This is a genomic window from Candidatus Curtissbacteria bacterium (assembly GCA_024654445.1).
Classification (GTDB): Bacteria; Patescibacteriota; Microgenomatia; order Curtissbacterales; family GWA2-41-24; genus JANLHP01.
Map to the genome: position 1 here is coordinate 1 of JANLHP010000026.1, position 90,807 is coordinate 90,807.

Here is a 90,807-nt window from a genome sequence, read left to right on the forward strand (position 1 = left end):
CGACCCTGAGTGGAATCGAAGGGTCGACTTCGCTCGAATAAGCAAAAGCTTGCGGTCCTCGCCTTACAGGCTGCGGGCCTAAATATTCTTCGAGCGAACAAAGAGAGTCGAGAAGAAAAAATAGTTTTGACTATGAACCATAAACTATCAACTAATTATGCTTGATATTAAATTCATCCGCGAAAACCCAGGTCTTGTCGAAGAAGGCGCCAAACAAAAAGGCTACGTAGTTGACATAAAAAAGCTTTTAGAAGTCGACGACAAACGTCGAAAATTGATTGAGGAAGTAGACAAGCTCAGATCACAAAAAAAAGAAGCTGCGGAAAAAAGGGACGAAAGTGAAGGTTCGAAGATCAAAGGAGAACTGAAACAAAAAGAAGAACAGCTTGAAAAATTAAACGAAGAATTCTACGAACTAATTAGAAAAGTTCCAAATATACCCAAAGACGATGTTCCCGCGGGGCGTGACGAAAACGACGACGCTGTTGTAAAAGAAGTAGGAGAGAAACGAAAATTTGATTTTAAAATCAGAGACCATCTAGAGCTTGGCACATCAAACGACCTTATAGACGTCGACAGGGCAGCCAAAACATCTGGCTCCAGATTTAATTTCTTAAAAAATGAACTCGCACTTCTGGAATTTGCTCTTATAAGCTTTGCCTTCGAAACTTTAACAAAAGAAGGTTTTATTCCAATTGTGCCGCCAGTAATAATTAACAAAAAAGTCGCGGAAGGTCTAGGTTATCCTGAATACGAAACCGGTGAGGGATACAAGGTCGACGATCAATATTTAGTAGGTACGGCTGAACACTCTATTGTTCCGATGCATATGGATGAAACTCTCAGTGAAAAAGACTTGCCCAAAAGATACGTGGGTTTTTCGACTGCTTTCCGCAGGGAAGCAGGATCATACGGCAAAGATACAAGGGGAATTTTAAGGGTCCATCAGTTTGACAAAGTGGAAATGGTCTCATTCGTCAAACCCGAAGATGAGGACAAGGAACACCAATTCTTAGTATCTCTCGAAGAGAAACTTATTTCAGGCCTTGGTCTAGCGTACCGAGTAGTTAATAAATGCTCAGGGGAGCTAGGATTTCCAACAGCGAGGAAATACGATATCGAAACATGGATGCCGGCGCAAGAAAAATACAGAGAAACACATTCAGCATCGACTAACTCAGATTTTCAATCAAGAAGGTTAAACATCAAGTATCAAAGCGTAGGCCAAAAAGAATACGTTTATATTTTGAACGCAACAGCCTTCGCGATCGGTAGAACCCTTATTGCGATTATGGAAAATTACCAGCAAAAAGACGGGTCCATAGAAGTTCCAAAAGTCCTCCAAAAATACACCAATTTCACAAAAATTCCAGCCTAAGAATCTATTCGGAGTGAGCGAGAACCACGGACTTTAAGCCATGAGAATCTTATAGTCTCGCGAAACGAGAATCAAAATACCACGCCCTTTAGGACGTGTGTAGTTTATTGACAGGGAAGCTCGTTTAGATTTACTGTTAAGTTAGAAAGCCTCCCGTCTGCTCTCGGAGGCTTTCCTTTGGAAATCCCCAAAAAACTGAAATTAAGATATAATATCTGGGCATGAAATCATACCTGCCCGAAGATGACGATGCTCCAATTAGAAAGCGCAATCGCGTAAAAAGACTTGCTCCCAAACAACACAAAATTGTTCACGAATCTGGTAGGTCAACAAAAACTTTGTGGCAGCAAATTATAGAAAGGTCAGAGAAAAAGTAATATGCTTGGAATTTTAAATAAATTTTTAGACAGCAACGAAAAGCAAATCAAAAAACTTCAGCCTCAAGTAGATGATATTAACAGCTTGGAGAAGAAGTTTGAAAAGCTGACGGATGAAAAACTTCTAGCAAAAACCGCGGAGTTCAAGCTAAGGCACGAACGCGGAGAATCGTTAGATGACCTTTTACCAGAAGCTTACGCGACTGTCAGAGAATCCGCCAAAAGAACCCTCAACCTAAGACACTACGACGTTCAGCTTATAGCAGGCATCGCTCTTCATATGGGAATGATTGCGGAACAGCGAACTGGTGAAGGAAAAACTCTTACTGCAACCCTACCTCTTTATTTAAACTCTCTTGCGGGGAAAAATGTCCAGCTGGCGACCGTCAATGATTATTTGGCGAGAATTGGTGTCGGTTGGATGGGCCCAATCTACAGCGCTCTTGGAGTAAGCGTCGGCGTTGTCATGCAAGACGCCGCTCACGTTTATGACCCTAAACACGAAGCCAAAAATCAGCTCGACTGGCGTCTTCGCCACCTAAAACCAGTCAGCAAAAAAGAAGCGTACCAGGCGGATATCACTTATGGAACCAATAACGAATTCGGTTTTGACTATCTTCGCGACAACATGGTCTGGAACTTAGACGACATGGCTCAACGAGGGCAAAACTACGTAATCGTCGACGAAGCAGACTCTATTCTTATCGACGAAGCAAGAACTCCACTCATCATTTCCGCGCCCAGCGCTCAGGCAACAGACAAATATTCTCAGTTCTCAAAACTGGTAGAAGAACTTTCGGCAGAAACAGACTACGTCATTGACGAAAAACTAAAAACCGCAAATCTAACCGAGCATGGCATCACCAAGGTAGAAAAGAGGCTCGGAGTTACCAACTTATACGAAAAAGATTTCAGCGCCATTCATCATATTCAACAGGCTCTTCGGGCAAAAACTCTCTTTTTTATAGATCGCGACTACGTTGTCAAGGATAATCAAATTGTTATCGTCGATGAATTTACTGGAAGACTTATGCCAGGTAGGCGCTGGTCGGAGGGGTTGCATCAGGCAATAGAAGCCAAGGAAGGAGTTGGGGTTCAGCAAGAATCTCAAACTCTAGCCACAATTTCCTTTCAGAATTTTTTCCGTCTATATGACAAATTAGCAGGAATGACCGGAACTGCAGTCACAGAAGCCGAAGAATTCCATAAAATTTATAGCGTTGAAGCGCTCGTCGTTCCGACAAACAAGCCGATGGTAAGAAAAGACGAATCGGACGTCGTTTACAAAACAGCGAAGGCAAAATTTACCGCAATCGCAAACGAAGTAGGCAAGCGACACGAAGAAAACCAGCCGGTTTTAATCGGAACGACTTCGATCGAAAAAAATGAATTTTTGGCGTCACTCCTTAAGAAGAAAAAAATCCCCCACCAGCTCCTTAACGCTAAAAATCACCAAAGGGAAGCAGAAATAATCGCAGAAGCCGGCAAAATTGGATCCGTTACTCTTGCGACTAATATTGCGGGTCGCGGGGTCGATATTATTTTGGGAGGAACTCCTCCAACCGACAAACATGGTCGTCCGACAACAAAGGGAAGGGAATACGAAAAGTGGAAAAAGAACCACGAGGAAGTTAAATCAATTGGCGGTCTCCACGTAATCGGTACAGAAAGGCACGAGTCCAGACGAATCGACAATCAGCTTAGAGGAAGGGCAGGCAGGCAAGGGGATCCGGGCTCAACTAAATTTTATGTCGCTCTGGAAGACGATATTATGCGCCTTTTTGGAGGGGACCAAATTGCCAGAATCATGACTGCATTTAAGCTCCCCGAAGACACCCCAATTGAGCACTCAATGGTTGCAAAAGCAATAGAAAACGCTCAGGTGAAAGTCGAAACCCACAACTTCGACATCAGAAAACATTTAGTTGAATACGATGACGTCGCCAACAAGCAAAGAGAAATAATTTACAGCTCGAGAAGAGAGATCCTGGAAGCAACAAAGGGGAAGGATGAGTCTTCTAAAGTTAAAGACGAATTACTTTCAAAAGTCGAAAGGGAAATTGAAAATCTTGTTCTAATGTACGCTCCGGAAGGAGTTTCGATTACTGAACACGATCAAATTGCAAAAGAATTTTCTACAATCATTCCTTTTGACCAAGCATCCCAGCAAAAACTTGTCGAAGATAGCAAAAAAATAACTGACAGCGAAAACCTGATTAAATTCTATAACGACGTCGCGACCAAAGTTTACAAAGACAGGGAAAAATCACTTGCCCCCGAAGTGGTAAGGGATATCGAGAAATTTGTAAATCTTTCTGTTATAGATACTCTTTGGACAGAACACTTGGACACCCTCGATGATTTAAGGGAAGGAATTGGTCTTCGGGCTGCAGGTCAACGTGACCCTCTTGTTGAGTACAAACAGGAAGCGTTTTCGCTTTTTGAAAAATTGATTTCGTCAATAGATTACGAAATCGTAAGGAGAATATTTAAAGTTCAAGTAAGGCAACAGCCGGAAATCGAAAGAATAGAAGAAAGGGGAGTCGAAGTTCACCCCCAGGCTTCACTCGTAGGAGATGTCAATCAACAACCAGCAATTAACAATAGGCAGAGCCCTGCGGTCCTCGCTAACGCTGCGGGCCTACAACAATCGTCAGATAAAGACCCCTTAGCAATGACAGACGAAGAGCTGGAAGCTGAAATAGAGAAACTCGAAGGACAACAGACGTCTGAAAATACTACAACTGACGATCGCGACCCAAACGAAATGTCAGATACCGAACTCGAATCTGAAATTGCACGCCTCGAAGCAATCGAAAACCAAAGCTCAAGGTCTCTCCTTAAGTCCTCGAAAGGTGAGACCTTGAATACGCCATTGAAAGTCACAAAAATAGGTCGCAACGATCCTTGTCCATGCGGTAGTGGGCTAAAGTGGAAAAAATGTGGCCTAATAAACGCTCCTCAACACAAGGGCTAACTTCTAAAGACCATTGCATTTAAAATCAAATAATCAGATACTGAAGTTGTGAAGCCTTTTTCTGCCCGAGGATTCGTGCACCCTTCAGTCATCCTCGCGATCGTCATCTTGCTCCTTGCCGTAGTTTTAACCCCTGCCAAAAAATACGTATATCTTGCTTACTCCCATGCCGCGTTCAAAATAGGCATTGATACAAATAATATTGCCAGCGAGAAATACGTCAGCTGGATTAAATCCCAAAACCAAGCTCAGCCAAATGGTCAAGCAATTTTCTTAAACAGATCAGTAGAAGCAACAAAAGTCACACAAAACCCCCGAACAAATAACCAAGCAATTCTGGGAACCCAGGCAGACGATAGCAAATGGATCGAAGTAGACCTTTCGGAACAAGCACTTTACATGATGGAAAACGGAAACGTCAAAGGAAGATTTCTTGTCTCTACGGGCAAATGGTATCCTACGCCAAGAGGCCAATGGCGAATCTGGACCAAGTTAACATCGACCCGGATGGCTGGAGGCTCAAAAGTCCTGGGTACTTATTACAACCTCCCAAACGTACCATACACAATGTACTACGACCGCGGATATGGTATTCACGGCGCATATTGGCACAATAATTTTGGAAACCCAATGAGTCACGGCTGCGTCAACATGAAGCCGGAAGAAGCGGCAATTGTCTTTAATTGGGCACAAGTTGGGACCAGGGTAATAGTAAGAACCTGACAAAACACCTCTCTTAATTTTTAGCCCAATTCGTGATACTATCCTAAATACTCAAATTTAGTTAAGAGGTCAACGAAAAGCACAATCGTGAAGAGCACGCTCGACAAAGCTTCAGAAACCCTGAAACAGCAGCTAAAAAGAAAAAGGGTAAAACTTCCTTTGAAAGAAGCGCACCAACCACCTCTCTTAAAAGGGATAACTATGGCGTCAAAGCCTAAAAAGATTTTAGTAATTGATGACGATTCAGCCATACTCGAGGCGACGCGGATAATCCTCGAAGACAAAGGATATGTTATTTCAACTTTAAACAGCGGTGAATTGATACATAAAGTGATTAAAAAAGAGAAACCAAACCTAATAATTATAGACGTATGGTTACCAGGCGAAGACGGAGACAAAATTACCCAGAAACTCAAAAGCAAAGACGGGACTAAAAAGATTCCAGTAGTTCTAATGTCTGCAAATCAAGACGTCAAAAAGATTGCAAAAGAAAACAAAGCAGAAGGATTTCTTAGTAAACCCTTTGAGATTGATGACCTCTTAAGCCTCGTAGAAAAGCATCTTAAGTAAAAAGAGTCTATTACAAACTTCTTACTGCTTTTTTGTTCATTTTCTAACTTCAGTCGTTACTATTTGCAGTATGAATAACATAACCATTCGACTGTCTGTTCCCCAAACTAGATCCGAAAGTAGTTTAGTCGCAGTGCCCAAAGTATTTCAAAGAGCCAAACTTGTGATGAGTGAATTTGTAAAAAGATCGATAGCCTATCAAATATATTTGGTCTTCAAAGCACCAGTTTTCTAATCTCAAGGTCAGAAGCCCAAAAGGACGAGGACCACAAAGACCGTCTTAATCTTTATAGGCCCACAGTTCTTCTTTTGAAGAACGAGGACGCAAAAGATTTCCTAATCTTTTATCATGTAGCCGAATCCCCGCACAGACTGAAGAAGCTTCTTTTTATTTCCTGCGTCTATCTTGTCTCTTAAATAACCGATATATACGTCAACAGCCCTCGAATCTATATCTGGGGAATAGAGCCAAACCCTATTTAAAATCATCTCCCGTGGAAGTATCCGACCTTTATTTGCCATTAAATATTCAAGTAGCTTGAATTCTTTTGGAGTAAGCTTAATGAGCTTGCTGCCTCTTTTAACTTGAAATGTCTTGCGATCGAGTTCCAGATCGCCCACTTTAAGTTTGAAGGAAGCATTATTAGTGCTTCTCAACCTTGCCTTGATTCGGGCAACAAGCTCGTCACCCTCAAATGGTTTACTCAAGTAATCATCCGCTCCCAGCTCCAACCCATGGACCTTATCCTCCACGCTGCCTTTTGCAGTCAAAATTATTATTGGAACCTCGGGGTGTTTCTTTTTAACTTCTCGACAGACACTCTCGCCGTCAATGTCAGGGAGGCCTAAATCAAGAACAATTAAATCGGGAGTTGACTTCTCTACATTTTTAAGAGCAGAGCCTCCGTCTGAAGCGGTTTCGACTACAAACTCGCTTTCAGCCAAAATCTCGCTAATAAAGTCCTGAATGTCTTGATTGTCTTCGACAACAAGAATCTTGTTCATCATGGTGCAGGAAATTATACACACAAGGTGCCCTCCGTCTCAAGTCCCAGGTGGAATGAATTATTACAGAATTATTACGCATTTTTTGTCAATATTTCATTCGAAAAAAATATCATTAACTCATACAAAGGAGGCAAATAAAAAAGGAATGGCTCGAAGAGGCAAAAAAAAGAAAAGCAGTTAAATTTAGGAACTTCAGATTCCTAAGGCAGAAACTTACACCTACTACAGACAGATAGACTAAAAAACTATCTGTTTGTAGTAGAAACACAAAATTTGTGTTTTGTAAAAAGGGGGTGAAAAATGGCTACACAAGTGCACGAAGTACACAAGTTTGATCACGGTCATGACAATGGCAGCGCGGGCGTCATACTTGCAATCATCGGTCTACTTTTAATCGTTTTTATGTTCTTTTACTTTGAACTACCGGCCTTGAGAAGTGCGGGTCCATCTGTGCAGGTTCCTGGACAAGTAGACGTTAACGTACAAGGCCAGTAGGCCTTTGATTTGAAAGACAAGATCTGTCATCATTGATTTTGTGAATTATTTGATTGCAGTACTTGCCGGGGCCCTTCAAGGATTAACAGAATTCCTGCCCATATCTTCTACCGGGCATTTAATTATTTTCGAAAATCTTTTTAACATTTCTCAAGATAAATTTGGGCTTACGTTCGACGCATCTCTTCATTTGGGTACGCTTCTTGCAGTAGCCATATTTTTTTATAAGGATTACATCACCCTTCTTAAAACCAGAAACACCATGGTTTTGAAACTCGCCCTGGGCACCATACCTGCTGTAATTGCCGGCCTTCTTTTTGAAAACTACATCGAAACTTATGCAAGAAGTCTTCAAGTTGTAGGTATCTCTTTGATAATTTTTAGCATAGTATTTGTCTTGGCGGAAAAATTTTCGTCTCAAAAAAAATCTTGGAATAAAACAACTTTTCTAGACTCTCTTGTAATCGGAATCTTTCAATCGCTCGCGCTGATTCCGGGAGTATCAAGATCTGGAGCAACTATTTCTGCCGGGCTTTTTGTGGGTCTTAAAAGAGAAGAGGCTGCCAAATTTGCGTTTATGCTCTCCGGTCCAATAATCGCAGGAGCCGGACTTATGAAATTCTTTAAAGCAACGTCAGATTTTGGCGTTAATTCATCTGAATTCGCCTTCTTCATGGCTGGGATGACGTCGGCAGCCATTTTTGGATATTTGACGATAAAATATTTCCTAAAATACCTGGCGACAAATACCCTGTATCCGTTTGTCTATTACCGGGTAATTCTTGGTTTAATTCTCCTCATATTCGCTAGAGCTTAGTATATAATTCACCATGATGGACAAAAGAGAAAGAGTCGCGGAACTCAAAAAGCGTTTCCTTGATATCAAAAGCGGCTTCAACCTGGAAAAAAGACAAGCCGAACTGCAGGAACTTGAGGCAGAAAGCGCAAAAGATAATTTCTGGCAGGATCAAGAAAATGCCCAAAAGGTAATGAAAAGAATTGCAGACGTAAGTAGCGATATCGAAACTTATAATTCATTAGAAGAGGAGATAGACGATACTGAAGGCATGGTTAATCTTGATGACGAAAAATTATCAAAAGAGCTTGACGCAGAAATAAAGCGACTTGAAGAAAAAATTGATAATCTCGAGACAAAAATGTTCCTTTCAGGAGAATTCGACGAAAATTACGCGATTCTTTCGATTCACGCAGGCCAGGGTGGCACCGAAGCGATGGACTGGGTGGCAATGCTTTCAAGAATGTACGAAAAGTATTTTCAAAAAAAAGGCTGGAAAAATGAAGTTATAGATGAAATACCTGGAGAAGAGGCAGGATTTAAAACAGTAAGTTTTAACATTGAACAGGATTACGCTTACGGTCTCCTGAAGGCAGAAGCTGGAGTACACAGACTCGTAAGGCAGTCGCCATTCAACGCTGCAAGCTTGCGTCAAACTTCTTTCGCGCTCGTTGAAGTAATACCCCAGGTAGACGAAGATGTCGACATTGAAATCAAACCTGAAGACATCGAATTTGAGTCGTATAGATCTGGTGGCCATGGGGGTCAAAACGTTAACAAGGTATCAACAGCCGTCAGACTCAGGCACAAACCTACAGGCATCGTGGTGACTTGTCAAACACAAAGATATCAGGCTCAAAACAGGGAAAATGCGCTCAAACTTCTTAAAGCTAAATTATGGGCTAAGCAAAACCAGGAAAGATTGGAAGAAAAAGAAAAACTGAAAGGCGCGCATATTATGCCTGGTTGGGGCAATCAAATAAGGTCGTATGTTCTCCACCCTTATAAAATGGTTAAAGATTTAAGGACAAACCACGAAACGAGTAACGCGCAAGCTGTTTTAGATGGCGATTTAGACGAATTCCTGAAAAGTGAGTTAAGCTTAGGATCCGCGTAACGCGTGATTTTGAAATCACGCCTTGCCCTCAAAAAATCCTGCTGATATAATTACACGAAAAGAACAATGGATCCCAAATCGCCTGTCCAACCACAACCGGATACTACCACGCCTCTAAGAACTGTCCCCGAAAAGTCGATGTTAAGTAAAATTCTACCGATAATTATCATAGTTTTAATTGTCGCAGCCGGTACTGCAACCGGACTAGTGCTTTCTTCAGTTAATAAAGGTAAAGACCGTGCTGCTACCTCGCTTAAAGAGGATGAGTTATCACCAGAGGCAAGGGAGTCATTTGCCCAAACCTTCAAAGACGAAGCAGAAGGAACAGTCGAGAAAAACGATGAACTCGACAAGTACGCCCAGGGAACGCATAAGCTGATTAGACCTGGAGGAGAAAGCCAGACAGCTTATTTAACGTCCTCGGTCCTTGATCTCGATGAATACGTCGGGAAGAAGGTCAAGGTTTTTGGAGAAACCTTCGGTTCTTCTCAAGTAGGTTGGTTAATGGACGTAGGTAAAGTAGAAGTCCAATAAAATTAAAGTTGAATCTTGCTTTGCAAGTTCAAATTTTAGGCCCGCAGTTCTGCGAATGCAGAACGAGGATCGCAGACCGTAAGGTCTATCCAAATAGGGAAAGAGGAATATTAAGGAGAAAACCTGTCTGCCGACAGGCAGGCAGTAGTAGGTTGTCTCCTTAAAGTAACATCTGCCTTTCATGATACAGTTCGAATCCGTCACCAAAAAATACCCCAACGGCCAAATCGCCTTGGAAGATATTAATCTCAAGATCGAAGACGCCGAATTTGTCTTCATAGTCGGCCCCTCCGGTGCTGGCAAATCCTCACTTTTAAAATTGATAACAAGAGAAGAAGTACCTACTGAGGGCAAAATCCTTTTCAACGGTGAAGACATTCTCAGGCTTCCACCCAGCAAGATTCCAATTTTAAGAAGGAAAATAGGCACAGTTTTTCAGGATTTCAAACTTCTTTTAAACAGAACCGTCTTTGAAAACGTCGCGGTTCCTCTTGAAGTGCTTTCACAAAAAGAAAGCGTAATCGAAAAAGAAGTATCCGAGGTATTAGAAAAAGTCGGACTTCTTGAAAAAGCAAACAGTTTTCCGGTTCAGCTTTCTGGCGGGGAAGTGCAAAGAACATCAATTGCCAGAAGTATAATTGCAAAACCCGAAGTACTTCTAGCAGACGAGCCTACGGGAGACTTGGACCCCAAAACAGCAATGGAAATTGTCGAACTTATGGAAAAAATAAACGAAAGCGACAAAACAACAATCATTATGGCAACACATAACGACGCGATTGTTAACCATTTCAAAAAGAGAGTCATTTATCTTAAAGTGGGTAAAATAGAAAAAGATGTAGAAAAAGGAAAATATGACGCAGACTAAAAAAACCCTAAAGCTTTTAAGAAGAAGCCCATATCAGGCACTCGCTGCAACACTCGCCATGTCCCTGACCTTTTTTGTCTCATCGATATTTGTGATTCTCATTCTGGGCGGGCAACTTGTCTTAAATTTCATAGAACAAAGGCCCCAAGTGATCGCTTTCTTTAAAGACGACGCCACCGAAACCCAAATTGAAGAAACAATAAATACAATTGAAAACACAGGTCTTTCCAAAGAAATAAAATATATTACTAAAGAAGAAGCGCTCGCGATCTACCGAGAACGCAACAAGGACGAGCCACTTCTACTTGAATCAGTTACAGCTGACTTTCTCCCTGCGTCAATTGACGTTTCTGTTAATCGAGCTCAAGACATCGACGAAGTAACCAGAGTCTTAAAGGAAAGAAGCGAAGTCGAGCGCGTAATAACACCTGAAAATTTAGTCGAGCAACTAGTTAAGTGGACTAAAACAATAAGGCTTGGCGGAATCATTTTTGTCACGAGCCTTCTTAGCATTTCCTTCCTTATTATAATAATGGTAATTGGAATGCGAATAGCACTCCGGCGAGAGGAAATATCCATTATGAGTTTAGTCGGTGCAACGCGGTGGTACATTGCAAAACCATTCTTTATAGAAGGGGCTCTGTATGGATTCATTGGTGCAAGCATCGCCACACTTTTTGTCTACGCGATATTGCTTTTTTACTCGCCCAGCATTCAAAATTTCCTTGGCCCGATTCAAGTTTTTCCGATCTCTCCCCTCTTTTTTCTTTATCTATGGTTAGGGGAAGCGCTTCTTGCCGCATCAGTCGGTATAATAGGCGCAGCCATTGCCCTTTATAGATATCTCAAAATTAGATAGATGAAAAGTCTGATAGTTACGTTAGTTACGGTTCTCGTCCTATTTTTCACCCTTACAAGTACCACTTACGCTGCATCATTAGAAGAATGCGATAAAGAAGATATACCATCCGATAAGGTAGGAGAATGTATCGAAATTCTCTCAGAAAAAGTTGCCGATCTTGGAAATCAAAAGAAAACTCTTGCCGCGCAAATTTCTCAGTTTGACAGTCAAATTCAACTAACCCAACTAAGAATTTCAGAGGCAGAAAAAGCCATCGAACAATTGGAAAAAGAAATTGGCGTATTGGGTTTTAGGATTGAATACATTACAGATTCGGTCGACAATTTGGAGACCCTATTAAAGCAAAGGATAGTAGCGACATATCAGCAAAGCTTCGTATCTAACTTCGAAATAATCTTGAGCTCATCAGGATTTTCAGAACTCATATTAAGAACGCAATACCTAAAGCAAGTTCAGGAGGCCGATAAAAAATTACTCGCAAATCTGCTGTCAACTAAGTCAAACTATGCAAACCAAAAAGACGAAAGAGTTGAAAAACAAGCAGCAATAGAAGAAAACAAACAAAAACTTCTAGGTCTCAAAACAAATCTCGACCAGCAGAAAGCTGAAAAACAGGTATTTCTGAGGCAAACACAAAACGATGAATCCAGGTATCAACAGCTGTTGGCGCAGGCACAGGCCGAGCTTGCAATTGCTTTCGGAGGAGGAACAGAAACTTTTATAAGGGATGTAAAAACCGGAGATGCTATCGGAACGATTATCAATGGCAAATCCGGTTGTTCTACTGGAAGACACCTCCATTTTGAAGTTCATCAAAATGGATCAATTAAAGATCCTAATGACTATTTATCTTCTACTTCTTATGATTATCCTTATGGAGAAGGTGATTCCGGAAGTATTAATCCTCGTGGTTCATTTCCATGGCCGATTTCGAGTCCGATTCATATTACCCAGGGGTATGGAATGACGCCTTACGCAAATTCCGGAAGTTATAATGGCAATCCCCATTTTGGTATAGATATGTATACTGAATCCTTAACTGTTAAAGCCGTAAAAGACGGAAAACTCTATGGAGGGTCTTACTCCGGGTGTAGCTATGGCCCATTGATATATGCAAAGATAAAGCACGATAACGGCCTCGATACCTTGTACCTTCACATGATCCCAAACTAAAATTACCTCGAGCTTCCCATTGACAAAATTTACTAAGAGCGATATTTTAGGACAGTCATGTTTTGGGCACCCTAATTGTGCCTGCCCTCTTAACTCTCCTCATACCGAGCACTGTACACGCAACCCCCGCCTCAAACTCTCAAATTACGCCAGCTCAAGTAAATTTCCCCAAAATTCCTTCACCCACCCGCTAAGTGTTTCTTCAAAACCTCAAGGAGCAACTACAATCGAACCGGAAGAGCCAGAAGAGGTTTTAGCTGAAGCTACACAAAGCGCCCCGCAAACAGTCGAAACAACACCTACCCCCTCACAACAAGTGTCATTCTCGCGAAAGCGAGAATCTGATCCTCAATCAAGTCTTCGACTTCGCTCAGACCGTTGTTGACCGTGAGCTTCGTCGAACGGTTGAGGATGACAGCTAAATTGCTTTGATGGGATAAGTGCCCAAGCCTAGGCTTGCGATACCATAGTCTGACCTGATAACCTTAAGGAATCTGGAGCTGCCCGAGGCAGAATTTACATTGTTGCAAAAACTCCTAAATTCCTTTTTAAAAACCAGATCGCCTATAGACAGATGGCTACCTGTTTTTATCTGGGCAGCAGTTATATTCACCTTTTCTTCATTGCCTCAAACAAGTGTAAGCGGGTTTTACTTAACTGACTTTATAATTAAGAAGACTGCGCACATTAGCGAATACGCTATTCTGTACGCGCTTACCTTCAGAGCATCCGGAGGCAAACTGGTCGGGTCCTATTTACTTGTCATGCTCTACGCAATTTCTGACGAAATTCACCAATCCTTTGTTCCTGGCAGGACTCCTAAAGTCTACGACGTTGTTGGATTTGATTTAACTGGTGCAAATATTGCAGCATACTCACTATGGAAATTAAAACAAATTCACAAAAAGAAACATTAGAACTAGGACAAAAGTTTGCAAAGAGTTTGATCCCGGGTGACGTTGTTGCTATTTCCGGAGAACTTGGAGCAGGTAAAACCATTTTTGTAAAAGGCATCGCGCTTGGTCTCGGAATTAAAAAAAGAATAGTTTCTCCAACTTTTACCATTGTAAGAACATACAAATTAAAATCGGCATATTTGCATCACATAGACCTTTATAGAGGAAACAGTATCGAAGACTTTGAAACACTCGGCCTTCCTGAAATTTTTGCAAATGACGCAATAGTTGTCATCGAATGGGCTCAAAGAATAAAAAAACACTTACCCAAAAAAAGAAAAGAAATTAAAATTCAAAAAACCGGTAAAAACTCTCGCAAGATTTTAATTGACGCGCAGCCAAACATTAAAGTCGCTGCAAAAATTATTAACAGTGGGGGAATACTAATATTTCCGACAGACACTGTTTACGGAATTGGGGCAAAATTTGATGACAAAGATGCCGTTGATAAAATACACAATATAAAGGGAACGCCCGACACTCAGCCCTTTCCGGTTCTCGTAGAAAGCCTAAATCAGGCACAAAAGATTGCACAAATTAACAACACCGCGCACGAACTTATAAAAAAGCATTGGCCAGGAGGCTTAACAATTGTCACAAAGCCTAAAGACGGTAAGAGTAAAATCGGCCTTAGGCAACCAAACCACGAAGAGCTCCTCGCAATTATTAGGCAAGCGAAAACGCCAATTATAGGAACTTCGGCAAACTTTCATGGAAATAAAACATCAGCCAGTTTTCAAGATCTAGATTCTAACCTTGTAGCACTTGCAAACTACCTATATATAGGTAGTTGCAAAAAGGGAATAGAGTCAACAGTTGTAGATACGACAGTCACACCGCCGAAAATTTTAAGACAGGGAGCAGTCTCACTCTAATACTCTAGAGTATTAGAGTGAATCGGAATGATCTTAAAAATAGATACAACAAAAACAGAAAAAATAAAAGTCGAGCTCCACAGCGAAGGCAAGACCTTAGATAAAATTACCAAAACCCAAAAATTAGGCTCCCAAGTACTTCTGCCGATGATTATCAAAATACTGAAGAGGAACAAGATGACATTTAAGGACCTTAAAGGAATAGAAGTAAATCCCGGCCCGGGATCATTCACCGGAACCAGAATTGGATCAACAGTTGCAAATGTTTTAGGATTCGCGCTCGATTTACCGGTAAACGGAAAAAAGGGTAAAATTGTTATACCAAAGTATGAAAAGAGTAAATTTGATTAGCCACCCTTTTGTCATCCTGAGCGGAGCGAAGGATCTGTCGTGTTCGAGATTGTTTATCTTAAACTCATCGAACTCTAAAATGACATCTTTACCAGCATGAAAATTCTAGTCACCGGCGGTGCCGGATTCATCGGATCACATGTTACACGAATGCTACTTGATCAAGGTCACGAGGTTGTCGTACTCGACAGTCTGGTTCACGGGTACAAAGACAACGTAGACCAAAGAGCAAAGTTAGTTGTCGGAGACATTTCCGATCCCGAAAAGGCAAAGGAATCACTAGACGGAGTAGATGCGGTAATTCACATGGCAGGGTTAATTGTTGTCCCGGAATCTGTAAAAGACCCGGTTTTATACGCACAAAGTAATGTCGTAGGATCAGTTAGCTTCCTTAATTCCATGAATGAAGTCGGGGTGAAAAAGATCATATTTTCCTCCAGCGCGTGCGTTTACGGATCACCGGACGAATTACCAATAAAAGAAGATGCTCCCCTTAGACCGGACAACCCATACGGCGCAACAAAGGCATCAATAGAAGCCTTTCTACAGGCATTTCACGCAAGTTATGGTATAGATGCGACAATCCTTCGTTACTTCAATCCATATGGGCCCGGGAAGTTTTACCCACCAATTACGCATGCAATACCAAATTTCATAATGGCAACCTTGGAAAAGCGCCCCATCCCTCTTTATTGGAAAGGGGAGCAAGTAAGAGACTTCATATATATAGAGGATCTTGCTCAAGCGCACATCGACGTTTTAAAGCTTGCTGGATTCAATGTCTTTAATTTGGGCATGGAGAACGGTGTAAAAGTGAAAGAAGTCGCCGACTTAATTTTTGATATCCTGGGTTATGAAGTTCCAATTGACGACCTCGGTGAACGACCAGGAGACGTAGAAGCAAATTACGCGTCAAGCGAAAAGTTGCACAAAGCAGTCGGCTGGAAGGCCAAGGTATCTCTCCGTGAAGGTCTGGAAAAAACGATAGAATATTACAAGAACCACAAGTGATCCCCACCGCTTGACAAACTTATAATAAATACTATAAAATCTGCAAACTAAATCGTACTACTAACTAAGTAGTACATCTTCTGCCACAACCAAAATGAAAGGAAGAATTTTCAAATTCTCCTTGCCCATTCTCGCAGGTTTATTCCTGTTAGGTTCTCTTGTGAACTCTCAAGTACAAGCTGAATACGAAATACAAACATTCAATTTCCCGAATTGTGAAGGATTAATTGGCACACCAGGCGACGTCGCTCATTACGAAACTGGTCTACACCAAATAGTAGGCGGTCCGCTTCTTGAGGGAAGCGACGACGTTTATTCCTTAGATGGCGGCAATTTTGTTCAATGTTTTTGTCCCCCAACAGGCGCGATTGGAATTCAAACAAATTGGCTCAGAACTGAAGAACCGATTGCAGGCTGGTTCTTTGAATTTGGACAACAGTGGAACTTAGGCGATTATTACTACGCGGCTCAAAATGTTGACTTCAACTGTCAACCAGCACAAGGTGGCGGTGAGTCAACACCGTCAGCTCAAGGCGGAGGAAATGTTACGACTCCACAATGCCCACCAAGTACAGTCCAACAAGTCGACCAAGTATGGCTCAGCGACGTTAAACCCCATGAAGTAACAGTTCACTGGGCAAATAAAGGCGACGCTCACTCTTTCCATATTGCCTACGGACCAACACCGAACCACCTTATTTGGGGCGTCGAGGTTAATGACTCAAACGCAAACAGCTACACCTTGAAAGATCTCCCAAATAGCGATATTTCGGTTAGCGTAATTGCAAAAGCAAGCCAAGATTGTGGCGGACCTGCATCAGCCGTTGTAGGACAACCACAAGTACTCGGTGCAACAGGCACAGCTGAAAATTCACTTACATTTGGGCTCTCTTCCATGCTGATCGCCCTAGGTATATGGCAAACACAAAAATCTCTCGCCAAAAAAGCAAGAGTCTAAACCCCCAATTACGCAGTTTTTCATTAGGAATATTGCTCATAACACTTGGAGCCTTGGTACTTTTGTGGAAAAGTTTGCCAGCTTTGCACATTCCAGCAACTCAAGTACAACAAGAAGAAGCAAATGCCCAAATCAATCAGCCTCTTAAAATTTACGTCCCTAAAATTTCTAAGGTTCTAAACATTACTGACGGGTATGTGATTGACAACCGCTGGACAATTTCCGAAAACGGAGTCTCCTTCTACACAAACTCAGCATCCCCAGGTGGGAGTGGTAATACTGTAATATACGGCCACAATCGCCGCGATATTCTGGGCAATTTAGAAAAAGTAAAAACTGGAGATAGTGTTTATATCGTGCAGGCGAGCGGAAATTTTATTAAATACGAAATCACAGAAACCAAAAAGGTAGAACCTCAACAAGTTGAAATACTCAATCAATCAGTCGAGCCAAAGCTAACAATTTACACCTGCAGCGGATACTTAGACCAAGCTAGATTTGTTGTCATAGCAACCCCTGTGTCCTGACAAACGCCCCCTTTCTTTAGGCCCGCAGTCTTCTTTTTCGAGTCTGCGAAGAAAAATAAGCCCTCTTACAATTCTCTTACGACTTTTAAACCCGCCCCTCACCCTTTTCGGCTAACATATCGAGGCAGAGATCACAAGCATGATTATGTACTCTAGATCGCCAAATCCCCAGGAGGTACAGTCCCCTATTCATATTGAAGCCTCCGCCGACCCTTTTTTCGAAAAGACTAAGGATGAATTTAGCCCAAACGAATTAATGTATTTAAGGGTATTAAGTGTAGGAGGTAATTTCTTTCAACAAAATCTGAATTTGAGAGACAATAGCTATAACCTTCTTAAAACCTTTTACTTAGAAAAAACCGCAGACAGTGAGTTTGTGACGGCATTCAAGGTTCCACAGGAAGAAGGATACTACGCGCTTGAAGCAAATCTGAAATCAGAAACATCTCAAGTCAAAGCTATAACAACAATCAAGGTAGGCAGAACAGAGACAATGGATACAACTTTTGATATAGACATAGACACAAATGACGGTGAAGACATTAGTGGATACGAGTCAATGGGTCACCAAACAAAGTACTTCTCGATACAATAGTTGCAATCGGACAAAAATTGCTTATTATAACGTTTATTGCAAAGCTTTTAATTCCAGATTCTATACGCTCAAAATAGCTCAAACGTCCACGAACTTAATCATACTTAACCTAGCCTTGAAAATAGAAGATTCATACTAGCAACAGCCTCAACACTATAAGTCATTTTGAGGCTTGATTTTAAAGATTTATGTATGGTAAAATAAGCCCTTAAATCAAAAAGCTATAGGATAGCTTTAAGTCTGCTCCCATTACTGCCCGTTATCGCGGGGTTTATAAGCCCTTTTTTAGAAGCATGATTAGCATTGTCGTACCTACGTACAACGAAAAATCGAATATAAAAAAGTTGCTTTCCAGAATCGAGAAGGCCATTCGAAGCCACCCTGAAGACGTAGATAAATACGAAATTGTAGTAATCGACGATAACTCAAAAGACGGCACTTGGGAAATCTTGCAAAGAGAAAAAAGCTCCAAAATTAAAGTATTTAGAAAAGAAGGTAAACAGGGCAAAGCATATTCCCTAGTTGAAGGGTTCAAAAAGAGCTCCGGCAATATCTTGGTAATGATCGACGCGGACCTTCAATATCCTCCAGAAGCCATACCCCAAATGTTAAAACTTTTAGATCATTCGGATATCGTAGTCGCTAATCGCGAAACGTACGAACACTCTAGGGTAAGAAAAACACTGTCAAGAATTTATAAATACACCTTCGGGAAAATCCTATTTGGCCTAAGTTGCGATGTTCAATCTGGTCTGAAGGCTTTTAAGCGAGAAGTTTATCACGCCACTACCCCCAACCCTAAATCTCCATGGTCGTTCGACCTTGAATTCTTGCACAAATCAAAAAACGCCGGCTTCACCATTAAAGGTTATGACATTGTCTTCGACAACCGAAAAACAGACGATTCAAAAATAGGCGTTCTAAGGGTTGGGACGGAGCTTGCGATCAATGCTCTAGTTTTGAGAACTAAAAACACACACCCTCTTACCATTCCTCCTAAACATGCGAACACAATGCATGGGGCAGGAGTAGGTTTTAAGTCACGAAAGTATGTGACCCATAGCACCTTGCCTCACTATAATTCCGCGCTTCAAGGTTTTGTCCTTTGGCAAAAGCTGTTCATCCTAACCGCTTTTGTCGCTCTTGTTCTAGGCCTTTATCTGTCTTTGCACTTAACGGCCCTTATCATCATCGGCACACTCAGCGCGATTTACTTCTTAGACGTTCTGTTCAGCCTATTTTTGATAGTAAAGAGTTTACACTTTCCTCCGGAATTAACCACAACGTCACAGGAAATAAACTCGTTAAAAAACAAAGATCTTCCAATTTACTCAATCCTTTGTCCTCTTTACAAAGAGGCGAATATCCTCCCTCAATTTTTGGACGCGATAGCAAATATCGACTGGCCAAAAGAAAAATTAGACGTTTTACTTCTTTTGGAAGAAGACGACCAAGAAACAGTTGAAGCGGTTAAAAAAATGGATCTGCCAAGTTACATACGTACTGTGGTAGTTCCAGACTCTCAACCTAAAACAAAACCCAAAGCCTGCAACTATGGATTGTCACTAGCAAAAGGAGAATACCTCGTAATTTACGACGCGGAGGACAGACCGGAGCCTTTTCAGCTTAAAAAGGCTTTTATCTCCTTCAAGAAAAACCCAAAAAACATAATTTGCCTGCAAGCAAAATTAAATTACTACAACCCTCACCAAAATCTTTTAACGAGATTGTTTACAGCCGAATACTCATTGTGGTTCGACGTAATTTTGCCAGGATTGCAATCGATCAAAACGACAATTCCACTGGGAGGAACGAGTAATCACTTTAAGACGCCTCTTTTAAAAGAGCTTCACGGATGGGATCCGTTCAATGTAACAGAAGACGCAGATCTTGGCGCGAGACTTTTTAAACACGGCTACAAAACCGCGATTATTGATTCGGTAACCCTAGAAGAAGCAAATAGCAGACCTAAAAATTGGTTGCGACAACGTTCACGTTGGATTAAAGGCTATTTCCAAACATACCTGGTACATATGCGAAACCCAATCGCATTTGTAAAAGAACACAAGTTCCACGCTTTGATTTTCCAGTTAATTATTGGCGCACGCATATCGTTTATGCTGATTAACCCTTTCCTCTGGGCGCTGACGATCCTTTACTTCGTTATGAGAGCGCGAGTAGGGGCTGCCATAGAAGCTCTTTATCCTGCGCCGATTTTCTACATAGCAGTTATTTCTCTCGTTTTTGGAAACTTCATGTACATCTATAACTACATGATAGGCAGTGCTAAAAGAGGGCACTACGCCATAATAAAATACGTATTTTTGATTCCTGTCTACTGGTTAATGGCATCGGTTGCTTCATTCATCGCCCTTTATCAACTTATCGTCAAACCTCACTACTGGGAAAAAACCGTTCACGGCTTCCATCTTGAAAAAGAAAACGATGAAAAATTAAAGCAACAAAAACCAGTAACTGAACAAATACAAGCAGAAAAAAAAGAAATATCCAAACGTTTAAAATTCCGGGAACTTATTAAATCTGGAACTTTCTCTGGTGGCCTATTAGTTTCAGGAGCAATAGTCGGCAATGTCTTGAATTTTGCATACAACGCGTATCTGGCTAGAACTGTTTCTACCGAAGACTTCGGACTTATAAGTCTTATAGGCAGCTTTCTATTTTTAACATCAATTCCTCTTAACGCGCTCGCTAGAACTGTATGTCACAAGAGTGCTTTTTACTTAGGCAAACACCAGATTGCCCTTAAAGGTTTCTGGGCCCATACCAGAAAAAGAGCCATACTTGTTTCTCTCATCGTTACCACTTTATGGATTGCCCTAACACCTCTTCTTGCGAAGTTTTTTCATTCACCGTCCTATCTTCCTTTTATTCTATTTGCTCCAGTTTGGATTATAGGTGCGGCATCCGCAGTCGACGGAGGGTTTCTAAGCGGAAATTTGAAGTTTAAAGTTAACTCCTTAATACTAGTTACAGACCCCCTCGTTAAACTAATATTAACCTTCGCTTTAATTACCTTAGGGTACCCTCACTTAGTTTATGCCGCAATACCTTTGGCTGTGTTTGCCTACTTTTTAATAGGATGGTTTTTTGCAAGTTCGATAAAAGAGGAAAGGCCAAACATAATCAGCCATGAGGCAACCCTAAAATTCCCAAGAGGATTCTTTGTGACATCAATTTTAATGGGTTTCACAACGATTGCCTTTTTGACTTTCGATATCATTCTCGCCAAACATTTTTTGGCTCCCGTGCTTGCCGGACAGTACGCGCTTATGGCGCTTTTTGGCAAAATGATTTATTTCGTAGGGAATCTTTTTAATCAGTTTATAAACCCCCTTGTTTCAAGAGAAGAAGGTGCAAGCAGAGACAGTAAAAAGGTATTTTATAAACTTTTTCTTGGATCGACCCTTGCAGGATTAGCAGCCTACATAGGTGTTGGAGTCTTAGGATTTATTACGGCGCCACTTTTACTAGGAGAAAAAGCGCACGCAATAACTCATCTTCTGCCAGCTTATGGCATTGGAATGCTTGCTTTCTCTATTTCAACAAGTATCGTCACTTTCTATCAAATAAGAAAAAACTACATATTCGCTTACACCAGCATACTTTTGGCCTTTATCCAAATTGCCGGAATATATCTATTCCACGATTCGCTGGAACAGATGGTTTCGGTGATGGCATTTATTGGCGGGCTCAACCTTGGAGCAATGCTGCTTTTACACTTTGCATATAAGCCATTTGCAGCAATTGTAAACAATCTTAAAAATCTCAAGAACACCCTTTCTCTCCAGAGAGAAGAATCCGAATCGGATGAGGGCAAACGCATTCTCATATTCAATTGGAGAGACACAAAACATGTTTGGGCCGGTGGAGCCGAAGTTTACGTACACGAATTATCAAAAAAAATGATCGAAAAAGGCTATCACGTCACCGTATTTTGCAGTAATGACCGCAAGTCGACTGCCAACGAATTTGTTGATGGAGTTGAAATCATTAGGCGAGGAGGCCACTATACTCTGTACATCTGGGCCTTTTTCTATTACATCACTAAACTTCGTGGAAAATACGATCTTATCATCGACTCAGAAAACGGTATCCCATTCTTCACCCCTCTCTACGTAAGAAAGCCTCTAATCGGTCTCATTCACCATGTTCATCTAAAAGAAGTTTTCGACAGACATCTTCCATGGCCCTTGGCCAAACTGGCTCACTTTTTAGAATCAAAGGTTATGCCCATTGTTTACAGAAACACACAGATAGTTACAGTCTCCAATTCTTCTAAAGAAGAGATAGAAAAACTTGGTTTAGGCAAAAAAATATCAATTGTAGTGATACATCCGGGCGTTGATCTTACCAAATTTAGAACGATGCAAAAAACCAAAGATCCTTCCATTGTTTACCTCGGAAGACTAAAGCCATACAAGTCTGTGGATAGGTTAATTACTGCTTTCTCCAAAATTTTAAAAGAGATACCCAATGCGACGCTCACGATTGCTGGCGACGGTGAAAGCAGGAAAGAACTTGAAATCCTGGCCAAGAGTCTTCGAATAGAAAAAGTCGTTAAATTTGTCGGCAAAGTTTCAGAACAAGCAAAAGTAGAACTTCTTGGAAAAGCTTGGATAGCTGCTCAACCCTCAAAAAGCGAAGGGTGGGGAATCACGGTAATCGAAGCAAATGCATGCGGAACACCTGTTATCGCATCCGATATTCCTGGGCTTCGAGACTCCGTTAAAAATCCCCACACCGGTTTATTGGTCACCTGGGACAATCAAGAAAAATGGGCGGAGGCTATGACTAAAGTTATTAAAGACGAACGCCTTAGAAAGGACTTATCAGAGCAATCGCTCGAATGGTCTAAAAACTTTAACTGGGAGAAAAATGCCGAACAATTAATAAAAGTTGCAAAGTTAAAAAATGAATAAAACAAATTTGAATATTGTTATTTTTGATTTAGACGATATTAAAAACCCCCTTCTTGGAGGAGGTCAAGCATGGGCTACTTTTGAAGTCGGAAGACGGTTAGCACAAAACGGTCACAAAGTTACTGTAATCTCTTCAAAATACCCAAATTACAAAGACAGAACTCAAGAAGGCATTGACTATAAACATATAGGCATCAATACCAAATTTATAAAGTTAAATAACCTTTTATACCTTTTTGCTGCACCCCTTTATGCTATGAAGACCAAGGCGGACATAATCGTCGAGTGTTTTACTGCACCAGTATCAACACTTTTTACACCTCTTTTTACCAGAACCCCTGTTGTCGCTTTGCCCAGTATGTTCAACGCCCATGAATTTACCAAAAAATACCACTTACCTTTTCATCTGGTAGAGAGACTAGGAGCCAGATTCTACAAGTATCTCTTGCCATATTCAGAAATTGACAGCTCTAAAATGAAAAAACTTAATCCAGGCATCAACTTTAAAATTGTCCCCCAGGGAGTTGCTAAAGAATACTTTGCGATCAAACAAAGAAAACCGGAACACATCCTTTTCTTAAGTAGATTAGATATTGAGCAAAAAGGTGTCGACCTTTTGCTGATGGCCTACGCTAAAGTTAGTTCAAAAATAAAATACCCACTTGTTATAGCTGGCCACGGCCCTGACGAGAAAAAAATTAGAGCCTTAATTAAAAAACTTGGCTTACAAAATAAAGTAAAAATGGTAGGCGCAGCTTACGGCAAAAAGAAATTCGATTTAATGGCCAAGGCACTCTTCGTAGCTTTCCCATCAAGACATGATGAAATGTGTCTCTGGTCCCTCGAGGCTCTAGCCGGAGGGTTGCCCCTCGTTGGTTTTAATCTACCGGAATCTAAATGGATGACTAAAGATATATCCCTGAAATCTAAAAGATTCAATGTGGACGAATACGCGTCCACATTACTCGAAGCGACTGATCCTGGCGTAATTGATCAGATGAGGACAAACGCAAGAACTTTTGCAAGAAAATTTAGCTGGGAAAAAGTTACAGCAGAATATGAATCGTTTTTTTATCAAATTTTAGAAAACGAGGGAACAGTAAAAGTACCAACACTTATCTCATACGAAAGACATATTCCGAAGATTTCGGATGAGGGCTTTCTTAGTTTTGCAGAAAGTAAAAAACATATACCTTTTAACATCAAACGCTTCTATTACATCACAGATGTCCAAAGGGGAAAAATAAGAGGAATGCACGCGCACAGAAAAAACCGTCAATTCGCGTTCTGTATTCAAGGAAAGGTAAAAATGACTCTCGACGACGGGTCAAGAAGAGAAGAAGTTATTTTGAACAAATCGAACCAGGGGCTTTATCTGGACAAAATGGTCTGGCACGAGATGACGGAATTTGAAAAAGGAACAACACTTTTAGTTATTGCATCAGAATATTTTGAAAAAAAAGATTACATCAGAAACTATCAAGAGTTTAAACAGCTGGTTGAAAAGAAACATTTCAACCTCGGCATGGATGTTAGAGAATTTGCGTCTTACCTTCTAAAATTACCGCTTGCTGCAAATCCAATCCCTTGGAGGATCAGATAATGATACACATGACTACTTTCCAGAAAGAATACATCAGTCTTGAACCTATATTAATGAGTGCGGCCCGGAACACTCTTAAAAGCGGCCGCTACATATTAGGTAAAAATGTTGAAAAGTTTGAAAAGGACTTCGCCAAGTTCATAGGAACAAAATATTGCGTCGGCGTTGCAAATGGTTTGGAAGCATTACAGATATCTTTGATGGCGCAAGGAATAGGCAAAGAAGACGAAGTTATAACAGTTTCAAATACCGCCGTAGCTACTGTCCTCGCGATAACTAACGTTGGCGCGACTCCAGTACTTATCGATATAGATGAGTATTACCACATGGACGTGGATCTTTTAGAGAAAACCATCACACGAAAGACGAAAGCCATAATTCCAGTTCATTTATTTGGTCAATTAGCAGACATTGAAACAATCATAAAAATCGCAAAAAAACACAATTTAAAAGTTGTCGAAGATGCCTGTCAAGCTCACGGTGCCTCTTACAAAAACAAAAAGGCGGGTTCGTTTGGAGATGTTGCAGCTTTCAGTTTTTATCCAACTAAAAACCTCGGGGCTTACGGAGACGCGGGAGCAATAACAACGAATTCTAAAAAAATATACGAAAAATGCAAAATGATTCGAAATTACGGCCAAAAAAACAGATACGAGCATAAAATTTTGGGCCTTAATAGCAGACTTGACGAACTTCAAGCAGCATTTCTTATAGAGAAGCTCAAAAAATTAAATGCTTTGAATAAAAGAAGGACGCAAGTTGCCAAGCTCTATTTTAATCAACTTAAAAATATAAAAGGAGTGACACTCCCGGCAATCAGACAAGATTCTTTCCATTGTTTTCATCAATTTGTGATAGAAGCTCAAGACCGCAAAAATCTTATCGACTTTCTAAAAAGTAGAGGCGTGGAAACCTTAATACATTATCCAATTCCGGTACATAAACAAAAATCATATAAGAATTACAACGGAATAAATCTTCCAAAAACTGAAAAAGCCGTAAAGAAAATTTTGTCTTTACCAATTAGTCCCTTTATGGCTGACAAAGAAGTCATAAAAGTATGCACTGAAATCAAAAACTTTTACAGATCAAAATGAAAAATATTAAAAGGACAGTAACTATTGGTATACCTGCTCATAATGAAGAGAACAATATTGGGCTCTTGCTCGAGTCGATCTTAAGACAAAGACAAGGAAGCTATAAGCTCGAAAAAATTATTGTTGTGTGTGATGGCTGTCGCGACAAAACGGCAAAAATTGTGCGCCAATTTTCAAAATCAAATAAAGCGATCCTGCTCGTGAACGATGGAAAAAGATTAGGCAAAGGAGAAAGAATAAACCAACTTTTCCAAATTACAAATTCTGACATTTTTATTAATTTTGACGCCGATATTACCTTGCCTGACACAGAGACCATAGCCAAGATGGTTAAGGGACTATCCGATCCCAAAGTTGGGATTGTCAACGTAAAAAATACACCACTGGCACCCACCACATTGACAGAAAAATTAGCTAACGTTTATGAATGTTTTTGGTATGAAGTTACCAGAAATATCAATGACGGTAATAATGTTCACAATAGTACAGGAACTGCGTATGCGATTAGAAAAGAACTTTTTAAGAAGGTAACTTTGGAGCATTGGGCAGTTGCGGAAGATCACTACTTATATTTTGAATGCGTCAAAAATGGGTTCACATTTAAATTTATTAAAAGTACAGAGGTCTTCTATAGACTTCCGAATAACCTCTCCGATTACATAAAACAGCAATCAAGATGGACCCTATCAAAGAAAAAGTTGGAAGATAATCTTGAGGATTGGACAAGCAAACACTACAGCATCCCCAGAAACACGAAATATAAAGCTTATATGTACATGTTCTTAAAGCAGCCGATAATGATGCCTCTTGCAACTGTAATCCAATTGCTTATGAGGATTTATAAATTTAGATATGTTAATTCTAACAATCCCGCTTGGGAGCCTATAAAGTCCTCGAAGAGAATGAACCTTACCACACTAAGATGAAACAATTAAAGAATATTTCCATAGGTATATCAGCTTATAACGAAGGCAAGAATATTAAAAAATTGCTCGATGAGATCTTAAATCAAGAAAAGAATAGGTGGCGTCTTAGCGAGATTCTTATCTATTGTGACGGATGTTCTGACAATACCATAAATCAGGCGCAAACCGTAAAAAACAGCCTGATCAAAATTATAGACGGTAAAAAAAGAATGGGTAAAACTTACAGATTAAAACAAATGTTCGAACAATTTTCAGGCGAAATTTTAATCATGTTCGATGGAGACATAGAACTTGGCGACAAAAACGTTGTTACGAATTTAATTAAGCCATTTCGAAACAAAAACGTAATGCTTGTCGGCGGAAACTCGAAACCGTTTACACCCAGAACATTTTTCGAAAGATCTGTTTACTCAACCTTTTCCGTCTTTTACGACTCAAGGCTAAAGATAAACGGCGGCAATAACATATTTGGTTGCACCGGCTCTGTCTTAGCAACTCGCGGCAATTTCGCAAAATCATTAAACCTTCCAGATTTAATTAATGAAGACGCCTACATTTATCTAAAATGTCTCTCCAGAGGATTCCAATTTAAGTACGTCGACAAAGCAATTGTCTATTATAAATTGCCGACAAATTTAAAAGATTATCTCAGACAACTTTTCAGGTCAGACCCCAGAGCCGTCACAGAAGAACTAGAAACCTATTTTGGGCAGCTTGTAGAAAGTGAATTTAATCGTCCTCCCAAATTCTATATAAGGGCAGTCGCCAAAGCACTTTTGAAAAATCCAACAGGAGCAAGCTTCATAGCAATAGTAAACGTCCTTTGCAAACCGTTTATTAAAAAAATATCGAAAAATTATAAACTGACATGGTTTACGGCAATCTCAACCCATTAAAAATGAAAATCCAAAATCTTTCGACTCAAAATATGATAAAAGGCCAAATTGGCAGCCTACTTAACAGGTGGCTCTTCCGCGGCAGCAAAAATGTTAAAAGAGTAACGATAAAAGTAGAGGGCGGAAGAAAAGTATTTATTAAACAACACACATTTAAATTCAAAGATATGGATTACTACTACTTGGTAAACGAGGCAAATGTAATTAAAACTTTAAACAAAGCAAAACATACTATAAAAGACAGAGTACATTTTCCAAAGTTTGTGGACTTTGTGGAAGAAGAAAACAAGGTCACGCTTAAAACGGAATACGAGGGAGGCAGAAAGCTAAGCGAGCTTACCTCCAAGCAAAGATTAGAAATACTGGAAGAATGCCTTCATTCAATCTGGACGACTTCTGCAAAGTTAAGAGACAAAAAACTAAGTTATGTTGCTAAAAGAACAAATAACTCGTTTTTTGCCTTCCTTCCTTATTATATTGTGAGAGCTTTTTCAAAAGATTTAAAAAACTACTCGACTTACTTTGGGTTAATATTCAAGTTTTACAAATACTATTTAGCCAGCTACTTTATTAACAATATCCCAACTCTAACACATAGAGACCTTGATCCTGATAACATAAAAATTTCAAGAAACGGGGAAATATCAATTTACGATTGGGAGAATGCTGTAATGAGCGATAAACTTTTCGACCTTGCGTCGATTTGTGAAATTTACTCAAATGAAATTAAAAACGATCATCTTTCAAGGATGCTCCGAAACACACTCGAGACTAAATCTGAGATTGACAGACTTTTGGCTCTTTCCATTTTTAGCTCGACCCAAAAACTGGCACTTTACCCTAAAAGGTCCAAGTCTTATAAAAACGCAAAGATTAATTTGGCGAATCTAGAAACTATTAAAAACAATTTAACGAGAGACAAAAGAACGTTATTTGAAATCGTTAATTCTCTAACCCTTAACATTCTAAGCTTTACGTACCAAAAGATATCGCCCGAAAAAATCAAAAGCAGCAAAAAAACCGTTTTATGCTATCACTCGATAAGTAATTCGTCTTGGAGATATTCAATGAGGAAAACAGATTTTGCAAGACAAATAGAATTTCTTAGAAAGAACTATAATTTGGTGTCTCTCCCAACTCTGCTTGATAAAAGAACAAAAAGGGGTATCGCGATAACTTTCGATGACGGATACGCTGACGTTTATGAAAATGCCCTTCCGGTTCTCAAGGCTTATAAAGTTCCAGCTACAATTTTCGTCCTTGGTGATAGAGAGCACCCAAATAGAAAGGAACTTGATAATAACGAAAAACTTATGACAATCTCGCAAATAAAAGAACTTCACGCCAAGGGGTGGGAAGTAGGCTTTCATACAAAAACACACTCAAAACTAGGCGATTTATCAGACCACGAGCTAAAAGCAGAGATTATTGATGGGAAAAGAGAACTCGAAAATAAACTTGGCTTTACCATGAAATATTTCGCGTACCCATTCGGAATTTATTCAAGAGAAATCATAAACGCTGTCAAATCAGCCAGGTTTGAAGCTGCCTTTACAGTCGATGGGTCAGAAATAAAACATGGAAACAATCTCCTTATAAGTAGGGTGCCGACAGAGGGTGATCTTAGTGTCAACCAATTTGCAGCACTCATCTCGCCCATCGGGCTTATAATTAACCAGATTTTCATGTCAACTCTTAAGACAAAAGCCAAAACAACCAAGAAAATTTCGTGTATAATTTCCAGCGATCGCTGGAAATTACATCAGGCGAGCGAAGCGAGAGCTGATATAATAACTGACTTGAAAACACAATTTAAAAAAGAAAAAAATTGAGGTTGATATATGAACGCTAAAGGGTTAAAGCAATACAAAATAGGCATAGTAGGGACGGGCTTCGTCGCTCGAGGCCTCATGTTCTCTCTTAAATATCATCCAGAGTTGGAACTTGGTGGAGTACTTACAAGACGATCCATATCCCGGCTTGATGTTCCCGCCGCAAAAAAACTCATTACTCACGACATTAACAAGTTGATCAAAAACTGCGACCTCATTGTCGAATGTAGCGGAGACGCTGTTCATGGAACAGATGTTGCAGAAGCAGTTTTAAAAGCAGGACTTCCAGTTGTCACCATGAACCCGGAATTGCAAATCACAACGGGCTCGATTCTTTGCCAAATGGGTACATTTATAGAAGCAGAAGGCGACCAACCTGGAACGATTGCTGCTCTTGATAATGAAGTCAGGAGCATGGGTTTCAAGCCGATCGTTTACGGGAATATTAAAAGATTTCTCAACCTAAGTCCAACAGAGGAAGAGATGGAATACTGGTCCAAAAGACAAGGAATTAGTATGGATCAGGTTACGGCTTTCACAGACGGAAGTAAGGTACAAATTGAACAGGCACTTGTCGCAAACGGTCTTGGAGCAACAATTGCAAATAGAGGACTCCTTGGAATTCCTTGTAAAGATTTAGAAGATGGCGCCCAAAGACTTGGAGAAGTCGCCGACGAAATCGGCAAACCTATTAGCGATTATGTTCTTTCCCCCACATCACCCGCCGGAGTTTTCATTGTCGCCAAGCACGATCGCGAACAGCAACCATACCTTGAATATTTAAAACTTGGCCCTGGGCCCAACTACGTCTTATTAAAACCATACCACCTTGTTCATCTGGAAATACTAAAGACCTTAACCAATGTATTAAAAGGCGACAGATCCTACAAATTTAATAATGGTACAAATCCAACGGCGCAAGTTGTCGCAATTACCAAAAGAAAAATAGAAGCGGGGGAAACAGTCGGAAGGGGCCTAGGAAGTTTTGACATTCGCGGAGAAGCGGTAAAGATTGAAAACTATCCTGATTGTGTTCCAATCGGATTGATGCAAGACGTTAAATTTGTAAAAACGGTAGACGAAGGACAGATTGTAAAATTCTCGGACGTAGAGCTTCCAAAGACAAGAGCGCTGGATCTGTGGAAGCTGATACTTGAGAATCAAAAAAATAAATCAGAAACTAAGAAAAAAATCTCAAGAATAAACGTTAGTCCCCGATCAAATGGAAAGAGAACTCCGAAAATTAACTTCTCCGTTACAAATTTACGAATCCAAAACAAAAGAAAAAAATGAAACGAATTACATTGACTATCGGTATCCCTGCTTATAACGAACAAGAGAATATTTCCAGCCTCCTGGATTCGATTAGTGCCCAAAAACAGAAGTCTTACAAAGTTGAAAAAATTATAATTGTCGCCGACGGATGCACAGATTCAACTGAAGACATTATAAAAAAACGTATGAAATCAAATAAGCTAATTAATTTAATGGTCGGAGCGAAAAGAGAAGGGAAAGCAAAAGCGTTAAATATAATTTATAAAAACAGCCAAAGCGACCTTCTTTTAACAATAGACGCGGACCTTATCTTTGTAGGGAATAATTCAATCGAAGAAATGGTAAAAACGATCAAACGTAATCCTAAAACAAATTTAGTCGGCCCCCGACACGTACCGGTACGGCCTAAATCATTAATGGGAAAATTCGCGTACGTTTCATATTTAAGTTTTGAAGACGCTTTTTTGAAATTAAACAACGGCAATAATTTTTACGCAATGATGGCAACTGGTCTTATTAGAAAAGACTTTTATAAAACGTTCACCTACCCAGAAGGCACAATATCGGATCAATGCTATCTTTACGTATCAGCAACAAGAAACAACAAATACGGGTTCAAGCTGTCAAAAAATGCCCACGTGATGTTCAGAACAGTCAGCACCTTTGAAGATTGGAGAATTCTTGGGGTAAGGTCTGTAATTATGGACAAAGAAAATGTTGCAGGCTATTTTGGTCGGGACATCTTAAGCGAATTCAGTATACCTAAAAAACTATTTTTTACGTCTCTTTTAAAGTGGCTCATAAAGAGCCCGATTTATACGACAGGTTCAATATTGATGAACATCTATATTCGTAAGTTTCCAAAACGAGAACTTATGCCTAAAAACGGGATGTGGGAACTCGCAAAATCATCCAAAAAGAATATCCGATTAACAAAAACAATATGAAAATTTGTTTTATAGGTACATATGATAAGAATTACACTGGCAACAAAATTGTCTTAGAGGGGCTTTTGCGAAACAAAGTAAAAGTTTCAGAAGTCAACGCCGAAGTGAAATTGACCAGACTCGATAGCAAAAAAGATATGACTTGGATGAATATGGCCAAAAGGCTTGCCAAAAAATACAGATTCGCAGTCGTTGTCGGCAAAAACATAGACAAGATTAAAAACTCAGACATCTTTTACGTCGGATACCCAGGACACATGGATGTCCTCCTTGTTTATCCGCTTGCAAAAACATTCAACAAGAAAATTGCCTTCGCACCAGTAATAAGTTTCTATAGCGGTTTTTCAGACGAGCAAGGAATCCTCAACAAAGGATCTGTAATGGCAACAATATCAAAATATGGAGAGACATTAGTCTACAAATGTGTGGATCTTGTTTTGCCAGACACACCGTATCAAAAAGAGTTCTTTCAAAAAACCTTTAATATTCCAGAGCGAAAATTAAGGGTTCTACCTATAGGCGCAGACGATAAATATTACAAACATACTCCTTATAAAAATAAGTCTAAAAAAATCAACGTTGTCTACTATGGACTCTACAGTCCGATCCATGGCGTAGAATACATCATAGAGGCTGCCAACCTTCTTAAGAACGACCGCGACATCAAATTTACATTTGTAGGACAAGGAAATACGTTTGAAGAAAATTACAACCGAGCCCAAAAATTACACCTCGAAAATGTAGAATTTTTCCACGATATCCCAGTCGAAGAACATCCGGCGATTATAGAAAAAGCCGACATATTTTTAGGCTTCTTAGAAAAGCACCCGACGGTAGAAAGAGTCATACCGAATAAGGTCTATCAAGGCCTTGCGCTTGGCAAAGTTGTAGTAACTACAGACGTTCCCGTAATAAGAAGCATATTTACTCATAAAGAAAACATGTACTTCACAAAACCGGCCAGCGCAGAAGAATTGGCAAAAGCAATTAAAGAATTAAAAGAGAAACCTGTGCTAAGAAAGAAAATCGCAGACAACGGATACGCGCTTTTCAAGAAAAAATTTACCCCAAAGGCAGTTGGGAATCAGCTACTACACTTCATGGAGGAGGTAATATAAATGGAAAGGGCTCTAAGGTTTACAACACTTATACCAACTGGTTTTGAGGAATTAACACTAGACTCTTTGATCTCCAGCGGAATCCAGACAGCTTACAAAATTCTCCATTTTGTTGCGCATGCAAGAGTGATGTTCCTAAGCTTATTTCTAAAATCTGTCGGCTACAACGTTTCTATACAAAAAGATTGTACGTTTGCAAACCCAAGGTCTATCGAGATCGGCAACCAAGTGTTTATCAACTTTGGCGTTAAATTCTTAAACACTCAGGAGGCTGGAGTAAAAATTGGCAACTTTGTAAACATTGGCCCGAAAGTGACGTTTATAACTGCAAACTATTTATTCAACGATTGGATATACCCAATGAACTACAAGTCTCAACTAATTCATAGTCCCATCGAAGTTGCTGACGACGTCTGGATTGGAGCAAACGCGACTATCCTGCCAGGAGTAAAAATTGGAAGGGGAGCAGTAGTCGGTGCTGGAGCAGTAGTTACTAAAAATGTTCCGCCATATGCAATTGTAGGGGGAGTACCAGCGAAGGTAATCAAACACCGCTTTGATAAAGAGACAATAGAAGAAGCGATTAAAGTTGACTTCACGCCATTCTACAAAAAAGTTCCCAAAGATCACATTAGGCGAATAGACTAATTTTAATCAAATTACAAAAAGGAGATTCTAATGAAAAAATCTACTGTTAGTTTAGGCATACCGGCATATAACGAAGAAAAAAATATTAAGCCACTATTAAAATCGCTTCTTGAGCAAAAGCTTACAAAGGTCAAGCTGAATGAGATTATCATCATTTCTGACGGAAGTACGGATGGAACAATCGAAGAAGCGCAATCATTAAAAAGTCGCTATCTCAAAATAATTAAACATAAAAAAAGATCAGGCAGCAGGGCGATTCAGAATGAAATCGTAAATCGCGCAAATGCTAACGTACTCATAATTTTAAATGCAGACGTTCTTCCGGTTGGGAGAAATTTTATAGAAGAAATCACAGCGCCTATTTTAAGGAATTCAAAAGTGGGCTTAGTTGGTGCAGACACAATAAGCGCAAGTCCTAAAACGTGGGTCGAAAAAATTATCGCAACTAGCCATGAGCTTAAAAAAGAGATTTATAAAAAAATAAACAAAGGGAGCAATGTTTATCTATGCCATGGAAGAGCAAGAGCCTTTTCGCGAGACTTTTACTCACAAATAAAATGGCCCGACGATTGCCCCGAAGATCCATACTCATATTTTTTATGTATTAAAAACGGATTCAAATTTGTCTTTGCGCCAAAAGCAAAAGTCCTGTTTCGGTCCCCTGCAACTTTTAAGGATCATTTAAAACAAAGCAGCCGATTTTTTGAAGGCAAAGAAAAGCTTAAATTACATTTCGACAAACAATTGGTCGAACAAGAGTACCAAATACCCACATTTAAAAGGCTAAGAGCAGTAGTTAAATTTATGTTTATTTCACCCATAATTACGACGATATATTTAATAATTTACCACTACATTAAATTCTTCAGTCCCATAATTGGCGTTGACCAAGCAAAGTGGGAAGTTTCAACGAGTACAAAAGATGTAATCTAAATGAAAAAACCAGCTGTAACAATTGCCGTCTGCGCGTATAACGAGGAAGAAAATATTGCTAATTTTTTAAAATCCGTCGCAAAACAAAAGGAAGACGGTTTTGTAATCACGAAAATAATTGTTCATTCGGACGGATCGACGGATAAAACACCACAAATCGTAAAATCGCTCAACATACCTAAAGTTCACCTCTTTGAACACAAAACAAGAACAGGAAAGTCAACTCACCTCAACCAAATATATAAAGATCTCGACACAGACTTTCTTGTTCAAACCGATGCTGACGTTATTTTTGCTCATGAATTTGTAACCAGGGATATGATCAAGCCTTTAATGAAAGATAAAACGGTTGGCATGTGCGGAGGCAATCCTGAACCGATCTCTGGAAATTCATATTGGGAAAAAGTGTGCAAAGTGGCTTTTGAACCTTATCAGCAATTCCGTAACGAAGTAAGAGGTGGCGATAACGCATTTTCTGCAATAGGCCAAATCCTTTCTTATCGAAGAGAACTCGTAAAACAGATTAGCATCCCTTCAGACATGGTTACAAATGATATCTTTACTTATTTCTGCTGCCTAAAGGCGGGTCTCAAATACAAGTTTGTCAAAAGCGGAACTGTTTATTATCGGGCACCCAAAAACCTGGCAGATATTGTAAAACAGAACACGCGTTTCAAAGTCGGCCATCAAAGAATGTATGAAATGTTTGATTCCGATATGGTCACAAAAGAATTAAGTGTGCCAAACTTAGCTCTTTATACAAAATTATTACAACAAGTGGCAAAGCATCCTTTAAAATCGACAATATATTATTTAATCAACGTCTACTGCAAATTTAAGACTAGAAGCGATCGTAAAAAGCTTGACGCCAAATGGCCTATTGCTAAAAGCACAAAACTCCTAAGTCGAAATCAGCTTTAAGGGTCTTGCAAAGACGTTGTCCTTGGTGCAAAGTAAAATAGAATGACTTTTAAGAAAATTGCTGTTTTTTTGCTGGTTTTTATAGCTTCGGCGTCACTGCTGATTCTTGGTATCAAGGGTAAAAGTGGAGACCCAGTTTTTTATCAATCAGAAGTCCAAACAGATAAAAATATTGGAGGCCCATTTGAATCTTCCAGCAGCAATTCTAGGTTTGCACTTGTAGAATCAATCGCAAAAGAAAGAACCTTCTTCTTCAACGAGGAGAGAGCCTATTTTGCGGCGCCCGACCTAGTTTCTTATAACGGTACTTTCTTTTCTATTTTTACACCTGGAGTCTCTTTTCTTGGAGTACCTCTGTACCTGCTGGGAGCAAAAATCGGCTTTGCCCAGCTTGCGACATATTCTCTCAACATAATAGCAGGACTCTTGAATATATTTTTAGTCTACAAGCTATCAAGAAAATTAGGCGCCGGGGCTTACAGCTCATTATTCTCAGGGACAGCATTTGTCTTTGCGACCCACGCCCTTGTATACGCCTTTACCTTAAGCCAGCACCACATTAGTACTGCCTTAATCTTATTTGCAATTCTAAACGCTATAGGTAAAAGAACTTTAGTAAAAGACATAACACTTGGTGCTGCTTTTGGATTAGGAATATTGATGGATATTCCTAATGTTTTCATGATGGCGCCAGTCATTCTTTATGCCTTCTCAAGAAGTATCAAGGTAGAAGACTTAGGAGAGAAAACAAAACTAGTAGTTAAACTAACAGTTTTGAGTTTCCTAATAGGCGTGATTCCTTTTCTGGCAACTTTTAGCTGGTATAACTACAAACTTACTGGCTCATACCTCAAAATAGGCCAACTTATAGGCAGATCCGACTTTCCTGTAAAGGAAGAAAACAAAGCAACGCTAGTAATAGATCAAGAATCAAGCGAGCTGAGGTTATTAGAAGTGCCGTTTAACCCAAGAAGAATGTTGGAAGGCTTACCTCTTCTTATTGCAAGCAATGAAAGAGGAATACTCTTTTATAGCCCAATCACGGCATTTGGAATAGCCGGCCTTATCCTGGCAGTCAAATCCAAAAATCAACAACAGAAAACAGCAAGTACACTTGCAAGTTCCGTCATTTTTTCAAACCTTCTAATTTACGGTATGTTTGGTGATCCTTGGGGTGGTTGGTCTTTTGGCCCTAGGTATCTGGTTCCAACAGCAGCAATTCTTTGTGCTGGAATTGGCCCAATAATTGAAAGATTTAAAAGAAAAATTATTTTTCTTATACTTTTGGCGCTCATTACTACCTACAGCATCTTTGTTAATACCCTCGGAGCGCTAACTTCTACACAAGTACCCCCTAAGGTTGAAGCACAAGCCTTGCAAAATCCAATACCTCATACATATATTTACAATTGGCATCTCACTGAAAATAAATTCTCAGGCTCCTTAATCTACAATCTCTATTTTTCAAATATAATCCCAGCTCAAATTTATTTACTTCTGTTCTCCAGCCTATCCCTATTTTTTATGGTTTTAATATTTTCTGCAGCATATAAAGAAAAACCTATCATAGACAAATGACAATTAACATACAACTCAACAAACAAAGATTTCAAAAGGTTAAATCATTTTTAATCGAGAAAGACCTACTTTTTATAACTATTTTTCTGACGGTAGCTGCCATCATTAGTTTTTTTATCTTTTACACAAGCGGCTTGGCGCTTGCGTACAACGACGCAAGGTCGCATTTGGATATAGGCCGTAGAGTCGTAGAAGGCTTAAAACCTGGTATCGCTCAACTGGGATCAGTTTGGTTGCCCCTTCCTCACGTTCTAATGGTTCCGACTATTTGGAACGATTTTATGTGGCACACCGGCCTTTCAGGCGCACTCATTTCGATGTTGTCTTTTGTGGGAACGGGAGTTCTTATTTATCTTATTTTAAAAAATTTAAATGTAGGACCTTTAGGGAGAATTATCGCTGTTTTAATTTTTGCACTCAACATCAACATTTTGTATTTGCAATCAACTGCGATGACCGAACTCCTCTTGATATTCACAATGACAGCCGCAGTCTACGATCTCATGCAATGGGCAAAAACAGAAAGAATCGTATACGTAATAAGGTCATCTTTTTGGATAATGCTCTCAACTCTTGTTCGATATGACGGTTGGTTTCTCCTCATCTTCAGCGCTTTTATTATTGCAATTTTGCTTATAAAAAGTAGGGGATATAAAGTCACAGAAGGAACATTGATACTTTTTCTGACTCTGGGTGGATTCGGTATATTCCTTTGGGTTGTTTGGAATCTTCTTATTTTTGGAGATCCCTTATATTTCGCTTTCGGTCCTTTTTCCGCTAGAGCCCAGCAATCACAGCTTGAAGAAGCGGGAGTCCTTTCCACCAAAGGAAACATACTCTTCTCATTAAAAATGTACCTTTACGCGATGGTTTACAACACCGGCGCATTCCAGGCAATTACAGGATTTGTAGGAGCCATCGTTTTATGGATGGATAAAAACACAAAGACGAGTGTACGAATAGCAAGCAGTGCATTAATGGCACCATTTCTTTTTAACGTCCTTGCTTTGTTCATGGGACATTCAGTCCTCTTCATTCAGGGTCTTTCGGGAAATACTTGGTTTAACGTCAGGTATGGCGCAATGATGATTCCGACCGTGGCCGTGTTCACCGGGTATTTAATTTCCAAAGTCAAAGGTTTGAGGTATACTATCGCTGGACTATTTATTGCTGTAACGTTTTTTGCTTTCGCAAATGTGGATGCGGTAACCATAGATGATGCGAGAGTTGGAAGCAGTCAGAAAAACGTCTCCGAAGTTAGTAGTTGGCTAAAACAAAATACCGAAGACGAGCCCGGCTTCATCTTGATATCGGCAGCTTCGCACGATGCCATAATTTTTTCCTCAGGTCTTCCAATGAAGAAATATATACATGAGGGAACCGGAGCTTACTGGGAAAGCGCAACCACATCTCCCGACAGGTGGGCAAAATGGATAGTGATGAGGACAAACGACACTAACGATTTGGCATTTAAATTGACACAAGAATCTGGACAGCTCGAAAAATATAACAAAGTCCAAAGTTTCCCGTTTGCAGACATTTACGAACTCAAGCGAGAGTATTGGCAACAAGTAAATACAACACCAACATTAGGCAAACAAAAATGAAAAAAATAATTTTAATTATTGTAGTTTTGTTATCAGCAATGTTTATATTTAAACTTGCCGACAAAAAAAGCAGTTTACCAACTTCTCCTCAAGTAAATAAAAGAATCTGGGAGATAAAATCAATCGATACGATGAAGTATTCCAGAGATCTTTCCGCAGAAAAGCTTAACGACCCGACATTCAACAACCACATCGATGCCCACATAAAAATTATCAAAGATACCGGAGCAACACATGTTGCAATTGCCACCCCCTACGACGATAGATTCAACTCGGTTCTAAGACGTTGGGTATCGGTTGCAAGAAAATACGACCTCAACATCTGGTTCCGTGGCAATTTTTCCGGATGGGAGGGGTGGTTTGGTGAAGGCAGGAATAGTATTACGAGAGATCAACACTTGAGTATGACCAGGTCTTTTATCAAAAACAATGCGGATTTATTTAAAGATGGTGACGTGTTTAGTCCTTGCCCCGAATGTGAAAATGGCGGTCCCGGTGACCCCAGGTTCCAAACGAATGTTGCCGACTACAGAAAATTCTTAATCGCAGAACGAAACGCCTCCCTCGAGGAGTTCAAGAGTATTGATAAAGACATTACTGTTCTAGATTCTATGAATTTTGATGTCGCAAAACTCATAATGGACAAAGAAACAGCACAAGCGATGGGCAACATCATAGTTATAGATCATTATGTAGAATCGCCCGAAAGGTTAGCGCGGGATATAGACGAACTTCATAAAACTACCGGTGCCAAAGTTTTCTTGGGTGAATTTGGAGCGCCTATTCCAGATATACACGGAAACTTAACAGAAGAAGAGCAGGCACAATGGATCGAGCAGGCACTAAACCTAATTAGGAATAAACAGCATTTAATAGGCTTAAATTACTGGGTGGCGATTGGGGGATCAACCGCGATATACAACGAAGAATTAGCGCCAAAACCTGCAGCAGAGATATTAAAGAAATTTTTTAAGCTAGATAGTCTTAACTAGCTCTACATAATATAAGAAAGTATCTTCAATATTTCCTTACGAATTAGGTTGAAGCTAAAAGAGTAATTAAGATAAATCAGCAGATTCGCCTTGACACAATTCAATCGTCAGGAAAATGATTTAGCGATTCGAATCAGTAAAGCAAAAACTAACAAGTGTCATTCTCGCGAAAGCGAGAGTCTGATCCTCAATATACAGAGCCCCTTCAACAATTCAGGGCCATGGCATGCGGTCCTCGCCCTTCGGGCTGCTGGCTGTGTATATTCCTCATCAGCTGGAAGCTGACGCTGCCTGCTGATATATCTTCCTTTTGTAAAAAAACAAAAGCGACATATATATCTTCCTCGCTTCGCGAGCGATATTTTCTTTTCAGAAAAGTAGATTGTCCGAAGGGCAAGGCTGATATATAATAAACAGATCAATGAAAGGTGTAATTTTAGCAGGCGGCTTAGGCACAAGGCTTTACCCACTCACCCACGCAACGAACAAGCATTTGCTCCCCGTCTTTGACCAGCCGATGGTCTATTATCCAATTCAAACTCTCGTTAGTGCGGGAATAACAGATATTCTTGTTGTCATTGGTGGCCCTCACGCGGGAGATTTTATTAGAGTTCTACAAAACGGAAAGGATTTCGGGATTCGTCACCTGGAATACGCGTACCAAAATAGCGGCGATGGGGGAATAGCTGATGCCTTAAGGCTAGCGCAAGATTTTGCTGACAAAGATTCAATCACTGTCATACTTGGAGATAACTGCACAGATACGGATATTTCAAAAGAAGTTCAAGATTTCAAAGAAGGCGCTGTAGTTTTCTTAAAAGAAGTTCCAGATCCAGAAAGGTTTGGTATCGCAGAGCTTTCAAAAGACAAGTCCGCTGTTCTTGGAATTGAAGAAAAACCTAAAAATCCAAAAAGCAATCTTGCGGTAACCGGTCTTTACATCTATGATTCCGAAGTTTTTCATCATATTAAAAACATTAAACCATCTACAAGGGGACAGCTGGAAATAACAGACGTCAACAACATATATATAAAGGAAGGTACTCTCCGTTGGGCAGAGTTAAAAGGATTTTGGTCCGATGCGGGTACTTTTGACAGTCTTTACAAAACAAATGTATTCTGGGCCAGGAAAAGCCTAGGTAAAAAAGAGGAAAAGGAACTCACAGATTTTTAGTCGAAATAAGTTAATTGGTTGACTAAGTTAATTGAGTTAACTTTACTAACCGATCAACTTAATTAACTTAATTAACTATGAAAATCTTAGTCACAGGCGGAGCCGGATTCATCGGTGCCAACTTCATACTTTACTGGCTTAAAAACCACCCTCAAGACGAAATAATAAACTACGATAAGCTTACTTATTCAGGCAATCTAGAAAACTTAGAAGACGTTGAAAACTCCCCTAATTACAAATTCGTAAAAGGCGATATTGGAGACGCATCCCAAATCAGAGAAGCCCTCGAAGGCGTAGATACTCTTGTTAATTTCGCGGCAGAAAGCCACGTTGATAGATCTATACTTGATCCTTCACCATTCATCATTACAAACGTAGTCGGCACACAGGTTCTTTTAGACGCCGCATTGGACGCTAAAATTAAAAGGTTCCATCATATTTCTACAGATGAAGTCTTTGGCGCTTTAGAACTTGATACAGAGGAAAAGTTTACGGAGGAAACACTCTATAATCCCCGCAGCCCTTACGCAGCTTCCAAGGCTGCATCCGACCACCTTGTAAGAGCTTACCACTACACGTACGACCTGCCAATAACAATAACAAATTGTGCAAACAATTTTGGCCCCTACCATTATCCAGAAAAATTTATTCCTCTTGCCATCACAAATCTACTTGAAGGCAAAAAAGTGCCAGTCTATGGCGACGGTCTTTATGTCAGAGAGTGGCTTTATGTTGAAGACCACTGTAGCGGCATAGAAAAAGTTCTAGAAGACGGGAAAATTGGTGAAACTTATTGTATTGGAATAGATATGGATATTCCCAATATAGAAGTAATAAAAAAGATCCTAAAAATCCTAAATATGAAAGACGACATGATAGAGTATGTAAAGGACAGGCCTGGACATGATAGAAGATACGCGATAGACGCAACCAAAATAAAAAAAGAACTTGGGTGGGAAGCTAAATATACTTTTGAAAAAGCCCTCGAACTTACCGTAAAGTGGTTCCAGGAACACGAACAGTGGTGGAAAAAGCTCAAGGATAAAAATTTCGAAGATTATTACAACAAACAATATAAAACAAGATGAATTTTAAGTACTTAGACACAGAAAATCAGGAAGGTCTAATAGATGGAGTTATTCTCAGAAAGTTAATAATCCACAAAGATGAATCAGGAAGCCTTGTAGAGACGATGAGGCGTGACTGGCAAGACGTTTTAGACGAAAAGGAAATGCCATTTGCAATGCAATACATGTCAATTACGCCACCTGGCTTGGCTCGTGACGAAAACCAATGGCATGTTCACAAACATCAATTTGACCGCTTTATTTGCGCTTCGGGCAAAATTGTAACTGCTATTTATGACTCGAGAGAAAATTCTAAAACAAAAGACAAATTGAACCTTTTTATTATGAGTCCACAAAAAGATGAAGAAATGTTTATGGTAGTGATACCTAAAGAAACTTACCACGGATTTATGGTAGTTTCAAAAGAAAATGGTTATCTTCTCAACTTTCCTACCAAACTTTACAACCCTGAAGACGAGGGCCGTATACCAAATAACCAATTTGACTGGAACAAAGTCAGAGAGGATTTTGGACTTTGATGAAAGTAGCGATAATTGGCTCAGGTTCCATGATAGCTTCTCAAGTGTCTGAAGATTTAGAGAAAGAGCAAGTAGAGTTAATTAAAGGGGATCTCAATCAAGATATTAAAATCGATATAACCAATCAAAGCTCAGTCGATTCATTTTTTAAAAACAACCATTTCCAAACTGTAATTTTATTTGCTGCCTTCACGGATGTAAACGGCGCGGAAGAGCAAAGAAATGATAAAGGCGGCATCTGTTGGAAAATTAACGTTGAAGGGACATCAAATATAGTCAATGCTTGCAAAAAATACAATAAAAAATTAATTTTCTTTTCTACCGACTTTATTTTCGACGGTAAAAATGGTCCATACGATGAAAAAGAAACTCCGGAGGATAACTTTGACGATATCTCCTGGTATGGTATTACTAAAATCGAGGGAGAAAAAATTATCAAAGACTTGCTCGAAGACTTTATAATTTTGAGGATCACTTACCCTTACAGTCCACGCTCTGAAGGAAAGGGAAACATGCTTACACGACTTATCAATCTCTATAAATCTGGAGAGATGTATCCTCTCTACTTTGATCAACATACAACACCGACTTACATTCCTGATATTCCAAAAGCAATCAAAATCTTGTTAGATAAAAATCAAAAAGGAGTATTCCACGTCGCCAGCCCATCCCTTGTCAGCCAATTCGATTTTGCAAAATACGCCACAGAATTATCAGGAATATCTGGCCCTAAACAACTAACCCAAAAATCAATATTTTCAGACTTTAAAAATAAAGAATTTGCAAAAAGACCTGTTTTAGGCGGACTAAAAGTTAGCAAAATAAGGAAATTAGGTTTCTACCCAACAGATTGGAAACAAGGCCTTGAAAAAATATTTAAGGAATCTCAAAATTAACAAAGAGTTATGACTATAACAATCGTCGGTGCAGGATATGTAGGATTGGTTACCGCAGCGGTTTTTTCGGAACTCGGGAACAAAGTTTATTGTATAGATATTGACCAAAAAAGGATCGAAGGTCTTAAAAGGGGAAAGGTACCTTTCTTTGAACCATCATTGCCTGATTACATCAAAAGGAACATAGACGCCAAAAGATTATTTTTTACAACTAGCTATAAAGATTCAGTTCCAAAATCAAGTATAGTTCTAATCTGCGTAGGGACACCGCCAAAAGAGAATGGCGAAGCAGACCTGTCGTTTCTGTTCAGTTCGGTGGAAGAAACAGCCAAAAACCTTTCTGGCTACACCCTTATTACAATTAAAAGCACCGTTCCCATCGGTTTTGAAGGGGAATTAGAAGCTACCGTAAAGAAACACGCAAACGCCAGATTTGAATTCGCCTCTTCTCCGGAATTCTTAAGAGAAGGTAGCGCGATAGAGGACACGCTTCACCCAGACAGAATTGTCATTGGAACGTCGAGTCAAAAAGCTCAAAGATTACTCCTTGAATTACACGCGCCAATTTCTGGTGAAAGAATAGTATGTGACATGCGCAGTGCGCAGCTTATTAAATACGCGTCTAACTCTTTCCTTGCTACTAAAATTTCTTTTGCAAACGCTGTCAGTGTTCTCTGTGAAGCAATGGGGGCCAACGTTGAGAAAGTTATGGAAGGAGTAGGCATGGACAAAAGGATTGGTCGTGCCTTCCTATATCCTGGAGTTGGTTACGGCGGCTCTTGTCTGCCAAAAGATGTTTTGGCCTTTATCGCTATTGCTAAAAGTTTCGGATACCAATTCGACCTTTTAAAGGCCGTTGACACTATAAATGCGGGACAAATAGAAATGTTTGTTAATAAAATTGTAGGAGCCGTTTCAAAAGAAAAAGGGTCTAGGAGCCTCGAGGGTATAACTTTGGGAATTCTGGGTCTTGCCTTTAAACCTAATACAGACGATATGAGAGAAGCTCCATCTGTAAAAATTATTAAAAAACTCCAAGAATTAGGTGCAAAAGTAACTGCGTACGATCCAGAGGCAGAAGATGCTGCGAAGAGAATACTTCCCGAACTTAATTACGCGAAAGACGAATATGCCGCTGCGAAAGGGAATGACGCATTAATAATTGTGACCGAATGGCCGCAATTTCGAGAGATCGATCTCGAAAGAATAAAAAAACTTCTCAAGGCGCCGGTTATTATAGACGGTAGAAACCTGCTCGATGAAAATAAAGTAAGAAACGCTGGTTTCAAGTACGAAGACATTGGCAGATGAAAAAAGCGCTAATAACAGGAATCGCAGGTTTTGCTGGAAGTCACTTAGCAGAACTTCTGTTATCTGAAAAATTTGATGTCTACGGTTTTTACCATCCGCAGCACTCCACGGAAAATTTAAGATCTATAAAAGACAGTATAAACTTAATAGACTGCGATATCCTAAAAGCAAAATCTACACAGGAAAAAGTTTTAAAGATTAATCCTGACTTCGTTTTCCATCTCGCCGCTTTTTCGTCGCCCCCCAAAAGCTTTGAAAACCCCGCAGAAACCCTAAATAACAACATCGTCGGCCAAATCAATTTGCTTGAGGCACTAGTTAAAATTAAATCAAAAGCAAAAATATTAATTATTGGCTCGTCCGACGAATACGGAATCGTTGAAGAGAAATATTTGCCAGTCAACGAAGAAACTCCTCTTGCGCCTCTTTCTCCATATGCAGTCTCAAAAATTGCCCAGGACATGCTAGGCTTGCAATATTTTCTTCATAATAAGCTAAACATCGTAAGGATTCGTCCGTTCAATCATATCGGTCCCCGACAATCGCTCGATTTTGTCGTCCCTTCTTTTGCTTCTCAAATAGCACAAGTCGAAAAAAAAGGGAAAGGAGTTATGAAGGTCGGCAATCTCGAAAGCTCAAAAGATTTCACAGACGTTAGAGATATGGTTTCAGCTTACCTACTCGCTCTCGAGAAAGGAAAAGTGGGAGAAGTTTACAATATAGGTTCAGGCAAAGCCGTCAAAATAAAAGAGATTCTAGACATTCTAATCTCCCTCTCAACGGCAACGATAGAAGTAAAACAGGAAAAGAGCAGAGTCAGATCAACAGATTTTAAAACAGTTTACGCTGATTATTCCAAATTCAAAAAAGATACAGGTTGGCAACCAAGGACTCCACTTTTAAAAACACTTTCTGATACAATTGAATACGAGAGAATTAAGCTCGAAGCGCGAAATTCGAAATCCGAAACAAACCCGAATGTCTGAAATTCAAATGTTTCAAACATTCTGAAAATTAGAATTTTGAACATTGTTTCTAATTTCGATATTCGAATTTTAATCATTATGGCACAAAAAAGAGCACTGATTACCGGAATTACAGGGCAAGATGGGTCATATCTAGCAGAATTTCTCCTCGAAAAAAATTACAAGATTTTCGGCTTAACAAGAAGAACCTCAACGCCAAATTACGAAAGAATTAAGCACATAGAGAACGAAATAGAGCTGATTCCAGGGGACCTATTAGACCAGCAGTCCCTAACTTACGCAGTTGATCATTCGAAGCCTGACGAAGTTTATAACCTGGCAGCTCAAAGCTTTGTCGCAACATCCTGGTCGCAACCGGTATTAACGGGAGAATTCACAGCCTTAGGAACAACGAGAGTACTCGAAGCGGTAAGACAAGTAAAGCCAGACGCCAAGTTCTATCAGGCGTCATCCTCAGAAATGTTTGGACAGGTAGCAGAGACTCCCCAAACTGAAAAGACGCCATTTCACCCTAGAAGTCCTTACGGGGTAGCAAAAGTTTATGGACATTGGATAACCATTAATTATAGAGAATCTTACGGACTTTTTACTGTTTCCGGAATTCTTTTCAATCACGAATCGCCAAGGCGAGGGTTGGAATTCGTTACAAGAAAAATATCACACAGTGTTGCGAAAATTCATCTCGGCCAGCAAGACCATATAGAGCTCGGAAACTTGGACGCAAAAAGAGATTGGGGTTTCTCGGGTGATTATGTTGAAGCAATGTGGATGATGTTGCAACAAAAAAATCCTGAAGATTTTGTAATCGCAACAGGAGAAAACCATTCAGTCAAAGAGTTTGTAGAAGAAGCCTTCGAGGCAATTGGAATTGACGACTGGCAAAAATATGTAAAAGTTTCGAAGGAATTTTATCGCCCGGCAGAAGTCGATTTTTTAATAGGTAATGCTGCTAAAGCAAAGAAAAAACTGGGTTGGGAACCAAGGGTATCCTTCCCGGAACTCGTCAAAATGATGGTGGAGTCTGACATTAAACTTTTGCAAAAAAATTCCTAAATGAGATTAGTTGTTAATATCCCGACATACAATGAAAGAGAGAACATTGAAGAGATTATAAAAAGAGTTTTAGAACAATCCAAAAACCTAAAAGATTTAGATCTCCATGTTCTAGTTTCGGACAGCCATTCCCCAGATGGAACTGGAGATGTCGTTAAGAAAATCTCAAGATACAACCCTCGAGTTCACTACTTAGATGTTAAAGAAAGGGGCTTAGGAGTTGGTATCGTAAAAGGACACAGATACGCAATCAATAAGCTCAAGGCTGATTTACTAGCTCAAATGGACGGCGATTTGTCCCACGACCCATCATCTCTGCCTAAAATGGTGGACTACATTAAAGAAGGATACGACCTGGTTAATGGGTCCAGGATGACAAAAGGTGGCAAAAACCTTCTAGGGTGGCACAGAAGGCTCTTTACAAAGGGATCTGCTCTTTATTGTAGGCTAGCTTGGGGAACGTGGAAGCTGACAGAATATACCAACTCTTACAGAGTTTTTACAAAGAAACTGTTTGAAAACATAGATTTTAAAAACGTCCCCTGGAAATCCAAAACATATATCATCCAGCCGGCTTTTCTCTATGCGGCAATAAGAGCGGGAGCCAAAATAAAAGAAGTACCAATTACTTTTACAGATAGAAAAAATGGATACTCAAAAGCTAAAATAATACACTACATAATCGATGTTCTATTTTTTGGAATTAAAGTTAGGCTGAAAAGATCCAAAACTTTTGTAAAGTTTCTTTCGGTAGGAACTCTTACCTACTTTGTAAATGCCATCTCTCTCGGACTCCTAAACAGAGGCCAAATTTACAATTTACCTGTAGTTTCAAAACCTCTTCTCGATTTTATTCCCCCTTATGATGGCGCCCCGCAATTTTTATTTATAACGATCGACAGGCTGCTCGTCGCATCAATAATCTCCATAGAATTATCAATTATTATCAACTTTTTATTCCACGACAATTGGACCTTTAAGCACAGATCTCACAAAGGTCACCAAGTTGTTAGGTTCTTTAAATTTAATATTACCTCCATCGGAAGCCCCATCATCCAGTTAGTGTCGATACTATTCTTCGCGAGGGCTCTAGGGATGCACGAACAGATAGGTTTAGCAGTCGGCGTAGTAATCGGATTATTTTTCAACTATTTTATTAATCTTCTGTGGATCTGGAGACCCGAACCCAAAGAAGCAGCTTTACAATAGACCAATCTTTATGCCCGCCTTCTTTCATAAAACCCTCAACTTGTCTGGGCAAAGGAAAATTCAGCTCGCCATCTTAGCCGTCGTTTTGGTTGCAGCAATCTTTTTGAGATTTTGGCAGATAAGAGAATACGTCATATTTTTAGGAGACGAAGGGAGAGATTCAATCGTCCTGAGGAATATGATAATAAACAAAAGGCCCACGTTTCTTGGCCCCACAGCATCTGTTGGCGGTTTCTATCTTGGCCCTATTTATTATTGGATGGCGGCACCATTTTTACTTTTGTCCGCTTTTGACCCGATCGGCCCCTCGTATCTTGTGGCCACAATCGGTGTTGCGACGGTCTTACTTCTATATAAATTTGTCAAAGATATAGTAGGTTTTTGGCCTGCAATTATCGCAAGCTCGCTTTATGCAACTGCACCTCTAATAGTTAGATATTCAAGATCATCCTGGAATCCAAATCCTCTACCGTTTTTTGCCCTACTCATGCTTTATATGATTTATCTTGGAATCAAAAAAAACAGCCTTAAATACTTTCTATTCGCGGGAATGAGCTTTGGAATCGCAATCCAATTGCATTACCTCGCGATTAACTTAATACCAATTGCCGCAATTATTGTGCTTCTTAATCTAAATTACCGGAAGCTACTGCCAGCACTTTTACTTGGTCTTGCCGGCTCGATTATAACCTTTTCTCCTTTTCTCCTTTTTGAGGTTAAACACAACTTCCCGAACTTCCGAACTATTTTAGAATTTGTGACCCGCGATGCAACACACGGCTACAAGTCTTATGACTTAATTAGCATCTTTGGCAACTTCGGCAATATATTTTTAGAGGAAATCTCAAAACTTAAAGGAACAATTATCACTAGAATTGTTTTGTGGGGTCTCGGCCTCGGTGCAATAGCAGGGGTTATAAAGTATTGGAAGGACAAAGACAAAAGGCTAGCATTTACACTAAGCGCTATTTGGTTCTTGGGCGGCCTTCTTTTTTTACGATTTTATACCGGGCAGATTTATGATTACTACTTCGGATTTATGTTCCCCGCGCCCTTTTTGCTTCTCGGAGTGATTATAGGACCTCTGTGGAGGAAAAATCTTGCAAAATTAATTGTCATAGCATTCTCAATAATTGCTATCTCTTGGTTTCTTAAGAACGAATTTTACACTTCACCGCCCAATAACATCATTAAACAAACGGAAGAAATCGCAGAAGCCGTAATAGAAAAGTCGGAAGGGAAACCTTACAATTTTGCACTCATTAGTAGCAGCAATAGCGATCATGCGTACAGATATTTTCTCGAAATAAAAGGCCACAAACCTACAAGCCTTGAAACTCTTGTAACCGACCAATTACTTATAGTATGCGAATCAAAAGATTGTCATCCGCTTGGCCACTCCCTTTGGGAGATCGCAGCGTTTGGTAGGGGAGAGATAGTCAGCGAGTGGGAACTTGAAGATTTAGGCATTAAAGTAGTTAAATTAAGACATTGGCCTGGCGCACCATCCCCTGCCGGTAAACCTGCTCAAAAAGGCGCTTAACTCAAGAAAGCGATTACACACTTCCGAGATGCCAATGACAATAAAGATGATTTTTTCTGCTCGCTCTTGTAAACTTGAAAGACGATACCGAGGGCTTTCAGCCCTCGGAAGTTTATGAAGCTAAAACACGTAGTCTCCGCGACACAATTTGACACTGATACACTGCGTAAATTGTTTAATACCGCCTCAAAAATTAAAAACGGTAATTACCCAAAGAAAGCTCTTAATGGAAAAATTATGGCAGCAATTTTCTATGAACCCTCAACAAGAACGAGGCTTTCTTTTGAAGCCGCAATGCAAAGACTTGGTGGGCAAGTCATTTCTACTGAAAACGCGAGTCAATTTTCATCCGCGTCCAAAGGTGAAACCCTAGAGGATACTGTAAGAATAATAAGTTCTTACGCGGACGTCATTGTTCTAAGGCATTTCTCACCGGGGGCTTCAGATATCGCGTCCAAATTTTCATCGGTCCCTGTTATTAACGCCGGGGACGGGAACGGAGAACATCCAACGCAAGCATTGCTTGACCTTTTTACAATTTTTGGGAAATTTTCAAAAAATGGATCCTTGCCGCCAAAATTCACAGTTGCAATGGTAGGAGATTTAACAAATGGTAGAACGATACACTCCCTATCGTACTTGCTTTCGCTTTACCCAAAAGTAAAAATAATTTTTGTTTCGCCAAAAGCACTCACAGCGCCAAATAGCTTAACGAGTCACTTAAGAGAGAAAAATATTGATTTCTTAGAAACTGAAGACTTTAAGTATGCCTTAAAAGTTGCTGACGTTGTTTATCAAACGCGGATACAAAAGGAAAGATTCAAAGGCAAAAAAGATTATAAGAAATATTTCGGCAGTTTTATTCTCGACAATAAAACGATTTCTCTTATGAAAAGAAATGCGGCAATAATGCACCCCCTTCCTCGAGTGAATGAAATTAACCCTGAGATAGACGATGACAAGAGATCGATATACTTTGAACAAGCCCAAAATGGGCTTTATATTCGAATGGCTTTGCTTCTTTTTCTCTTTGACAAAGCCTAAATCACAAAGCGATAATGTTTTAATGGCGGACAAGCCCCACCTAACAGTTATAATTCCAGCCTACAACGAAGAGCCTAACTTCAAGAAGGGGACCATAGACGGCGTTCCTGAGTATTTGGAAAAGCAAAATTATTCTTGGGAAATACTAATAGTCGATGATGGTTCCGACGACAATACAGCATCACTTGCCGAAGAATTTGCCAAAAAGCATAACAACATACGAGTTATTAAAAATCCTCATCAAGGTAAGGCCGAAACAGTTAAAACCGGGGTAGAAAAGGCAGACGGTGAGCTGATTCTTTTTACGGACTTTGACCAAGCGACTCCTATATCTGAAGCAGAAAGACTACTTCCATTTTTCCCCGAATACGATATAGTTATCGGCTCAAGACAGTTACCGGGAGCCAAAAGAGAAAAAGAGCCGATATACAGGCACATAATGGGCCTAGGATTTAATTTAGTAGTCCAAGTAATCGCGATTCGTGGAATTTGGGACACACAAGCAGGGTTTAAATGCTTTAAGGCAGAAGTTGCTAAAGAACTATTCGGTCATTTGCAAGTGTACGGCCGCGGCAAGAAAGTTAAAGGAGCTCTTGTTACCGCTTTTGACGTGGAGCTTTTATTTATCGCTAAAAAGAAAGGCTATAAAATTAAAGAAGTTGCGATCGCTTGGCATCATGTTGCGACAACTCGCGTCAGCCCAATTAAAGATTCTTTAAGAATGTTTCGCGACGTTCTTAAGGTAAGACTTAATGATATAAAAGGTGTTTACAAATAACTTCAAAGGATTAGAAAAAGTCCTTCTCGTTATAAATTTTTTTCTGTATTTGCCTCTAGCAATTTTTTCCTATTCTTACGTCGATTTAAATCTAACCCTCTCACAAAATCCGCTGGCCCTCAGCATCATTAGCACTTTGCAACAACTGGGATATTTCAACAGACAGTCAGCAACATTCATTTTTATATTTTCAATAACCACAGTTTTTTGTTTTTTTGCTTACAATCTTTGGCTTTTTAAAAAAGGGAAAATATCCGCAAATTATCTTAAAGTTGCAACAATAGGTAACACTATTATTCTCATTTTTGCTTACCCTTTTCTTTCATCCGACATTTTCAACTACATGTTTGATGCAAAAATTATTACGCAGTATCACGCCAATCCTTACACACATAAACCATTAGATTTTCCAAGCGACGAGTGGATAAGATTTATGCGCTGGGTACACAGATACTCTCCCTACGGACCATTATGGCTCGTTATGTCGACAATTCCCTCAATCCTAGGATTTGGAAAGTTCATAACAACCCTTTTCGCATTTAAAATCTCAATCGGCATCTTCCATCTAGTGAACTCTTATCTTATCTACAGAATACTCAAAATAACAAATCCCAAAGCACTTTTACTGGGCACTGCGTTCTATGCAATGAATCCGCTCTTTCTCATAGAAGGAGTCGCAAACGGCCACAATGATCTTATTTTGGCAACCTTTTTACTTGCATCCATATTTCTTTTTACGAGCAAGAGATATTCTTTGTCACTAATAACACTTCTTGCCGGAGCTTTAGTAAAGTACATACCGATTCTTAATCTACCTTGGCTCATTTGGGCAAAGCTAACAAAACAAAAAAACGTCGAAAAGCTAATTTTTCTTAACTTGCTTACGATGATTGCGTTCACGATTATATTTTCGACCACTAAAATATCGACCCCCTTTGTCTCTTCTGGCGCAACACAAGTTCAATTCCAACCATGGTATCTTTTTTGGACAGTACCGTACGTCTCCTTACTTGCAAAAAAAGAGTTGATTTTAGCGGCTTTTATAGTCTGTTATGGCGCGATGCTAAGGTATTTGCCCTTCCTTTATTATGGTGACTGGTCTCAACCAGGAACAACCACATTTATGAAATTTTCGATTTTAATTCCTTTAATAATTGCCGCAGTAATATCTGTTATTCCTCGTTTTTCCAAAAGATGATACACACTGCTTGGCCTGTTGCCTTAGTAATACTTTTAGTTGCAACAGCCTACTCACACTTTTTAATTAAGAGAAAATCGACAATTTTGTTGAGTTTTTTGCTCCTTGTTATAAGCCCGTACTTTCTGATGCTCATATTTTCAAACCCAACAATCACTGAAGAATTTCCAACGATTGTAAAATGTAATCAAGGATCCAACAACTTCTCCTGTCTAGCGTCCACGGAATTTTTATTCTTCAACGCAAATGAGTACTTCCCTAAAAACATCGGCGATTATGGTCTCTTTCTCCCAAGCTTTATTTTTCTAACTCTCGCTGGGATCTATCGAGTATCTAAAGAAAGAGAGCCTTCTTACTTAGGACTTTTAGTATTGCTCGCGCTTTCTATTTTCGTGTCGTACATTCAACCAGAAAACAACCTCTCCAGAAAACTATTATTCGTGCCAATACTTTCAGTCTTAATAACCATCGGCGCAGACCAAATATTTTTCCCAAAAAAGCGTAATTTAAAATACATAGTGACATCTTTAGGGCTAATTCTCCTCGTCTCATATGAAGCTGCGAGAATGTATCAAATTATTATCTATCACAATCCGTTTGCATAAATGAATAGAAAACTCATTCTCACACTTATCATTGTTTTCGCTGCTTTCCTGCGCCTTTACGACTTGCAGCACTTCCCTCCCGGTCTTTATTCGGACGAAGCCGCATATGGATATAACGCCTATTCAATACTAAAAACTGGCCGTGACGAATATGGAAATTTCCTACCACTCACCCTCAAAAGCTTCGGCGATTATAAACCTGTTGGGACCGCTTACTTAACCATTCCTTTCGTTGCGATTTTTGGGTTGAATGAAATTGCCGTTCGCCTGCCTTCTGCTATCTTTGGCACGGTCACTATCGCCTTAGTCTACTTTATTGCTAAAGAAATCAACTCCGAACCAGCTTATGAAAAAACACTTAAATTTCTTCCAGAAACAGCGAGTCTAATGCTCGCCATATCTCCATGGCATATTCATCTGACAAGAAGCAGCATGCTAGTAGGAATTGAGAGTGCCTTAATCGCCTCGGGATTTTTATTCTTCATAAAAGGTCTAAAAAATTCAAAATTCCTTTTTGTGTCAGCTGCTTCTTTCGTTGCTGCTATCTATACTTATTATGGTTCCAGATTAACGGTTTTATTACTTATCCTAAGTCTTGTTCTAATTTTTCATAAAAGACTATCTCAACTTAAAACCGCGGTCGCAAAAAGTATTATTTTTGCCCTAATTCTTCTTCTGCCAATGGCGCTTTCAATTGTCAGAGACCCCAGTGCACTACTTGGCCGGGTTTCAACAATTAGTATTTTTTTCGATCCGGGTATTAAATCTAAGCTTTGGGAAATGCACACCTTAGATGGAGCAAATTTTCCACCGCTCGTTAGCCGTTTCTTTCACAACAAGCCTTACTTTTACTTTACAGATTTCCAAAGACGTTATCTTCAACACTTTTCTTTTGATTTTTTGGCAGTAAGCGGTGATCCGCATCCTCCATTTAATATTCCAAAAATGGGTCAACTTTATCTTTTAGAAATTCCTTTTATAGTCGTCGGATTAATTTATTTAATCTCCATGCAATCTAAAATCACTCGCTCTCTGCTCGCCTATTTACTGATTGCTCCTGTTGCGGCCTCCTTAACTTTTATTACGCCAGCTGCAAACAGATCATTCAATATGGTAGTTCCTCTAACGCTTGCCTCAGCAGCCGGTATCTTGGTAAGTGCCAACTATGTGAGTAGGAAAACTAAAATTAAGTCAAAAGCTTTCATCGCAACAATAATTATCCTTTACGTTGCTTCTTTCACTTTTTATTTAAATTCTTATTTTAAAAAAATCCCTATGGAAATACCTGACTCATGGCACTACGGAAGACGTCAATTAGTGGAAAAAGTAAGCAAACACGAAGACAGCTATGAAAAAGTTCTGTTAACGGAAGAGGAAGGACCGACTTACATTTGGCTGCTTTTTTATAAACAATACGAACCTGAGACCTATTGGGAAAGTGCTAAGATAACTCCTCAACCAGACTATTTAGGCTGGCTGCACATTCTTTCTTTTGGTAAATATTATTTTGAACCAGATCTTAACTGGGAAGAAAGAGAAAAAGAACCAAAAACACTTTACGTCGCATATCGTGACCAACTACCCGACAACTGGGAAGGTCAAGTGCAAGATAAGAATTATAAATTAGTAATCGATGAAAGAATCCTTTACCCTAACGGCAAAACAGTCTACAAGATTGGGCATTTATCTGAAGCAAAATGAAAAAATACTTAGGCCCGCAATTTATAACGGATTGGCAGAAAACTGCGATTTCAAATCGCAGTTTTGATGCCAAACGGCTACATACTTCTCCAGCATTGGAGAAAGACACAGGTTTTCTGCCACCCGATGTAAACTTAAAGAGTAAAACTCCAGCACTTATGCTGGAGAAGTTTATGAGGACCGCAAGCTCTGCTTACCTGCTAGTTTTTTTAGTCACATTAATTGCTTTATGGCCATTTTTTAGAAAGGGGTTTTATCAAAGTCATGACGGCGAGTGGATGGTCATTCGCTTTTCTGCTTTTCATCAAACATTAGCGGCAGGACAATTTCCAGTAAGGTTTGTTGACAGACTAAATAATAATTACGGATACCCCGTTCTTAATTTTCTTTACCCTCTTCCATTTTATCTCGCAGAATTTCCAAAAGCGGCTGGACTTGGATTTGTTGAAAGCGTCAAAGTAATTTTTGTCACTTCAACAATTTTTTCTTCTCTTGCTATGTTTTGGGCGCTTTCGCAAAAGTTTTCAAAAGCTGCAAGCACAACAGGAGCCATTGTTTATACTTTTGCTCCTTATAGATTTGTAGATCTTTACGTCAGAGGCTCTATTGGTGAAAGCATGGCCTTTGCTTTTGTACCACTTATCCTAGGAAGTATTTTCAAAATAGAAAAAGGTGATAAGAAGTTTTTCCCGATTCTTTCGATTTCAACGTTCTTTCTTATTCTCTCCCACAACGTAATAGCTCTCCTATTCATCCCACTACTGTTCATTTCGGCGCTCTTGATTCAAAAAAAATCGAGATTAAGACTCGTTGTGAGCCTTCTATTAGGTATAGCTGCATCAAGCCTCTTTTGGATACCAGCTCTTTACGATCTTAAATTCGTCCGACTATCACAAATAAAAGTATCAGAAATAGAAAACCATCTTGTGAGTCTTGAAAAACTTTTACTGCCATCATGGGGATATAATCCAAACCCAAATGATCCTCACGGCATGTCTGTGCAAATTGGATTAATTGCAGTACTAATGTTTATCGCGACTTTAATTCTGATACTAAAAACTAAGGGTAAAAATTTCCTCTTACTCTTTTACCTGAGTGTATTTGCGATGATCTTGTTTCTGCTGACGAAACAATCCCAGTTTTTTTGGCAAACTGTATCTTTTGTAGATATCATTCAGTTCCCCTGGAGGATGCTCTCCATTATTGTTTTTGTATCGGCCATAATGACAGCTTACGTTGTAGACTCCATACCAAAAAAACAAAACATAGTCGCGCTTATAATCTTAATTTCAGCGATATTAGCAGCCCTCCCTTACACTAGACCAAGCGCTTTTGTAGATAGAGCAGAAGGTTACTATGCAACCAACGAAGACACAACCACAGTTCGGGATGAATATATGCCCCTCTGGGTCAAAGAAAAAAGTGTATCAAGAGCGAACGAAAAAGTGCAAGTAGAAGGAAAAGGCGAAGTTACGAATCTTAATATCAGACCCGCAAACTACCAGCTAGATATAAAAGCTTTAGACAAACTCAAAGTGCAAGTGAACACTATATATTTCCCGGGGTGGCAGGTAAGATCAAATGGCCAAACCATCCCTATTGATTATCAAAACAACTTAGGCTTAATACGCTTTTATTTGCCAGAAGGCACACACAAAGTTATAATCAAATACACAAGATCGTCTGTCCATCTTGCTGCAGAAGTTATATCTCTTGCAGCACTTTTTGTAATCGGAGCATACTTCATTTATATATGGCGAAAACAAGATTCTTAGTTACGGGCGGAGCCGGATTCATCGGCTCCGAAATCGTCAGACAGCTGCTGGAACGTGGTTTTGAAGTCAAGGTTGCCGATGACCTGTCCAAGAAAGACGCTTCTGTCGACAGTCGAGTGGAGTTCGTGAAAGTTGATCTTACAGACGCTGAAGCGACAAAAAAAGTTTTTAACGGAATCGATATCTGCATAAACGCCGCTGCCAAAATCGGTGGCATCGGATACTTCCACAAGTACCCAGCAACAATTCTTTCCGAAAATAACAAAATCTACAGCAGTACTTTTGAGGCAGCAACAAAAGCAAAAATTAAACGCTTAGTTTATATCTCCTCTTCTATGGTCTTTGAGTCGGCAACACATTTTCCAAGTAAAGAGGAAGACGTGATTAAAATTCCACCACCAGTTTCCTCCTACGGATTCTCCAAGCTTTCCGGTGAATGGTATTGCCAATCTTTCTGGGACCAGTATAAACTGCCCTATTCTATCTGTCGGCCTTTCAACGCATACGGCATTAACGAATTTCCTGAAAGAGAAATCGGCTATGCCCACGTAATCCCGGATTTGGTGAGAAAAATAATAGAAGGACAATATCCACTCGAGCTCTTAGGAGATGGAACACAAACAAGGTGTTTTACGCATGTTCGCGATATAGCAGACGGTATTATTACCGTTGCTCTTCACCCAAAAGGTGAAAATGAAGATTTCAACATCGGCACGGAAAAAGAAATAAAAATGATAGATCTTGCCAAAAAAATATGGGAAGTTATGGGCGAAGAAAAACCGTTCAAGGTAAAGTTTGTAAAAGGCTTCAAATTTGATATAAAGAGAAGAGTTCCCGATACCACGAAAACCAAAAAAGTTGTCGATTGGGAACCGAAAGTAAAGTTTGAAGACGGCTTAAAGGAGGTAATAGCTTGGCTACAAGAGCAAAGAGCTCAGGGAAAACTGCAAAGGTAGCGGTCGCAGTAGTCGGCATCGGAAGAGTTGGTGCTCCACTGGCACTGTTCCTTGCCGAGGGCGGCCATCTTGTCTACGGCCTTGATGTAGACCAAGAGAAAATCAATGTGCTTTCTAAAAAGCAAATGCCCTTCATGGAAGAAGGCGCGCCGGAACTCCTAAAAAAGCATATAGGTAAAAACTTTCGTGTCTCCACAGATTTCTCAAACATCGCCAAAGCAAAAATAATTATCCTAACGCTTGGAACTCCAGTCGACGAGAATATGAACCCTAGCCTTGTTCAAATAGACAAAGCGCTAGCTGTAGCCCGTCCTCACCTAAGACGCGGGCAGCTTTTAATCTTAAGATCAACGGTTTCGCCTGGAACGACCAACTACGTAAAAGCATATCTCGAAGACGAAGGATTCAAAGTAGGCATTGACTTCTATCTGGCATTTTGTCCGGAAAGAATCGCGGAAGGGAAATCGCTAATAGAACTAGCTCAAATTCCTCAGATAATTGGTGGAGTAGACAAAGCAAGCTCTCAAAAGGCCGCCGCCTTTTTCAAAGGTTTGGGAATCGAAGTTAATTTGGCAGATTCTGTCTCAGCAGAACTCGCCAAGCTCTTCACAAATATGTACAGATACATCAATTTCGCGATCGCAAACGAATTCATGATTCTCGCCGGCAATTATCACAGAGACGTTTATCAAGTCGTAGATTTAGTCAATAAAAATTACAAAAGAGGCGGGCTTTCGCTGCCAGGGCTTACAGGTGGTCCTTGTCTCTTTAAGGATGGATTTTTCTTAATAAGCGATATTCCTTTTGCCGATTTAATTTCGACGAGCTGGAAGATTAACGAATCAATTCCTTTATTCTTAATTAATAAAGTAAGAGAGCGGACCCGAATGAAAGGTAAAAAAGCCGTAATCCTTGGCCTCGCCTTTAAGGCGGAAATTGACGATATTAGAGAATCACTCGCATTCAAAGTCAAAAAGGCGCTCGAACGGGAAAGGGCAAACGTTTTTCTTCACGACCCCTACGTTCCCGGCTATCAGAACGATCTTGACGAAACCCTAAAAGACGCAGATCTTATTTTCCTAGCAACAAACCACAACTATTATAAGCAGCTAGATATAGCCAAAGTTAAAAAGCTAGTCTCGAAATCATGTGTTATCTGCGACGTATGGAATGTTTTCAAAACCAACAAAATTATTTTTACAATCAAATCCCTAGAAACTCACATGGCAAGGACCAACGGAAAGACTAAAGAAAGCCTCGATGAAATCTTCGAAGGAAAGTGGCAAGAATTGTAGTCCTAACCCCTAACTTAGCTTTACACTGATCCTATTCTCATTTACAATTTACTCATGAAACTTTCAGTCGTCATGCCCGTTTACAACGAGGGTGATGTAATCGGCGAGACAGTAAATCGGGTTGAAACAATAGTAAAAACTCCTCACGAGCTTCTTATTATTTACGATATGGACAACGATACATCAATTCCTCCCGTAAAAAAACTACAAAAAAAGTATCCAAATGTAAAACTTGTGAAAAATATGTACGGTGGGGGAGCGTTAAACGCTCTCAAAACAGGGCTTAAAACAGCAAAAGGGGATGCAGTTTGCATTATGATGTCCGATTTAACTGACGATCCTAAGGTTCTTAACACAATGGTGGACAAATTCAACCAGGGATATGACGTTATCGCTGCGTCAAGATACATGAAGGGCGGCCGACAAATAGGGGGGCCTAAATTTAAAAGGTTCTTAACAACTACCGCAGGTCTAAGCCTCCATTACTTCTTTGGCCTTCCCGTTCACGATGCGACTAATTCCTTTCGGCTCTACTCGAGAAGATTCCTCGACAAAGTAAAAATAGAGTCGGATGGAGGATTCGAACTGGCGATTGAATTTACAGTGAAAGCACATTACGGAGGATACAAGGTTACGGAAGTCCCCACCACCTGGACTTATCTCGACAAGGAATCAAGGTTTAACATGAAAAAGTGGATTCCAAAATATTTTAAATGGTATTTATGGGCCGTTAATAAAAGAATCTCGGGTTGTCCAAAATCCACTAAATGAATTTTCGAAAAAGTCTGTTGGGAATTTTTTTAATTCTTTTGTTCCCCTCTCTCGTATTTTTTTCTCTACTACCGCATTATTTTTTTCAAGACGACTGGTTCGTTTTAAATGTCACAGATATTTCCTCCCTACGAGAATTCGTATCGCTATTTTCTTTCAGAACTGACGTTGTTTATTGGAGACCACTCGGGATGTTTTTATACTTTCTAATTGCAAAAACAATGTTTGGTTTAAATGCACTAAATTTTTCTCTCCTTATTTTCGCCTTTCACATTGCAAATAGTTATCTGGTTGGCTATTTGTCCCTGCAGCTGTTTAAAAACCGGCTTGCGGCTTTCTTGTCATCACTGCTTTATGCAACTGCCGCTTTCCACTTTCTAACTCTTTCTTGGTTTTCGCTAGCATGGGTCGCAATTGGCACAACACCCTTTTTGCTCTCTTTGATTTTCTATATAAAATACAGAAGTAAAAGAAACAACAAATACCTGGTCTTTTCTTTAGTCTCTTTCATCATGTCTCTTACAGCAACAGAGTTTGCTATAACCTTACCCGCGTTTATCGTTATCTTGGAGTTTTTTGCAGGATTAAGTAGACGAGACATAATTAAAAAAATTAGCCCAATCCTAATTTTTACAACGCCGGTAATTATTCTTTACCTTCTGGCTAGATTCGTTTTTTTCCCAATTCCAGCAGAAGGCGATTATCAAATAACGATAGATCGTCAAGTGACCAAAACTCTAGCCTGGTACTTTTTGTGGCTCCTAAATATTCCAGAGGAATTAAAATATCAAATAATCGTCTCGAAATTACAACTAACACACACTTTTCTAAGAGACTCCGGAAAACTTTTTCTGCCCACGCTTCTATTAATATCAACAACGCTGTCGACTTTTAGCTTGCTCTTGTTGGCGTCGCTTAAATTCAAGATGGCAAAACTTCTAGGATTTTCACTAATCGCTTTTGTAGTCGGCATAATGCCAGTTTTATTTTTACCCTCCCATTCATACCCTTACTACCTAAGCATCGCCTCAATATTCCCCTTCATCTCAATAGGCTACCTTTTATCTGCAATTTATAATATGGATAATAAAATACTTACTATGCTCGCCGCGTCATTCACTCTAAGTCTCATCGCACTCTCTTTTCTTACAGTATTTCTAACAACAAGACTCCACTGGGCGGCAGGAGAACAACGTATTTCAAAAGAGATAGTTGAAAAGACAACAGATATGTACAAGCATATGCCAAACGGCTCAGAAATAGTTCTATATACAGCAGGCCCCCAAACGAAACAGTCATTAATGGACCAATATGCCTTCAAAGTTATTTATAATAATAAAAGCGTAAAAACTACTTATTTAGAAGATAGGAAATTTCCGGAAGCTGACAAAAACCGATACTACGTAAATATAAAAGAATGAGAAAAAATATCCTGCCGCTAATTTTTATTCTTGCGATAACAATAGTCTTATCACTGCCGCTCCTTAAGCCCGGTCTACACACTATTCACGACGATCAGCAAATAGCAAGACTTTACCTTTTCGATGAAGCTATAAAAAGCGGCCAATTTCCCGTCCGCTGGGTAGACGATCTTGGGTTTGGATTTGGTTACCCACTGTTCAATTTCTACCCGCCATTCGTGTACATGCTAGGAGAAATATTCCATATAGTCGGATTTACCTTTATTGATAGTATCAAGTTAGTTTTTTTCTCAAGCATTATCGCGTCCGGATTATTTATGTACCTTTTGGCAAAAGAATTATGGGGCAGATGGCCAGCCACAATCAGCGCAACTTTTTACATGCTTGTTCCTTATCGTGCTCTCGACATTTACGTAAGAGGAGCCCTTGCCGAGTCTTTTGCGTTCGTCTGGCTGCCCGCAATTTTATGGAGTTTTTACAAGCTTGAAACAACCAAAAAAAGAGTTTATATAGTCACATCCGCCATGTTTCTCGCGCTTCTGATGATCACTCACAACCTTATTTTTCTGCCTTTTATGCTACTTTTCCCTTTTTACTTATTATTCCTTTTTCTTAAATCTAAAGATAAAAAGAGATCATTTATTCTCTATACAAGTTCAGCTATCCTCGCCTTAGGCACCTCGGCGTTCTTTTGGCTACCAGCCATCTTTGAAAAGAGATACACCATTGTCGATCAATTGCTCCTTGTAAACCTTGCAAGCTACCAGATTCACTTTGTTTATTTACAGCAATTGTGGAATTGGACGTGGGGATTCGGAGGGTCTTCAGTTGGGCTTACAGATGGAATTTCGTTTAAAATTGGAAAACTCCATTTACTCGCATCTTTTGCAGCCTTAATACTTTCAACGTTTTATATTATAAAAAACAAAAAAATTTCCCTATGGCCAATACTATTTTTTATTCTCATGATTATCGCCGCTTTCATGACTACCCAGTACTCTAAAATAGCGTGGGATAACATTACCCCTCTGGGATACCTTCAGTTTCCATGGCGTTTCTTAATATTCACGGCGCTCTTTAGCTCTCTACTTGCCGGCGCCCTTGTGTACCTTTTAAGAATTTCGATTTTAAAAATAAGTATTGGTGTTATCCTAATTCTTTTACTAGTCCCTAACCTGAAGCTCTACAGACCACAATCATACAGAAATGGTTTGACGGATCAAGTAGCAACTTCCAGAGAAGAAATTAGGTGGAATGTGTCAAAGACGTCATACGAGTACCTACCAAAAGGTATAGATCTTGTAAAAGACGAAAAAGGAATTAATATACCTCAAGTTGACAGAAATAACATCCCAAAGCAAAAGGTTGAGGTCATCGAAGGCAATGCAAAGTTTGAAGACATAAAGGGCTCCCCTACCGAAGTAACTTTTACGTCAAGATCAAATGAAGGGGCACAAATAAAGGCGAACATTTTTAACTTTCCCGGGTGGGAAGTTAAACTCAATGGTCAGAAAATTTCAATTGACGACAATAATGCTCTGAAATTGATAACATTTGAAGTACCAGCGGGGGAGAGTAAAGTAGATATTGAGTTCAAGCAAACAGGCTTGAGGCTTGCAGCTAACCTGATAAGCCTTTTTGCAATTTTTTCTTTAATTACTCTTACAGTAACTAAATGGCAACCGAAGAAATTTTAGATTTACAATTAATTAAAAAAAGATCCGTTCATGGTATAGCGACCCTTACCCTAAGAACTTTCTTTATCCAAATATTCACTTTTTTTGCAACCTTTATTCTAACGGTACTCTTAGACCCAGCAACCTTTGGCGTCTACATTATTGTTTCAGCACTCATTAGCGTTTTTATTTACTTTTCAGACGTTGGCCTAGCAGCAGCACTCGTCCAGAAAAAAGAAGACGTAACAGAAAAAGATCTCTCTTCGACCTTCACTATCCAGCAGACGATAGTAATAGCACTGGTTATTATCGGATTTTTATTTTCAAGCCCCATCGCCAATTTTTACAATTTAAGCAGTGACAGCCTATTACTCTTACGCGTTCTGATATTCTCCTTACTGCTGTCCTCACTTAAAACCATACCGTCAATATTGCTCGAAAGAAAACTGCTTTTTACAAGACTCGTAATCCCTCAAGTTTTAGAAAATATAATCTTTTATACGATCGCGGTCGTTCTGGCTTTTTACAACTTTGGTATCGCAAGCTTTACATATGCGGTTCTCGCAAGAGGTGTGGTTGGCCTAGTTCTTATTTATATCCTTTCACCATGGAAGCCCTCAATTAGCCTTGAAAAGGAAACCCTCAAGAAACTTATCTACTTTGGTGTTCCATTTCAGCTGAATAGCATCCTGGCTTTAATTAAAGATGACTTGTTAATAGTAGTACTTGGAAAAATCTTACCATTCTCGCAAATAGGTCTTCTTGGGTGGGCCCAAAAATGGTCACTTATCCCACTACGATTTTTTATGGACAGCACTATCAAAGTTACGTTTCCTGTCTACTCAAGACTTCAAGAAGACAAGGATCACCTAAGAAAGGCAATCGAAAAATCACTGCAGTTTGTGACATTCTCGACCTTCCCGGCTGTTACGGGTATTGTTATCATTGCGCCTCTTGTCGTCGACTTAATCCCGAGGTATGAAAAGTGGGAACCTGCCTTGCCATTGCTTTATATTTACAGCATAAACGCTGCTTTTGCCGCAGTGAACACAACCTTAACCAATATTTTATTTGCGTTAGGAAAGCCCAAAATAGTCCTGAACATGATGTTGTTTTGGACATTTTTTTTGTGGGTCCTAACCTTTATTTTTGTTAAAAATTACGGCTACATTGGTGTTGCAATAGCGTCGGCAATAGTGGCTGCGTCAACAAGTATAGTGATCTTTTTTGTTAAAAGAGAAGTTGACGTGTCCATTCTCAAAAACGTTAGAGTTCCAATCGCATCAACAGCCGCTATGCTCATCGTTTCCAAGGTCGCGTATTTAATAATCCCGCAAAATGCACTCGGATTAATATTATTAGTAATTGTTGGAGCAATAACGTATCTTGCCACTGCTTACCTTTTTTCCGGTAAGGAAATTAAAAATAACTTAGCTCTTGTTTTGAATTCAATCAGAAGCAGATAGAAGTGTAGGGTAGGTTATATAACTTTTAAAACTATTGATTTGTCGTTAAAGTATACTTTTTGCAAAAAATCCAGGTTTTGAAACCTCGACTCGTAAACGTTCTTTTCTACATATAAATAAGAAATACTGTTCCCCTTCAAGTTGTTCTTAATTTCTAGCGGATCACTGGAACTAAAAACAACCCGCACAATCCCTTCCCTGCTCTTAGTATCTTGACCGTGATCTCTTAAAACCCCAGCGCCAGACAAAAACAGAGGTCTGTCCGAGAGGAAGCTAACATACATGAAAGGTTCATCTTCTGCCATCCAAGATTCGACCAGCACCACGGAATCTCTCGGAGTCTCATTCTTCAGGTACGAAAAAGCATTTAATTCATCGCTGGTAACCAGATAACCTTTTTTGCTTTGAACGTATAAGAAATTATTCATCCCTTCGTACAAGGACCGCGAAACAGTGAGGGTCAAAACTAGAGCGATTAATATAACCTTAAAGACAGCCGGAAGTCTTCGGGTCCAGTAATACAAAGAAAGAGAGGCGTATATCGCCCCAATAATAAATACCGAGATTAAAAATTGCACGGTGTTTGCTCCGCCCGTTTTTTGATAAAAAAATGATCCGGCAATTAAGCTCGTTATCATTCCTGAAAGAAGAAATATGTTGAGTTCTCTTGGAAACAATTTGAAAGAACTCCTAGTTTGTAGAAGTCCAAAATTCACCGTGCCGAATAAAAAAATGAAGAAGAGAACCACGAAAAATGCCTCCAAGAGATAAACTTCAAATATCCGATTTTCTTGCAATCTTTCCAATCTCAAATAATCGAGTTTAGAAATGGCAAGATCCTTGTGCTGCACAAAATTTTCAAATCTCCACATACCATTAAAAAATAATCCGCCAGCACTTCTGTTAACAGGTATAAAGTAAGCCATAGATATCAAAAGACAAATAATTGGAACTAAAGTTAGGCGTAGGTTTTGCCTAAGGAGAAAATAGACACCGATCCCAAAAAAACCTGCAAGGGCAAAAAGTCCACTATATACTTTAAACCCTATTAAACTTCCCATCACAACCGCCGCTAGAATCCCGGCATACATCTCCTTCTTTCTAAAAAAACGTACAAGTAAACTAAGCCCAGCCAAAAATATAACGATAGAAAAAGCTCGAGGAGGGCCAGCGAGTAGTTTAGAAGCGTCGTCAATTATGGTGACGTCAAAATTGAAACCTTTACCCCGCAAAAAAAGTAGAACGTACAATATATCTCCACTAGCATATAGAAAAATCGCAAGCCACCTTGAGAAAGATTTTCCAAGCCCTAACAACTCGCCTAAAACAAACGCGCTACCGCCCAAAAGGAGGGCAAGAATTAAGCTTAAAAATTGAAATTGAACCTTGATAAAATCTAAATTAAAGACTCTCGATAACTCAGCAGCAGCCAGGTTGGAGAAGTAATGATAATTGCGAACGTGAACTCCGACCATTCCTGGTTCAAATGGTGGAACGTTTTTGATTAGTTCATTTGTCAGGGAAAGATGAAAAATGGCATCCGGAACGCCACGACAGCAAAGATATAAACCCTGTTCATTTCGCACACCAATAAACCAAACTGCAGACAAATTAAGTACTATGCCAACAATCACGATAATTAAGCTCAGAATATCAACCTTGAAGTTGGGAAGCCTAAACTGAAGTTTTAAAAAATGCTTACGTTGCAAAAATGTCCAGACTAAAAAAGAAGCGAATAGATAAAGGTAGGTCAATTGCCTGGCATCTAAAATGCCAAAGATGTAACCTTGAAAAACCCACAGAACAATCCCGACGGAAAAGCTTAGTACTAAAGATTCCAAAAACGAAAGCTTAAGAGGACGCAAGACGAGGTTCCCCGGCACGTAGAATGCGGCAAACACTGCAAACAAAAACACGACAAAGTCAGCCATAATAACTTAATCTAAGTCTAGAAGAGGCTGCTACGTAGTGTCAATATTGGCAAAGAGGAGCGAGTAAGGTCTACTCTATTGTCACTTTTTGTATCTTATCGCCAACCTGTATTTTATCGACAACATCCATTCCACTCGTTACCATGCCAAATATCGAATAAAGCTTAGGAAGGGGAGTGTCACCCAGCATAATAAAAAATTGACTACCGTTCGTGTCTGGTCCTGCGTTGGCCATAGCAACTATTCCGCGTTTGTAGTCTCTCGTTACCGGGTCGTTTTTAAATTTATAACCCGGTCCTCCAGTGCCGTCGCCACTAGGATCACCGCCCTGAATAACAAAACCTTCCTCTCTTCTGTGAAAAGTTAAGCCGTCGTAAAAATTACGACTGGCGAGGGATATGAAATTAGAAGAAGCAAATGGAGCGTCTTCGTAAAGTTCGAAGGCGATATCTCCCTTGTCTGTTGAAAGCTTCGCCATCTTGCCTTTTATTTCCTCTGGTTTTAAAACTGTAAACGGTTGGTTTGTTTGTTCCATTTTTACCTCACCTGATGCCTCTTTTGTTTCAGGTCTGCTTGTAATATCGTCATTGTCCGAGCTTCTGCCGAATACTAAAAATCCAATAAGCAGAACTACGACTAATGCCCCAAGTGCAACAGCTAAATTCCTCATAACAGACTCAAGATAGTCTAAAAGAGAGTAAACATTATGTCAATGTATCAGAGAGATGAATAAGACAGAGTAAAAAGATTATACTAACTTTATGCAAAAACGGGTATGAAGGTATCGATAGTTGTTCTAAACTATAACGGACTTGCAAATACTCTCGAGTGTATAGAGTCCCTTAAAAAGCAAGATTTTACTGGGAACGACGTTGAAATAATAGTCGTAGATAATGGGTCAGAAGACGGTTCAAAAGAAGAACTGCCGAAACTCAAGGGAATTAAACTTTTATTTAATGAAAAAAATCTTGGCTACACTGGGGGAAACAACAAAGGAATAAGAGATGCACTTAAAGGAGGATCAGAAGCGATACTAGTTTTGAACAACGATACGGTTGTAGATCCTCTGCTTATCAAAACCTTAATAAAGGCAACCGTCTTTGGTGATGTCATCACCCCTAAAATATATTTTGAAAAAGGTTTCGAATTTCACAAAAATAAATATAAGAAGGATGATCTTGGTCATGTAATATGGCATGCGGGAGCCCACATTGACTGGGAAAATATTCTCGGCGTCCACGATGACGTAGATGAGGTAGACCATGGACAATTTACAAAAAAGAAAGAGATAGATTTTGCAACAGGGGCCGCGATGTTTGTCAAAAGGGAAGTGTTTGAAAAGGTTGGACTTTTTGATAATAAATACTTCCTTTATTTAGAAGATATGGATTTTAGCGTACGCGCTAAGAAAAATGGTTTTAAAATTATCTTCGAACCAAGAGCCATCTTGTGGCACAAAAATGCCGGATCGACTGGCGGTTCAGGTTCAAAGCTCCAAGATTATTACATAACAAGAAACAGGTTGTTATTTTCAACAAAATACGCAAAACTTAGAACTAAGATTGCAGTCCTAAGGCAAATTGTAAGTCAATCAAAAGACCCGATAAAAAGGAAAGCGTTAATGGATTTTTTAACTTTCAAATTTGGAAAGGCGTCTGTTAAATTTTGATGAAAATATCGGCACTCATTCTCGCAAAAAACGAAGAAGAAATGATCGAGGATGCTCTTTCGCAGCTTAATTTCGTCGACGAGATTATAGTCTTAAGTCAAAACTCGTATGATAACACAAAAAAAATCGCCCTAAGGTACACTGACAAAGTTTTCGAAACTAAAGTTGAAGACTTTTCGAAAAATAGGAATTTTTTAGCAGAAAAAGCTAGCGGGGACTGGTTGTTGTATGTAGATGCAGATGAAAGGTTCGATGCAAAAAATAAAGAAGAGATAAAAAAGGCACTTGCCCAAAACGAAAGTTTCAAAGCATATTATTTTCCAAGAAAAAATATGGTCTTGGGCACGTGGGTCAAGCACGCTAATTGGTGGCCTGATTATGTGCCAAGATTGATAAAAAAAGAAAACCTAGTTACTTGGAGGGGAAGAGTTCATGAAAGCCCAGAAATAGAAGGAGACTTTGGATACCTTAAAAACCCTATAACTCATCTTACCGCAAGAAATATGACCCTAATGCTTGAAAAAAGCATCAGATGGGCAAAAATAGAAGCACAGCTTTATAATAAGGCAAGCAACCCAAGGGTTACACAAGCAAGAATAATACGCTTCTGCCTATTTAAGTTTTTACATAGATATTTTTATAAGCTTGAGATACTTGATGGAAGAGTTGGACTAATTTCAGCCATTTATCAAGCGCTACACGATGCTATGACGTTGACATATCTGTGGGAAATTCAAAACGATACCCAACATAAGTTCGAAAAAGCAGTAAAGTCCATTTAAAATGAACAAAAACTTTTTACCTTACGATGTTTATGAAAGGCACCGAAAAATTGGGTCTCTCATCAAAAAAGATGATAGCGTACTTGATGTCGGCGGAGAACTCGATCATCTATCTCAATTTTGTAATCCTAAAAAATTAGTTGTCGCGAACTTAACACCAGCGGATGTTGTAATTAAAAAAGGAAAACTTCCATTTAAAAACAATTCGTTTACCACGGTGACCGCAATAGATGTTCTTGAGCACATCGCCAAAGAAGAAAGAGAAGGCTTTATGGAAGAGTTAACAAGAGTCGCGAAAAACAGAGTCATAATTTCCTTTCCAGTAGGAACAAGTTGTCACAAAGAGTATGAGTCTAAAGTTCAAAAATGGCTGACTGATAGGGGGCACGACGTGACCTATCTCAAGGAACATATCAAATACGGTCTTCCCGAAAAAGAGGAAGTGGAAAAGCTTGCGAAAGATTTCGATCACAATCTTAATTTTTCCGGGAACATAACAGTTAACGAATTCCTTTTTAAGCTTTTTATGTTTGATCCTCATATCAGGTTTATAAGAAGAGCAGTTTATTATCTGAAATTACTTTTTAACCTAGTGACGAACAATATTTTTTATCTGATTCTTTCAGACAGCGATTATTCCAACAACGTAATCAGAGCATATTTAATAATCAAAAAATGAAATTTGGATTTTTCAGCCCATATTTAAATACCTTTGGAGGAGGCGAAAGATATATGCTAACGCTCGCGTCACACCTTTCAAATGGTCATCAAGTGGATATCTTTTGGAACGAGCCCGAACTAAAAGCTCCTATTGCACGTTTTCTAAAAATAGACTTGTCAAAAACAAAATTCGTAGATAACATTTTTAAACATAAATTCTTAAAAAAATCTTTCGAGTCCATGGGGTACAACATGATCTTTGTTTTGTCCGATGGAAGCGTTCCCTCAACATTTGCTGCCAAGAACATATTACACTTTCAAGTCCCTTTTAAATTTCCCCCTGCTAATGTGAAGACTAGGCTTAAGCTAAGAAAATATAAATATGTAGTTTGCAACTCCAAATTTACGAAAAGTTACATCGATAAAAGTTTCAGCATAAAATCAAGAGTGATATATCCTCCTGTCGATATTGATTCAATTAAACCAGGAAACAAAGAAAAACTGATTATCTCAGTCGGAAGATTTAGCCCTCATCAGCTTCACCCCAAGAAACAAGAAGTTCTAATAGAAGTATTCAAAGAAGTATATAAAAAATTTCCTCAGTGGCGATTAGTCCTGGCAGGGCAAGCGAAAAAAGGTGACGAAAAATATCTCAGGAATCTGAAAAAATCTGTCCGAGGGTTCGGTATAAAAATAGAGGACAACATGAAGGTGGAAGATTTAAGAAACCTTTATGGGAAAGCTTCTATTTATTGGCACGCGACAGGGTTTGGGGAAGACGAAGTAAAAAATCCCGAAAGGATGGAGCACTTCGGCATATCGACGGTAGAAGCACAGGCAGGAGGAGCAGTGCCGGTTGTAATCGGAAAAGGCGGTCAAAAGGAAATTGTTGAAGATAGAAAAACCGGAAGACTTTGGACAACAAAATCCGAACTCTATGATGCAACTATTGACCTCATTAAAGGAGACGAAGAAAGGGAAAAGCTATCAAAAGCTGCAATCAAAAATAGCAAGAGATTTAGTCATCAAGTATTCTTTAATGAATATGAGAAAATTATTTTTTAAAATTTCGCCCGCTTTTCTTTTCACAGTATTACTTGTATTTTTATTCTTTTTGCCCAATCTTTTAAATGGAAAATTTCCAATGCCCTCAGACAGCCTTCTTGGTCTTTATCATCCTTGGCGCGACAATTCCTTTGAAGGATTCATGCCTGGCAAGTTTCCGACAAAAAATCCACTCATAACAGATCCAATTTTGCAAACATATCCATGGAAGCTACAATCCGTTGAATCGTTTAAAAATAAACTCGCCCCCCTGTGGAACCCATATAGTTTTGCCGGGCAGCCTTTACTTTCAAATGTTCAATCTGCCCCCTTCCAAATATTTAACATCACTTTTTTTGCTCTTCCTTTTAACGTCGCTTGGGGAGTAAATATTATTTTGCCCCTACTCGCGACGGGTGGCTTTATGTTTTTTCTTCTAAAAAACTTAGGCTTGTCCAGCGCCGCGTCTGCATTTGGCGCCTTCATTCTCCCCTTTACAGGCTTTTACGTCGCCTGGATGACGTGGGGAACAGTCACAACAACGGCCGTGTGGCTGCCTCTCATTCTGTTATGCATATCCAAAATCACCAAAAAAATCTCTGCAGGGTTTTTTTTACTGCTTACGATTGCAGTTTCGCAAACAATTCTTTCCGGCCACCCTCAAACCGCATTTTATTCGTTAGTTGCATCTGCTTTGTTTTTAATTTTCACTCAAGTTCAGAAGAAAAACTTCCCTTCTGCAGCCATCATCACGTTCGCGATAATACTTGGCTGTCTCATTTCATCTGTCCAAGTCCTTCCTGCGATTGAATTTTCCAATCTTTCGGCAAGAAATACGGACCAAGGATATTACCAAGGCAGAGAAGACTGGTTCATTCCCCCCAAACACCTCATCCAGTTACTTGCACCTGATTATTTCGGCAATCCTGCCACATATAACTACTGGGGAGTCTGGAATTACGCCGAATTTGTAAGCTTTATTGGAATTATGCCCCTTTCGTTTGCGCTCCTTGCAATGGCGAGCAAGAAAAACCATGACAAGAAATACTTTTTCATAACCCTCGTTGCAATCTCACTGCTATTTGGTTTACAAAACCCCATATCCAAAATTATCTATCAGCAAAACATTCCATTTATTTCATCATTTCAACCCTCAAGGATCATATTTTTGCTAGTGTTTGCCCTTTCTGCTCTTACAGCCTTTGGCTTAGATTATTTTTTGAAGGGAAAACCCAAGAAAATATTACTGGTGTCACCCCTATCAATCTTCCTAGTGTTGCTTACAGTTTTCGCCTTCACTTATTTGAATCCAGAAATTTTTCCCAAAGCAGGCAATATAGATGCTTATCGGGTAGCGATCAGAAATCTCATTCTTCCTCTCGCGACTGTATTAGTAGTTATGGCTATATTTACCTTAAGGATTTACAAATTTTCATCGTACTTTCTTATTGCTGCTATTTTTACAGTCTCGGCATTCGAGCTGTTTAGATTCGCAGATAAATTTACACCCTATTCAAAAACCTCATGGATTTTTCCTGAGACGGCAACGACTAGTTTTCTTAAAGCCCAGGAAAAGCCATTTAGAGTAATGACAACAGATAGCCGCATAATGCCCCCAAACACATCAAGTGTTTATCGAATCGAATCAATAAATGGATACGACCCTCTTTATCTTGCGGACTATGCAAAATTTATTACAGTTCTTGAATCACACAACCCACATCAGGAAGCAGGATCGTTTAATAGAATTATTACACCTCAAAATTACAAATCACCCTTAGTAAATCTTCTGAACGTAAAGTACATTTTGAGTTTCAGCGAAATTAAAAATGAAAACTTCGAAAAAGTTTTTGAAGAAGGCGAAACGAAGGTATTCAAAAACAACGGTAGCATGCCAAGGGCATTTTTTGTGGATGAGGTGATTAAGGCAAATTCAAAAGAGGACGAATATTCGAAATTACTTGATAACAACTTCGATTTCAGCAAAACCGCAACTTCACGAGAAATGTCACTTCCAGAAAATGGAGGAGACAAATCACTATCGATAGAATCCTATAGAGACCAGTTTGTGTCACTCAAAACAAAAACTTCACAAGATTCGGCTCTGGTTCTAACAAACGTTTATTATCCAGGATGGAAAGTATACATTGACGAAAAGGAAACAAAAATTTACCCTGCCGATTCTATCTTTCAAATGGTCCTCGTTGCCAGAGGGGAACACGCTATCCATTTCAAATATCAACCCAAAACCTTTTATAATGGTCTAGCCCTAACGGCAGGCGGAACATTTATTACGATCGTTATGTTTTCACTTCTATGGCTCAAAAAATATCGATAGTAATACCCAACTATAATGGTGAAAACCTGTTGTCAAAAAACCTGCCACAGGTGCTTAAAGCTTGCAAAGGTTGCGAAGTCATCGTTGTTGACGACGCGTCTTCTGACAACTCTGTCAAGATTTTAAAAAAAGACTTTAAACAAGTAAAAACCATAATTCACCATAAAAATAGAGGTTTCGGAAAAACTGTAAACGAGGGTGTCAGTGCAGCATCAGGCGATCTTGTCCTGCTGCTAAATTCAGATGTCGTTCCAAAAGAAGGATTCCTCGACTATGCACGTGAACATTTTAAGCAAGAAGATATTTTTGCTGTAGGACTCGCGGATTTAAGCCACGAGAATGGAAAAGTTATAACAAGGGGAAAAGGCGGTGCAAGATTCAGACGGGGATTTTTAGAACACTTTCCTGCAAAGATTGAAGAAGGGGAAACGCTGTGGGTTTCGGGAGGGTCCAGCCTGGTTGACCGAAAGAAATTTAGTGAGATAGGCGGTTTCGACACAACATTCGCCCCGTTTTATTGGGAGGATATCGACCTAAGCTATAGAGCCAGAAAAAGGGGATACAAATGCATTTTTGAGCCGAAATCTAAAGTTGACCACTTTCACGAGGAAGGCGCAATCAAAAAACATTACAAAGAATCATTTGTTAAAAAAGCAGCTTACAAAAACCAATTTCTTTTTGTATGGAAAAACATCGACGATCCAATCTTACTGATAAATCACCTCATATGGCAGCCCTATCATTTTGCAAAAGCATTATTTACATGGGACCTACCTTTCCTGCTAGGATTTCTCTGGGCTCTCAGACAACTTCCACAACTCATATTTAATGATCAGAAAGACAATAATATAAAACCACGGTCTAAAGGCCGTGCTTCTCTGATCTTCGCTCAAAATTCGATCCATCCAGAAGATGAAATCCCTGGTTTTTTCGCTCAGAATAAAATATCAGACAGAAATATAATCAAACAATTTGAAAGATAACAACGTACTCTGGAACCCTATTAAAAAACCTCACATTATCGTAGTTATGCCCGCGTATAACGCAGAAAAGACTGTTAAGAAAACTTACGAGGACTTGCCTAAAGATTTAATTAGCGAAGTTATACTTGTAGACGATGCGTCTGGCGACAAAACGGTTGAAAAAGCAAAGGATCTTGGGATAACGGTTTACACCCACAACAAAAATAAGGGCTACGGCGGCAACCAAAAAACATGCTACGACGAAGCACTAAAGCGAAATCCCGACGTGATAGTTATGGTTCACCCCGATTACCAGTACGACGCAAAGCTTGTTGGAGTAATGTGCGAACCAATTGTTAACGGCAGAACAGACATTATGCTCGGTTCTCGAATTCAAACAAGAAGGCAGGTACTCGCGGGTGGCATGCCTTTGTGGAAATATTTTGCAAATAGGTTCCTAACTCTAGTTGAAAACTTAGCTATGGGTCTCAATCTATCCGAATATCACACCGGATTCAGAGCTTTTTCAAGTGACGTTCTAAGAACAATTCCTTATCCCAAATTTTCCGATGATTTTGTTTTTGACCAACAAATACTGATATCCGCACTCTCATACGGATATAACATTTCTGATATTCCTGTCCCATGTAAGTATTTTCCGGAAGCATCATCAATCAACTTCAAAAGGTCGAGCCAGTACGGAATACTAACTCTATGGACAGTCTTCAGCTATCTTATGCATCAAGCAGGTTTGGTCAAGTTCAAAATATTTAAGTAGCTAAGCGAATGTTCTGGCGGATAAAACTATAAGCAAAATCCCGATTGCGTGTAAAATGATTGACGCAAAGAAAAACCTAAAATGTTTAAATTTAACTCCGGCAAGCATCATTAACCCAAGTTCGTCGGGCAGGGGAGAGATTAGTACAATCGCAGCAAGATATGGCACCAAACCAATAAACAGTTTAGAATGCAAAATCCTATGCGCAACCCTTTTTGCAGATTTTGGTTCAATCAGCTCCAAGTCATCAAGAACCTCTCCTTTTAGGAATCTGTAAATGACCCAATTACCCGCGGATGATCCTATGCCACCGAGCATTGCTACCATTAAAGGATTAGCGCCCTGTTGTGAAATGAGAATAAAAATAGATGTAGAAATGGCGACCGTAAATGTGAATGAAAAAAGAACCCCAGCAAAGATTACTACAAAGATAAGGAGGACAGGGGATGGATAAGCCGTTAAAAATTGAGAAAAAGAGGAATTATGGATGTAGATTGCGATAATTATAGACAAACATAAAATAAAAAAATCCCGAATTAGTCTTCTCTTTTTAAATTTTAATTCTGTCTGCTGCACAATTTAAATATAACAGAACAGAGAAGATATTTAATTGCCCGTGGTAAAATTAACTATGAGTCATAGGAACAACATTATCAAACTGCCTGGCCTGGCTGATCCTCACGTTCACTTCCGAGAACCCGGCGCAACACACAAAGAAGATTTCTCAACAGGAACGAAAGCAGCTATAGCAGGTGGTTACACTCAAGTTTTAGACATGCCGAACAACCAACCTCCAACTATAACTCCAACTACTCTCGAAAATAAAATTAAACTTGCAAAGGGAAAAATATGGTGCGACGTTGGTTTTAATTTTGGGGGAACAGCGTCGTCAGCCAAATATTTCAAAAAGGTTTACAAAAAGGTTTTTGGCGTCAAAGTTTACATGAACCACACAACAGGCCCACTTTTGATAGACAAACTTAAAGAAAGAGAAATTATCTTTAAATCTTGGACCAGCCCTCTTCCTGTAATGGTTCATGCGGAAGGAGAGACCGTGGAAGTAGCGATAAAACTTGCAAAAAAATATCAAAAAAATTTACACGTATGTCATGTTACGGCAGATCAATTACCGGCAATTGAAAAAGCCAAAAAAGAAGGCGTGGTAATTACTTCGGAAGTTACTCCTCACCATTTGTTCTTAAGCAAAAAAGACATGGCAAGACTTGGCCCATACGGCATGATGAAACCCCCACTTCTTTCAAAAAGTGATCAGCAAAAATTATGGAAGAATATAGACAAAATAGACGTCATAGCGACAGATCACGCACCTCACACAAAAGAAGAAAAAGAAGACAAATCAAGCGCCAAATATGGAGTCCCAGGTCTTGAAACAACCTTGCCTTTGATGTTTGACGCAATTGCGCGAGGAATGACAACGACAGAAAGATTAATCGAAATGATATCGACTAACCCAAGGAGAATATTTCATTTGCCACAACAACTTGACACTTTTGTACTTTTAGATTTTTCAAAAACGTTTAAAATTTCAAAAGACAAATTATTTACGAAATGTGCATGGACCCCATTTGAAGGGATGAGTGGAAGGGGAGAGGTAAAAAAAGTAGTCATGCGCGGGAAAACTGTCTTTCAAGATGGGGGTTTTGTAGGAAGGCCAAGTGGAAAGGTTATATACCCCGAGCTTTAATTTTTTACAATACAAGCGTCGAACTTTTGTTTTTCTTCCGCAGTTAATACCTTCACGTCATTGTTCTCAAGTAACTTTTGAATCGATTCAGGACTTAGAGCGCCTTGTACGCATTCAATATTAACTTTTCCGATTCCAGGAAGTTCTGTTTCTGTTGGAGCTTGGACCTCCTGTCCAGACGCGGGAGATTGACTACCAAGTCCCGAAAAGGCACCACTTCTCAAACCTTGAAATATAATAAACAACACAAAAACGCCAATTACAATCCAAATAATAAAGAAAATCGCGGCAAGCGATACCAACATCCTTCGCGAGAGATGCTGCACATTCTCTATAAGACTGTCTTTCTTGCTAGCCATGAGATTAGCTTAACTTGAAACTTATAAAAAGGCAAATGTTAAAATTATGATATGGCAAAAGACGACAAGCTTGCCAAGTATCGATCGATGAGGAGTAAGGACAAAACTCCTGAACCTTTTACATCCAAAACGGCAAACCCTGCCGCTTTATCATTCGTTATCCAAAAACATAAAGCGACAGCACTCCACTATGATTTTAGGCTAGAAGTAAATGGCGCGATGCCATCATGGGCAGTGCCGAAAGGCCCCTCGCTCGACAGCTCTGTCAAAAGACTCGCAATGCAAACAGAAGATCACCCGATCGACTATCAACATTTCGAAGGGGAAATTCCAGAAGGGCAATACGGAGTAGGGCAAGTAATAATTTGGGACAAGGGAACGTATATACCCGAAATGGATGTTAACGGCAAAAGAGTGCAAATAGACGACAAAAAGACGGGTGAAAAAATCATGGAAGAGGGAATTAAAAAAGGCGAAATAAAATTCTTCTTAAACGGAAAAAGGCTGAAGGGATCCTTCGCCCTAGTTAAGACAAAAGGATTTCCTCCTACGAAAAAAGATAACGCATGGTTACTTATAAAACATAAGGATAAATACACTAAAGCTGGCTACGACGCCAAAAAATTCACGACCTCAGTCGTTTCAAACAGATCACTAAAACCTTAAAGGTCTAATAAACTTCCGAGAGCTGAAAAGCCCTCGGCATTGCCTTTCAAGTTTTAGGCCCGCAGCTCGAAAGAGCGAGGCCCGCAGGAAATTACTCTAGTGCAATTCAAATTTTTCGAGTAATTTCCTATTTCCCTCTATTTGGTAATTCAATAAATCAGAATAAACTCCTGGTTTTTTAGCAAGTTCCTGAGGATTGCCTGAATCAACAACTTTACCCTCATCGACAACAATTACCTTATCAACATTTTGAATAGTCGAAAATCTGTGGGCAATAATGATGACGAGTTTTCCTGCCATCAAATTTTCAAGTGCTACCTGAACCTCTCTTTCGCTTTTAGCATCAAGGCTGCTTGTGGCCTCGTCTAAAATTAAAATAGGAGAATTCTTAAGTATGGCTCTGGCGATTTGTATTCTTTGTTTTTGTCCTCCTGAAAGACGAACGCCTCTTTCTCCAACGAGTGTACCCAGACCTTGAGGGAGTTTTCTTACAAATTCCCACGCGTTTGCCTTCTTGAGGGCGGTTATAATTTGCTTCTCGGTGTGTCTCCTATCTCCATATGCAACATTTTCTCTTACGCTTGTGGAAAACAACTCGCTTTCTTGGAATACGAGAGAAACATTACTTCTGATGAAGTTATGAGAAAATTTTTTGTAAGGTTTACCTTTCAAGTAAATCTCACCGCTACCTGGTTCATAAAATTTTAAAATTAAATTAGCGATTGTCGTTTTGCCGGTTCCACTTGGGCCAACGAGCGCAACCGCCTCATCCTTTCCGATCACAAACGACACATTTTTTAGAACGTCACCCGCCTCATCATATGCGAAGGAAACATTTTTGAATTCGATAGAAGCATCACGAATAATAGAAACTGCATCTCTCGAGTCGAAGTCTTCCGAAGAAGGTAGATTTAGAATCTCGAAATATTCCTTAGACCCGCTCTCTGCAGTCTGTATCTGAGTAAGCATGAACGACATTGCAAAAAGAGGCCTCCTTGCCTGGGTAACAAGCTGAAGAATTAAAACCATCGTACCGATCGACATCGAACCAGAAAATGCGCTGTAAAAAACTACAAGGTTAATTGCGAGTAATATTATGTGCAACGAAAAATTACGAGCAAAATCAAAAATATGAAAAGTCCGACTTTGCTTTGCATAAATTTTGTTAATGTCTCCAAGACTTTTTTCTAAAAATTTATATTCGGCTTTTTGACTATTAAAGCTCGTAACTAATTTAATATTAGAAACTACTTCTTGGATTCTGCCTCGAGTTATATCTTCGATTTTATTTTTCTTTATCTCTTCCAAACCCCACTTTTTGGCACTCCAGTAGCTAAGAGTAAGGTATATAGGAAAAAGTAAGAAAGTAAAAATCGCAATTGGAATATTATAGTAAGCAAGCACCGCTATCGTGAATATGCTCTGCAAAAGCATAGGCAACATAAAGTTAGTCGCTGCATTCACAAAATTTTGAATAGACGTAATCGCTCTATTTAACTGATGAACTATTTTGCCCGATATTTCACTATCAAAATAACTCTGGGGCAAAGCAAGTATTTTGTAGTAAAATTTTTCCGTTAAATATTTTCTCAGTCTACCGGCAAAATGATCTCCAAGCCTTTCGCTAACAGAAGTAAGCAAAACGCCCATTAAATTTGCACCAAAGGCAACGGCAATTAAAAGTATCAATCTTTGTGTACTTGCGCCGTGTCCCTGAATCTTTGAAACAATCTCATCGACTATAAACTTTGAAAGTACAGGGGCAACGAGTTCAATTGCGGCAGTCAAAAGAATTAGTACCGCAAGGGGAAAAATTAGATGATAAAGGGGCCGCGAAATCTTTATTATGTTTGCTATGTTCTTCATGATTTAAATGAGCGCCTTTAGTATTCTCCAGGTACGCTCAAGTTCCGTTTCACTTCGAACAATATAACTTTTTGAACTTAACAATTTAGAATTATTGAAAACAGCAAACTCGAGAGGAATACTCCCAGTATTTGTAGCTTTTAACCACATACTAACATTTGTGTCTTCACCCGGAAATATTTCTTCTTTTTCAAAACTTATATCCCACATCCCTGCATCTTTCGAATTGGTTTCAAGTTTAAGGTCGGACGTATGCCAAATGTAATGCCCCTTATTTTTAAATGTAATCTTTACTCTTTTGCCCACATCGCGAACGACAAACTCTGGAATGTTCGACTTTATCTCTGATGCAAGATCTTCGCGTGCAGGGCTGCCGGCAATTTTATCTAGATTGGCAATGGTCGTGTATTGATCGAAATATTTTTTCCCAAGAACTTGTCCTTGTACTTTGAAAGAAAAGTCATAAAAAAGAGACTCGGGATAATTAAAAATAAAAGGTGTAACAGCTACAACTCGTTCGTCATTCCAAATATCACGAAAAGAGGCTTCAAAATAATCAGAAACGGTTTCTTCGGTTAACACTTCAGAACGCTTCCAACCTGTCTCTGTAATAAATACAGGCAAGTTTTTGCCATTTAAATAAGGAGAAAGAACAGAAAGCTCCCATTTGTATCCGTCTATTCCTGTACGGCCCGACTTAAGTGGGCTTGCGCTAAATTCCGGATTTGGGTAAGAGTGTGAAGCAAGCCCATCAAATTCCTTGAAGATCCCACCTTTATGCTCCTCCATTTGTGCAAAGTAAATATCTGCACTCATCGCACCTTCGCTGTTTTCCATAAGAGCAAGATCCAAAGGAGCGCCCAAAACAAAAAAGTCATCACTCCGTCTTTTAAGCTCGGAAATTGTTTTGGACAATTCGTCCGTATAACTTTTCGGGTCTACCTGCCCTCCCCACTCGGAGCCATGATTAACCTCGTTATAAACTTGCACGTATCTGATCTTTGTGGGCCAGGGAAGAGCGGACAAAAACTCAGCCCACTGTGCCGCGTCATCCTTTTCCGGTCTTTGCCACGAGCCTTGGTCAAACTTCGTTGCAATACGAACGATGGGTATTAAATGGTATTTCGACAGCTGGTGAAAAACTCCCCGCCACCTATCTATATCTCTTTCATTTTTAGTGACAAGTAGCAGCACGTAACCCCAATCGCCATTGCTGTTTACCATCGAAGCAGCTTCTTCTATTTCCGACTCCGGCGAAAGCAAGCCTATCCCTACCTTATTATTATGTACATTTATTGGATCATAAACGGCATAGACGTCAAAAGGCAGTATAAAAACAACCAAAAGTATTAAAAATATATATTTTAGTTTTAAAAAAAAGCTCATAATATCTATCTTTGTGCTAGAATTTTTCTAGAGTGAAAATATTATACAACTCGACTTTCTTAGCGATCATTCTCCTAATCGCAATTTCTGCCCCCGCCTTAAAATCGCTCGCGCAAAACGGACTATATACTAGCCATGACGGAGAAACCCACACGGCTAGAATCGCACAGTACTACCTAGCACTGCAGGACTTCCAAATACCACCCCGAATCGCCCCAACATTATACAGTAGCCTCGGTAGCCCAATGTTTGTATACATATACCCAGCGCCTTATTTTCTTGGTGCTGCAATTCATTCTCTCGGAATTTCCTATCAGCATTCATTTAAAATCTTGATGGCTTTTGGTTTTATTTTCTCAGGTGTTTTTTCTTATCTTTGGCTAAAAGAGATTTTCAAAAGCCAAAAAGCTGCGCTCGTTGGGGCAATCTTCTATATTTGGGCTCCTTACAGACTTTCTCTAATCTATGTAAGGGGTTCAATATCAGAACTGCTCGCATATACTTTCACGCCTCTCGTTTTTTATTCAGTTACAAAACTCTCGAAAAAACTGAACATAAAATGGACAGCGATAACTGCTCTTTCGACAGCTCTTTTGCTGCTGTCCCAAAATCTTGTTGCCATGATCATTCTTCCCGTTGTTGGAACATACATCCTCGCGCTGGCAATTTCTAAAAAGTCGCCTAAATTTTTTGCTCTAGCCACTCTTTCAATAATTTGGGCAGCCGCGATTGCCAGCCTCACTTATCTACCCTCACTTTTGGAAAAACATTACGTAAGACTTGAAGAGATTATCGCCGTTGCATATCCCGACCATTTTATCTCCTTAAAACAATTAATATATTCTCCTTGGGGATACGGATTTGATCTGGTTGGCGTAGTTGGCGACCAAATGTCTTTCCAATTAGGTCTTGCTCATATTCTAGTTCTCACAATGGCCACAAGTCTTATCATATTTTTCGCAGCATGTGTTCTAGTTCATAAAAATTTCCTTAATTCTTATCTAGAAGTAGACAGTAAGACCCTTAACCTCAGCGCCCTATTCTTGTTAATTTTTGCATTTAGCATTTTTCTCGCTATAAAAAGTTCCCCCTCTATATACATTTGGAAAAATATTGACTTGCTCAGCGTTATCGACTTGCCGTGGAGGCTTCTAGGTGTGACCACTCTCAGCGTGGCCTTCCTGGCCGCATATGTTGCAAAATCAGTAAAGATTACACTTTTTTCAATACTCTTAATTGCAGCTGTTCTAGTTGCAAACAGAAACCACTTAAGAATCAACGAAAAAGTTTTATTTAGCGACGAATATTTTGAAAATTATTCACAATCCGCAACTCAATATGGAGAATTTACACCTAAAACTCGTCACACGACAAATGCTCCCGAAGACTTTAACAAATCCGAATTCGTTGATATCGATGAAGGCATAGCTAAAGTAAGAAGCCTCGAAAACAAATCCAATAAAATTATCTTAGTTGTAAATGTAGAAACTCTGCGGGCAAGGATGCGTCTTAACAGGTACTACTTTCCAGGGTGGGAAATAAAAGTTGACGGTAGGAAGCTAGAGCCGCATGAAATTACTGTGACCGGATCAAGTTATAAAGCTTTAAATTGGCAAAAAGATATGTCTGGGCTTATGGCAATAAGATTGCCAGCAGGCACCCATTTAGTTGAAGCTAAGTTCACAGAAACTCGACTTCGTGCTCTTGCAGATTTAATAACGTTTGTGTCACTAACTGCAGCGCTTTTTGTAGCTCTTCGATATGCTAAAACGTAATCTACCCATCATCGCAATCGTTTTATTAGCTGCAGTTCTGCGACTTTATCATCTTAACAAAGTACCGCCAAGCCTTAACTGGGATGAAATCGCAAATGGTTACAACGCCTACTCAATCCTCAAAACTGGAAAAGATGAGTTTGGAAGCAAATTACCTTTGGCATTCAGGTCTTACGACGATTATAAGAACCCTCTTTATATATATGCAGTCGTTCCATCAATAACCGTCTTTGGGCTCAACGATTTTTCAGTCCGACTTCCCTCCGTTATCATTGGAACTTTAACCATCCTCACAACCTATCTCATGACCAAAGAACTTTTTAAAAACAAAAATATAGCTCTTTTTTCAGCGCTTTTTTTGGCAGTTTCTCCCTGGCATCTCCAATTATCCCGTGTAGCCTTTGACACTAACGCTGCTATTCTTTGGTTTACTCTTGGCATTTGGGCCTTTATAAAGGGTACAAAATCACAAAGCAAAAAAACATTAGCATGGTTTTCGATAACATCTTTGGCGTTTGGATTAAACCTTTTTACATATCACACTGCCCGAGTTTATGTGCCTCCCTTTTCCTTATTTCTCATATTCCTATACCGAAAAGAACTTCAAAACATTAAAAAATACTTAATCTTGCCAGCAATAATTGCCGCCACTTTTGCAATTTGTCTTCTGCCCCTCATTTTCTCAACAGCCGGTCAACAAAGGTATCAAGGAACTACTATATTTGGTGACAAATCGCTCCATTTTAAAAGTGCCGAACTTATTGCCCAGGACGAAAAAAACGGCCAGAAATTTACAGGAAGAGTTTTACATAATCGCCGTTTTGTTTATATACCCAAACTTATAGAAAATTATCTTTCGCACTTTAGTTCGAACTTTCTTTTCTTCGACGCTGATCTTGAAATACACCACGCACCAGAGATAGGGCTACTGTACTTATGGGATTTACCTTTTATAGTCGCGGGCGCCTACTTCTTAATAAGAGGCAATTTCGACCAAAAAACTAAATTGCTCTTAATTTTCTGGTTTTTAACAGCGCCAATTGCTTCGGCAATTACCTGGGAGGCACCTCACGCAAGAAGAAGCGAAATGTTTCTTCCCGTATATCAAATTCTTGCCGCAATCGGCGTTTTAACACTTATTAGTTACACAAAAAGAAAAACTCTACTTACGACTTTGATATTCTCAGCCCTATTTCTTAATGTTGCCTTTTACCTCCACCAATACCACAAACATCTCCCTCTGGAATTTGCTAAATCTTGGCTTTACGGCAGAAAAGAGGCTGTTATGTTCACAGAAACAAACAAGCAAAATTATGAGAAAGTTATAGTTTCAACTAAATTGGAGCAGCCGCATGAGTTTTGGCTGTATTACTCAAAGTACGACCCTCAAAAATATCTAGAAGAAGGAGGAACAATCTCCGGCGGTTTTTTGGAAACGAGGAATAAGTTCGACAAATACTATTTCAAACCGATCGAATATGAAAAACAAAAACAAGAGGCCAAAACTTTGTTCGTCACCCTTCCTTCAGAACTCCCATCAAACACTACTCTGCTTAAAGTTATAAAATATCCAAACGGGGAAGACGCGATTTACATCTTCAATTAAATGAAAAAGTACCTATTTGTCTCAATAATACTTCTTGCGTCGATCCTAAGGCTTTATCATCTCGGATCCACACCCCCCTCACTTTACTGGGATGAAGCGTCATTAGGCTATAATGCTTATTCAATTTTAAAAACGGGCCATGACGAGCATGGAAATTTCCTACCACTAACCAACTTTCCCGCCTTCGGCGACTACAAACCGCCGCTTTATATTTACGCAACCGTTCCCTCAATTGCAATTTTTGGCCTAAGCGAATTTGGGATAAGGTTCCCGTCAGTTTTTTTTGGAATCTTAACCGTAGCGTTAACATATTTCCTGGCAAGAAAAATATTCAAAAATGAAACAGTAGCAATTCTTGCCGCTTTTTTTCTGGCAATTTCTCCTTGGCACCTGCAGCTTTCAAGAGGTGCATTTGAAGGAAATTTAGCCTTATTTTTCTCGACTTTGGGAATTTATCTTTTCGCTAAATTTGCTCAAGATAAACCAGCCTACATTTTTCCGTCAGCTCTATCATTCCTACTTGCGATGAATACGTTTACAGCCCAAAGGCTCTTTGTGCCATTTATCCTATTGATTCTTGCCATCCAGTTTAGAAAACAAATTCTTGACAATATTAAAGTTGTCGCAGTTTCGGCAGTCATCGCCGGAGTTTTATTTTGGCCACTTTTTAATTTCGCAACTCGAACCATGGAAGGCAGGCTTCGTTTCAACGAAGTCTCTATATTTAAAGACTTAAAGCCCAGCGATGAATCTATTAAATATAGAAACCAAGACAATAACCCGTTAATCTCAAGGGTAATCCACAACAGAAGACTTTTTTACGCCAATGAGTATCTTAAGCATTATCTTGACGCCTTTAATCCAACATTTCTTTTCACAAAAGGCGACATAAACCCCCGCCTTTCAATGCAAGAAGTTGGTGAGCTTTATTACGTTGATATTGCACTTATCACGGCTGGGATATATTTTTTAATTTCAAAAAAACACAAATATGGTTTCCTGTTGCTTGGGTGGCTACTTGTATCTCCTCTCGGGCCTGCAACAGCAAGGGAAACACCACACGCCCTGAGAATGATTCACATCTTGCCTACATTTCAACTCATAGCGGCCTTTGGTCTCTATCATCTATACCAAAAGATAAAGGTAAAGAAAATATTCATAACAGCAATTACCTTGCTTCTCGTAGGCCAATTCATATTTTACTTACACATATATTACGTCCACTGGCCACGCGAGTATTCTGGAGAATGGCAATACGGATACAAACAGATGGTAAATGCCATCGAACCCTTGTACCAAGAAGCTGACCAGATAATAGTAACCAAGAACCTTGGAAGACCCTATATATATCTCTTACTTTACTTACAATACCCTCCCGATAAGTACGTTCAAAATGCTAAGATTACAAGGGACCAATTTTACTTTATAAACGTTGATGGCTTTGAAAAATTTCATTTTGTTTACTCCCAAAATGAAGTTGAACAGCGAGGAAATATCATATACGTTATGCCAAGAGGAGGCACGCCTTCTGGCGCACAAAAGATTGAAGAAATTAAAAACCTAAAAGGAGAAACGGTTTTCGAAATATCAAAAATTAGTTTAAACCAATGACAAGTCTTGCCAAATTTTTACAAAAACCAATTATATTTTGGATCCTAATAACCGCAACGTACTTTGCAACAAGGCTAATAAATCTTTCTATTATCCCCATTTTTACAGACGAAGCCATTTATTCATTCTGGGCTCAAGTTGCTTTAAATGACCCTGCAAATAGGTATATTTCCTTAGTAGACGGCAAACAGCCTTTGTTTATATGGCTTGCGGCAATTAGCCAAAGGGTAGTCAGCGAGCCGTTAATCGCAAGCAGATTAGTCTCTGTCTTTGCTGGGTTCGCTTCAATAGTCGGCATTTATTTATTAGGACGAGAGCTATTTAGCAAAAAAACTGCCATTTTGGCATCCTTACTATATTTAGTGTTGCCCTTCACACTCTTGTACGACCGAATAGCCCTTTACGACTCACTTCTTACAACGTTTTGTATTTATGCCGTATTTTTTACAGCAAGACTTGCAAAAAAACCCGCCCTCGATACTGCTTTTTTAGCGGCATTTGCAATTGGTGGCTCCCTAATCACCAAATCCTCTGGATTCTTCTTCCTTTACCTAATGCCTTTTTCCCTTATTCTCTTCAACTTCAAGAAGAATGTTGCAAGGTCGCTTGCAGTATGGGGGTCGTATGCATTTTTAATTTTTGTGTTGTCGCAAGTTATCTTCAACAGCCTTAGGCTTTCACCTCTTTTCTACATAATTGAACAGAAAAACGCGGAATTTATAAGAACTACGCAAGACGTAATAACAAATCCTACCGATTCTGTTATCTCAAACTTCACAACAATGGTTGGTTGGCTTAACTCCTATATCGGAACAGGTTTGTTGATCGTTTTTGTAGCAAGCGTTATCTACGCACTTATCAAAAGAAACAAAGCAGCCATATTTTTATCAGCATACATTTTTGCTCCGTTTGCCTTCGAAGTTTTATACAACGAGATCTTGTACCCGCGATTTATGCTGTTTTATTTCCCTTTCATCTTGCTGATGATTGCCTACTTCACAACAACACTTCTTGAAAAATTTCCGCAGCGCAGAAAAATTATCGTGGTTGTTTTTGCATTACTACTCCTTATGCCCACGCTTAACTCAGTGAAGCTTCTCACAGACCCACCTTCAGCAAAAATTGCCAAGAGCGATTCGGACCAATATTTCAATTCTTGGCCCGCAGGATATGGTGTCAATGAAGTCGTAAGCATCTTAAAAAATGAATCAAAAGACAAAGACATATATGTTGGAACGCAAGGTACTTTCGGGCTCTTTCCTTATGCTCTCAACATTTATTTTCCAACAGGCAGCAGGGTCCACATATCGAGTTACTGGCCCGTCGATCCAACTAACATACCAGAACAGATTCTCGCGGCTTCAAAAAATAATAAAACATTTTTTATATTTAATGAGAATCAAGCCGAAGTCAACAATCCACGTCTCAAAGAGGTCGCTAAATTCCAAAAGGGAATAGGCAGTAGTTACATGCGACTCTACGAAGTAAATCCCGGCCGCAATTTGGAGTGAAAAGCAAAACAATATTATTTACGATACTAGCACTCGCGTTTGCCCTAAGGTTTTTCCAGTTAGGCCAAGTACCGCCTAGTCTTAACTGGGATGAAAACAGCAATGCTTACAATGCATACTCAATACTCAAAACTGGTAGGGACGAATACGGAAATTTCTTACCGCTTGCAAATCGTTCGTTTGACGATTACAAGCCTCCTCTTTATATGTATCTTAGCGTCCCATCGATAGCAATTTTCGGCCTCACCCCTTTTGCAGCAAGGTTACCGTCCGCAGTCTTTGGCTTTCTGACAGTTCCACTTGTATATTTATTAGCAAGAAAACTTTTCCAAAATTCATCAAACAAAGAAACGATTGCACTTATTGCTGCCCTTCTACTCTCAATAGCGCCCTGGCACTTACATTTTTCAAGAATAGGGCTAGAAGCAAATATCGGTCTTTTTCTAACAGTTGCAGCTGTAACAACTTTCCTATATGGCATAACCAATAAAAAATTACTCATATTATCAGCCGTCCTCTTTGTTCTTTCCCTTTATGCCTACCACGCTCAACGAGCAACAACCCCTCTTCTTCTTTTAACGCTCGTTGTGATTTTTAAAAATGAAATAAGAAATTTCCCTAAAAAATATAAAGCTGCGTTTGTTGCCATTATCCTAACAGGTGTAGCTATCCTAATTATTCTTGCACCCCGAGAGACTTTTACCGGTAGATTGCAGCAAGCCGGGAGTGAAGCACGAAGAGAGGATATCGAAAAATCAATTAAGTACTTAGAATATGATAACCTTTCACCTTTTTCAAAAATAGTCCATAACCGTAGGGTGACCATTGCTCAAACCGCACTCAACAATTACCTACAAAGTTTTGATTTAAATTTCCTCTTTACAAGAGGTGACGACAACTCAAGGCATCACGTCGACGGCATTGGGATGCTATATCTCTTTCAGCTACCGCTTGCGCTTATTGGGATATTTCTTCTTGTAAAACACAAGAATAAAGAGGCATTACTTATACTAGCTTGGCTGTTAATCGCCCCCATCCCAGTCGCGCTTGCCAGGCCTTCTCCACACGCCATAAGGAGCTTCAGCATGGTAATACCTTTAACCATAATTTGTGCACTTGCACTCAGCGTCTTAATTCAGCAGAAGGGGAAGTATAGAATAATTGCTCAAGGGGTGACAATCATCGCAGTTGCATCGTCCTTATTCATATACCTGCACGAATACTTTTACCACTATCCAATCACTCATGCTTTCTCCTGGCAATATGGATACGCTCAAGCAGCAGTAGAATCAAATAAACTCAAAAACGATTTTGACAAGGTTATAGTAGACAAATCGATTGAACAGGCTTATGTATTCTGGCTCTTTAATACGAAATACGACCCAAAGAACTTCCAAGAAAACGGAAACGCTAACTCTTTTGATAAGTTTTACTTCTCAGATCAAGCACCGACGAACCCAAGAGAACTCTTTGTCAGTGCGTCAGATTTACCCGAAGGATTTAAAACTGTCGCATTAATAAATCTCCCAAACGGGGAAAAATCGATTAAAATTGGTTACAAGGAAAAATGAAAAAAACACAAATTTCTGTCGCACTGGCTACATTTAATGAAGAAGAAAACATAATAGACTGCATAGAATCGGTAAATAAATTTGCGGACGAAGTAGTAATTGCAGACGGCGCATCTGTCGATCGAACTGCGGAGATCGCGGAAAAACTAGGCGCAAAGGTAATTAAAACAACAAATAAACCGATGTTCCACACCAACAAAAATCTTGCGATAGATAACTGTCATGGACAGTGGATATTTTTAATAGACGCAGACGAAAGGGTGTCTGAAGAACTAGCACGCGAAATTAAAGAAACTATTAAAAAAACACCTTCCGAAAACGGTTTTTGGATTAACAGAAGAAACTGGTTTTTGGGCGGGTACTTAACAAAAGGCGGCGCATATCCCGACAGTGTTATAAGACTCTTTAGAAAAGGTAAGGGTAGATTGCCGGAAATAAGTGTTCACGAACAGGTCAAAATTAAGGGTGATGTCGGCCATCTTAGAAACGATATTCTCCACTTGGCCGACCCAAACTTTTCAAGATACCTAACAAGAGCAAACCGCTACACATCTTTCACTGCCAGCAAGTTAAAAGAGCAAAACACGAGAACAGATATACTCACCTTTTTATATTACGTCCTGATCAAGCCGCCGGTCACTTTCTTAAAAATCTACTTTAGGCATAGGGGTTACAAAGATGGTTTCCGAGGCTTTATTTGGGCTCTATTTTCCGGTGCGCATCATTATTATGCCTATGTTAAGTATTGGCATGAAAATGGGACAAAAATAAGATGAAAGTAGCAATCGATACAACCCCAATAGACTCAGGACACAGCTTCAGAGGAATAGGAAGTTACACTAAAAACTTAGTAGACGAACTGAAAAAAGGGGATTGGGGAATTGATTTTGAGTTTTTTAATAATGCTTCCTCTCCCCCACCGGCAGACGTAATCCATTACCCGTATTTCGATCTCTTTTTTCATACCCTCCCAATTAAAAAAAATTCAAGAAGGGTAGTGACAATCCATGATGTAATTCCTTTAGTCTTTCCCGAGCGATTTCCATCCGGAATCAAAGGATACATTAATTTATTTTTGCAAAAAAAAGCCTTAAAGAACACAGACGCAATAATTTGCGACTCACAAACATCCAAAAAGGACATAATAGAAAAACTTTCAGTTCCGGAAAAGAAAGTACATGTGGTATACCTCGCTCCATCGAAAAGTTTTAAAAAATTAGCAAACCAAAAAGTACTCGAGAAGATTAGAAAGAAATACAAATTACCAAAAGAATTTGCTCTTTACGTTGGAGATGTGAACTGGAATAAAAACATTATCAACTTACTCGAAGCGATTAAACACTCTGGAACAAATTTGGTAATGGTCGGCAAGGCACTAGAGGACGAGAACTTAATACAAACAAAACAGATCAATAAAAAAATAAAAGCACTCGGTTTGTCCGGCGAAGTGACTAAAACTGGGTATACACCTGAAGACGATCTGGTTGGAATCTATAATCTTGCCACGGTCACCGTCTCGCCATCTTACTATGAAGGATTCGGCTTACCCGTACTTGAGAGCATGGCAAGCGGAACGCCAGTCATTTGTTCGAATGTCGCGTCGCTATCTGAAATAACAGGTGATGTTGCAACCTATTGCGACCCCGATGACCCAACAGATATTTCAAACAAAATAAAACTGATTACAAATCTTTCTTCTCAAGAAAGAAAAAGCCTTTCGGAAAAATCCCAAAAACATGCGATACAGTACTCGTGGGCTAAAACAGCAAAGGATACTGTCGCAATTTACAAATCAATATAATGTCATTTAAAAAGGTATTTTTTAATATCCTCCCCCTTTTTGTATTATGGAGAATATTTTTATTTGCGGTTGCCTATCTCTCTCCTCACCTTATACCTGCTTTTGGAGCAACATTTCCATATTCGCAAGAAAGACTTATCTCAACGCACCTACCACACTTTATCTGGGCATTCGGAAATTTCGACGGCGTTCACTATCTTGGCATTGCTGATATGGCCTATGCCGCCCAATACACTCAAGCGTTTTTCCCCATCTTTCCAGTCCTGATTAAACTCGCCTCAACTCTTACTGGTGGAAATTTACTTATTGCTGCGCTTGTCGTATCCAATTCAGCTTTTCTTTTGGCGCTGACGATTTTTTATAAGTTAATTGCTGAAACTTACAACTCCAAAACTGCCCTCTGGTCAGCGGTATTTCTTCTAAGTTTTCCAACGTCATTTTACTTTGGGGCTGTTTATACTGAAGGCATCTTCTTTCTACTTGTTATTTCGGCATTTTATCTCGCAAACCGAAATAAAATTATCCTCGCATCAATTATCGGAGCATTTGCTTCAGCGACACGCCTCGTGGGCGTATTTCTCGCCGTCGCGCTTGCTCTTAAAAAGAAAACAAATCCATTTCCGCCACTTCTTATCGTCCCTCTAGGGCTCGTTGGCTATATGATTTATCTGAAGTTAGAGTTTAACCAACCACTATATTTCTTGACTTCCCAGGCAATATTTGGTCAAGAAAGATCAACAACCTCGATAGTTCTGCTGCCACAAGTGCTTTACAGGTACTTAAAGATCGCCAGTACCACCAGCGGCCAAACTTTACAAATCGCCCTTTTTGAACTATTCTCAACCCTTTTTGCGCTTG

At 39.5% G+C, this 90,807-nt stretch carries 78 protein-coding genes and 1 pseudogene; 72 read left to right on the forward strand and 7 right to left on the reverse strand.

Annotated features, from left to right (window positions below):
- Positions 1 to 157: 157 nt before the first annotated feature.
- The 5 genes from serS (at position 158) to NUV69_04800 (ending at position 6,025) form a co-directional block, all read left to right on the forward strand.
- Positions 158 to 1,378, forward strand: coding sequence for a serine--tRNA ligase (serS, locus tag NUV69_04780; GenBank protein MCR4324972.1), 1,221 nt, complete (start codon positions 158 to 160; stop codon positions 1,376 to 1,378).
- 221 nt (positions 1,379 to 1,599) lie between these two features.
- Positions 1,600 to 1,755 (forward strand): hypothetical protein, encoded by a 156-nt coding sequence (locus NUV69_04785; GenBank protein ID MCR4324973.1) that lies wholly within the window; start codon positions 1,600 to 1,602, stop codon positions 1,753 to 1,755.
- Position 1,756: 1 nt separating this feature from the next.
- A complete protein-coding gene (gene secA, locus NUV69_04790) occupies positions 1,757 to 4,732 on the forward strand; it encodes a preprotein translocase subunit SecA (GenBank protein ID MCR4324974.1) in 2,976 nt (991 codons plus the stop codon).
- A gap of 48 nt (positions 4,733 to 4,780) precedes the next feature.
- On the forward strand, positions 4,781 to 5,455 hold the full coding sequence (locus NUV69_04795) for a L,D-transpeptidase (protein MCR4324975.1): 675 nt from the start codon (positions 4,781 to 4,783) through the stop codon (positions 5,453 to 5,455).
- An 87-nt stretch (positions 5,456 to 5,542) separates the two neighbouring features.
- Positions 5,543 to 6,025 carry a response regulator gene (locus tag NUV69_04800; protein ID MCR4324976.1) on the forward strand — a complete coding sequence of 161 codons (483 nt, stop codon included), beginning with the start codon at positions 5,543 to 5,545 and terminating at the stop codon, positions 6,023 to 6,025.
- A 336-nt stretch (positions 6,026 to 6,361) separates the two neighbouring features.
- Here NUV69_04800 and NUV69_04805 read toward each other — a convergent pair whose 3' ends face one another.
- Complete coding sequence (locus NUV69_04805; protein ID MCR4324977.1) at positions 6,362 to 7,033, reverse strand: response regulator transcription factor; 672 nt, start codon at positions 7,031 to 7,033, stop codon at positions 6,362 to 6,364.
- Positions 7,034 to 7,333: 300 nt separating this feature from the next.
- Between NUV69_04805 and NUV69_04810 the strand changes: the two genes are divergently transcribed.
- The 50 genes and pseudogenes from NUV69_04810 to NUV69_05055 all read left to right on the forward strand — a co-directional run bounded on the left by NUV69_04810 (position 7,334) and on the right by NUV69_05055 (position 63,928).
- Positions 7,334 to 7,528 carry a hypothetical protein gene (locus tag NUV69_04810; GenBank protein MCR4324978.1) on the forward strand — a complete coding sequence of 65 codons (195 nt, stop codon included), beginning with the start codon at positions 7,334 to 7,336 and terminating at the stop codon, positions 7,526 to 7,528.
- A gap of 40 nt (positions 7,529 to 7,568) precedes the next feature.
- Positions 7,569 to 8,345 carry an undecaprenyl-diphosphatase UppP gene (gene uppP / locus NUV69_04815; GenBank protein MCR4324979.1) on the forward strand — a complete coding sequence of 259 codons (777 nt, stop codon included), beginning with the start codon at positions 7,569 to 7,571 and terminating at the stop codon, positions 8,343 to 8,345.
- Between the two features lie 16 nt (positions 8,346 to 8,361).
- Positions 8,362 to 9,441: a peptide chain release factor 2 gene (gene prfB, locus NUV69_04820; GenBank protein ID MCR4324980.1), complete on the forward strand. Its 1,080-nt coding sequence runs from the start codon at positions 8,362 to 8,364 to the stop codon at positions 9,439 to 9,441.
- Positions 9,442 to 9,507: 66 nt separating this feature from the next.
- Positions 9,508 to 9,975, forward strand: coding sequence for a hypothetical protein (locus NUV69_04825; GenBank protein ID MCR4324981.1), 468 nt, complete (start codon positions 9,508 to 9,510; stop codon positions 9,973 to 9,975).
- Between the two features lie 181 nt (positions 9,976 to 10,156).
- Positions 10,157 to 10,843, forward strand: coding sequence for a cell division ATP-binding protein FtsE (gene ftsE, locus NUV69_04830; GenBank protein ID MCR4324982.1), 687 nt, complete (start codon positions 10,157 to 10,159; stop codon positions 10,841 to 10,843).
- Positions 10,830 to 11,702 (forward strand): ABC transporter permease, encoded by an 873-nt coding sequence (locus tag NUV69_04835; protein MCR4324983.1) that lies wholly within the window; start codon positions 10,830 to 10,832, stop codon positions 11,700 to 11,702. The genes ftsE and NUV69_04835 overlap by 14 nt, the downstream gene beginning before the upstream one ends.
- Positions 11,703 to 12,878, forward strand: coding sequence for a hypothetical protein (locus NUV69_04840; protein MCR4324984.1), 1,176 nt, complete (start codon positions 11,703 to 11,705; stop codon positions 12,876 to 12,878).
- A 524-nt stretch (positions 12,879 to 13,402) separates the two neighbouring features.
- Positions 13,403 to 13,795: a VanZ family protein gene (locus tag NUV69_04845; GenBank protein ID MCR4324985.1), complete on the forward strand. Its 393-nt coding sequence runs from the start codon at positions 13,403 to 13,405 to the stop codon at positions 13,793 to 13,795.
- A complete protein-coding gene (locus tag NUV69_04850; GenBank protein ID MCR4324986.1) occupies positions 13,759 to 14,709 on the forward strand; it encodes an L-threonylcarbamoyladenylate synthase in 951 nt (316 codons plus the stop codon). The genes NUV69_04845 and NUV69_04850 overlap by 37 nt, the downstream gene beginning before the upstream one ends.
- Before the next feature lie 27 nt (positions 14,710 to 14,736).
- Complete coding sequence (gene tsaB, locus NUV69_04855) at positions 14,737 to 15,060, forward strand: tRNA (adenosine(37)-N6)-threonylcarbamoyltransferase complex dimerization subunit type 1 TsaB (GenBank protein MCR4324987.1); 324 nt, start codon at positions 14,737 to 14,739, stop codon at positions 15,058 to 15,060.
- A gap of 96 nt (positions 15,061 to 15,156) precedes the next feature.
- The gene (locus NUV69_04860; protein ID MCR4324988.1) at positions 15,157 to 16,071 is read left to right on the forward strand and encodes an NAD-dependent epimerase/dehydratase family protein; all 915 of its coding nucleotides are present in this window, start codon (positions 15,157 to 15,159) and stop codon (positions 16,069 to 16,071) included.
- Positions 16,072 to 16,231: 160 nt separating this feature from the next.
- On the forward strand, positions 16,232 to 17,029 hold the full coding sequence (locus tag NUV69_04865; protein MCR4324989.1) for a fibronectin type III domain-containing protein: 798 nt from the start codon (positions 16,232 to 16,234) through the stop codon (positions 17,027 to 17,029).
- Between the two features lie 32 nt (positions 17,030 to 17,061).
- Positions 17,062 to 17,556, forward strand: a complete 495-nt coding sequence (locus NUV69_04870) for a sortase (protein MCR4324990.1) — start codon at positions 17,062 to 17,064, stop codon at positions 17,554 to 17,556.
- Positions 17,557 to 17,866: 310 nt separating this feature from the next.
- Positions 17,867 to 18,151: a hypothetical protein gene (locus tag NUV69_04875; GenBank protein ID MCR4324991.1), complete on the forward strand. Its 285-nt coding sequence runs from the start codon at positions 17,867 to 17,869 to the stop codon at positions 18,149 to 18,151.
- Positions 18,152 to 18,444: 293 nt separating this feature from the next.
- Complete coding sequence (locus tag NUV69_04880; protein MCR4324992.1) at positions 18,445 to 23,091, forward strand: glycosyltransferase; 4,647 nt, start codon at positions 18,445 to 18,447, stop codon at positions 23,089 to 23,091.
- Positions 23,084 to 24,694, forward strand: a complete 1,611-nt coding sequence (locus tag NUV69_04885; GenBank protein MCR4324993.1) for a WxcM-like domain-containing protein — start codon at positions 23,084 to 23,086, stop codon at positions 24,692 to 24,694. Before NUV69_04880 ends, NUV69_04885 begins: the two co-directional genes overlap by 8 nt.
- Positions 24,695 to 24,702: 8 nt before the next feature.
- Positions 24,703 to 25,791: a DegT/DnrJ/EryC1/StrS family aminotransferase gene (locus NUV69_04890; GenBank protein ID MCR4324994.1), complete on the forward strand. Its 1,089-nt coding sequence runs from the start codon at positions 24,703 to 24,705 to the stop codon at positions 25,789 to 25,791.
- The gene (locus NUV69_04895; GenBank protein MCR4324995.1) at positions 25,788 to 26,717 is read left to right on the forward strand and encodes a glycosyltransferase; all 930 of its coding nucleotides are present in this window, start codon (positions 25,788 to 25,790) and stop codon (positions 26,715 to 26,717) included. Before NUV69_04890 ends, NUV69_04895 begins: the two co-directional genes overlap by 4 nt.
- Positions 26,714 to 27,613: a glycosyltransferase gene (locus tag NUV69_04900; protein ID MCR4324996.1), complete on the forward strand. Its 900-nt coding sequence runs from the start codon at positions 26,714 to 26,716 to the stop codon at positions 27,611 to 27,613. The genes NUV69_04895 and NUV69_04900 overlap by 4 nt, the downstream gene beginning before the upstream one ends.
- Positions 27,586 to 29,445 (forward strand): polysaccharide deacetylase family protein, encoded by a 1,860-nt coding sequence (locus tag NUV69_04905; protein MCR4324997.1) that lies wholly within the window; start codon positions 27,586 to 27,588, stop codon positions 29,443 to 29,445. The genes NUV69_04900 and NUV69_04905 overlap by 28 nt, the downstream gene beginning before the upstream one ends.
- Positions 29,446 to 29,454: 9 nt before the next feature.
- Positions 29,455 to 30,738 carry an NAD(P)-dependent oxidoreductase gene (locus NUV69_04910; GenBank protein MCR4324998.1) on the forward strand — a complete coding sequence of 428 codons (1,284 nt, stop codon included), beginning with the start codon at positions 29,455 to 29,457 and terminating at the stop codon, positions 30,736 to 30,738.
- A complete protein-coding gene (locus tag NUV69_04915; protein MCR4324999.1) occupies positions 30,735 to 31,667 on the forward strand; it encodes a glycosyltransferase family 2 protein in 933 nt (310 codons plus the stop codon). The genes NUV69_04910 and NUV69_04915 overlap by 4 nt, the downstream gene beginning before the upstream one ends.
- Positions 31,613 to 32,785: a glycosyltransferase gene (locus NUV69_04920; GenBank protein ID MCR4325000.1), complete on the forward strand. Its 1,173-nt coding sequence runs from the start codon at positions 31,613 to 31,615 to the stop codon at positions 32,783 to 32,785. Before NUV69_04915 ends, NUV69_04920 begins: the two co-directional genes overlap by 55 nt.
- Positions 32,786 to 33,202: 417 nt before the next feature.
- Positions 33,203 to 33,325: pseudogene (locus tag NUV69_04925) on the forward strand (N-acetyltransferase).
- Between the two features lie 138 nt (positions 33,326 to 33,463).
- Positions 33,464 to 34,366 (forward strand): glycosyltransferase family 2 protein, encoded by a 903-nt coding sequence (locus NUV69_04930; protein MCR4325001.1) that lies wholly within the window; start codon positions 33,464 to 33,466, stop codon positions 34,364 to 34,366.
- Positions 34,367 to 35,287 carry a glycosyltransferase family 2 protein gene (locus tag NUV69_04935; GenBank protein ID MCR4325002.1) on the forward strand — a complete coding sequence of 307 codons (921 nt, stop codon included), beginning with the start codon at positions 34,367 to 34,369 and terminating at the stop codon, positions 35,285 to 35,287.
- Between the two features lie 42 nt (positions 35,288 to 35,329).
- A complete protein-coding gene (locus tag NUV69_04940) occupies positions 35,330 to 36,865 on the forward strand; it encodes a glycosyltransferase family 39 protein (protein ID MCR4325003.1) in 1,536 nt (511 codons plus the stop codon).
- Positions 36,862 to 38,472 (forward strand): hypothetical protein, encoded by a 1,611-nt coding sequence (locus NUV69_04945; GenBank protein MCR4325004.1) that lies wholly within the window; start codon positions 36,862 to 36,864, stop codon positions 38,470 to 38,472. The genes NUV69_04940 and NUV69_04945 overlap by 4 nt, the downstream gene beginning before the upstream one ends.
- A complete protein-coding gene (locus NUV69_04950; protein MCR4325005.1) occupies positions 38,469 to 39,464 on the forward strand; it encodes a hypothetical protein in 996 nt (331 codons plus the stop codon). The genes NUV69_04945 and NUV69_04950 overlap by 4 nt, the downstream gene beginning before the upstream one ends.
- A gap of 421 nt (positions 39,465 to 39,885) precedes the next feature.
- The gene (locus NUV69_04955) at positions 39,886 to 40,638 is read left to right on the forward strand and encodes a sugar phosphate nucleotidyltransferase (GenBank protein MCR4325006.1); all 753 of its coding nucleotides are present in this window, start codon (positions 39,886 to 39,888) and stop codon (positions 40,636 to 40,638) included.
- Between the two features lie 77 nt (positions 40,639 to 40,715).
- Entirely contained in the window at positions 40,716 to 41,726 is a 1,011-nt protein-coding gene (gene rfbB, locus NUV69_04960; protein MCR4325007.1) for a dTDP-glucose 4,6-dehydratase, read from the forward strand.
- A complete protein-coding gene (locus tag NUV69_04965; GenBank protein MCR4325008.1) occupies positions 41,723 to 42,244 on the forward strand; it encodes a dTDP-4-dehydrorhamnose 3,5-epimerase family protein in 522 nt (173 codons plus the stop codon). The genes rfbB and NUV69_04965 overlap by 4 nt, the downstream gene beginning before the upstream one ends.
- Positions 42,244 to 43,140, forward strand: coding sequence for a sugar nucleotide-binding protein (locus NUV69_04970; protein MCR4325009.1), 897 nt, complete (start codon positions 42,244 to 42,246; stop codon positions 43,138 to 43,140). Before NUV69_04965 ends, NUV69_04970 begins: the two co-directional genes overlap by 1 nt.
- A gap of 9 nt (positions 43,141 to 43,149) precedes the next feature.
- Positions 43,150 to 44,451 (forward strand): UDP-glucose/GDP-mannose dehydrogenase family protein, encoded by a 1,302-nt coding sequence (locus tag NUV69_04975; GenBank protein ID MCR4325010.1) that lies wholly within the window; start codon positions 43,150 to 43,152, stop codon positions 44,449 to 44,451.
- A complete protein-coding gene (locus tag NUV69_04980; protein MCR4325011.1) occupies positions 44,448 to 45,437 on the forward strand; it encodes a GDP-mannose 4,6-dehydratase in 990 nt (329 codons plus the stop codon). Before NUV69_04975 ends, NUV69_04980 begins: the two co-directional genes overlap by 4 nt.
- Positions 45,438 to 45,515: 78 nt before the next feature.
- Positions 45,516 to 46,490, forward strand: coding sequence for a GDP-mannose 4,6-dehydratase (gmd, locus tag NUV69_04985; protein MCR4325012.1), 975 nt, complete (start codon positions 45,516 to 45,518; stop codon positions 46,488 to 46,490).
- A complete protein-coding gene (locus NUV69_04990; GenBank protein ID MCR4325013.1) occupies positions 46,491 to 47,699 on the forward strand; it encodes a glycosyltransferase in 1,209 nt (402 codons plus the stop codon). It begins immediately after the preceding gene.
- A 10-nt stretch (positions 47,700 to 47,709) separates the two neighbouring features.
- A complete protein-coding gene (locus NUV69_04995; GenBank protein ID MCR4325014.1) occupies positions 47,710 to 49,242 on the forward strand; it encodes a glycosyltransferase family 39 protein in 1,533 nt (510 codons plus the stop codon).
- Positions 49,243 to 49,356: 114 nt separating this feature from the next.
- Positions 49,357 to 50,286 (forward strand): aspartate carbamoyltransferase, encoded by a 930-nt coding sequence (pyrB, locus tag NUV69_05000; GenBank protein MCR4325015.1) that lies wholly within the window; start codon positions 49,357 to 49,359, stop codon positions 50,284 to 50,286.
- Positions 50,287 to 50,308: 22 nt separating this feature from the next.
- Complete coding sequence (locus NUV69_05005) at positions 50,309 to 51,064, forward strand: glycosyltransferase family 2 protein (protein ID MCR4325016.1); 756 nt, start codon at positions 50,309 to 50,311, stop codon at positions 51,062 to 51,064.
- A 49-nt stretch (positions 51,065 to 51,113) separates the two neighbouring features.
- Positions 51,114 to 52,262 carry a hypothetical protein gene (locus tag NUV69_05010; GenBank protein ID MCR4325017.1) on the forward strand — a complete coding sequence of 383 codons (1,149 nt, stop codon included), beginning with the start codon at positions 51,114 to 51,116 and terminating at the stop codon, positions 52,260 to 52,262.
- Positions 52,259 to 52,867 (forward strand): hypothetical protein, encoded by a 609-nt coding sequence (locus tag NUV69_05015; GenBank protein MCR4325018.1) that lies wholly within the window; start codon positions 52,259 to 52,261, stop codon positions 52,865 to 52,867. The genes NUV69_05010 and NUV69_05015 overlap by 4 nt, the downstream gene beginning before the upstream one ends.
- Complete coding sequence (locus NUV69_05020; protein MCR4325019.1) at positions 52,868 to 54,568, forward strand: glycosyltransferase family 39 protein; 1,701 nt, start codon at positions 52,868 to 52,870, stop codon at positions 54,566 to 54,568.
- Complete coding sequence (locus NUV69_05025) at positions 54,565 to 56,343, forward strand: hypothetical protein (protein MCR4325020.1); 1,779 nt, start codon at positions 54,565 to 54,567, stop codon at positions 56,341 to 56,343. Before NUV69_05020 ends, NUV69_05025 begins: the two co-directional genes overlap by 4 nt.
- Entirely contained in the window at positions 56,322 to 57,299 is a 978-nt protein-coding gene (locus NUV69_05030; GenBank protein ID MCR4325021.1) for an NAD-dependent epimerase/dehydratase family protein, read from the forward strand. Before NUV69_05025 ends, NUV69_05030 begins: the two co-directional genes overlap by 22 nt.
- The gene (locus NUV69_05035) at positions 57,257 to 58,594 is read left to right on the forward strand and encodes a nucleotide sugar dehydrogenase (GenBank protein ID MCR4325022.1); all 1,338 of its coding nucleotides are present in this window, start codon (positions 57,257 to 57,259) and stop codon (positions 58,592 to 58,594) included. The genes NUV69_05030 and NUV69_05035 overlap by 43 nt, the downstream gene beginning before the upstream one ends.
- A gap of 54 nt (positions 58,595 to 58,648) precedes the next feature.
- The gene (locus NUV69_05040) at positions 58,649 to 59,365 is read left to right on the forward strand and encodes a glycosyltransferase family 2 protein (protein MCR4325023.1); all 717 of its coding nucleotides are present in this window, start codon (positions 58,649 to 58,651) and stop codon (positions 59,363 to 59,365) included.
- 221 nt (positions 59,366 to 59,586) lie between these two features.
- Positions 59,587 to 60,786, forward strand: a complete 1,200-nt coding sequence (locus NUV69_05045) for a hypothetical protein (protein ID MCR4325024.1) — start codon at positions 59,587 to 59,589, stop codon at positions 60,784 to 60,786.
- A complete protein-coding gene (locus tag NUV69_05050; protein MCR4325025.1) occupies positions 60,783 to 62,483 on the forward strand; it encodes a YfhO family protein in 1,701 nt (566 codons plus the stop codon). The genes NUV69_05045 and NUV69_05050 overlap by 4 nt, the downstream gene beginning before the upstream one ends.
- A complete protein-coding gene (locus NUV69_05055; protein MCR4325026.1) occupies positions 62,462 to 63,928 on the forward strand; it encodes an oligosaccharide flippase family protein in 1,467 nt (488 codons plus the stop codon). Before NUV69_05050 ends, NUV69_05055 begins: the two co-directional genes overlap by 22 nt.
- Positions 63,929 to 63,942: 14 nt before the next feature.
- Here the strand turns inward: NUV69_05055 and NUV69_05060 are convergent, their stop codons facing one another.
- The gene (locus tag NUV69_05060) at positions 63,943 to 65,859 is read right to left on the reverse strand and encodes a hypothetical protein (protein MCR4325027.1); all 1,917 of its coding nucleotides are present in this window, start codon (positions 65,857 to 65,859) and stop codon (positions 63,943 to 63,945) included.
- Positions 65,860 to 65,929: 70 nt separating this feature from the next.
- Positions 65,930 to 66,529: a peptidylprolyl isomerase gene (locus NUV69_05065; protein ID MCR4325028.1), complete on the reverse strand. Its 600-nt coding sequence runs from the start codon at positions 66,527 to 66,529 to the stop codon at positions 65,930 to 65,932.
- Positions 66,530 to 66,634: 105 nt separating this feature from the next.
- On the opposite strand from NUV69_05065, the gene NUV69_05070 reads away from it, so the two are divergent.
- The 7 genes from NUV69_05070 to NUV69_05100 all read left to right on the forward strand — a co-directional run bounded on the left by NUV69_05070 (position 66,635) and on the right by NUV69_05100 (position 74,092).
- The gene (locus NUV69_05070) at positions 66,635 to 67,528 is read left to right on the forward strand and encodes a glycosyltransferase family 2 protein (protein MCR4325029.1); all 894 of its coding nucleotides are present in this window, start codon (positions 66,635 to 66,637) and stop codon (positions 67,526 to 67,528) included.
- Positions 67,528 to 68,310 carry a glycosyltransferase family 2 protein gene (locus NUV69_05075; protein ID MCR4325030.1) on the forward strand — a complete coding sequence of 261 codons (783 nt, stop codon included), beginning with the start codon at positions 67,528 to 67,530 and terminating at the stop codon, positions 68,308 to 68,310. Before NUV69_05070 ends, NUV69_05075 begins: the two co-directional genes overlap by 1 nt.
- Position 68,311: 1 nt before the next feature.
- Positions 68,312 to 68,989, forward strand: a complete 678-nt coding sequence (locus NUV69_05080; GenBank protein MCR4325031.1) for a class I SAM-dependent methyltransferase — start codon at positions 68,312 to 68,314, stop codon at positions 68,987 to 68,989.
- Positions 68,986 to 70,035: a glycosyltransferase family 4 protein gene (locus NUV69_05085; GenBank protein MCR4325032.1), complete on the forward strand. Its 1,050-nt coding sequence runs from the start codon at positions 68,986 to 68,988 to the stop codon at positions 70,033 to 70,035. The genes NUV69_05080 and NUV69_05085 overlap by 4 nt, the downstream gene beginning before the upstream one ends.
- A 79-nt stretch (positions 70,036 to 70,114) precedes the next feature.
- Positions 70,115 to 72,352, forward strand: coding sequence for a YfhO family protein (locus NUV69_05090; GenBank protein MCR4325033.1), 2,238 nt, complete (start codon positions 70,115 to 70,117; stop codon positions 72,350 to 72,352).
- Positions 72,331 to 73,335, forward strand: a complete 1,005-nt coding sequence (locus NUV69_05095; protein MCR4325034.1) for a glycosyltransferase family 2 protein — start codon at positions 72,331 to 72,333, stop codon at positions 73,333 to 73,335. The genes NUV69_05090 and NUV69_05095 overlap by 22 nt, the downstream gene beginning before the upstream one ends.
- Positions 73,325 to 74,092: a glycosyltransferase family 2 protein gene (locus NUV69_05100; protein ID MCR4325035.1), complete on the forward strand. Its 768-nt coding sequence runs from the start codon at positions 73,325 to 73,327 to the stop codon at positions 74,090 to 74,092. Before NUV69_05095 ends, NUV69_05100 begins: the two co-directional genes overlap by 11 nt.
- Here the strand turns inward: NUV69_05100 and NUV69_05105 are convergent, their stop codons facing one another.
- The gene (locus NUV69_05105) at positions 74,093 to 74,668 is read right to left on the reverse strand and encodes a hypothetical protein (protein ID MCR4325036.1); all 576 of its coding nucleotides are present in this window, start codon (positions 74,666 to 74,668) and stop codon (positions 74,093 to 74,095) included.
- 40 nt (positions 74,669 to 74,708) lie between these two features.
- On the opposite strand from NUV69_05105, the gene NUV69_05110 reads away from it, so the two are divergent.
- Complete coding sequence (locus tag NUV69_05110) at positions 74,709 to 75,797, forward strand: dihydroorotase family protein (GenBank protein MCR4325037.1); 1,089 nt, start codon at positions 74,709 to 74,711, stop codon at positions 75,795 to 75,797.
- Here NUV69_05110 and NUV69_05115 read toward each other — a convergent pair.
- The gene (locus NUV69_05115; protein MCR4325038.1) at positions 75,794 to 76,156 is read right to left on the reverse strand and encodes a hypothetical protein; all 363 of its coding nucleotides are present in this window, start codon (positions 76,154 to 76,156) and stop codon (positions 75,794 to 75,796) included. The two genes, NUV69_05110 and NUV69_05115, sit on opposite strands and share 4 nt — an antisense overlap.
- 51 nt (positions 76,157 to 76,207) lie before the next feature.
- Here NUV69_05115 and NUV69_05120 point away from each other — a divergent pair, with 51 nt between their 5' ends.
- A complete protein-coding gene (locus NUV69_05120; GenBank protein ID MCR4325039.1) occupies positions 76,208 to 76,822 on the forward strand; it encodes a 3'-phosphoesterase in 615 nt (204 codons plus the stop codon).
- 96 nt (positions 76,823 to 76,918) lie between these two features.
- On the opposite strand, the gene NUV69_05125 is transcribed toward NUV69_05120, so the two are convergent.
- Both NUV69_05125 and NUV69_05130 read right to left on the reverse strand, forming a co-directional pair.
- Entirely contained in the window at positions 76,919 to 78,688 is a 1,770-nt protein-coding gene (locus tag NUV69_05125; GenBank protein ID MCR4325040.1) for an ABC transporter ATP-binding protein/permease, read from the reverse strand.
- Between the two features lie 3 nt (positions 78,689 to 78,691).
- A complete protein-coding gene (locus NUV69_05130; protein ID MCR4325041.1) occupies positions 78,692 to 80,074 on the reverse strand; it encodes a hypothetical protein in 1,383 nt (460 codons plus the stop codon).
- 32 nt (positions 80,075 to 80,106) lie between these two features.
- On the opposite strand from NUV69_05130, the gene NUV69_05135 reads away from it, so the two are divergent.
- From NUV69_05135 to NUV69_05170, 8 genes are all read left to right on the forward strand, one after another.
- Complete coding sequence (locus NUV69_05135) at positions 80,107 to 81,849, forward strand: 6-pyruvoyl-tetrahydropterin synthase-related protein (protein ID MCR4325042.1); 1,743 nt, start codon at positions 80,107 to 80,109, stop codon at positions 81,847 to 81,849.
- Complete coding sequence (locus NUV69_05140; GenBank protein MCR4325043.1) at positions 81,836 to 83,455, forward strand: glycosyltransferase family 39 protein; 1,620 nt, start codon at positions 81,836 to 81,838, stop codon at positions 83,453 to 83,455. The genes NUV69_05135 and NUV69_05140 overlap by 14 nt, the downstream gene beginning before the upstream one ends.
- Positions 83,456 to 85,066, forward strand: coding sequence for a phospholipid carrier-dependent glycosyltransferase (locus NUV69_05145; GenBank protein MCR4325044.1), 1,611 nt, complete (start codon positions 83,456 to 83,458; stop codon positions 85,064 to 85,066).
- Positions 85,063 to 86,577, forward strand: coding sequence for a glycosyltransferase family 39 protein (locus NUV69_05150; GenBank protein ID MCR4325045.1), 1,515 nt, complete (start codon positions 85,063 to 85,065; stop codon positions 86,575 to 86,577). The genes NUV69_05145 and NUV69_05150 overlap by 4 nt, the downstream gene beginning before the upstream one ends.
- On the forward strand, positions 86,574 to 88,148 hold the full coding sequence (locus NUV69_05155) for a glycosyltransferase family 39 protein (protein ID MCR4325046.1): 1,575 nt from the start codon (positions 86,574 to 86,576) through the stop codon (positions 88,146 to 88,148). The genes NUV69_05150 and NUV69_05155 overlap by 4 nt, the downstream gene beginning before the upstream one ends.
- Positions 88,145 to 88,924, forward strand: coding sequence for a glycosyltransferase family 2 protein (locus tag NUV69_05160; GenBank protein MCR4325047.1), 780 nt, complete (start codon positions 88,145 to 88,147; stop codon positions 88,922 to 88,924). Before NUV69_05155 ends, NUV69_05160 begins: the two co-directional genes overlap by 4 nt.
- Complete coding sequence (locus NUV69_05165) at positions 88,921 to 89,949, forward strand: glycosyltransferase family 4 protein (GenBank protein MCR4325048.1); 1,029 nt, start codon at positions 88,921 to 88,923, stop codon at positions 89,947 to 89,949. The genes NUV69_05160 and NUV69_05165 overlap by 4 nt, the downstream gene beginning before the upstream one ends.
- The coding region (locus NUV69_05170; protein MCR4325049.1) for a hypothetical protein at positions 89,949 to 90,807 on the forward strand (859 nt) is incomplete at its 3' end. The genes NUV69_05165 and NUV69_05170, both read left to right, overlap by 1 nt.

Coding starts and splice junctions, on each gene's coding strand:
- NUV69_04990 (MCR4325013.1), top strand. CDS start 46,491: ATGAGATTAGTTGTTAATATCCCGACATACAATGAAAGAGAGAACATT.
- NUV69_04890 (MCR4324994.1), top strand. CDS start 24,703: ATGACTACTTTCCAGAAAGAATACATCAGTCTTGAACCTATATTAATG.
- NUV69_05125 (MCR4325040.1), bottom strand. CDS start 78,688: ATGAAGAACATAGCAAACATAATAAAGATTTCGCGGCCCCTTTATCAT.
- NUV69_05030 (MCR4325021.1), top strand. CDS start 56,322: ATGGCGAAAACAAGATTCTTAGTTACGGGCGGAGCCGGATTCATCGGC.
- NUV69_05060 (MCR4325027.1), bottom strand. CDS start 65,859: ATGGCTGACTTTGTCGTGTTTTTGTTTGCAGTGTTTGCCGCATTCTAC.
- ftsE (MCR4324982.1), top strand. CDS start 10,157: ATGATACAGTTCGAATCCGTCACCAAAAAATACCCCAACGGCCAAATC.
- NUV69_04805 (MCR4324977.1), bottom strand. CDS start 7,033: ATGATGAACAAGATTCTTGTTGTCGAAGACAATCAAGACATTCAGGAC.
- serS (MCR4324972.1), top strand. CDS start 158: ATGCTTGATATTAAATTCATCCGCGAAAACCCAGGTCTTGTCGAAGAA.
- NUV69_04950 (MCR4325005.1), top strand. CDS start 38,469: ATGAAAAAAATAATTTTAATTATTGTAGTTTTGTTATCAGCAATGTTT.
- NUV69_05095 (MCR4325034.1), top strand. CDS start 72,331: ATGGCTCAAAAAATATCGATAGTAATACCCAACTATAATGGTGAAAAC.
- NUV69_04825 (MCR4324981.1), top strand. CDS start 9,508: ATGGATCCCAAATCGCCTGTCCAACCACAACCGGATACTACCACGCCT.
- NUV69_04955 (MCR4325006.1), top strand. CDS start 39,886: ATGAAAGGTGTAATTTTAGCAGGCGGCTTAGGCACAAGGCTTTACCCA.
- NUV69_05065 (MCR4325028.1), bottom strand. CDS start 66,529: ATGAGGAATTTAGCTGTTGCACTTGGGGCATTAGTCGTAGTTCTGCTT.
- NUV69_04840 (MCR4324984.1), top strand. CDS start 11,703: ATGAAAAGTCTGATAGTTACGTTAGTTACGGTTCTCGTCCTATTTTTC.
- NUV69_04915 (MCR4324999.1), top strand. CDS start 30,735: ATGAAACGAATTACATTGACTATCGGTATCCCTGCTTATAACGAACAA.
- NUV69_04980 (MCR4325011.1), top strand. CDS start 44,448: ATGAAAAAAGCGCTAATAACAGGAATCGCAGGTTTTGCTGGAAGTCAC.
- NUV69_04975 (MCR4325010.1), top strand. CDS start 43,150: ATGACTATAACAATCGTCGGTGCAGGATATGTAGGATTGGTTACCGCA.
- NUV69_04970 (MCR4325009.1), top strand. CDS start 42,244: ATGAAAGTAGCGATAATTGGCTCAGGTTCCATGATAGCTTCTCAAGTG.
- pyrB (MCR4325015.1), top strand. CDS start 49,357: ATGAAGCTAAAACACGTAGTCTCCGCGACACAATTTGACACTGATACA.
- NUV69_04910 (MCR4324998.1), top strand. CDS start 29,455: ATGAACGCTAAAGGGTTAAAGCAATACAAAATAGGCATAGTAGGGACG.
- NUV69_04930 (MCR4325001.1), top strand. CDS start 33,464: ATGAAAAAATCTACTGTTAGTTTAGGCATACCGGCATATAACGAAGAA.
- NUV69_05150 (MCR4325045.1), top strand. CDS start 85,063: ATGACAAGTCTTGCCAAATTTTTACAAAAACCAATTATATTTTGGATC.
- NUV69_05130 (MCR4325041.1), bottom strand. CDS start 80,074: ATGAGCTTTTTTTTAAAACTAAAATATATATTTTTAATACTTTTGGTT.
- NUV69_05005 (MCR4325016.1), top strand. CDS start 50,309: ATGGCGGACAAGCCCCACCTAACAGTTATAATTCCAGCCTACAACGAA.
- NUV69_04880 (MCR4324992.1), top strand. CDS start 18,445: ATGATTAGCATTGTCGTACCTACGTACAACGAAAAATCGAATATAAAA.
- NUV69_05140 (MCR4325043.1), top strand. CDS start 81,836: ATGCTAAAACGTAATCTACCCATCATCGCAATCGTTTTATTAGCTGCA.
- NUV69_04810 (MCR4324978.1), top strand. CDS start 7,334: ATGGCTACACAAGTGCACGAAGTACACAAGTTTGATCACGGTCATGAC.
- NUV69_05165 (MCR4325048.1), top strand. CDS start 88,921: ATGAAAGTAGCAATCGATACAACCCCAATAGACTCAGGACACAGCTTC.
- prfB (MCR4324980.1), top strand. CDS start 8,362: ATGGACAAAAGAGAAAGAGTCGCGGAACTCAAAAAGCGTTTCCTTGAT.
- NUV69_05070 (MCR4325029.1), top strand. CDS start 66,635: ATGAAGGTATCGATAGTTGTTCTAAACTATAACGGACTTGCAAATACT.
- NUV69_04965 (MCR4325008.1), top strand. CDS start 41,723: ATGAATTTTAAGTACTTAGACACAGAAAATCAGGAAGGTCTAATAGAT.
- NUV69_04940 (MCR4325003.1), top strand. CDS start 35,330: ATGACTTTTAAGAAAATTGCTGTTTTTTTGCTGGTTTTTATAGCTTCG.
- NUV69_05020 (MCR4325019.1), top strand. CDS start 52,868: ATGAATAGAAAACTCATTCTCACACTTATCATTGTTTTCGCTGCTTTC.
- NUV69_04905 (MCR4324997.1), top strand. CDS start 27,586: ATGGTTTACGGCAATCTCAACCCATTAAAAATGAAAATCCAAAATCTT.
- NUV69_05045 (MCR4325024.1), top strand. CDS start 59,587: ATGTTTGGTTTAAATGCACTAAATTTTTCTCTCCTTATTTTCGCCTTT.
- NUV69_05055 (MCR4325026.1), top strand. CDS start 62,462: ATGGCAACCGAAGAAATTTTAGATTTACAATTAATTAAAAAAAGATCC.
- NUV69_04900 (MCR4324996.1), top strand. CDS start 26,714: ATGAAACAATTAAAGAATATTTCCATAGGTATATCAGCTTATAACGAA.
- secA (MCR4324974.1), top strand. CDS start 1,757: ATGCTTGGAATTTTAAATAAATTTTTAGACAGCAACGAAAAGCAAATC.
- NUV69_05120 (MCR4325039.1), top strand. CDS start 76,208: ATGGCAAAAGACGACAAGCTTGCCAAGTATCGATCGATGAGGAGTAAG.
- NUV69_05025 (MCR4325020.1), top strand. CDS start 54,565: ATGAAAAAATACTTAGGCCCGCAATTTATAACGGATTGGCAGAAAACT.
- NUV69_04835 (MCR4324983.1), top strand. CDS start 10,830: ATGACGCAGACTAAAAAAACCCTAAAGCTTTTAAGAAGAAGCCCATAT.
- NUV69_04935 (MCR4325002.1), top strand. CDS start 34,367: ATGAAAAAACCAGCTGTAACAATTGCCGTCTGCGCGTATAACGAGGAA.
- NUV69_04850 (MCR4324986.1), top strand. CDS start 13,759: ATGGAAATTAAAACAAATTCACAAAAAGAAACATTAGAACTAGGACAA.
- NUV69_05075 (MCR4325030.1), top strand. CDS start 67,528: ATGAAAATATCGGCACTCATTCTCGCAAAAAACGAAGAAGAAATGATC.
- NUV69_04785 (MCR4324973.1), top strand. CDS start 1,600: ATGAAATCATACCTGCCCGAAGATGACGATGCTCCAATTAGAAAGCGC.
- NUV69_04885 (MCR4324993.1), top strand. CDS start 23,084: ATGAATAAAACAAATTTGAATATTGTTATTTTTGATTTAGACGATATT.
- NUV69_04895 (MCR4324995.1), top strand. CDS start 25,788: ATGAAAAATATTAAAAGGACAGTAACTATTGGTATACCTGCTCATAAT.
- NUV69_05115 (MCR4325038.1), bottom strand. CDS start 76,156: ATGGCTAGCAAGAAAGACAGTCTTATAGAGAATGTGCAGCATCTCTCG.
- NUV69_05085 (MCR4325032.1), top strand. CDS start 68,986: ATGAAATTTGGATTTTTCAGCCCATATTTAAATACCTTTGGAGGAGGC.
- NUV69_05050 (MCR4325025.1), top strand. CDS start 60,783: ATGAGAAAAAATATCCTGCCGCTAATTTTTATTCTTGCGATAACAATA.
- gmd (MCR4325012.1), top strand. CDS start 45,516: ATGGCACAAAAAAGAGCACTGATTACCGGAATTACAGGGCAAGATGGG.
- NUV69_05090 (MCR4325033.1), top strand. CDS start 70,115: ATGCCCTCAGACAGCCTTCTTGGTCTTTATCATCCTTGGCGCGACAAT.
- NUV69_05040 (MCR4325023.1), top strand. CDS start 58,649: ATGAAACTTTCAGTCGTCATGCCCGTTTACAACGAGGGTGATGTAATC.
- NUV69_05145 (MCR4325044.1), top strand. CDS start 83,456: ATGAAAAAGTACCTATTTGTCTCAATAATACTTCTTGCGTCGATCCTA.
- NUV69_04995 (MCR4325014.1), top strand. CDS start 47,710: ATGCCCGCCTTCTTTCATAAAACCCTCAACTTGTCTGGGCAAAGGAAA.
- tsaB (MCR4324987.1), top strand. CDS start 14,737: ATGATCTTAAAAATAGATACAACAAAAACAGAAAAAATAAAAGTCGAG.
- NUV69_05160 (MCR4325047.1), top strand. CDS start 88,145: ATGAAAAAAACACAAATTTCTGTCGCACTGGCTACATTTAATGAAGAA.
- NUV69_05080 (MCR4325031.1), top strand. CDS start 68,312: ATGAACAAAAACTTTTTACCTTACGATGTTTATGAAAGGCACCGAAAA.
- NUV69_04860 (MCR4324988.1), top strand. CDS start 15,157: ATGAAAATTCTAGTCACCGGCGGTGCCGGATTCATCGGATCACATGTT.
- NUV69_05015 (MCR4325018.1), top strand. CDS start 52,259: ATGATACACACTGCTTGGCCTGTTGCCTTAGTAATACTTTTAGTTGCA.
- NUV69_04945 (MCR4325004.1), top strand. CDS start 36,862: ATGACAATTAACATACAACTCAACAAACAAAGATTTCAAAAGGTTAAA.
- rfbB (MCR4325007.1), top strand. CDS start 40,716: ATGAAAATCTTAGTCACAGGCGGAGCCGGATTCATCGGTGCCAACTTC.